Origin of the sequence: Stenotrophomonas sp. PI_27 (assembly GCF_027854495.1) — a bacterium.
GTDB classification, from domain to species: Bacteria; Pseudomonadota; Gammaproteobacteria; order Xanthomonadales; family Xanthomonadaceae; genus Stenotrophomonas; species Stenotrophomonas pavanii.
Genome location: NZ_JAJNOF010000006.1, coordinates 165,424 through 259,592, shown reverse-complemented (window position 1 = coordinate 259,592; position 94,169 = coordinate 165,424). Strand labels below are relative to the sequence as shown.

The following is a 94,169-nucleotide window of genomic DNA, read 5'->3' as shown; positions in this document are numbered from 1 at the left end:
GGTGCCCAACGGCGCCGGGGAATCACCCCTCTGCCGCACTCACCCGTATCGCCAGCAACTCGCCCCCGCCCTGCAACGCGTGCCGCTGCCGTTCACCCGCTGACAACCACGCGGTATCGCCGGCCTGCAGCGGCGGCAGGCCGCTGTCGGCACCGAACTCGGCCTGGCCAGCCAGCAGGTGCAGCGCCCAGGCTACGCCCGGTTCGCAGAAGAAGAACATCGACCCAACCAGCGGCCGGTGCAGCAGTTCGGCCTGCAGCAGCTCGCGCTTCCACATCAGGTTGAAGTCGTGGGTGGTGCCATCGACCAGCTCGCCATGCAGCGCCTCTTCACCGGCAAACCGTATCCGTCCATGCGGCGGCAGCACTTCGGCCACGCGGCCGTCTTCGAAACGCAGGCGCACGCCGTTGCCCTGCAGCAGCACCAGTTCGCGCTCCACGCCGGGGAAAGCGGAAAACGCGGCATCCTGCTCGATCTCGGCCACCGACAGGCGCAGCGCCCAGTCGTCGCCCTGTGCGGGCAGGCGCAGGATCTCGCGGGTCCAGCCCAGGCCGTTGCGCCAGCGTTCGCGGCGGTAGTCCAGGCTGGAGATGACCTGGTTCGGTGTGTGCAGCAGGGAGTCGATGTTCATCGGCGCATTGCATCATGCCGCGCGCCGCGGTGCATCACCGTGTGGCGAGCGTCCCCTGGCCACCACACTCGCCGCCCAGCAGCTGCGAGTGCTTCAGCCAGTCCTGGTCGGGGTAATAGGCGAACACCATGGTGCCGCCGCGCAACGCATCGATCAGTGGCTTGGCCACCGACAGGCGCACCGCCGGGCAACCCAGGCTGCGGCCCAGCCGCCCCTGCAGCTGCGCGGTGGCCGGGTTCACGTAGGGCGCGCCATGGATGACGATCGCGCGTTCGCGCGCGCGGTCGTTGAAGCCCGGCTCCAGCCCGGCCAGTCGCAGCGAATACCCGTTGCCGCCCATGTAGGTCTCCTGCGCGGTGAACGCGCCGAGACTGGACATGAAACTGCCGTCGCGGTTGGAGAAGTGTTCGGTGCGGTTCTCGCCACTGTTGCGGCCGTGCGCCACCCATTCCTCGAACAGCAGGCGCTGGTGCGCCAGGTCGAACACCCACAGGCGCGGCTCGGTGGACGGCCGCGAATAGTCGATCACGCTGAGGCGATCACCGTTGATGCCCAGCTCCGGCCGCTGCAGCGCGCAGCGCATGGCGTGCGCCGCCAGCTGCAGCACGTGGCGGTCGGCCCTGGGCGCGCTGCGCGACAACAGCGCAGCCAGGTCATCGGCAGAGGTGGCGAGGGCGGGCGTCTGTGCCAGCGCCGGGGCGCTGGCCGAGGTCGCCAGCAGGCCGAACGCGGCCAGCCGGCACAGGCGGGATGCAGTCATGGGCGCAACGAGGGGACTCAGTTGCCCTTGAGGGTGGACCCTGGCGGCTCGGATTCCAAGACCGGCTGCATTCCGGATTCAGCCGGGCTTGGGCGGACCGCCGGCAGCGAGGTCACCAGCAGGGTCGTGCCCGGCACCAGTACCTGGTACAGCTGGCGGGCGAAATCGGCCGGCAGCGCCATCGGCAGCGAGGGCGTGGCCAGCAGGTCCGGCGTGGCCTGGGCACGGTCCTGGCCCAGCAGCGGGTAGGCCGTCCACTGGTGCAGGCGCTGGTTCACGTCCAGCGGGCTGGGCGTGTCACTGTAGCCCTGCCCCATCACGAACAGCGTCGTGCCCTGGAACGCCGGCAGGGCGTCGGCCTTCAGCGGCGACTCGCCGATCATCACGCCATCGCGCAGCACGTACAGGCGCTGGTCATGCAGGCTGACCAGGATGCCGACCTGACCGGCCGGCGCGGCGCTGTCGTTCCACCACGCCTGCGCCGGCGCCCCGCCCTCTGCCTCCGGCAGGGCGTGCCCGCGTGCATTGACCGGCGCCAGGACCGACGGATAGGCCAGGGTCATCGGCGAGCTCTTGGCGTCGGCCACGACCACGGTATCGCCGCGCTGGGTTTCGCTGAACAGCTTCTGCGCGAAGGCCTGCGGCAGGCGCACGCAGCCATGCGAGGCCGGATGCCCGGGCAGGCTGCCGCCGTGCAGGGCGATGCCGTCCCAGGTCAGCCGCTGCATGTAGGGCATCGGCGCGCTGTTGTAGAGGTTGGACTTGTGGTCCTTGTCCTTCTGCAGGATGGTGAACACCCCGGTCGGTGTTTCGTGCCCGGCCTTGCCCGAGCTGATCGTGGTCAGGCCGATGGCGATGCCGTTGCGGTAGACGTACGCCCGCTGCTCATCGAGGCTGACCACCAGCACGATCGGGCCGGTCGGCGAGATTTCCGGATGCCACAGGTATTCGCCCGGTTTCAGGTCGGTCGGCCCGCGCACGTCGGCGGCGCTGGCGGCAGCTGCCGGCTTGGCAGCCGTCGTCGGCGCAGCGGCGTGGGCCAGCAGCGGCAGGGTCAGTGCCAGGGCGAGCATCAGGGGTGTAAGGCGGTGCGCAGGCATCCAGCGGGGTCCTTTCCATGCGGAGCGGCCACCGTACACCATCGGCCCGTGGTGGCCGCGGCAAATCCAGGCGCCGGAAATGAAACTGCCCGGCGACACAGCCATGTGTCGTACCGGGCAATCGTTACGTCCCTGTCGGCCTGCTGCCGCCCCCTCGCATCCTGCGCTGTGGGGGTAGCGTTGCGTCCTGCACGCGGCCGCGTCTGTCCTGTTTGTATCTCAGCCCCTTCCACAGGTCTGTGATGCCACCATCCTGGTGATTGGTGCCGCGTCCTGCGGCGGTCGGTGGTCACGGCCTTCCTGTCCGCGACCGGTGAACCAGCCTCCTGCCGGTTCCGACGATTCCTGCTGTCAGCGCCTGGGTACGGTTCGCACCGGTACCGATCCGGGTACCGGATCCGCCGGCAACACTCTGTTGCCTACGGTGATCCGCTGTCGATTCCGTTCGACGATCGTTTTCCCTATCCCCTTCACCTGCGTCAGGTCCTCGACGCGATGAAACGGGCCGTGTCTGCGCCGGTGCTCGACGATCGCCTCGGCCTTGGCGGCTCCGACCATCGTCAGTCCCTGCTGCAGCGCCTGCGCATCGGCGCGGTTGATGTCGATCGGTTCGGCGGCATGCGCCCCAGCGATCCCCACTACCAGCACCAGTGCCCTCAACACGACACTCCAAGGCACGACGTGTATCTCCCTGTGATTCTGGCCGCCCCGACCGGCAATCCCGTCGGCAGGAACAGTGTCCGTCACCACATGTGCACAGCCTATCGGTTTCCCGGATTTCCGTAAGCCAGCCAAATACCCGACGTGATGTAGGAAAAACCCTACCCGCGGCACAGGCGTAGAATGGCGCGATCACAGCCCATGCAACCGGAGTATCAGATGGACAGCGCCAAGCTCGGCCAATTCGTCAATGACAAGTGGGACAGCGAAATCGTCCCGCAGTTGGTCGACTACATCCGCATTCCCAACAAGTCGCCGATGTTCGACGCCAATTGGGTGCAGAACGGCTACATGGAACAGGCGGTCACCCTGATGGAGAACTGGGCCAAGGCCCAGCAGCTGCCCGGCCTGACGGTTGAAGTCGTGCGCCTGGAAGGCCGTACCCCGCTGATCTTCCTGGAAATTCCGGCCACCGGCGCCGAGACCGGTGACGACACCATCCTGCTCTACGGCCACCTGGACAAGCAGCCGGAAATGACCGGCTGGGACGACGATCTCGGCCCGTGGACCCCGGTCCTGCGTGGCGACAAGCTGTATGGCCGCGGCGGTGCGGACGACGGCTACGCCATCTTCGGCTCGCTGGCCGCGGTGCTGGCGCTGCAGGCCCAGGGCCTGCCGCACGCACGCTGCGTGGTGCTGATCGAAGCCTGTGAAGAGTCCGGCAGCTACGACCTGCCGGCCTATGTCGACCACCTGGCCGACCGCATCGGCAAGCCGTCGCTGGTGGTCTGCCTGGATTCGGGCTGCGCCAACTACGACCAGCTGTGGTGCACCACCTCGCTGCGCGGCCTGACCGGCGGCAATTTCACCGTGAAGGTGCTCAACGAAGGCGTGCACTCCGGCGATGCCTCCGGCGTGGTGCCGTCCAGCTTCCGCCTGCTGCGCCAGCTGCTGTCGCGCATCGAGGACCAGGACACCGGCCGCATCCTGATCGACGGCATGAACGTGGAGATTCCGGCCGAACGCCTGGAACAGGCCAAGCGCGCCGCCGAAGTGGTCGATACCGAGATCTTCGAGAAGTTCCCGATGGTCGACGGCCTGCGTCCGATGAACGAGGACCTGACCGAGCTGGTGCTCAACCGCACCTGGCGACCGGCCCTGTCGGTCACCGGCGTCGGCGGCATGCCGCCGCTGGAATCGGCCGGCAACGTGCTGCGCCCGCAGACCTCGGTGAAGCTGTCGCTGCGCCTGCCGCCGACCGCCGATGGCAAGACCTGCGGCGAACTGTTGAAGGAAGCGCTGCTGCGCGATCCGCCGAACGGCGCGCAGGTCACCCTGGACCTGGAAAAGGCCTCTACCGGCTGGAACGCCCCGGCGATGGCGCCGTGGCTGACCCAGGCCATCGAGGACGCCAGCCAGGCCTTCTTCGGCAAGCCGGCGATGTACATGGGCGAAGGCGGCTCGATCCCGTTCATGGGCATGCTGGGCGAGAAGTTCCCGGGTGCGCAGTTCATGATCACCGGCGTGCTCGGCCCGCACTCCAATGCGCATGGCCCGAACGAGTTCCTGCACATCCCGATGGGCAAGAAGGTGACCGCCTGCGTGTCCAAGGTGATCAGCGAGCACTACGCCGCCAGCCTGCGCGGCGAGACCAGCGGTTCGCCGGTAGCGGCCGACAGCGGTACCCGCCACGGCGACCACGGCTGCTGCTGACCCGGCACCGGTGACGGACGCAGCCTGGCCTTGCTAGGCTGCGTCCACACTCAAGCGGAATCCGCGCGCATGAATGGTCTGTTCGGCAGCAGCAGCTGGTTGTACATCCTGCTGGTCGGCTTCTTCGTCGGCCTGCTCGGGCGTTTCTTCATGCCCGGCAACAACCGCATGGGCTGCCTGCTGACCATCGTGCTGGGCATCCTCGGTGCCCTGCTGGCCGGCTGGTTCGGCCAGTACATGGGCTGGTACGCCCCCGGCGAACCGGCCGGTTTCCTCGGTGCGGTGGTGGGCGCGGTAGCCGTGCTGGCCGTCCTGCGCCTGTTCAGCGGTCGCCGCTGACGCCGTTCCCCCTTTCCTTCCTGTTGCCGACGTTGGCGCGCCCGGCGCGCCCGGATATGCCCGCATGACCGAACCCGCCTCCGATCCCCAGCGCAGCGCGCAGCGCCTGCAGTGGGCCCGTACCCAGCTCGAGGATGCCAACGCCGTGGTCGAGCGCGCCTCGGTCGACGCCGGCATGCGCAGCTACTGGCGCACCACCAGCACGCGCGGCAGCCACATCGTGATGGACGCGCCGCCCGGGCTGGAAGATCCGCGACCCTGGCTGCGCATGCGCGGCCTGCTGCATGACAACGGCCTGCGCGTACCCGCACTGCTGGCGCAGGACCTGCAGGCCGGCTTCCTGCTGCTGGAAGATCTCGGCGGCCCGACCCTGGCCAGGATCCTCGACGAGCGCAACGCCGATGAATGGTTCGGCCGCGCGATCGAACAGCTGCTGCGCCTGCAGGCGATTCCGGTGCCGGCCGACTTCGGCCAGTTCGGCGAAGCGCTGCTGCAGCGCGATGCCGGCCTGTTCGACGAATGGTTCCTGCAGCGCCACCTGAACCTGCAGCTGGACTGCGGCGAGATCGAAGGCCTGCAACTGGTGCACCGCCGGCTGATGGACAACGCGCTGGGCCAGGCCCAGCTGATGACCCATCGCGACTACATGCCGCGCAACCTGATGCCGGTCGACGATGGCCCTGCGGTGCTGGATTTCCAGGACCTGGTGCGTGGCCCGATCGCCTACGACGCGGTGAGCCTGTTCAAGGACGCCTTCCTGAGCTGGCCGCTGCAACGCGTGGACGCGTGGCTGGCGCAGTACCACGCGCGCGCGCGCGATGCCGGCCTGCCGGTGCCCGACCGCGCCACGTTCCTGCGCGATGCCGACTGGATGGGCATCCAGCGCCACGTCAAGATCCTCGGCCTGTTCTGCCGCCTGCGCTACCGCGACAACAAGGGCCACTACCTGGACGACGCGCCGCGCTTCATCGGCTACCTGGATGAAGTGCTGCCGCGCTATCCCGAACTGGCACCGCTGCAGCGGCTGCTGGAGGACCGCATCAAGCCGGCGTTGGCTGAGCTGGGTGCGCCGCTGCGCGTGGCCCGATGAAGGCGCTGATCTTTGCCGCAGGACTGGGCGAGCGCATGCGCCCGCTGACCCTGCACACGCCCAAGCCGTTGCTGGAAGTGGCCGGCAAGCCGCTGATCGTCTGGCACCTGGAACGCCTGGCGGCACTCGGCGTGCGCGAGGTGGTGGTCAACACCGCGTGGCTGGCCGAGCAGTTCCCGGCAACGCTGGGCGATGGCCACCAATGGGGCCTGCGCCTGCATTTCCTGTACGAAGGACAGACCCCGCTGGAAACCGGTGGCGGCATCCTCAACGCACTGCCGGTGCTGGGCGACGCCCCGTTCCTGGTGGTGAACGGCGACATCTGGACCGATTTTGATTTCGCTGCACTACCGCGCGAGCCGCAGGGCCAGGCGCACCTGGTGCTGGTCGACAACCCGGCGCAACACCCGGAGGGCGACTACCGCCTCGATGCGCAGGGGCTGCTGCACCACGACCGCGCAGGGCCGTGCCTGACCTATGCCGGCATCGGCGTGTACCGTCCGTCGATCGTGGCCGACTGGCGCGCGGTGATCGGCGATGCGCCGGGCAGCGAGCGGCTGCCGCCGAAGTTCTCGGTGGTGCCGCTGCAGAAGCATTTCATGGCGCAGGGGTTGATGACCGGGCAGCACCATCGCGGGCGCTGGACCGACGTCGGGACGGTTGATCGTCTGCGCGCGCTCGATGCGGAGTTGGCGGCGAACGGCTGAGCCCCTCGTGGCTGGTCGCGTAGAGCGGATCGCGTGCTTGGCCGGGCGGGTGGGCCATGCAGGGGACGCTGCAAGTACGTCCCTGTAAGCTCGATGGCGCCATCCATGGCGCCAACGCCCCTGCATGGCCCACCCGCCCGGCCTCTGACAGTTTCCGTGCGCCTCCAGCCACGGAAGAATGAAAGAAAAGCAAAAGCGGGTCGCTTCGCTGCGCTTGCTCGGATGTCGACCAAGGTCGACACCCACCAACAGCAGTGCAGTACGCAGTCCCGGCAGATCGCGGGAACCTGTCGAAGGCGGGGTGGCTCAGGTTGCGGGGGCGTGAGCGCCATGGATGGCGCGACCGAGGCTACAGGGACGTACTTGCGCCGTCCCCCGCAACCTGAGCCACCCCGCCTCCCCTCAGGAAGCCAGCTTTTGACGTTGACGTTGACGTTTCCGGCCAGCGGTTGGCACTACCGCGGGTGCAGGGCGCAGCCCGGCAAACAAACCCCACCTCAGTAGCGGGGCCGGCCTTCTTCCAGCACCTGGCGCAGGAACGGCACGGTGATCCGCCGCTTCGCCGCCAGCGACTCACGGTCCAGCCAGTCCAGCAGCGTGATCAATCCGCCCAGCTCGCGACCGGTGTGCGACAGCAGCCACTCGATGGCCGCCTCATCGATCGCCAGGCCACGGCGCAGCGCGCGCTCGCGCAGCACCGCGGCACGGCCTTCCTCATCCAGCGGCTGCAGCAGCACGCGCACGCACTGGCCCAGCCGCGAGCGCAGGTCGGGCAGCAGCAGGCCCAGCTCGCCCGGCGACTTCTGCGCCGTGTACAACACAGTCACTCCAGCCGCACGTGCACGGTTGTGGAAGTCGAACAGCGCGACCTCGTCCTCGCGATTGCCGGCCACTTCGTCCAGGCCGTCCAACGCCACCAGTTCGCGCGCATCCAGCCCGTCCAGCGCCGCACGGACACGGCCGGCGGCGCTGGCCAGCGGCACGTAGGTCGGCAGGCGCCCGGCCTGCTCGGCGCTGGAGCACATCGCCAGTGCCTGGTGGGTCTTGCCGGTGCCCGCCGCGCCTTCCAGGTAGACCCAGTCGTGGCTGGCGCCGACCGCGATCGCGCGCAGCTGCGCCAGCGCGCCATCCGGCGCGCCGATGAAGGTCTCCAGGCGCTGGTCCCGCGGGTAATGCAGGGCCAGCGGCAGTTGCGGCACACCCATCACTTCAGGTCGGGGCCCTTGTCGTTCGGATCGAGCAGGATATGGGGCTGGTCGACCACCCCGTCAAGCACGATCGCCGGCTTCTCGCCCACATACAGCTCGCTCTGGCGATAACGCTGGTGGGCGTAGCGCAGCAGCACGTTGGTCACTGCCGCCACCGGCAGCGCCAGCAGCATGCCGAGGAAGCCGAACAGCTGGCCACCGGCCATCACCGCGAAGATCACCGCCACCGGGTGCAGGCCGATCTTGTCGCCGACGATGCGCGGGGTCAGCACGTAGCTTTCCAGCAGCTGGCCCACGGTGAACACCACGCCGACCAGGATCAGCAGCTTCAGGTCGAAGCCCTGCGCCTGCACCAGCGCGGCGATCACCGCCATCAGCACGCCGGTGGTCGCGCCCAGGTACGGGATGAAGCTGATCAGGCCGGCAATCAGGCCGATCAGCAGGCCCAGCTTGAGGCCGACCAGCGACAGGCCACCGGCATAGATCACGCCCAATGCCAGCATCACCAGGAACTGGCCGCGGATGAACGCCCCCAGCACTTCGTTGGACTCACGCGCCAGCGCGCTGATGGTACCGATGTGGTTGCGCGGGATCACCGAGGCCACCCGCTCCACCAGCTTGTCCCAGTCGCGCAGGAAGTAGAACGCCAGGATCGGCAGCAGCAGGATGTTGACCACCCAGGTCACCATCGCAAAGCCCGAACGCGACACGTAGCCCATGAACGTGGTGGCGAAACCGCCGGCCTGCTGCCAGTGGCTGCGCACCCACTCGATCAGGCGGTCCGGGTCCAGCCACTGCATCACTTCCAGGCCGGTCTTCTGCTCGAACCAGGGAATCCCCTTTTCCATCAGCCACGCCTGTGCCTGCGGCGCGACCGCGATCAGGGTGGTGATCTGGCGCTCGATCATCGGCACCAGCACCAGCAGCAGCGCCACGATCACCAGCACCATCGCCGCGAACACCAGCACCACGCCGGTCATGCGCGAGCGGCCGGTGGCCTCGATGCGGTCCACCAGCGGGTCGCCCAGCCACGCCAGCGCCAGCGCCATCACGAACGGGGTCAGGATCGGCGCCAGCAGCCACACCACCCAGCCGATCAGGCCGGCGAACAGGATGTACTTCAGCCGGCGCAGGAACTGCGCGATTTCAGCTTCCGGGGTCAGGGTCATCGCAGGCGGTACTCGTTGCTGACCGGCGCGGCCACCGGGGCACCGGTGGTGTCATCGATCGGGGTCGGCAGCGCCGGCAGCGGCGCACTGGGTACCAGCACGCCGTTGTCGCCGAGCATGCGGTTGAAGCCGGCCAGGCCGGTGGTCATCTCCACGCTCAGCTCCAGCTGGCCGGCCGAAGCGTGCAGCGGGGTGACAGTGCGCACCACCGGCACTTCGCGCAGGCCCGCGGCCAGGCGCAGGTAGTCATCGGCGCTGTTGATGCCGGTCACCACCACGCGGTAGGTGCCGGCCTGGCCGGTGGCCGCCCCCGCCTTGGCGTAGCGCTTGACCAGCGCGTCGGCGGCGCCATCGGCGCCGGCCGCCATCGCGCGCATGGCGTTGGCGTCCTTGCTGGTCCACTTGTTCAGTTCACGGCCGTTGTCGACGAACACCCAGTCCGCCTGCCAGCCGCCATTGGCGCGGTACAGCTTGCCGATCAGCTGCATCGGTGGCGAGTAGCGCGAGGAGGCGCGGGCCACGGCGGCACTGTCCTGGCGCCAGATGGCCCCGGCCAGGGCCTGTTCGGCAGCGCCGCCGCTGGGCAGGCCCAGCTTGTAGCCCCGCTCGATGGCACGGTTCAGCAACGGGCGGGCGGCGTTGGCCTGCTGCACGCTGACCAGGCGCGGGCCGCTGCCGTCATCGACCGCCAGCCACAGCACCGGCTTCGGCCGCGGCTGCGGCCACAGCGGCAGGCCGAGCGCCGAGACCAGCGCATCGACGTCGTCCTCGCGGAAGCGGGCCACCAGCAGGGTCCGGAAGCTCGGCGCGCCGCTCGCGCCCACGCTCTGGTCCTGCTTGTAGTCGTAGCTGGCCACGTAGTCCTTGGCATTGCGCAGCGCCTGCACCACGCCGGGGCGTGACATCACGTTGCGATCGCCGGACAGCTTGCCCAGCACCACGCTCAGGGCACGGGCCAGGGCACCGTTGCGATCGGCCTCGGCCTGGCTGTTGACGGGCACTTCGGCCTCGTAGGCCCCCGAAGCGGTGGCGACATCTCCCTCCGTGCGCAGGCCGCTCTGGGCCATCGTGGCCACCGGCAGGCTCAGTGCAAGGAGCAGGGTCAGAATCAGGCTGCGGCGCATCAGGACATCCATTGGCTCGACGAATCCGGGGGAATTGTTGCCCGAATACGGCCTTTGCGCCAATGCGGCCTGTTAAAATCGCCCGTTCAACCCCTGCCAGCGCCGACGCCCGTGACCAACACCCCGTCTTCCGCCCCCTCCCCCCTCACCTACCGTGACGCGGGGGTCGACATCGACGCCGGCAACGCGCTGGTCGAGCGGATCAAGCCCCTGGTCAAGCGCAGCTTCCGCCCGGAAGTGATGGGTGGCCTGGGCGGCTTCGGGGCCCTGTTCGACCTGTCCAACAAGTACCGCGAGCCGGTGCTGGTGTCGGGCACCGACGGCGTGGGTACCAAGCTGAAGCTGGCCCACCAGCTGAACCGCCACGATACGATCGGCATCGACCTGGTCGCCATGTGCGTGAACGACGTGCTGGTGCAGGGTGCCGAGCCCCTGTTCTTCCTGGACTACTTCGCCACCGGCAAGCTGGACATCGACACCGCCGCAGCGGTCGTGGGCGGCATCGCCAACGGCTGCACCGAGGCCGGCTGCGCGCTGATCGGCGGTGAAACCGCTGAAATGCCCGACATGTATGCCCCGGGCGAGTACGACCTGGCCGGCTTCACCGTCGCCGCAGTCGAGAAGAGCGAGCTGAAGGACGGCGCCAGCGTGGCCGCAGGCGACGTGCTGATCGGCATCGCCTCGTCCGGCCCGCACTCCAACGGCTACTCGCTGGTACGCCGCATCTACGACCGCGCCGGCCGCCCGGCCGACCTGGAGCTGGAAGGCGGGGTGAAGCTGGTCGACGCGCTGATGGCACCGACCCGCCTCTATGTGAAGCCGATCCTGGCGCTGCTGAAGTCGCACGGTGCCGCCATCCACGGCATGGCCCACATCACCGGTGGCGGCCTGACCGAGAACATCATCCGCGTGGTGCCCGATGGCCTCGGCCTGGACATCCAGGCCTCGTCCTGGACCCTGCCGCCGGTGTTCCAGTGGCTGCAGAAGGAAGGCGCGGTGGCCGACAGCGAGATGTGGCGCACCTTCAACTGCGGCATCGGCTTCGTGCTGATCGTGGCCGCCGACCAGGTCGCTGCGGTGTCCGAGGCGGTCAAGGCCCAGGGCCTGGACCACTGGACCATCGGCCAGGTGGTGACCGCTGAAGGCGCCGAGCGCGTCCGCATCGGCTGAACCCGACGCCGAGGAGCCCGCATGGACGCAACGCCCCCACTGCCCCCCGCCCCCGTGCCGCCGGCGACGACGGTACCGGCGTTCGGCCCCCAGGACGCCGACCACCTGCGCATGCTGTCAATCGCGCACTACGTGGTCGGCGGCCTGATCGCGCTGTTCTCGCTGATCTTCATCGTCCACATCGTGCTCGGCGTCACCGCGCTCACCGGCAACCTGCCGATGAACTCCGGCGGCCAGCCCTCGTCGCCGGCCGAACAGCGCGTGTTCGGTTGGATGTTCGTCCTGATCGGCTGTGTCATCGTGTTCGGTGGCGTCACCCTGGGCGCGTTCGTGGCCTACGCCGGCCGTTGCCTGGCCCGCCGCCGCCGCTACCTGCTGTGCCTGATCGTGGCCGGGCTGGCCTGCCTGTTCACGCCGATCGGTACCGTGCTGGGAGTACTCAGCCTGATCACGCTGCTGCGCCCGCAGGTCAAGGCTGCGTTCGATGCAGCTGGCACGGCGGCATGACGATTCCGGGCACGCCACCGCCGCTGCCGCATCAGACCCTGGCGCACCTGCAGCTGGGCAGCCACCTGCAGACGCTGAAGGTACTGTTCTACGCGCTGGCGGTTTTCCACTGGGTGGCCGCGCTGACCTTCCTCAGTTTCATCGGCCTGGTCGCCAGCGCGCGCGGGCTGGACGATGGCGCGGTACTGGCCACTGTGTACGGCGTCGTTTCAGTGCTGGCTGCCGCGCTTGGCTTCGTGCAGCTGCACACCGCGCGCCTGCTGTCGCGCCGCACCGGGCTGGCCTGGTGCCAGCGCGCGGCCTGGCTGGCGGTACTGGCCGGCCCGCTGGGCATGGCCCTGACCGCCTATGCCTGGGTGTTCCTGTCCAGGCCGGACATGGCCGCCCTGTTCGACCGCGGCGACCATCTCCGCGTCTGAGCTTGCCGGCAGACGCTCCGCCCTCCCCTGATCGACTCCCCATGTCCGCGCCCGCGCTACCGACGACCGCCCCGCCCACCGCCTCCCGTTTCCCGGGCCCCAAGCGGCTGGCCTTTGCCGCCGTACTGGCAGTGTTCGCAATCAGCTGGATCCATCCGCTCTGGCCCACCGAGCAGGCCCTGCACAGCACGCTGACCGTGGTCGGGCTGGCCGCCCTGCTGTGGGTCGACCGCCGTGGTGGCTGGCTGGGCAACGGCGCATTCATCGCGATCTGCGGCTTCATCGCGCTGCATTGCGTGGCGGCGCGCTGGCTGTACTCGAACGTGCCCTACGACGCGTGGGCGCAGGCGCTGACCGGCTGGTCGCCCAACGCGGCGTTCGGCTGGCAGCGCAATCATTTCGACCGCCTCATCCACTTCCTGTTCGGCGTCTGCTTCACGCCGGCGCTGCTGCAGCTGGCACGCCACGCGTGGCCGGCCCTGCGTCGGGGCCAGGCCTTCATCCTGGCGGTGATGACGGTGATGTGCGCCAGCCTGGTCTACGAGTGGTTCGAGTGGGCCATCGCGCTGGCCCTGTCGCCGGATGCCGCCGAGGCCTACAACGGGCAGCAGGGTGACATGTGGGACGCGCACGCCGACATGCTGTTGGCCACCGTGGGCAGCCTGCTGACCTGGCCGCTGATCCGACGGAGCGCCCGGCCATGACCACGCCCACCCGCATTGCGGTGCTTGCCTCCGGCCGTGGCAGCAACCTGCAGGCCATCCTCGATGCGATTGCCGGCGGCCAACTGCCCGCCGAGGTCGTCGGCGTGTTCTCCGACCGCCCCGCTGCCGCCGCGCTGCAGCGGGTCGACGCTGCCCTGCGCTGGGCGCATGCGCCGAAGGAATTCCAGGACCGCGCGGCCTACGAGCAGGCGTTGGGCGATGCACTGGCCGCCGTCGCGCCGGACTGGATCGTCTGCGCCGGCTACATGCGCATTCTCGGCGCCGCCTTCGTGCAGCGCTTCAATGGCCGCCTGGTCAACATCCACCCCTCCCTGCTGCCGCTGCACAAGGGGCTGGACACGCATGCGCGGGCACTGGACGCCGGCGACGCCGAGCACGGTGCCAGCGTGCACCTGGTCGTACCCGAGCTGGACGCCGGCGCCGTGCTGGCCCAGGTGCGGGTACCGGTGCTGCCCGGCGATGACGCCGACACCCTGGCCACACGCGTGCTGGCGGTGGAGCATCCCCTGCTGATCGCCACGCTGCAGCTGCTGTGCGCCGGCCGCCTGACTGAACGGGAGGGCCAGCCGCAACTGGACGGTCACCCCCTGTTTAGCCCGCTGGCCCTAGATTCCGCCGGGAACCTGAACCGGTAACGCCCACGCACACGCCCCGCTGACTGCGGGGCTGGCATCCTGCCCACCTCCTGCGGCTCCTCTCTTCCATGAAGACCACGACCCTGCTGTCCACTTCACTGCTGCTGTCGCTTGTCGTGCTTCCCGGCGTGGGTTGGGGCCAGGCCCAGGCGCCTGCCGCCTCGCCCGCTCCGGCGCCGGTGCCAGCGGTGCAGCCGCCGGCCGAAGCGGCGGCCCCGGCCCTGCCGGCGTTGGCGTGGGAACCGCCGCCGCTGCAGCCGTTCAGCGCCACCTACCAGGCCTTCTACAAGGGCAAGGAGGCCGGCGATGCCAGCATGCAGGTCACCCATACCGGCGGCAACCAGTGGCGGGTCGACATGCAGGTGGTCGGCCGCCGTGGGTTCGCCAGCGTGCTGGGCCTGAACATCGAGCAGAGCACGGTCTTCGAGGAGCGCGCCGGCGCCTATGCACCGCTGAGCCAGAGCACGGTGCGCAAGGGCCTGTTCCTCGGCAAGAAGGCGGTCGGCACGTACAACTGGCAGGCCGGTACCGCGCAGTGGAGCGGCGACGTCGAGAAGAAGCGTGCGCAGCCGATTCCGCTGCAGCCGGGCGACCAGAGTGCCCTGCTGATCAATCTGGCGATCATGCGCGACGCCCGTCCGGGTGCCACCATGCACTACCGCTACGTGGACATGGGCAAGGTCCGCCAGCATGACTACCAGGCCGCGCCGCAGACCGAGAACGTCGAAGTCGGCGACCTGTCCTACAACGCGCTGCGGGTCTACCGGACCAACGGCGGCAACAATGAAACCATCCTCTGGATCGCCAACGGAGTTCCCACCCCGGTGCGCATCCTGCAACGCGAAGACGGCGAAGACCGCGTCGATCTGCGCCTGATCGAATACCAAGGAGTCTGAGCATGAGCACCCTGACCCGCCCCCTCGCCTGGATCGCTGCAGCCGCCCTGTCGGTGGCCAGCCTGCCGGCCATGGCCCTGCAGCCGTTCAAGGCCGACTATCTCGCCAGCTACATGGGCATGCAGGCCAATGGCAGCATGACCCTGAGCAGCGAGGGCGCCAACAAGTGGCGCTACACGCTGCAGGTGAAGAACCAGCTGGCGGACCTGAGCCAGAGCACCGTGTTCGAGGAAGTACGCGGCCAGCTGCGCCCGCTCAGCAGCCAGGACCGTTCGGCGCTGCTGGTCAAGAAGCGCAACGTGCAGGCCACCTACAACTGGACCAGCAACCAGGCCACCTGGACCGGCGACATCAAGCCGGACCGGGCCGGACCGATCGCGCTGAAGGCCGGTGACATGGATGCCCTGCTGATCAACCTGGCGATCGCCCGCGACCTGGCGGCCGGCAAGCCGTTGACCTATCGCATGGTCGACGAAGGCCGCATCAAGAACATGACCTATCGCGTGGTCGGCAAGGAGTCGATCACCGTGGGCGGCAAGAGCTACGAAGCCACCAAGGTCTCGCGTGCCGACGGCAACAAGGAGCTGATCGCCTGGATCGTGCCGGAATTCCCGGTGCCGGCGCGCATGCTGCAGCGTGAGAGTGGCCGTGACGCGCTGGACCTGACCATCAAGGCGATGAACTGAGCGCCGGGGTCGGAGCCCTTTCCGATGGAAAGGGATCCGGCCCCAGGCACCGCGCAAAGAAAACGCCCGCTTTCGCGGGCGTTTTTCTTACTTCTTTTCCTCGGCCGCGGCCGGCTTGAACTCGGTGCGGCAGTCCACGCGGATCTGCTCGCCGGTGCTGCGCCAGACGAAGGTGCGGCAATGGCGGTTGCCCTCCTGGCTGTCGTTCACTGCAACGGCATAGAACGACTCGATGATCTCGTCGCGCGAGACCGTGCCATCGCCATTCCAGTCCATGTCCTTCTGCTCGATGCCCTGGGTGATCGCGATGTTGGCGTACCAGGCGTAGCCCAGCCACGCCAGCACGATCAGGACCAGGGCCAGCAGCGCCTTGCGGCGCGGGCTGAACTTGCCACGCAGGATCATGGCACGCGCCGGATGGTGGCGCCGAGCGAAGACAGCTTCTCTTCGATGTTCTCGTAGCCACGGTCAAGGTGGTAGATGCGGTCGATGGTGGTCTCGCCGCGGGCCATCAGCCCGGCCAGGATCAGCGACGCCGAGGCACGCAGGTCGGTGGCCATCACCGGCGCACCGCTGAGGTGATCGCTGCCGCGCACGATGGCGGTATGGCCTTCGACCTGGATGTCCGCGCCCAGGCGCAGCAGTTCGTTGACGTGCATGAAACGGTTCTCGAAGATCGTTTCATTGATCACGCCAACGCCGTCGGCCACGCAGTTGAGCGCCATGAACTGCGCCTGCATGTCGGTCGGGAAGGCTGGGTACGGCGCGGTGGTCAGGTTGACCGCCTTCGGCCGCTTGCCCTGCATGTCCAGGGTGATGGTGTCGTCGGTGGTCTCGATCTTCGCACCGGCCTCGACCAGCTTGGACAGCACCGCGTCCATGGTGTTCGGGCGCGCACGGTTGACCGTGACCTTGCCACCGGTCATCGCTGCGGCCACCAGGAAGGTGCCGGTCTCGATGCGATCGGGCAGCACTTCGTGGCGGCCACCGGACAGGCGCTCGACGCCTTCGATGACCAGGCGCGCGGTGCCCAGGCCTTCGATCTTTGCACCCAGCGCGATCAGGCAATGCGCCAGATCGGTCACTTCCGGTTCCATCGCGCAGTTGTCGAGGATGGTGGTGCCTTCGGCCAGCACCGCGCCCATCAGCACGTTCTCGGTGCCGGTCACGCTGACCATGTCGAAGGTGAAATGGCCCCCCTTCAGGCGCTTGGCCGTGGCCTTGATGAAGCCGTTCTCGACCACGATCTCGGCGCCCAGCGCCTGCAGGCCCTTGATGTGCTGGTCGACCGGGCGCGAACCGATCGCGCAGCCGCCGGGCAGCGACACTTCGGCCGCGCCGAAGCGGGCCAGCAGCGGGCCCAGCACCAGGATCGAGGCGCGCATGGTCTTGACCAGTTCGTACGGCGCGACGTGCTGGTTGACCGGGCGCGGATCGACCACGATCGCGCTGCCGCGCGACAGCGTGCCCTGGTCGATGGTGACCTTGGCGCCCAGTTCGCCCAGCAGCTTCACCGTGGTGACCACGTCGTGCAGGTGCGGCACGTTGGTGATCTCCACCGGCTCATCGGCCAGCAGGGTCGCGCAGAGAATGGGGAGGACGGCGTTCTTGGCGCCGGAGATGCTCACTTCACCGTGCAGCGCAGCGCCGCCGGTCACAACGATCTTGGCCATGTATTGGGGATCTTCTGCGGTTCAGCCGGCTTCGGCCGGGGTCACGGTTTTCAGCGCCAGCGCGTGGATCGCGCCGCCCATCAGGTCGCCGAGGGTGGCATAGACCATCCGGTGGCGGGCCAGCGGCATCTTGCCGGCAAAGGCCTCGCAGACCACGGTCGCTTCGAAATGCACGCCATCGTCGCCACGCACGTCGGCGCGGGCGCCGGGCAGGCCGGTTTCGATCAGGTTGCGGATGGTGTCGGCGTCCAACGGGCTTTCCTAATAAAATGAGCGCTCATTCTACTTCCGCTGCGTGGCGTCCGCATGGCCGAGTCCCTCCTGCCCCCCCGTTCCGTCGATCCGGCCAGCCTGGTCGCCAGTGGCCGCCGCGTCTTCGAGATCGAACAGCAGGCCCTCGACGCGGTCGCCACCCGCCTCGGCGAGGCCTTCCAGCAGGCCTGCCAGGCGATCCTGGCCAGTCGCGGCCGGGTGGTTGCCACCGGCATGGGCAAGTCCGGGCACATCGCCCGCAAGATCGCCGCCACCCTGGCCTCCACCGGCACGCCGGCGTTCTACGTGCACCCCGGTGAAGCCGGCCACGGCGACCTGGGCATGATCACCGAGGACGACGTGGTGCTGGCACTGTCCTACTCGGGTGAGTCGGACGAGCTGCTGATGCTGCTGCCGGTGCTCAAGCGCCAGGGCAACCTGCTGATTTCCATGACCGGCCGCCCGCAGTCCAGCTTGGCCACCGCCGCCGACATCCACCTGGACGTGAGCGTGCCGGCCGAGGCCTGCCCGCTGGCACTGGCGCCGACCTCCAGCACCACCGCTTCGCTGGCGATGGGCGATGCGCTGGCCGTGGCCCTGCTCGATGCACGCGGCTTCACCGCCGACGACTTCGCCCGCTCGCACCCGGCCGGCAGCCTCGGCCGCCGCCTGCTGCTGCACATCACCGACGTCATGCACACCGGTGAGGACCTGCCCAGCGTGGGTGCCGACGCCAGCCTCAGCGAGGCGCTGGTCGAAATGAGCCGCAAACGGCTGGGCATGACCGCCGTGGTCGATGCCGACGGTGTGCTGATCGGCCTGTTCACCGACGGTGACCTGCGCCGGGCGCTGGACAGCGCGCTGGACGTGCGGACCGCGAAGATCGCCGATGTGATGACCCGCAACCCCCGCACCATCGGCGCCGACCAGCTGGCCGTGGAGGCCGCCCGGCAGATGGAAACCCAGAAAATCAATGGCCTGATCGTGGTCGATGGCCAGGGCCGCGCGGTCGGCGCCCTGAACATTCATGACCTGTTGCGGGCCCGGGTGGTTTAACCGACAGTCCGTAGACCCCATTCAGTCTGTAACGCCCCACCCGAATCCACCGAGCCCGCCCCCCTGATGCCCTGGTCCCCCCTGCCCGCCTTCCCCGCCCACCTGCATGCCGCCGCGGCCCGCATCCGCCTGGCCTGCTTCGACGTGGACGGTACCCTCACCGACGGTCGGCTGTACTACGACAAGGACGGCAACGAGAGCAAGGCATACTTCGTGCAGGATGGCCTGGGCCTGAAACTGCTGCAGCAGCACGGTATCCACCCCGTGCTGATCACCGCGCGCAACAGCCAGTCCGCGCTCAAGCGCGGCGCCGACCTCGGCATCGACACCCAGATCGCCGTGGGCGACAAGCTGGCCAGCGTGCAGGCGCTGTGCGCGCAGCATGGCATCGGCCTGGAGCAGGTGGCCTTCATGGGCGACGACCTGCCGGACCTGGCGCCGCTGGGCGCGGTCGGCCTGGCAGTGGCCCCGGCCAATGCCCACCCGTGGATCGCCGAGCGCGTCCATTGGCAGACGCGCGCCGATGGCGGCCGTGGCGCGGCACGTGAGCTGTGCGACATCCTGCTGGCTGCCCAGGGCCATGTGGACGCGGTGCTGGCGAGGTTCGGCGCATGAACCTGCCGACCCTGAACTGGCGCACCGTGCTTGGCATCGGCCTGCTGCTGGCCGCGCTGCTCAGCAGCTGGGCGGCCCTGCGCAACCGCGACAAGGGCGCGGCCGCGGCCGGCCAGGACGTCGGCGTGGACTACATCCTGCACGACTTCCAGATCGTCGCGCTGGATGAGCAGGGCAAGGAATCGACCACCCTGCGCGCGCCGTTGCTGGAACGCCAGCGTGGCGACCAGACCATCAACATCGCCACGCCGCTGTTCGAGATGCCGGACAAGGATGGCAAGCACTGGACCCTGCGCGCCGAGACCGGCTGGCTCAGCGCCAAGGGCGACCAGATGAAGCTGCGCGGCAATGTCGCCGGCGACAGCCCGGCCGGTCCGGGCGTGGTGCCGACCACCTTCCGCACCGACCACCTGGATGTCTTCCCGAAGGAGAACCGTGCCCGCACCGACGCGCGGGTGGTCATGACCCGCCCCGGCATGGAACAGTCCGGCGTCGGCTTCGAGGTGGATTCGAAGAACAACACGTATCATTTCCTCAGCCAGTCCAAGGGCCGTTACACGCCCCGACGCTGATTCCGCCGCCCTCCTGCGACGTCCCCGGACCGGCGCAAGGAAGGCAGCTCCCCCACCCGCCCCCGGGTTTCCGGGCGGCCCCACCGGTAGAACGGACCCCGATGAAGATTCCCTTTGCAGCCGTACTCGCGCTCGGCCTCCTTGTTCCCAGCGCAGCCTTTGCCAAGTCGACCGACCGCAACGAGAACATGAACATCGAGGCCGGCGCCCAGTCGGGCGTGCTGACCGGCGACGGCAAGACCGTGCTGTCGCAGGGGGTGACCGTCACCCAGGGCACGCTGGACCTCCGCTCGTCCGAAGCCGAGATCTACCTGAAGGATGGCGAAGCCGTGCGTGCGGTGTTCACCGGCAAGCAGGCCACGATGAAGCAGCAGCTCGACGATGGCACCTGGATGGACGCGGTGGCCGATCGCATCGACTACGACATCAAGACCGAGATCATCACCCTGACCGGCAACTACAAGGTCACCAGCGCGCGCGGCACCAATGCCGGCCAGCGCATGGTCTACAACACCCGCAGCGGCGAGATGAACTCCGGTGGCGATGGCAGCCGCGTGCGCACGGTCATTCCGCCGAAGAACAAGAACGCGGCTGCACAGCCGGCCGCTGCGCCCAAGGCGGCGGCTCCGGCCAGCACGCCGGCCAAGCCGACCGGGAGCAAGAAGTAATGCTCGTCGCCAAGGGCCTGCGCAAGCGCTACAAGCAGCGCGAAGTCGTCAAGGACTTCGGGCTGACCCTCGACGCCGGCGAAGTGGTCGGCCTGCTCGGCCCCAACGGCGCCGGCAAGACCACCTGCTTCTACATGATCGTCGGCCTGGTCGCCGCCGATGCAGGCAGCATCGTGCTCGACGGCAAGGACATCACCGGCGACCCGATGTATACCCGTGCCAAGCAGGGCGTGGGCTACCTGCCGCAGGAACCCTCGGTGTTCCGCAAGCTGACCGTGGCCGACAACCTGCGGCTGGTGCTGGAGCTGCGCGAAGACCTGGATTCGGCCGGCCGCGAACGCGAATTGAACAGCCTGCTCGACGAACTGCAGCTGGGCCATGTGGCCGACCAGCTCGGTGCAAGCCTGTCCGGTGGCGAACGCCGCCGCTGCGAGATCGCCCGCGCCCTGGCCGCGCAGCCGCGCCTGATCCTGCTCGACGAACCGTTCGCCGGTGTCGACCCGATCTCGGTGGGCGAAATCCAGCGCATCGTCACCCATCTGAAGCAGCGCGGCATCGGCGTGTTGATCACCGACCACAATGTGCGCGAGACCTTGGGAATCTGCGACCGCGCGTATATCCTCGCCGAGGGCACCGTGCTGGCCCAGGGCTCGCCGGAGGCGATCCTGGACAACGCCGACGTACGTCGCGTCTACCTTGGGGATTCCTTCAAGTTGTGACCGCAGGCGCCGGGGCCCTTACCTTCCGTTCGGCACAGGCATGAAGACTCGGCTGCAGACATCGTTGGGACAGCAGCTGGTGCTCACGCCCCAGCTGCAGCAGGCCATCAAGCTGCTGCAGATGTCCACGACCGAACTGGAGCTTGAGATCGCCCAGGCGGTGGAGAGCAATCCGCTGCTGGACTGGGCCGACAGCAACGACAGCAGCACCGCCGATGACGGCGGCGGCAGCACCGGGGCCGACGCACCCGCCGAACGCACCGACACCGGCGACGACTGGGCGCCGGCCGAGCTCGACTGGAGCGCCGCCGGCAGTGGCGGCAGCTTCGACGATGACGATGACACCGGCAGCGCGGCCGAGCGCGTGGCCGAAACCGAGACGCTGGCCGACCACCTGCTGTGGCAGCTGCACCTGTCGCATCTGTCCGCCCGCGACCGCAGTATCGGTGCGGCCTTGATCGATGCACTGGACGACGATGGTTACCTGCGCGAACCGTTGGCCACGATCGCGGAAACGCTGTTGCCAACGATCCATGCCGACGAGGACGAGATCCTGGCGGTGCTGCACCGCATCCAGCGCTTCGACCCGGTCGGTGTTGCCGCGCGCACGCTCGGCGAGTGCCTGCAGCTGCAGCTGGACGTGATGCCTGGCGACACGCCGGGGCTGGCCCTGGCGCGACAGATTGCCGCAGGCCCGCTGGAACGGCTGCCACGCAGTGGCGTCGCCGGGCTGGCCCATGAACTGAAACAGCCGCTGGACGAGGTCGAGACCGCAGTGACCCTGCTGCGCTCGCTGGACCCGCGCCCGGGCACGCAGGTTGCGCCGCTTTCGCAGGATACCTACGTGGTACCCGACGTGGTGGTGTGGCGGCAGAACGGCATCTGGCGCGCGGCGCTGGCCGGCCATGCCGGACCGAGGGTAGTGATCCATCGTGGCTACGAACAGCTGATCCGACGTTGTGGCGAGGCCGACGCCGGTTACCTGCGCGCCCAGCTGCAGGAAGCGCGCTGGCTGCTGAAGGGACTGCAGCAGCGCGGCGAAACCCTGCTGCGCGTCGTGCGCAGCCTGATCCTGCAACAGGCCGGGTTCCTCGAATTCGGCGAGCAGGCACTGCGTCCGCTGACCCTGCGCGAGATCGCCGCCGAACTGGGCCTGCACGAATCCACCGTGTCGCGTGCGATCGCCCGCAAGTACGTGCGCACCCCGCGCGGCACCCTGCCACTGCGCGCCTTCTTCGCCTCCGGCATCGATACCGAAGGCGGCGGCGAGGCGTCCAGTACCGCCATCCAGGCGATGATCCGGCGCCTGATCGACGATGAGAACCCGCGCAAGCCGCTTTCTGACGCCAAGCTGGCTGAGCTGCTCAAATCGTCGGGAATTCCAGTAGCGCGGCGCACCGTGGCGAAGTATCGTGAAGCCATGAACATCTCCGCCTCGCACGAAAGGGTCAGAATCGCTTGACGCGCCGCCGCGCCCGGCGGAGAGGTTCATTGGCACATCCGAACACAGGAGAAACCCGATGCGCATCGAAACGTTTGGCAAAGACGTCGAAGTCACCCCGGCCCTGCAGTCCTATGTAGAGGAGAAGCTGGCCCGGATCGGAAAGCACTTCGACCAGCACTGCGAAGCGCGGGTGACCCTCAAGCTGCAGAAGACCGAACACCACGTCGACGCCAGCCTCAACATCCCCGGGCAGACCCTGCACGCCGAGGCCGGTGGCCAGACCATGTATGCCGCGATCGACCTGCTTGCGGACAAGCTTGACCGCCTGGTCATCAAGCACAAGGAGAAAAAACAGCAGCACGCACCGCTGCCGGTGGGCGACAATGGTGGCTGATCGCCACCGTTCCCCGCAGACATGCCCCTGACTGACCTCCTGGCGGCCGTGCAGACCCAGCTCTGCACGGCCTCCGACCGTGACAGCGTCCTGCAGGCCGCCGCCGGGTTGCTGGCCTGCCGCCAGGCCAATGCCGAACAGATCTATCTGAACCTGTGCCAGCGCGAAGCCCTGGGCAGCACCGCGATCGGCCACGGCATCGCCATCCCCCATGGCCGCGCGCCGGCCCTGGACCGCCCCCGTGGCGCCCTGCTGCGCCTGGCGGCCCCGGTCGACTTCGGCGGCGACGAGCCGGTGGACCTGGTGTTTGCGATGGCCGTCCCGGCCCACTACACCCACCAGCACCTGATGCTGCTGTCCGAGCTGGCCGAGCTGTTCTCCGTGCCCGACATCCGCCAGGCCCTGCGTGAAGCGGGCGATGCCCGCGCGCTGCGCGAGGCGCTGGACATGACCCCTCCTGCGAGTGCCGCATGAATACCAGCATCACCGCCCGTGAACTGTTCGAACAGCAGCGCGAGCGGCTGGGACTGCGCTGGGCCGCCGGCAAATCCGGTGAGAAGCGCGAGCTGGAGGCCGGCAACACGGTCTCGCGGCGCCCTTCGCTGGCCGGCTACCTCAACGCCATCTATCCCAACAAGGTGCAGATCCTGGGCACCGAGGAACTGTCCTGGCTGGACGCGCTGGAACCGCGGCAGCGGTGGGAGACCATCGAGAAGATCATGCAGTCGCATCCGCTGGCGCTGGTGCTGACCCGCAACCAGGCGTGCCCGGAAGACCTGCGTGCCGCCGCCGATGAATCCGGCACGCCGCTGTGGCTGTCGCCCAAGCGCGGCCACGAACTGCTCAACCACCTGTCCTACCACCTGGCGCGCACGCTGGCACCCCGCGTGATCCTGCATGGCGTGTTCATGGAGATCTACTCGATCGGCGTGCTGATCACCGGCGAGGCCGGGTCGGGCAAGAGCGAGCTGGCGCTGGAACTGCTCAGCCGCGGGCACCGCCTGGTCGCCGACGATGCCCCCGAGTTCACCCAGATCGCCCCGGACGTGCTCGACGGCACCTGCCCCGAGCTGCTGCAGGACCTGCTGGAAGTGCGCGGCCTGGGCGTGCTGAACGTGCGCGAGATGTTCGGCGACACGGCTGTAAAGAAGAACAAGTACCTTCGGCTGATCGTCCACCTGACCAAGCCGATGACCGAACCCACCCCGCATGGCTACGAGCGCCTGACCGGCGACTCGGGTACCCGCCATGTGCTGGACCTGGATGTCCCGCTGATCACCCTGCCGGTGATGCCCGGCCGTAACCTGGCCGTGCTGACCGAGGCCGCGACCCGCCTGCATATCCTGCGCACCAAGGGCATTGATCCGGCGGCGATGTTCATCGCCCGCCACAGCAACCTGCTGGAACGGCGCACCCCCTGATTCCCCTGCCCCGCGAAGAGCCTGTCCATGAGCACCGCAACCCCTACCGCCCCGACCCTGATCATCGTCAGTGGCCTGTCCGGCTCGGGTAAATCCGTCGCCCTGAAGACCTTCGAAGACCAGGACTACTACTGCTCGGACAACCTGCCCATCCAACTGCTGCCGGACTTCGTGCGCAGCCTGCTGGCCAACCATGACGGCAGCGCGCCGCGCCGGCTGGCGGTAGGCATCGACGTCCGCGGCCAGGCCGACCTGAGCCAACTGGGCAACTGGCGGCAGCTGGCCACCGATGCCGGCGTGGAAGTGAAGGTGCTGTTCTTCGAAGCCAGTGACGAGGCGGTGCTCAAGCGCTACGCCGACACCCGTCGCCGCCATCCACTGAGCCAGCTGCGGCTGTCATTGCCCGAGGCCATCGCCCGCGAACGCGAACTGACCGCGCCGCTGCGCCGTGAGGCCGATGCGGTGATCGATACCAGCCACCTCAACGTGCACCAGCTGCGGCGGCGGATCATCACCGAGTTCGCGATGGGCCATGCCACCGGCCTGTCGCTGCTGTTCGAATCGTTCGCCTACAAGCGCGGCGTACCGGCCGAGGCGGACTTCGTGTTCGACGCGCGTGTGCTGCCCAATCCGCACTGGGACCCGGACCTGCGCGCGCTCAGCGGCCGTGAGCCCGGCGTGCGCGACTACCTGGAGGCACAGCCGGACGTGCAGCGCTACCTGGCCCAGCTGATGGATTTCCTGGATACCTGGCTGCCGAAACTGGGCGATGGCACGCGCAGCTACGTGACCGTGGCGTTCGGCTGCACCGGCGGCAAGCATCGCTCGGTGTACCTGGCCGAGCGCATGGCCCGGCATGCGCGCGAGAAGGGCTGGGAAGACGTGGCCACCTACCACCGCGAACAGGATTGAGGGGGTCGGCCGGGCTGCGCCCGGCACCCGCCGGTAGTGCCGGCCGCTGGCCGGCAACAGCAACAGCAAAAGCGGCAGTCCGTGGGATGGCGGGACGGTGTGGGCAGGCAGGACACGCCGTGAACCCCTCCCTGGGGGCTCGATGGCGCCATCCATGGCGCCAACGGTCCTGCCTGCCCACACCGCCCCGCCTCTGACAGATTCCGTGTGCTGTTGGTGGGTGTCGACCTTGGTCGACACGGTAGATCCACGCCATGCGTGGATGAATCGCTTTCAGGCATCGAAAAACGGGTGGCGTCGGATCTCTTTTTCAGCGAAAAAGGGCTCGCCAGCGAGCAACACTGAATACGGGACACAGTACCCCTCGCCTGCTGCTATCGCCAATTCACCTTGACCTGTTAACGTGCGGTAATGACCTGTGGCATTCTCCTCGTAACACATCCCGGGGTCGGGACCGCCCTGCTAGACGTGGCGACCCGGCTGCTGCGGCAATTGCCGCTGAAAACCGAAGCTTTCGAAGTACCGTTCGACGCAGACCTGGACGCCCTGCTGCCACTTGCCTCGGCCGCCCTGCGGCGGGTCGACGGCGGTGAAGGCGTGCTGATCCTGACCGACCTGTACGGCGCCAGCCCCGCCAACCTTGCCGGGCAGCTGGCCCGGCTGGGGACCCCGGTTCGCCGGGTGTCGGCGCTGAGCCTGCCGATGTTGCTGCGGGTGATGAATTATCCGGAACAGGGACTGGATCAACTGCCCGCCACAGCCGCGGCGGGTACCCGTAATGGAGCGATAGTCGACGATGCTTGAACGAGAACTCACCGTCAGCAACCGCCTGGGCCTGCATGCCCGGGCCACCGCCAAGCTGGTGCAGACCCTGGCACCGTTCCGCTGCAACGTGACCATGGCCGCCAAGGGCCGTGAGATCAACGCCAAGAGCATCATGGGCGTGATGCTGCTGGCCGCGGGCCAGGGCACTCCGGTCACCGTGCGCATCAACGGCGAGGACGAAGCCGCCGCGATGGAGGCGGTGGTCGGCCTGTTCGAACGCCGCTTCGACGAGGACAGCTGAGCGTGCCACGCGCACGCGCCGGCCAGCTTCCCCCGGGCCAGCGGCCGGTACAACGGCTGGCCGGGCACGGCGCCGCCCGTGGTACGGCGATGGGCCGGGCCCGGGTGCGCCTGCCGCATGCGCTGGAAGTGGCCGAACAACGTGTCGCCCCCCACCAGGTCGAGGCCGAGCTGGCGCGCCTGCACCATGCCGTGGATGCCGCGCGTATGGAAATGCACGAGCTGCGGCAGCGCCTGCATGGCGCACTGAACCAGGAAGTGGGCGAGTTCCTGGACCTGCACGCGCTGCTGCTGGACGACCCGGAGCTGCTGTATGGCCTGGACGAACTGATCCGCAGCGGCCCGTACAGTGCCGGTTACGCCCTGCGCCTGCAGCGCGACCGCCTGGCCAAGGTCTTCGATGGCATGGACGATGCCTACCTGAAGAGCCGCATGGACGACCTGGACCATGTGATCGGCCGTATCCATGCCTTCCTGCAACCCGAACGCGCGCCGGCAATGAAGGGCCTGGCCGGTGAGATCCTGGTCTGCGACAACATCGCTCCGTCCGAGCTGGCGCAGCTGCAGGCGCAGGGCGTGGTCGGCATCGTCACCGCCGCCGGCAGCGCGCTGTCGCACAGCGCGATCCTGGCACGCAGCCTGCACCTGCCGCTGATCGTCAACGTGCCGCAGCTGCTGAGCCGCATCGCCGACGGCGACGTGCTGATCATCGACGGCGCCGACGGCAGCATCACCGCCAACCCGTTGGCGGACAACCTGCGTGACTACCGCACGCGCCTGAAGGAGCACGCACGCGAGCAGCGCGAGCTTGGCCGCCTGCGCAGCAAGCCCAGCCGCACCCGCGACCAGGTCGACATCGCCCTGCTGGCCAATGCCGAGTCGCTGGAAGACGTCACCCAGGCGCATGCGCTGGGTGCGCAGGGGCTGGGCCTGTACCGCACCGAATTCCTGTTCCTGCAGCGCAACGAGCTGCCGGACGAAGAAGAACAGTTCCAGACCTACCGGGATGCCGCGCTGGGCATGAGCGGCCGGCCGGTCACCATCCGCACGCTCGACCTGGGTGCGGACAAGGCCGATCGCACCGGCCTGACCCTGAGCAACGAAGAGAATCCGGCGCTGGGCCTGCGCGGCGTGCGCCTGTCGCTGGCCCGACCCAAAGTGGCCGACACCCAGCTGCGCGCGATCCTGCGCGCCTCCGCCTACGGCAAGCTGCGCGTGCTGGTGCCGATGATCAGCACCCGCGAGGAACTGCTGGCGGTGCGCCGGCGCATGCTCAAGCTGAGCGAACAGCTGCGCGCCGAAGGCCACATGGTGGCCGAACACGTGCCGCTGGGCGCGATGATCGAAGTGCCGGCGGCTGCACTGGCGCTGGAGAGCTTCATCGATCTGGTCGACTTCCTGTCGATCGGCACCAACGACCTGGTGCAGTACCTGCTGGCCGCCGACCGCAACAACGAGGCGCTGGGCGAGTTGTACTCACCGCTGCATCCCGCTGTGCTGCGGCTGCTGCAGATGGTGATCGAGACCGGCGCACGCCACCGTATTCCGGTCGCGGTCTGCGGCGAAATGGCCGGTGATGCGCGGATGACGCCGCTGCTGCTGGCACTGGGCCTGAGCGAGTTCAGCCTGCACCCCGGCACCCTGCTGGAAGTGCGCCGCGCGATCCGCGACGCTGACCTGGGCGCACTGCGCGCCCGCGCACCGAAACTGCTGGCCGCGCGTGACCGCCGTGCCATCGAACGCTGGCTGGCGCTGGTGGCCGATACGCCCTGATACCACCCGCTCGCCGGGCATGCATGCCTGGGGTCAGATCCCTTTTCCGCGGGAAAAGGATCTGGTCCCGTCCCGTTGAACGCCAGGAGGTTGCCGGCCAGCGGCCGGCACTACCGCCACCCGGCGGCTATGCGCTGAAACATCCCCTTGCGATAATGACGCGCTGAACACCCCTGTTGCCGCATCCTTGCCGGGATCGCGGCTTTTCTTATCCCGCGGGAGCTGCGATGGCTGAAGCCGTACGCCACGACAAGACTGCGCGCCAACTGCGGATGTTGTCCGATGCACTGGACAGCGGCCGGCTGGGCCCGGTGCGTCGGCTGGTCAATACCCTGGCCCCGGCCGAGATCGGCAACCTGCTTGAATCGCTGCCGCCGGGCAAGCGCGAAGTGGTGTGGGGCCTGGTGGATCCGGACGATGACGGCGAGGTGCTGGTCCACGTCGGCGACGACGTGCGCGAAAGCCTGCTCGCGGACATGGACCCGGACGAAATCATCGCCGCGGTCGAAGACCTGGACATCGACGATCTGGCCGACCTGGTCGAAGACCTGCCGGATACGGTCATCGACGAAGTCCTCAAGTCGATGGACCGCGAGAACCGCGAGCGCCTGGAACAGGTGCTGTCCTATCCCGAGGACAGCGCCGGCCGCCTGATGAACCCGGACGTGGTGACCGTGCGCGCCGACGTCAACGTCGACGTGGTGCTGCGCTACCTGCGCCTGCGCGGCGAACTGCCCGACCACACCGACCACCTGTTCGTGGTCAGCCGGCGCCATCAATACCTCGGCCGGGTGTCGCTGGCGGCCCTGGTGACCCACGAGGACACCACCCCGATCAACCGCCTGATCGATGACGAGCAGCCGGCCATCGACGTCGGCGAGAGCGACCAGGAGGTCGCCCGCCAGTTTTCCGACCACGACTGGATTTCCGCCCCGGTGGTGGATGAGAACAACATCCTGGTCGGTCGCATCACCATCGATGACGTGGTCGACATCATCCGTGGCCAGGCCGAGCATCAGGCGCTGGGCGCCGCCGGCCTGGACGAGGACGAGGACCTGTTCAGTCCGGTCTGGCGCGCGATGCGCCGCCGCCTGATGTGGCTGTCGGTGAACCTGTGCACGGCCTTCCTGGCCTCCAGCGTGGTCGGCCACTTCGAAGGCACGATCGACAAGCTGGTGGCGCTGGCCGTGCTGATGCCGATCGTGGCGGGCCTGGGTGGCAATGCCGGCACCCAGGTGCTGGCGCTGATGGTGCGCGGCCTGGCGCTGGGCCAGGTGGGCGCCTCCAACGCGCGCACGCTGCTGTGGAAGGAAGTGCGGGTGGCCGCGCTCAATGGCCTGCTGCTGGGCTCGATCCTGGGCATGATCGTGCTGGTCTGGTTCCACTCGCCCGGGCTGTCGGCGGTGATCGCCATCGCGCTGACCTGCAACCTGCTGTTCGCCGCACTGGCCGGCGTGCTGGTGCCGCTGACCCTGAAACGCCTTGGCTTCGACCCGGCACTGGCCAGTGGCATCTTCCTGACCGCCGTGACCGACTCGATGGGCTTCTTCACCTTCCTCGGCCTGGCCACGCTGGTGCTGCTGCACTGATCCCTGCCGGGCCGGATCCCCGCAACGCGGAGCGCCGACCCACGCCAAAACCCAGGGTCGGATCTCCGCTGCGCGGGGCTCTGACCCGATTCCAACTGGACCCCCATGGCCACCACGATCGAAAACTATTTCCAGCCCGGCTGGCGCGACCAGCAGCACACCTGCCCGGCCTGCGAATGGAAGGGCAGTTCGCGCGCCATGGAGATGGAACTGGACGAGGACGCGACCGAGTACGCCTGCCCGGTCTGCGAAAACCCGTTGCTGGTGGTGCTGCACCCGGACCTGGCGCAGGTGCAGGCCGCCGCCGCCGAGGGCAACGCCGAGGCACAGGAGCAGCTGGCCATCATCGCCAGCGTGCCGCGGCCGCAGTGACGCAGCGCACGATGCCACGTTGACCTGCGCGGACTACGATGCGGCTGAACCCACCGCTTCTGGAACGCCGATGGTCCGTAGGATGATGCGCTGGCTGCCGATGCTGGCGGTCCTGATGATGGCCGGCTGCGCCTCGCAGCCGGAGAGCGCGCGCGGCCGCTTCGAATCGCGTGCAGTGAAAGTGGATGGGCGTACCGCCTATTACCAGGTGTTCATTCCGGCAACCGCGGCGCGCACGCCTGGCGCACTGCCGGTGGTGCTGTTCCTGCATGGATCCGGCGAGCGTGGCGGCGACGGTGTCAAGCAGACCCATGCGGGGCTCGGGCCGCACCTGCGCAGGCACGCGGCCGACTTCCCCGCATTGGCCGTATTCCCTCAGGTGCCGGGCCACGAGGAATGGAGCGGGCGCAACAACCGCGTCGCGCTGGCCGCCCTGGACGCCACCATCGCCGAGTTCGGTGCCGACCCCTCACGGCAGTACCTGACCGGAATGTCGATGGGCGGCTATGGCAGCTGGAACATCGCGCTGGATGACCCCGGGCGCTTCGCCGCGATCGTGCCCGTGTGCGGCGCGGTGCTGGCGCCGCGCGCGGTGCGCCCGACCCTGTTCGTCGAACGGGTGGCCCATGAAGCCGATCCGTATGCGGCCATCGCCCAGCGCCTGAGAGGCACGCCGATCTGGATCTTCCACGGTGCGCTGGATGATGTGGTGCCGCCGGATGACGACCGCCGGCTGCACGCCGCATTCCAGAGCGCCAACGCACGCGACGTGCGCTACACCGAATACCCGGACGGCAACCACAACGCCTGGGATGCCACCTACGCCGACCCGGCGATGTGGGACTGGCTGTTCGCGCAGAAGCGCTGAACCACGACGTCCGGTGGTTGCCCACCAAGGTTGGAACCTGCTTTCGGTGGGTGCCAACCTTGGTTGGCACTATCTGTCCGCCCTGATCGGATTCGCCATCACATGCATTGCGTGCCGGAACAGCGATTCATGGGTCAGACCTTCCAGATCCAGACGCTGGTCCTGCATGGCGGTAACCGCAACGGCGTCATTGGCAAACAGAGCCGCCCGGCCATGCACGTTCGTGGTGAGGATGTAGCTCTGGCCGATACTGGAATGACGCCCTGGCGGGAGACGGGTGCTGCTCATGCAGAAGAGCATGGGCGGGCGCATGTTCCCTGAACATCGGGAAATCACCTTCGCCCGGGTAGGCCAGTGCCAACCAAGGTTGGCACCCACCCCACCGCCAGTGCCAACCAAGATTGACACCTGCCAAGGCGGGTCAGCCCAGCAGGGTTTCCAGCACGGCCATGCGCACGGCGACGCCGTTGGCGACCTGGCGCAGCACCCACGACTGCGGGCCGTCGGCCACGTCGTCGGTGACTTCCACGCCGCGGTTGATCGGGCCCGGGTGCAGCACTGCAGCGTCCTTGCCGGCGCGGGCCAGGCGCTCGCGGGTCAGGCCGTACTGGGCGTGGTACTGCTCCAGCGACGGCACCAGGCCTTCCTCCATGCGCTCGCGCTGCAGGCGCAGCATCATCAGCGCGTCGACGCCTTCGAGCATCGCGTCGAAGTCATCGCCGACCACGCAGCCCTTCAGGGTCTCGTCATCCGGCAGCAGCGACTGCGGGCCGCAGACGCGGATCTCGCCCACGCCCAGCGTACGCAGCGCATGCAGGTCGGTGCGGGCCACGCGCGAGTGCTTCACGTCGCCGACGATCACGACCTTCAACTTCGAGAAATCCGCGCCCTTGGCCTGGCGCAGGGTCAGCATGTCCAGCAGGCCCTGGGTCGGATGCGAACTGCGGCCGTCACCGGCGTTGATCAGTGCAGTGCCCTCGCCCGCCGCCTCGGCCAGTGCGGCCACGGCGCCATCATCGGGATGGCGTACCACGAAGCCGCGTACGCCCATTGCTTCCAGGTTGCGCAGCGTGTCGCAGGCGGTTTCGCCCTTGCGGGTGGACGACGTCGACGCATCGAAGTTCAGCACGTCGGCGCCCAGGCGCTGCGCGGCCAGCTGGAACGAGCTGCGGGTGCGCGTGGACGGCTCGAAGAACAGCGTGCACACCGCCGAGCCGGCCAGCACGTGGCGCTTGTTGCCAACGCGGCCGACCGCGGCATCGCGGATCTGTCCGGCCCGATCAAGCAGTTGCAGCAGGGTTTCGCGCGGCAGGCCCTCCAGGGTCAGCAGGTGGCGCAGGCGTCCGGAGGCATCGATTTGCTGGGCGGTCATGGCGGGAGTCGTGCAGTCAGGGAATGGGGGTGGCGTCGTCCGGCGACGACAGCCAGCGGTCGATGATCACCGCCGCGGCCACGGCATCGAGGGCGGCCGCATCGCGGCGGCGCTTGCGCCCTTCAGCGCGCTCGACGGCGAAGCGGCGCGCGGCCTCGACCGAGCTGGAACGCTCGTCGATCATCACCACCGGCAGCTTGAAGCGTTCCCGCAGCTGGCGGGCAAAGCCCTGCGCGCGCTTGCGGTTGGGCTGGTCCTGGCCATCCAGCGTCAGCGGATCGCCGACCACCAGGCCGTCGGGCTTCCATTCCTTCAGCAGGCGCTCGATCGCGGTCCAGTCCGGGCCGTTGCCGTGCACATCGACCACGGCCACTGCGCGCGCATGCGCGGCGAAGGCACTGCCGATGGCCACGCCGATCCGGCGCGAGCCGACATCAAATCCCAGGACCGTGCCGTCGCGGCGGATGGCCGGAGCCGGAGGCGCCGCCGCGGGCGTGGTCGGCTCAGACATGGCCGCTGTAGTCGGTCAGCCGGAACAGGTCGACGCCGATGCGCGAGGCCGCTCCCTGCCAACGCTGTTCCAGCGGCAGCTGGAACACCAGCTCGGCATCGGCGGGTACGGTCAGCCAGCTGTTCTCGGCCAGCTCGGTTTCCAGCTGGCCTGCGCCCCAACCGGCACAGCCGAGGGTAACCACGGCGTTGGCCGGGCCTTCGCCGCGCGCCATCGCTTCGAGGATGTCGCGCGAGGTGGTCAGGTACAGCCCTTCGCCGACGATCAGGCTGGAGTCCCACGCCCTTGCATCGTCATGGATGACGAAGCCACGTTCGGGATGCACCGGGCCGCCGTTGAGCACCATGCGCGCCTGCAGCTCACCATCGCCGGTGGCGATGTCCATCTGCGCGAGCACTTCGCCCAGCGTGTACTCGGACGGCTGGTTGACCAGCACGCCCATCGCCCCGTTCTCGTCGTGCTGGCAGATCAGCGCGACACTGCGGGCAAAGGTCGCGTCGAGCAGCGACGGCAGCGCGACGAGCAGGTGATCGGCAAGGGAGGTCGGCGTTACAGGCATGGCTGACATTCTAGCGGCTGGGCGCGCCGGGCGCCTCCACCCGGCGGTCACGGCGCGCATAATGACCTCCCCCCGCGCAGGAGTTCGACGTGTCCGGTTACTGCCTCATCGCCCCGGGCCATCCGGTGCACGACGACTACCACGCCAACGAATACGGCTTTCCGCAGCGCGACGAGCGCGAGCTGTTCGAGCGGCTGGTGCTGGAAATCAACCAGGCCGGGCTCAGCTGGGAAACGATCCTGAAGAAGCGCGAGGGCTTCCGCGCGGCCTACGACGGCTTCGCGGTGGACCGCGTGGCGGCGTATGCCGAGCAGGACATCGAACGCCTGCTGTCGGACCCGGGCATCATCCGCAACCGCCTGAAGGTGCTGGCGGCGATCCACAACGCGCAGGTGATCCAGCAGCTGCGGGCCAGCCATGGCAGCTTCGCGGGGTGGCTGGACGCACATCATCCGCGCAGCAAGGCCGACTGGGTGAAGCTGTTCAAGAAGACATTCCGCTTCACCGGCGGCGAGATCACCGGCGAATTCCTGATGAGCCTGGGCTACCTGCCCGGCGCGCACGCCGCAGACTGCCCGGTGCATGCGCGGCTGCTGACACTGTCACCGCCCTGGTTGCAGGCCACCGCGCGCTGATGGATATCCGCCGGGCATGGCCCGGGGTCATCACCCGCGGCGTTCCGGGGTTGCCGGCCAGTGGCCGGCACTACCGTCGGATCGTCACACGCCCATGTAGCGGCCGGGGCGATGGTTGAACATCAGCACCAGGCTGAGCACCACCGCGCCGATGGCCGAGTACAGCACCTTCGACGGCGACAGCACGAAGAACGCGGCCACCATCAGGCAGGCGTCGTAGGACATCTGCACCTTGCCCGCGCTCCAGCCACGGGTGCGCTGCAGGTACACCGCCAGGATGCCGATGCCGCCGAGGCTGGCACGATGGCGGATGAAGAACAGGATGCCCAGGCCCGACAACGCGCCACCGACGATCGCCGAGTACAGCGGGTTGATGTGCGAGAAGTCGATCCAGCGCGGCAACAGGTCGGTCAGCACGCCACAGGCGGTGACCGCAGCGAAGGTCTTCAGGGTGAATTCCCAGCCCATGCGCCGCAGCGCCACCCAGTAGAACGGCAGGTTGACCAGCACGAACACCAGGCCGAAGTTCCAGCCCATCGCGTAGTGCAGCAGGAACGCCAGGCCGGCCATGCCGCCGATCATCAGCCCCCCCTTGGCGAAGATGGCCAGGCCCAGCGAGGCCACCATCGTGGCCAGCACCATGCCCTGCACGTCCTCGGCGATCGAGTGACGCAGCGCTTTCTCATCGGCGGTGGTGCCGGCACTGTCGGGCGGAGGGGTCAGCGGACCAGCGGTGACCAGGTGGCCGTCAGCGTCGTCGCACGGCGCGGGGCCATGGGAAGGAAGGGACATGCGGGTGGGGGAACAGCAGGTGGGGAGCGGTATTAGACACGATCTGCATGACAGTTGCAGATGAAATCGTTCAGCTGAATGCGCCCTACTGTGCCCGCTCCGGCGCGGCTCAGCCCCTGCCGGCCAGATGGTGCGCCACCAGCGCGTTGGCATGGCCATGGCCCAGCCCATGCTCACTTTTCAGGAAGCTGACCAGTTCCATGTGTTTCAGGCCCTTCTGTCCCGCCAGCAGCCCCAGCCAGTGCGCCACCGGCTGCCCGTAGGTCCTCTCGATGGAGGGGAAGTAGGAGGCCGGGCCTTTGGGCCTGGTGTCAGTGCTCATGCGGAAGCTCCTTGCGTTGGATGTACCGTTACGACGAGCCGGGGATCCGGAAATCGACAGATCCGTTCAATCCGGGAGCCGTATCATCCCTGCATGCCCCGTGAAAACCTCAACGACCTGCAGGCCTTCGTCCACGTCGCCCGCGAGGGCAGCTTCACCAAGGCCGCCGCCCAGCTGGGCGTATCCCAGTCCGCGCTCAGCCATGCCATGCGCGGCTTGGAACAGCGCCTTGGCGTGCGCCTGCTGACCCGCACCACCCGCAGCGTATCGACCACCGAAGCCGGCGCGCGTCTGCTCGACACCCTCGGCCCACGCCTGGCCGAGATCGAGGATGGCCTGGCCGCGCTGGCCGAGTACCGCGAGCGCCCGGCCGGCACCATCCGCATCAATGCCACCGGCCATGCGGCCGAGTACATTGCCTGGCCGCGGCTCGCGCCCCTGCTGCAGCAGTATCCGGAGCTGAAGGTGGAACTGGCCGCCGATTACGGGCTGGCCGATATCGTGGCCGAACGTTATGACATCGGCATCCGCCTCGGCGAGCGGCTGGCGCGCGACATGATCGCGGTGCCGATCAGCCCGCCGCTGCGCATGCGCGTGGTCGGTGCGCCCCGCTACTTCCGCCAGCACGTGGCGCCACGGCATCCGCACGAGCTGGCCGACCACAACTGCGTGACCCTGCGCCTGCCCACGCATGGCGGGCTGATGCCGTGGGATTTCGGCCAGGACGGCAACGAACTGAGCGTGCGCGTGAGCGGCCAGTGGACCTTCAACACCATGGGCATGACCCGCGCCGCAGCGCTGGCCGGCAGTGGGCTGGCGTGGTTGCCGGAGGACCAGGTGCAGCCGATGCTGGACGATGGGCGACTGCAGTCGGTGCTGGATGACTGGTGCCCGCACTTCGATGGCTACTACGCCTACTACCCGTCGCGCCGCCACGTGACCGTGGCGATGCGCACGGTGCTGGATGCGCTGCGCGGGCCTATGCAGGGGTGAGGGTCAGGGAGTGCGGACCGACGGTCCGCACCCACCTGGTGATCAACCCTTGGCCTGCGCCGCACGCTGCGCGTTGTAGCGCTCGCCAACGATCGACACCTCGTCCAGCGCCTGCGCGATGCGTTGCAGTTCTTCCGGCGCCAGCTGCAGGTCGACCGCGCCCAGGTTTTCTTCCAGGCGATGAACCTTGGTGGTGCCCGGGATCGGCACGATCCACGGCGCCTGTGCCAGCAGCCAGGCCAGCGCCACCTGCGCCGGCGTCGCGCCCCGTGCTGCCGCGATCGTACTGATGCGATCCACCAGCGCTTGGTTGGCGCGGCGCGCCTCCACTTCGAAACGCGGCACGCTGTTGCGGAAATCGTTGGCGTCGAAGGTGGTGTCGGCGTTGATCGTGCCGGTGAGGAAGCCGCGGCCAAGCGGGCTGAATGGCACGAAGCCGATGCCCAGCTCCTGCAGCGTCGGCAGCAGTTCACGCTCCGGCTCGCGCCACCACAGCGAATACTCACTCTGCACGGCGGCGACCGGCTGCACCGCATGCGCGCGACGCACGGTGGCAGCGCTCGCCTCGGACAGCCCGAAGTGGCCAACCTTGCCTTCGGCGATCAGGTCGCGCACGGTGCCAGCCACATCCTCGATCGGCACGTTCGGGTCGACGCGGTGCTGGTAGAACAGGTCGATATGGTCGGTGCGCAGGCGCTTGAGGCTGGCTTCGGCGACGGCGCGGATGTTCTCGGGGCGGCTGTCCAGGCCGTCATCGGTGCGCGCGCCCTTGAATCCGAACTTGGTGGCAATCACCAGCCTGTCGCGGTGGGGCGCCAGCGCCCGGCCGAGCAGATCTTCGTTGGTGTACGGGCCGTACACCTCGGCGGTATCGAAGAAGGTCACGCCGCGCTCGACGGCGGCCTCCAGCAGGGCCACACCCTGGCTCTGCTCGACCGGCTGGCCGTAGGCATGGGTCAGGCCCATGCAGCCCAGGCCGAGGGCGGAAACCTTCAGGCCGCTGCGGCCCAGTTCGCGTGTCTGCATCGTCGTGCTCCAGAGGGGGAGTGCTGACGATACGCCTGTCGTGGCGCTGGATTGAGCCAGCCCGGCCGCAGTCGGTCATGACCGGAATTCATCAATCGCCTGTGGTGCCCGTCACTCCATGCCCTGCAGGGTGTCAGTGCAACCCGCCAGTTCCACCATCATCCTGCCGGTGTTGCGGAACGCCGGATCCCGCGGCACCCATCGTGCGAACCAACGCTGCTCGCCGTCCACCACGGACTCGAACATCCACGATGAGCCGTCAAGCCCAGCGCTCGAATCTTCGCCCTGCAACAGCGCAAACGCGGCGGCGATGGCGTTCCATTCCTGCGCACTCAGCGCGCGCGGTGGAGCGCACGTGCCACCCTTGATGACGGTGGCTGGGCTTCCGGGCAACGATCCAGGAATCTCGAAATCGCGCGCACTGCGCCCGACGATCCACGCGTGGCCCGCTGCATTGCGCTGCGCGCGAATGAGCACGCCCGGGAAGAATGCAGGATCCCAGACGAAGCGACATGCCTGTGCCGGTACGCTGCCACAGCGGAACGACGGCTCCGGCAAGCCATCGAGATCCCGCAACCGGGCATCATAGATCGTCCTCGCTGACCCGGTGAAATCGATGAACGGTGGCAGGTCGCCGCCGTGCTTCGTCGCAGGCGGTGGCAGCAGATACCAGGCATGCGCCTGCGGATCGTCGCAGCCCTCGGCCGCGGCTGCCGGTTCGGGGGTACGGGCACAACCGGCCTGCAGCAGCACGGCGATGGCCAGTATCACGCTCGTAGTCACACGCATGCAGGCCTCCCTGGCAGGTTCACGCGGGCGTGCATCCGGCGCCGCGGTCATCCCGGAGCAGCGGGCGCCCGCAGGCGCCCTTCCGGTCAACGGATCTCCGAGATCTCCACGCCATCCAGTCCCTGCGACAGGGTGCGCGCGTCGCCGCCCTGGCTGAGCTTGATGCGCAGGCGCACCTCGTTCTGCGAGTCGGCGTAGCGCAGCGCGTCCTCGTAGCTGATCTCGCCGGCCTGGTACAGCTCGAACAGGCTCTGGTCGAAGGTCTTCATGCCCAGCTGGACCGAGTCCTTCATCACTTCCTTCAGCTTGTGGATCTCGCCGTCGCGGATATAGTCCTGCACCAGCGGCGTGCCCAGCAGGATCTCCATCGCCACCTTGCGCGAGCGACCATCGGGGGACGGCACCAGCTGCTGCGCGACCACGCCCTTGAGGTTCAGCGACAGGTCCATCAGCAGCTGGTTGCGGCGGTCTTCCGGGAAGAAGTTGACGATGCGGTCCATCGCCTGGTTGGCGTTGTTGGCATGCAGGGTGCACAGCACCAGGTGGCCGGTTTCAGCGAACGCGATGGCGTGGTCCATGCCTTCGCGGGTACGCACCTCGCCGATCATGATCACGTCCGGCGCCTGGCGGAGGGTGTTCTTCAGCGCGGCTTCCCAGCTGTCGGTATCGATGCCGACCTCGCGCTGGGTGATGATGCAGCCCTCGTGCTTGTGCACGAATTCGATCGGGTCCTCGATGGTGATGATGTGGCCGGTCGAGTTCTGGTTGCGGTAGCCGATCATCGCCGCCAGCGAGGTCGATTTACCGGTACCGGTGGCGCCGACGAACAGGATGATGCCGCGCTTGGTCATCGCCAGCGTCTTGATGATCGGCGGCAGGCTCAGCTCTTCCACGGTCGGAATGCGCGTCTCGATGCGACGCAGCACCATGCCGACCTGGTTGCGCTGGTAGAAGCAGCTGACACGGAAGCGGCCGACACCGGACAGGCCGATGGCGAAGTTGCATTCGTGGGTCTTCTCGAATTCCTCGCGCTGCGCCGGGGTCATCACGTTGAGGACCAGGTCGCGGCTCTGCTGCGGCGTCAGTGGGGTCTGGGTGATCGGCGAGATCTTGCCGTTGACCTTCATCGCCGGCGGCATGCCGGCCGTGATGAACAGGTCCGAGGCGCGCTGGTGCGCCATCAGCTTGAGGAACGAAGTGAAATCGATGGTGGTCGCGGTGCTGTTCACGGCGGGCTCCCAAGAGGGCATGTACCAGGAAACGGTCGGTGGAGGAAACGGCACGGGGACGGCGCCGCACTGGTGCACGCCGCCCGTGGTTGTCCCGCCTTACTCGAACAGGCGCTTGTCCTTGGCGTACTCGCGGGCCTGGTTGCGGGTGATCAGGCTGCGCTTGACCAGGTCCTGCAGATGCTGGTCCAGGGTCATCATGCCGTACTGCTGGCCGGTCTGGATGGCCGAGTACATCTGCGCCACCTTGTCCTCGCGGATCAGGTTGCGGATGGCCGGGGTGCCGACCATGATTTCCCACGCTGCGGTACGACCGCCGCCAACCTTCTTCAGCAGCGCCTGCGAGATCACCGCACGCAGCGACTCGGACAGCATCGAGCGCACCATCGGCTTTTCGCCGGCCGGGAACACGTCGATGATGCGGTCGATGGTCTTGGCCGCCGAGCTGGTGTGCAGGGTGCCGAACACCAGGTGGCCGGTTTCCGCGGCGGTCAGCGCCAGGCGGATGGTTTCCAGGTCACGAAGTTCGCCGACCAGGATGATGTCCGGGTCCTCGCGCAGTGCCGAGCGCAGCGCTTCGTTGAAGCCATGCGTATCGCGGTGCACTTCGCGCTGGTTGATCAGGCACTTCTGCGAGGTGTGCACGAATTCGATCGGATCCTCGACGGTGAGGATGTGGCCGTATTCGTTCTTGTTGATGTAGTCGATCATCGCCGCCAGCGTGGTCGACTTGCCCGAGCCGGTCGGGCCGGTCACCAGGATCAGGCCCTGCGGCTGCTGGATCACCTCGCGGAACAGCGGCGGGCAGGCCAGGTCCTCGAGGGTGAGCACCTCGGACGGAATGGTACGGAACACCGCACCGGCGCCACGGTTCTGGTTGAACGCGTTCACACGGAAGCGCGCCAGCGACGGGATCTCGAAGGAGAAGTCCACTTCGAGGAATTCCTCGTAATCGCGGCGCTGCTTGTCGGACATGATGTCGTACACCAGCGCATGGACCTGCTTGTGGTCCAGGGCCGGGATGTTGATCCGGCGAACGTCGCCGTCCACGCGGATCATCGGCGGCAGGCCTGCGGACAGGTGCAGGTCGGACGCTTTGTTCTTTACGGAAAACGCCAGCAGTTCGGCGATATCCATGAGCGGCTACTCCCCAATAACGGCTTCGACTGGAAGGATCTTTCCCCGGGCGGCAGTATAGCCTCCTGATTCAACGGAACGCGTTACGTGGCCACTCCCCTGCCCCAGATCCTGAGCAACCTGCATGCCGCCGCCGAGGCGGCCGGCCGGCCTGATCCGCGCCTGCTGGTGGTTTCCAAGACCCAACCGGCCGAGGCCGTGGCCGCGCTGGCCGCGCAGGGCCAGCAGGCCTTCGGCGAGAACTATGTGCAGGAAGCGCTGGCGAAGATGCAGGCGCTGCAGCACCTGGCGCTGGAGTGGCACCTGATCGGGCACCTGCAGTCGAACAAGGCCGAGGCCGTGGCCACCCATTTCGACTGGGTGCAGAGCGTGGACCGGCCCAAGCTGGTGGCTGCGCTGGCGCGCCATCGCCCGGCCGCACGCGGCCCGCTGAACGTGCTGATCCAGGTCAACATCGACGACGAATCCAGCAAGCACGGCTGTGCGCCGGAGGACGTCGAGGCATTGGCCGCCGCGATTGCCGCTGAGCCCCGCCTGCGCCTGCGTGGCCTGATGGCGATTCCCGCGCCATGGCCCGAGGCCGAGCGTCGCCGCGATGCATTCGTGCGCATGCGCACACTTTTCCACTCACTGGCCGCCCAGCACGCGCAGGTCGACACGCTGTCGATGGGCATGAGCAGCGACTACGCCGACGCCATCGCCGAGGGCGCCACCCTGGTGCGCATCGGCACCGCCCTGTTCGGCGCGCGCCCGCGCCCGGCCTGATCTTGCAAGGAGAGTTCCATGGCAGCTGATTCCATCACCTTCATCGGCGGCGGCAACATGGCGCGCAGCCTGATCGCCGGCCTGATCCGCCAGGGCGTGCCGGCCGCGCATATCCATGTGGCCGAACCGGTGGCCGCCCTGCGCGAGTCGCTGGCTGCCGACTTCGGCGTGCAGGTGCACGACAACGCAATCGATGCGGCCGCGCAGGGCGGCACCTGGCTGCTGGCAGTGAAGCCGCAGGTACTGCGCGAGGTCTGCCAGTCGCTGCAGGCGCTGGCCCAGGCGAACCGGCCGCTGGTGGTGTCGATCGCCGCCGGCATCACCAGTGCGCAGCTGGAGCGGTGGCTGGGTGGCAACCTGCCGGTGGTGCGGGCAATGCCCAATACGCCGGCCCTGCTCGGCGCCGGTGTGACCGGCCTGTACGCCACGCCGTCGGTGGACGCGCAGCAGCACGCGCAGGCCGAACAGGTGCTGGCCAGTGCCGGCCGCACGGTGTGGATCGATCGTGAGGCGCTGATGGATTCGGTGACCGCCGTGTCCGGCAGCGGACCGGCCTATGTGTTCCTGCTGGCCGAAGCGATGGAAGCGGCGGGTATCGCCCAGGGCTTGCCCGCCGACGCCGCACGCACGCTGGTGGTGCAGACCCTGTTGGGCGCCTCGCGGATGCTGGCTGAAGCCGGCGAAAGCCCGGCCGAGCTTCGTCGCCGCGTGACCTCGCCGAACGGCACCACCCAGGCCGCGATCGAGCGCTTCCAGGCGGGGGGGTTCGAAGCGCTGGTGGACAAGGCACTGCGCGCCGCGCAGGTACGCGGGCAGGAATTGTCTGCAGCGAATGATTGATTGCCCTGGGGCCAGATCCCTTTGCCGAGGGAAAGGGATCTGACTCCAGCTGCCACCCCACCTGCCCCGATGATCACGGCCCCAACGTGGCCATGACGAAATCGACGAAGCACTGCAGACGCGGGCGCGGGCGTCGATCAGGCAGGTAGATCAGGTGCATCGGCCGCGGTTCGGGCAAGTAATCACGCAGCAGCGGCTTCAGTCGCCCCGCTGCGATCTCGCCAGCCAGCAACGCCGTCGGTTGCAGCACCAGACCCGCCCCGGCCACCGCGGCTTCGCGCAGCGCGAAGCCGTCATTGCAGGTCAGCCGCGCCTCCCAATCCACCTGTTCGCCATTGGCCAGCTGCCAGCCATGGCCGCCGCGCCAGGCCAGGTGGCTCAGGCAGTCATGCCCGGCCAGGTCCGCCGGCGTGCGCGGTGTACCACGCCTGCGCAGATAGGACGGCGCGGCGCACAGGCTCATCGCATACGGCGGCAGTGGACGCGCCACCACCTCCTGCGACGGCAGCGGCCCGACCCGGATCGCAACGTCGAAGCCGTCCTCGATCAGGTCCACGCGGCGGTTGCTCAGGTCCAGCTCGACGTTCAGCAACGGCTGCGCACGCAGCAGTCCGGACAGTACCGGCGCCAGCACGCAGCTGCCCCACGTGGTCGGCGCGCTGACCCGCAGCAGGCCGCGCGGCTGCACCTGCAGCCCGGCCACGTCCGCCTCGGCCTGCTGCACCTGCTCCAGCACCTGCCGGCATCCGGCCAGGTAAGCGCTGCCGGCTTCGGTCAGGCGCTGGCGCCGGGTGTTCCGTTGCAGCAAGGCGGTGCCCAGGTGCGCCTCCAGCTGCTGGATGTACTTGCCGACCATCACCGCCGACACCTGCAGCTGTTCGGCGGCAGCGGCAAAGCTGCCGCGCTCGGCAACCGCCACGAAGGCCTGCATGCAGCGAAAGGTATCCATTGCTAATCCAGGATTAGGAATCTGCAAAGCATACGCCGCTTACCTAACCCCCTTGTGACGGCGCAGACTGCGCTCACTCCCTCACGCAAGGAACGACCATGAAGATCCTCCTCGTCGGTGCCAGCGGCACCCTCGGCCAGGCGGTCGCCCGCCAGCTCGGCCAGCAACACCAGATCCTCGCTGCCGGCCGCCACAGTGGTGAGCTGCGCGTGGACCTGACCGATGATGCGAGCGTCGCCGAACTGTTCGCGCGTACCGGCGCGGTCGATGCGGTGATCTCGACCGCAGGCACGCTGCATTTCGGGCCGCTGCAGGAAATGACCCCGGCCCAGTTCAACGTCGGCCTGCAGGACAAGCTGCTGGGCCAGGTGCGGCTGGCACTGGCCGCCCAGCATCACCTCAACGCCGGCGGCTCGATCACGCTGACCAGCGGCATCGTCAGCGCCCAGCCCATCCGCGATGGCGTCAACGCCACGTCGGTCAATGCCGCGCTGGAGGGCTTCGTGCGCGCCGCCGCTTTGGAACTGCTGCCGCGCGGCCTGCGCATCAACGTGGTCAGCCCGAACGTGCTGATCGAATCGATGGCGGCCTACGGTCCCTACTTCCCCGGTTTCGAAGCGGTCAGCGCGCAGCGCGCGGCGCTGGCCTTCCAGCGCGCGGTGGAAGGCATCCAGAGCGGAGAGACCCTCACGGTCTGGTAAGAAAAAAGGGGACGGAGGGGATTAAGTCGTTTGTGCACTTGCGACTTAATCCCCTCCGTCCCCTTTTTTCATTCCCAGCGCATCGGGCCGTCGCCGCGTTCGCCGAGGACATCGCCGGGGTTGGCCAGACGGCAGCGCTGCAGCGACAGGCAGCCACAGCCGATGCAGCCGGTCAGTTCATCGCGCAGCCGCTGCAGCATGTGGATGCGCTCCTCCAGCTCGGTGCGCCAGCGCGCGGACAGCCTGGCCCAGTCGGCCTTGGTCGGCGCGCGCCCTTCGGGCAGGCTCTCGAAGGCCCGCCCGACCGCTTCCAGTGGCATGCCGACACGCTGCGCCACGCGGATCACCGCCAGGCGCCGCAGCACATCGCGGCTGTAACGGCGCTGGTTGCCCGAGGTACGCAGGCTGCTGATCAGCCCCTTGCGCTCGTAGAAATGCAGCGCGGACACGGCCACGCCACTGCGCTGGGAGACTTCGCCTACGCTGAGCTCCGGGAATGCCATTGCTTGACCTCAACTATGGTTGAGATGTCATGCTGCTGTCTTCGCCGCCCGTTGACAAGCGCGGCCCGCATCTACCCCCTATGACGCCAACGCTTTCACCCGCCAATACCGGCCTGCCGCCGGATACTTCGATCCTGTCCGCGCGCTACCGCGCCACCACCCTCGGCATGGTCGCGCTGGTCGCGCTGCATGCCTTCGAGGCATTGGCCGTCGCAGCCGCGATGCCGACCGTAGCCGAGGCACTCGACGGCCTGCGCCTGTATGCGCTCGCTTTCGGCGGCACCCTGGCCACCAGCGTGATCGGCATGACCCTGGCCGGTCGCTGGGCCGATCGCCACGGCCCGGCCCGGCCACTCTGGTACGGGCTGGCCTGCTTTGTGGCCGGCCTGCTGCTGGCCGGCCTGGCCACGCGCATGGGCCTGCTGGTGGCCGGGCGCCTGATGCAGGGCCTGGGCGCGGGCGCGATCTCGGTCTCGCTGTACGTGATGGTCGGCCGCAGCTACCCGGAGCACCTGCAACCGAAGGTGTTCGCGGCATTCTCAGCAGGCTGGGTGCTGCCGTCGCTGGTCGGCCCGGCGCTGAGCGGGCTGATCGTGCAGCATCTGGGCTGGCGCTGGGTCTTCCTGGCGGTACCGCTGCTGGCGATTCCCGCGGCGCTGCTGCTGCGCCCGGCACTGGCCCGCATCCAGGCCACCGGTGGCGCGGGCAACGACGCCGGGCGCGGCAACGTGGTGCGCTGGGCCAGTGGCGCGTCGCTGGCGGCGTTGCTGCTCTACGTCGGAGGACAGCAGCAGGGCCTGGCCGCCCTGCTCTGCATCGGCGCGGCGATGCTGGCGCTGCTGTTCTGCGTGCATCGGTTGCTGCCAGCCGGAACGTTGATCCTGCGCCGCGGGCTGCCCAGCGTGATCGCGCTGCGTGGCATTGCGGCAGCGGCGTTCTTCGCCTGCGAGGCCTATCTGCCCCTGCTGCTGCAGCGCGAGCGCGGGCTCTCTCCGACTTGGGCCGGTGCGGTGCTCAGCCTGGGCGCCCTGGGCTGGTTCGCTGGCTCATGGCTGCAGGGTCACCAGCAGCGCGGCTGGTCACGCCAACAGCTGCTGCGCGCTGGCACGGCGATGATGACCCTGGGCGTTGCCGCAACACTGGCGGTACTGTTCAGCGCGGTGCCGCTGCCGGTGTCGCTGGTCGGCTGGGCGATGACGGGCTTCGGCATGGGCATGATCTACGCCAGCCTGTCAGTGCTGACCCTGTCGCTGTCGGCGCCGCATGAGCAGGGCGCCAACACCTCTGCGCTGCAGCTGAGCGAGGCCCTGTCGGTGGCCACCGCGCTGGCGGCCTCCGGTGCACTGTTCGCCCTGTTCGTGGACAGTGCGCCGCACACCGGTTACCTGCTGTGCCTGGCCATCACCTTCGGCCTGGCGGTGATGGCCGCAGTGATCGCGCGGCGGGTGTAGGCACCCGCTTTACGGCAGTGCCGGCCGCTGGCCGGCAACCTCCATGTGCAGAGGAGTTCCCCGGGATTGACGGCCAACGGCCGCCATTACCGGGTGCCGCTCCCCACGTCATCGATGTCCCGGTGCAGGATGCGGCGCACTTCCAGCACGGCCTGCGGGGTCTCCTGCACGCTGTGGCCGGAAATGATCACCTTCTCCGACAGCGCGCCCGGCAGGTGCGCGCTCCAGTACGGCACCAGCCCGTCATCGGACTTCTCCACCGGCAGCTCCGGCTTGCGCTGGGCGATGATCGAGTGGTACTTCAGGCCCGTTTCGATCGGCAGCTGTGCGGCGGCCTTCACGAACGGATCGCTGGCCTTGAGGTTGTCGATGCTGTTGGGAATCTTCGGCTTGGCGGTGCCGTCCTCCTGTTGCTCGGCCTGCGCCAATGCCAGGAACACATCTTCGAATTTGCCAAGGATGGTCAGCGGCAGGCGCACCAGCCGGCCCAGCAGGCGCCCGACCTTGTTGCCGGCGATGTCCGTACCCTGGTGCGGGGCGGCGATGAAGATCGCACGCTCCACGTTCGGCTGCGCCTTGAAGTGCAGCAGCGGCCCCAGCTTGTTCTGGACGCGCTTGAGGCGCTCGCCCTTCAGGTCATAGTTGGCCAGCAGGTCGTTCCACAGCACGTCGCCCGAATCGCTGACCAGCAGGCGCGCCAGCACGCCACCCATGCTGTGGCCGATGTAGACCATGTCCTTCGATGCACGCGTGCTGCCGTTGGGGTCAAAGTGCTTGAGGGTATCGTTGAACGCGTTGGCGATCTCGTAGCGGTTCAGGGCAATCGGCGCGTTGGTCGGGTAATAGACCTGCCACACCTGGAACTGCTGGCGCAGCTCGGGGTCACCCATGATCTCGTTGGCCAGGTTCACCCAGGCTTCCGGGCTGCTGGCCAGGCCGTGCAGCATGAAGATGATGCGACGGTTCGGATCCCACGGCTGCATCAGGTAGATGTGCGGCTCGCCGATGCCTTCACTCATGCCGAACAGGGTGCGCAGCGACTGCCGGGCGAAGCCGCTCTGTGCCAGCCACAGGCCGTAGGCGGCGGTGAAGTTGCCCGCCAGCGGCACCTGTTCGCCATGCAGGCTGATGCGCTCGGTGGCTTCCGGCGAATACGCATCCAGCTCGACCCGGCGCGTGCGCATCACGTCGTCCAGGCTGCTGCCCTCGAAACGCAGCAGCGCGGTGACGTTGATCGAGGACATCTCGCTGAATTCCGGCACCGAATCGTCATGGCGATGGCGGCGCCCGCGACGCTCGTTGTCGTCAGCATCCGCCACCGTTTCCGCCTTCGGCCCATCGCCCGCGATCACCGGCGCGACCAGCTTGGGCGGGTCCATCACCATCACCAGCTCGGCACCGAAGCCATCGCGGCGATAGGTGCTGCGCAGGCCGACAAAACTGACCGTACCGGCCGGCACCAGCTGCGCGGGAATGCTCTTCAGGTTCAACTGCTGGTAGTTGGAGGCCAGCGACCAGCTGCCGACCGAGATCGGCTTCGTGTAGTCCTCGCCCGCCAGTGCCGCTGCACGCGCGCGCACGAACAGCACCACCGCCGCCTTCTCGGCCGCGTAGTTGTAGTAGTCGCGCACCTGCGTCTGCCGGTCCTCGAAGGCGCGGTCGGACGGCGAGCGGCCGCTGTAGAACAGGTACGCATACGCGTAGCGCGCGGCCTCCAGCCAAGCGTCCAGCGCCTCGTCGCTCATCGGTGGATCACCGGCGGCAGTCTTCTTCGGCGTCAGCGCCAGTGCGGCCTTCACCCACAGTTCGGACAGCGCCGACAGCCGCTGCTCGACGTTGAGGTCATCGGTCATCAGCAGCGTACTGCGGCAGACCAGGAAGTCCTTCTCGCATTGCGATTCGTCCAGGCCCGCCGCGCTGAGGGTCTCGCGGGCGGCCGGGCTGAGCTTGCCGGTATTGAGCACGTCGGCACGCTTGTTGACCAGCGAATCGCTGGACTTGACCTGCTTGACGGTGACCATCGCGCAGCCACTGCTGCCCAGCAGCAGGAAGGCGGCGAACAACACCGGCAGCGCACGCTGCCAGCGGATCAGGGGGAGTCGGGTCATTACTGCGGGTCCTGCTCGGTGCCGGGCACGCCCTGGCGGATCACGGTGGAGAAGTGGTCGCCGCTGCCCAGGTCCAGCGCACGCTGGGTGATGCGGCCCTTGTCATGCAGTTCGGCATAAGGCACGCCCGGCGTGAGCGCGCCGACCTCCTGTGCGTACTCGGCCAGGTAGCCGGACAGCAGCAGACGGTAGTCCAGCGGCAGGCGCGGCGCGATGTGGCGGGCCAGGTCGAAGACGATAGTGGTGCAGTTGCTGGTGAGCGTGTTGTAGAAGCCCGGCTTCGCGTCCAGTTCGCGCGCCTGCGCGATGTACGCGGCGAACAGTTGCTTCAGCTGCGCCTGGTCCATGCCGTGCAGGCGGTACAGATAGACATCCTCGCCACGCGCGTTGGTGCGGGTGCGGATGATATCGGTCTCCTCCGAGGCCACCAGGGTCATCTCGAACTTGCGGAAGAAGCCGCCCAGCGCAGAGAAGGATTCGCCGCGTTCCTTGCGGATCTCCAGCGAGAACACCACGTGGCGCCCGTCCTCGAAACCGAACGAGATCAGGGTGTGGGCGATCGCCGGGCCCATCCAGTACGACAGCACCAGGTCGGCCGAGCGCAGCTGGTCAAGATCGTACGCGCGGCGCACCCAGTGCGCGTCGTAGTCGGTTTCGCTGCGCCAGGTGAAATCCCGCACGTTGTCGAGCACCACGTGGCGCCCGTCGAAGGACACCACATGCAGGCGCTGGGCCACGTCATCGGCCCAGACCCGGTCCTGGCGCGGGGTGAGCAACAGCCACCACAGGCCGGCCAATGCCAGCGATGCCGCGAACGCCAGGCCGAGCCGACGGCTGCTGCGGCCACGCGCGACCTGCCACGAGGCCCACAGTGCCAGCAGCAGCCACAGCAGGGCCACGGTGGTCGCCAGCCAGCCCGGCCCCGGCACCTGATAGGCCAGCAGCCCGGTCACCCACAACGCTGCCAGCGCCATGGCACTTCCTGTCATCCAACGTCCTGCGGCTCTCACTGGCATCCTGTCGCGGTCCCGAAGCCGCATAGTTAGCCACAAGCGGGTTCACCGTCGCATCTACGGCCCGTTCAGGGACCGCGGCGCACCGTCTGCGGCGACCTCTGCAGCCCGATGGATCACACAGGAGCAACGATGGGCATCACTTCCGTGGCCGGCGTTCCGGTCCAACCCCAGCACCGCGCCACCTGCCACTGCGGCACGGTCGAGCTGCTGCTCGACCTGCCGGACGGCATCGTCGATCCGCGCCGCTGCGACTGCTCGATGTGCCGGCGCCGGGGTGCCATCGCCGCCAGCGTCCCCCGCCAGGGCCTGCAGGTGGTACGCGGGCAGCATCACCTGCAGAAGTACCAGTTCAACACCCATGTGGCCGAGCACTACTTCTGCGGCGTGTGCGGCATCTACACCCATCACCGGCGCCGCTCCAACCCCGACCAGTACGGCTACAACGTGGCCTGCCTGGAGGGCATCGACCCGTTCGCGCTGGGGGTGATCCCGGTCAGCGATGGGGTCAACCACCCATCAGACCGCACCGGCTAGTGGCGCGTGCGCCGCGGCGGCGTGGCCACCTTCTGCCAGGGCGCCATGCCGCTGCGCCCCGCCCGCGCCGGGCGTTTCAGCCAGGGCCGGCGTGACGGTGCCTGTGGCGCGTCCTCGACCGGGGGAGGAAGGGGTCGACGGCCGGGCCAGAGATGGTCGAGCAGCCACATGGCGGGTCTCCGTGGGGGGACGGGGACGATCAACACTAGGCCCGGGTGGGCATAGGCGGCGTGAGCGGGACACGACAACGGGATGACGGCGAGGCGGCGATGAGCCTGCTACACCCTGTTCCCGACGAAGGCGCCTGTGCGTTTCCGCAGCAACAGGTGCAACACGGCGGCACAGGCAGCGGTCAGCAGCGCCAGTACACGCAGCAGTGTCGCCAGCGCCTCGCCACTGACCTGCCGCAAGTGCTCGTCCCCCATCGCAGGCAGCAGCGCCGCCGCCTGCGCCCGGGACCCGCTCGCCAGGTAAGCACCGGCACGCGCCAACGACGCCGGCGAAGCCCCTTGCAGCTGTTGATCGATCAGCAGCGCCAGCAACGCCGTCACCGCGGCCAACGCGATGCCTTCGCCGGCCACCCGAACGGTTCCGAAAATGCCGGCGGCCATGCCGGCACGTTGCACCGGTACCACACTCACCGACAGCCCATCCATGAGGCCCCACGGCAACGCCGTCCCTGCGCCGACCAGCATCAGCAGCGGCACCCATTGCGAGGGCGACGGGTTCGATGCCTGCCGCGACAACAGGTACAGGCCGGTGGCACACACCAACAGACCCAGCGTGCAAAGCCGCGCACTTCCCACGCGCTCCGCCCAACGCGCAGCCAGCATCGGCAGGATCAGCATCGGCGCGGACAGCGCCAGCATCTGCAGTCCCACCAGCGTCGCGCTCTGGCCATGCACGCCCAGCAATTGCAGAGGTAACACGACCAGCAGCACCACGTAGCCGAAGCAGGTCGCCACCGGCAGCAGCTGGACACCGAGGAACGCCGGTTGCGAGAACAGTGAGAGGTCCAGCAATGGTGATGGGTGCCGTCGTTCGATAGTGACGAACACCCCGCCCAACAACAGCGTCGCCAGCAGTGCCAGTTGCACACGCACGGCGTGCAGGCCGAACTCGCCCAGCCACAGCAGGGCCAGGGTCAACGCCGCCAGCGTCAGGCTGAAACTCAGCATGCCGCCGATATCCAGTGGTCGGCGCTCGCCATGGCTTTCAGGCACCGCGCGTGCCCCCAGGCCGAAGGCCACCAACGTGAGCACACCGCCCGCGGCGAACACGCTGCGCCATCCCAATGCCTGCAGCAGCAGGCCCGCGAGCAGGGGCCCCAACGCCAGCCCCATGCCGAACGTGGTGCCCAGCAGGGCGAAGACACGGGCACGCGCCGGCCCCTGCCAGGCCTGTGCCAGCAGCGCCGTGCCAGATGCCAACGCCGCTGCAGCCGCCACGCCCTGCAATCCGCGCGCCAGATCCAACCACAGCAGCGCGGGAGCAACGCAGACCACGGCCGTGGCGAGGGTGAAGCCCACCGTGCCCAGCAGGAACAGCCGCCGCCGGCCATAACGATCGGCCAATCCGCCTGCCGCGAGCAGCAGGCTGCCGAAGGTGAGCATGAAGGCGTTGGTCACCCAGGCCAGCGCGGTGGGCGATGCTGCCGCGGAACGCGCCAGCGCCGGCACCGCAACTGCACCGGCAGAGAAGGACAACGGCAACGCCAGCGCGGCCAGGCAGACCGCAAGCAGCGTCCAACGCTGCTGCGCGCGGGCAGGTACAGGGAACATCGAAACCGGGGCCATGCGGGCCTCCATCCATCAGGGGCATTGATGATGGACAGGCCGTTATTCCAGAAAAACGGGCTCGATGGACGTTGATTGCGGCCAGATGTTCCGCAATCATGCCCCTTATGGACTCCATCTCCGCCCTGCTCGCCTTTGTCCGCACCGCCGAGGCCGGCAGCATCGTCGGCGCTGCCCGCGTACTCGGCCTGTCCGCCTCGGCGGTCGGCAAGCGCATTGCCCGCCTCGAACTCGATCTGGGCACGCGTCTTTTCCAGCGCACTACCCGCCGCGTGCACCTCACCGACGAAGGCGAACTGCTGCTGCAGCGCTGCCGGCGTGCACTGGACGAGCTTTCCGAAGCGCAGGCTGACCTGGCGCAGCGACAGCACGCCCCCAGCGGGCTGCTGCGCATCGGCCTGCCCACCATCGGCTACCGCTTCCTGCTGCCGGTGCTGCCCGGCTTCCAGCAACGCTACCCGCAAGTGCAGCTGGAACTGGACTTCAACGACCGCATCGTCGACGTGGTCAGCGAGGGCCTTGACGCGGTGATACGCAGCGGCGAACTGGCCGATTCCAGCCTGACCGCACGCCGGCTGGGGGGCTTTCGCTTCATCCTCTGTGCGGCGCCGGGCTACCTGCAGGCGCACGGCACTCCCGGCGATGTGGGCGACCTTGGCAGGCATGCCGCACTGCGCTTCCGTTACCCCACCACCGGAAAGCTGCATCCGTGGCAGCTGCCGGGCATCGAAGGCGATGCCGGGGCGCGCCTTCCCACGGCGATGACCTGCAACAACATGGAAGCCGTGCTGGCCGCTGCGATCGGCTGCATGGGCCTGGCCTGGATGCCCGACTTCCTCGCCGCTGACGCGCTGGCCGATGGCCGCCTGCAACGGGTACTGCCCGCGCTGCCGACGCACCAGGGGCACTTCTCGCTGCTATGGCCCGGTGGGCGCCATCCCAGCGCACGCCTGCGTGTGTTCATCGACTATGCCGTTGCGCATCTTTTCCGCGGCTCCCCCGGAAAAGGGGACGGAGGGGATTAAGTCGTAATCGGTCCTGCTGTGCCTGAAACGACTTAATCCCCTCCGTCCCCTTTTTCCTAGCGGCTGAAGCGGCGCGCGCCTGCCACGCAGATCACGGCGACTACGGTCACCAGTACCATGCTGAGGCTGACCGACTCGTGCAGCAGCAGCGCGGCCAGCGCCAGGCCGAAGAACGGCTGCAGCAGCTGCAGTTGGCCGACGGCGGCGATGCCGCCCTGTGCGAGCCCGCGGTACCAGAACAGGAAGCCGATCAGCATGCTGAACACCGCCACGTAGCCCAGCGCCCACCATGCCGAGGCAGCCACCGCGGTGAACGAGGCCGGGCGCATCAGCACCGCCAACGGCAGCATCACCGGCAATGCCAGCAGCAGGGCCCAGCTGATCACCTGCCAGCCGCCCAGATGGCGGGCCAGCCGACCGCCTTCGGCGTAGCCCAGCCCGCACACCACGATGGCCGCCAGCATCAGCAGGTCGGCCTGCAAGGACGCCTCGATGCCGTTACGCACCGCATAGCCGACCACGCAGGCGCTGCCCAGCAGCGAGAACAACCAGAACGCCGGGCGCGGCCGCTCGCCACCACGCAGCACGCCGAACACCGCAGTGCTCAACGGCAGCAGGCCGAGGAACACGATGGTGTGCGCCGATGACGCATGGCGCAGCGCGAGCGCGGTCAGCAGCGGAAAGCCGACCACCACCCCGAGGCTGACCACCATCAGTCCCGGCAGGTCGCCGCGACGGGGCCACGGCTGGCGCAGCATCAGCAGCAGGCCAAGGCCGAGCATGGCGGCGATGGTGGCGCGCGCAGCCGTGACGAATCCGGCATCCAGCTGCAGCACCGCTACGCGCGTGGCCGGCAGGGAGCCGGCGAAGATCACCACACCGATGAAGCCATTGATCCAGCCACTCGCCGACCGTTCCACGCCTGTGATCCTGAAGTGCCGGGCGACGCCTGGCGGAGTTTGTATGGAAGCATCCGGCGCGGAACGCGCCCAGCTACAATCCAGTACAGTCGCAAGTAACTGTACTGCCCACACTTCCACTACAGTCCGCCATGCCGCCTCCGCTCACCCGCATCGAATCGGTCATCCAGGCCGTCCGCACCCGCATCAACGCGCGGGCCGATGGCCCCGGCACGCGCCTGCCTTCGGTACGTGCACAGGCGGCCGCGATGGGGGTGTCGGTCTCCACCGTGGTCGAAGCCTACGAGCGATTGGCTGCCGAAGGCCTGATCAGTGCGCGCGCAGGATCCGGCTTCTACGTCAGTGGGCCGGCCGCACCGCTTGCACTGGCCGAGATGGAACCCCGCCTGGAGCGCGCGGTGGACCCGTTGTGGGTGTCGCGGCAGTCGCTGGAAACCCCGCCGGGTCACCTCAAGCCAGGATGCGGCTGGATGCCCAGCGACTGGCTATATCACGACGGCGTGCGCCGCGGCCTGCGTCGGCTGGCGCGTACCGATGCCATGCATCTGGTCGACTACGCCGGCCCGCTCGGGCTGCCCGCGCTGCGCCAGCTGCTGCAGAGGCGCAGCGCCACGCTCGGCATCGATGTACCCATGGAGCAGATCCTGCTGACCGAATCCGGTACGCACGCGGTCGATCTGCTCTGCCGTTTCCTGCTCAAGCCCGGCGACTGCGTGCTGGTCGATGACCCGAGCTACTTCAATTACCACGCGCTGCTCAAAGCGCACCAGGTGCAGGCCATCGGCGTGCCGTACACGCACAGCGGCCCGGACCTGCAGGCGTTCGCGCAAGCCCTGCAGGCGCATTCGCCGCGGCTGTACATCACCAATTCCGGCCTGCACAACCCGACCGGCGCGGTGCTTTCGGCCAACACCGCGCACCGCTTGCTGGGCCTGGCCGAACGCAGCGAACTGATCATCGTCGAGGACGACATCTTCGCCGACTTCGAACTGCAGCCGGCACCGCGGCTGGCCGCGCTCGATGGGCTGTCGCGGGTGATCCACGTCGGCAGCTTCTCCAAGACACTGTCGGCGGCTTCGCGCTGTGGCTACATCGCCGCGCGCCACGACTGGATCGAAGCGGTGACCGACCTGAAGCTGGCGACTAGCTTCGGCGGTGGCCATCTGGCCTCGCAGCTGATGCACATCGCGCTGACCGACAGCGGCTACCGGCGCCACATGCAGTCGATACGTTCGCGTCTGGCTGACGCGCGCCGGCACACGTTGCGGAAGCTGCATGCGCTGGGCATCACTCCCTGGCTGCAGCCGGAAGCCGGCCTGTTCCTGTGGTGCCAGCTGCCCGATGGCCGCGACGCCGCGACGCTGGCGCGACGGTGCCTGCGCGAGGGCGTGGTGCTGGCACCAGGCAACGCCTTCAGCCAGTCGCAGCGCGCGGCCGACTATCTGCGCTTCAATGTCTCGCAGTGCCAGGACCCGCGGATCTGGCAGGTGCTGGCGCGGGCGTTGCGTTGAGCTGGTAATGCGCGACCAGCGCATCCACCACCACGCGTACGCCCGGCAGCTGGCCGCGACGATGCGGCAGCAGCACGCTGGTGGTGACTTCGCCGGCATGCCACGCCGGCAGAACCTGCCGCAGGCGTCCGGTCGCAATCGCCGCAGCGCACAGGCTGTGCGGCAACACGGTGATGCCAAGGCCCGCTTCTGCCGCCGCGATCAGCAGCTGCGACTCATTGCCGACCAGCGCCACCTGCGGCTCCACCTGCACGGTACGGGCGTCGGCACTGTGCAGTGTCCAGCGCGTTGCGTGGCGCGCGGTCAGCAGGCCGGCATGCGCGCGTAGCTGCTCGGGCGTCTCCACTGCCGGCGCGGCTGCCAGGTAGCCCGGGGACGCCACCAGCACGATACGCTCGCTCCCCAGCGAACGTTGCACCAACCCGGAATCGGGCAGTGGACCGAAATGGCTGCGCAAGGCGATGTCGATGCCTTCCTGTGCCAGGTCGATGAAACGATCACTCACTTCAACTTCGATGCGCAGCCGCGGATAGCGTCGAGCCAACGCGGGCAGGCATGCGGCGAGTTCGCCCTGCACCACCGGAATCGAAGCACTGATGCGCACGGTGCCGCTGGGTTCGGCCTGGCGGTCACGGACGATGGCCTCGGCAGCCTCAACCTCAGACAACGCCGCGCGTGCGCGTTCGAAGAACGCCTGACCGACCTCGGTCAGCGCGAAGCGACGCGAACTGCGCTGCAGCAGCCGCACCTCGAGCTGTTCTTCCAGCAGCGCCACGCGCTTGCTCAGGGTCGAGCGCGGCAGGCCCAGATGGCGCCCGCCTGCAGCGAAGCTGCCCTGCTCCACTGCGGTCACGAACAGGGCCAGATCGTTGAGGTTGAGCATGCGCAACGTCCACAGATGTGGACTTCAGGATGCCATTCGTACGGCTTCCGGGGCAATGTCCACGCAGGCACGCTTTCCTCACCCGCCGCATCGCGGCTTGAACCGGAAACCTGCCATGACCCCGATCCTCTTCTACGGCGTGCCCTCGGGCTGCTCGTTCGGCTCCATCGTCGCCCTGGAATGGCTACGCCAGCCGTATCACCTGTGCCGCATCGACATGCCCGGCCAGGTGCAGAGCGAAGACTACCGTCGCCTCAATCCACTGGGTGAAACCCCGACCCTGCGCACCGCGCAGGGCGAACTGCTCAGCGAGAGCCTGGCCATCCTCAACCACCTGGCCGCGAAGGGCATCGCGCAGGGCCTGGGCTTCGCACAGGGCACGCCCGGCTTTGATCGCCTCAACCACCGGCTGGCCTATCTCAACACCAGCTTCTTCGGTGCCTACGCCCCGCTCTGGCATGCGCTGGAACACGACGAGGGCGATGACGGCGAGGCGCTGCGTGCCTATGGCACCACCAAGGTGCGCCACGCCCATCAGGCGCTGGAGCAGATGATCGGCACAGGCCCGTGGCTGCTGGGCGAGCAGCGCAGCTTCGCCGACGCCTACTTCGCCGGCATCGCGCGCTGGAACGATTACCACCAGGTGGTCGACCGTCGCGAGTTCCCCAGGGTGCAGCAGCTGTTCGAGCGCCTGCAGGACGACGCTGGCGTGCAGTTCGCCCACGCCATCGAAGCACAGCGGCCGGCTACCAGCAGCGGTGGCTTCCTCGGCGAGGTGCGGCTGGAAGACGTGCTTGAGGCCGCGGCGGCCTGAGTCCTGCCCTGCTTGTGCGGCGGCGGCGCGCAATGCCCCTTGCGCACCGCGCTACAGTGGTATGTCCTCCGCCGCAGGAATCCGCGCATGTCCACGTTCTCCGACCCGCAGGCGGCAGCCCGCTATGCCGAAGCGCCGCTGCGCCAGGTGCCCGGATTCCTCGCGTTGCAGCAGATGAGCCGCCTGTTGCTGGCCGAACACGTTCCCGCACAGGGCCGCGTGCTGGTACTCGGTGCCGGGGGCGGGCTGGAGCTGAAGGCTTTTGCCGAGGCGCAGCCGGGCTGGCAGCTGCTGGGCGTGGACCCGGCTGCACCGATGCTGGCCCTGGCCAAGCAGACACTGGGCCCGTTGAACGCACGCGTCGAATTGCTGGAAGGCTACATCGACGATGCCCCGGACCTGCGCTTCGATGGGGCCAGCTGCCTGCTGACCCTGCACTTCCTCGACGCCGCGCAGCGCCTGCACACGCTGCGCGAGCTGCACCGGCGCCTGCAGCCCGGCGCGCCGCTGGTGGTGGCCCACCACAGCGTGCCGCAGGATCCGGCCGGCAAGCTGCGCTGGTTGCAGCGCTACGCAGCGTTCGCCGAAGCCTCTGGCGTTGCCCACGCCGATGCACAGCGCGCGATCGAGGCCATTGCCGAGCGGCTGCCGCTGCTGGCCCCGGAACAGGAAGTGGCGCTGCTGCAGGAGGCCGGCTTCGACGGCGTGGAGCTGTTCTATGCAGGCTTCAGCTTCAAGGGCTGGGTGGCGTACGCCGGGTGATGCCTACGGCACCACGGTGATGCCGATGCGCTGCATCAACAGCGCCACCTGCTGCACGTCCAGCGTGGCACCGCGCAGGTTGGTGCTGCGCAGGTCCAGCTCGCCCAGCTCGGAGTTGGTCAGGTCGCAGTCGGTGAAGTTGGCACTGTTCCAGTCAATGCCCTCGAACTGGCCGCCGGACAGGTCCGAGCCGGCGAAGCTGGCGCCGCTGACGTTCGCACCGTCCCAGCGGTTCTCCCACAGTTCGCATTTCTCCAGCGTGACCCGCGAGAAATTGGCATAGCGCAGGTTCGACTTCTTGATGAACGCGCTGCAGAACCAGCTGCGCGTGGTGATCTGGTTCATGAAGCTGGCGTTGCTGAAATCCGCGCCCTGCGCACGGCACTCGCTGATCTCCAGGCCCAGTGCCTTGATGAAATTGAAATGGCACATGCTGATGTCGCAGCTGCGGAAGCTGGCTTCCTTCAACGTAGCGCCGTTGAAACGGCAGCCGCTGCGACTGTCGGCGTCGTAGAAGCTGCAGTTGATGAACTCGGTGGCGGTCAGGTCCACGCCTGAAAAATCGCACTCGTGGAACTGCTGGTCGACCACTTTCTGGCCGGTGTACTGGTCCGCGCCGATGCGCAGCTTGCGGTGAACGGTGGGGGACATCGTGGATTCCTTGCCAAACGCCACGCCATGATGCCGGGCCGCGGGGGCAATCCACAGACACGGCCGCGGCCAGATTCACCGGCAGTCCAGTTGACCTGTGCCCACACGGGTCAAATGCACGTTGTTGCACGTTGATGCACGAACGTGCAGACTTGCAGCATGAACTCCGATCCCAGCCCCCTCCCCGCCCAGCGCACCCGGCAGATCCTGGAGGAACTGCGCCAGCAGGGCCGCGTGGTCGCCGCCGAGCTGGCGCGCCGCTATGCCGTCTCCGAAGATTCGATCCGCCGCGACCTGCGCGAACTGGCCGCACAGGGCCTATGCCAGCGTGTCTACGGCGGCGCCGTGCTGCCACCACCCAAGGAACGCCCGCTGCGCGAACGCCTGACCCGCGACCGCGGCGACAAGGCCGAGCTGGCCGCCCGCGTCTGCGCATTGCTGCAACCCGGCCAGGTCGTACTGCTCGATGCCGGTTCAACCAATCTGGTGATCGCCCAGCAGTTGCCGGCCGCCCTCGGCCTGACGGTGATCACCAATGCGCCACAGATCGCCACCGCCGCCAGCCTGCTTGATGGCACCTCGGTGCAGTTGATCGGCGGCCGCCTGGCCAGCGGTGGCGGCGCGGTCGGTGCCGAAGCACTGGCCCAGGTGCAGCGCCTGCGCGCCGATGTGTACCTGCCCGGCCCCTGCGCGGTGGACGGCGACACCGGCGTGTGGGCAATGGATGCGGAAGAAGCCACGCTGAAGCGCGCGATGGTCGCGTGCAGCAGCCGCGTCATCGTTGCCGCCACCACTGAAAAGCTCGGTGCCCGCGGCCACTGGCAGATCGCCAGCCTGGACGAGATCGACGACCTGGTGCTGACCACCACCGCGCCGCCCGCATTGGCGGCACGCTTCCGCGCCGCCGGCATCGCGGTGCACCCCACTCCCCCCTGACCGTACCGCTCATGTCCCTTGCCAACCGCGCGCGTGCCGAACAGCACGCGACCCGCGCTGCGTTCTTCATTCCCGGCTTCGCCACCGCGCTGTGGGCCACGCTGGTGCCGTTCGCCAAGGCACGCACCGGGATCAACGACGCCACGCTGGGGCTGGTGCTGCTCTGCCTCGGTGCCGGCTCGCTGCTGGCGATGCCCTTGTCCGGCGTGCTGGCCGCACGCCTCGGTTGCCGCCGGGTGATGGTGGCCAGCAGCCTGCTGATCTGCCTGACCGTGCCCGGCCTGGCCCTGGCGGGTTCGGCCTGGACGCTGGGCCTGGTGCTGTTCGTGTTCGGTGCGGCCGTGGGTGCGATGGACTGCACGATGAACGTGCAGGCCGTCATCGTCGAGCGCGAAGCACGGCGAGTGATGATGTCTGGCTTCCATGCTTTCTTCAGCATCGGCGGCTTCCTCGGCGCGGCCACCATGACCGTGCTGCTGTCCGCACAGTTGCCGCCCTTGGCATCGGTGCTGATCGGTGTCGGCACCATGCTGCTGGTGACGCTGTTGTCGGCGACGTACTGGCACAGCGAACGCATGCCACACGACACACCGATGCTGGCCCTACCGCATGGCATCGTGCTGTTCATCGGCGTGCTGGCGTTCGTCGCCTTCCTCGGCGAAGGTGCGATGCTCGACTGGAGCGCGGTGTTCCTCAGCGATATACGTCGCGTCGATGCCAGCCTGGCAGGCATCGGCTATGTGACCTTCACCCTGACCATGACGGTCGCGCGCCTGTTCGGCGATGCACTGGTGGCACGCGTGGGCCGCCAGCGCGCGATCGTGTTCGGCGCGCTGCTCGCCGCTGCCGGCGTGCTGGTGCTGACCCTGGTCACGCCGTGGCAGATGTCGTTGGCCGGATACGTGCTGGTCGGCCTCGGCTGCGCCAACATCGCGCCGGCGCTGTTTTCGCTGGCCGGCCATCAGAACCGCATGCCCGGTGCACTGGCGATCACGGCCGTCTCTACGCTGGGCTTTGCCGGCATCCTTGCCGGACCGGCGTTGATCGGCTTTGCCGCCAATCATTTCGGTCTGATTGCTGCGTTCATCGGCGTGGCCACGGCCTTGTTGCTGGTGGCCGTGTCCACACGTTGGCTGCGGGTTTAGTCCAAGGCATCAGCTCCGCCTGCGCCGCAGCTTCATCCGCAATCGTCGATAGCCGATCACTGTCGCCGTGGCACACAACGCGGTGCCGACAGCGCTCAGCAGCAGCAACACCGCCAAACGGGCACCTTCCTGGCGCAGCATCGCCGGCAGGTCCCAGCTGTGCAGGAAGTAGAACAGCCAGCGCCCGAGCCGCTCACGATGCCCCATCGTCAGCAACAGATCGCCGGTCGCCAGGTCGAGATAGACGCGTGTCGCCTCGGCATCACCGAAATCCACCACTGCCACTGGGAAGCGACGTACCGCTGCACCATTCATGGCCTCGGGCGCACGCGGGTAGAAGTACGCATCCGCTGCATGCTGCACCACGAAACCCTGCATGGGTGCAGCGGACAGCGCACGTGCCCTCTGCTGCAACCACGCGGTCGGCAGCCACCGTGCGACATGCAGGTGCCCATTGCCGCCGGACACGATGCGCGTATCACCCCGCCCGTCCAGCAACACCGCGAACAGCTCACCACCGATCCGTCGCCACTGGATCTCCACCGGCTGGAAGCGGGCAGCTTCGGCCACCGCCAGAAGCTTCGCAGGATCACCCAGCGCACCATCGACCGCCACCGCGCCGCCACGGTAGTGCTCAACATCGATCGCTTCACCCGTACTGCTGAATACACCCAATGGGTTCATCGACATCAGCCCGCTGAAAATCCAGGTGAACACGAACGCTGCAACACACAATCCAATCAGATGGTGCCAGCGCATCCACGGCTCGACGTACGGCGTCTTCGCACCGGAACGATAGTGCCCACGGAAACGCCAGCGCCATACGCCCACCACGATGCCGCTGATCGCCACCAGCGTGCACAGCGCGGACAGCGCGATCACCACCCACGTCCACACCGGATCCACCGACTGCATGCGCAGGAAGTACAACCAGTGCAGCCAGGCGCCCACATAGTTCCAGCGCTGCTGCACATGCGGGGCGTCCAGCACGACTTCACCGGTACGCGAGGACACATACAGGTCGCCCGGCTGCGCGCCACCCACCTCGACGCGATACAGCGGTCGATGCACATCCAGTGCGCGCGAATGCGTCCAGCGGTCCTCCTCCACGCGCGTCGCACCCACGAAGGCCTGGCCACCCGCGAACTGTGCGGCGGATGCTTCAGCGCGCTGTGCCGAGACCGGCAGCAGGGCCTGGCCGGTATATGCCGACCAGGCCCCCACGCGGTTGCCACTGCGCACCACATAGGCGGGCTCGCCACGCAGCGTGGTCACCGCCACGCTCTCCGGTTCGGCCTGCACGGCGGCAGGCAGTATCGGCAGCCCCTGCCAACCGCGGGCACCACCCAGCGCCGGCAACGCCGCCAACCGCTCACCGGGTGTCAGCTTTGGGTAACCGATGAACAGCATCACCATGCCGCTGACGAACCACAGCAGCATCAGCAGGCATCCGCCGATGCCCAGCCAACGATGCACCAGGTACGTCCAGCGCTTGGCGGTGGATCGCAATGTCATCGCCAGCGTCCTCAGAAGCGATGGTCGACGGTGAACTCGACGCGCCGGTCCGCACCCAGCAGCCACTGCGTGCTGGTGTAATACGCGGTGGCGTAGTACGCCTTGTCGAACACGTTGAACAGCCGCGCGGACAGCTGCGTGCGCGGTGCCGCCTGCCAGGTCAGTGCCAGGTCGGTGGTGCTGTAGCCGGGCAGTTCCAGCGTATTGGCGTTGTCGGCGTAGCGCTTGCCGACGTAACGCACGCCCCCCGCCGCACTCCAATCCGGTGCGAACTGCCAGCTCAGCCACATACTGGCCAGGCGCTCGGCTACGTTCGGCGGCACGTTGCCGTCGCGCGACACCAGCACCGCCGGCGAACCCGTGGATTCCAGGAAGTCCTCGAACTCGGCCTTCAGCACCGTCGCATTGGCATCGAGCGACCAGTGCGGCGCGACGTTCCAGTTCAACGACGCTTCAACACCGCGCGAGGTCTGCGCGCCCACCTGCACCCGACGATCCGGCACCAGCGGATCACGGCTGAGCAGCCCGGTCTTGCGGATGCGGTACGCCGCCAGCGTCCACTCGCCGCCGTCGAAGGCCTGCTTCAGGCCAACTTCGATCTGCCGACCCTTGGCCAGGTCAAAGGCCGCGTTGGCCGGGCTGATCATCAGCAGGCCACTGACCGGGTCCGCCGCTTGCGAGTACTGCGCATACAGGCTCAGCGTCGGCTGCAGCGCGAATACCGTGCCTGCACGCCAGCCGGTGCTGCTGTAGGTCTTCGAGAACGCGTTCTGCCCGCTGATCAAATCGGTGCGATCAATGCGCGCGCGGTCGTGGCGCAGGCCACCCAGCACCGACCAGCGCTCGCTCAGCGCCAGCCGGTCCTCCACGAACAGCGCGTACTGCTCGGCACGGTTACGGTAGCGCGGCAGGTTCGGCGCGTCGCTGGCGAACTGGCCCGGCACCGGATCGAACGGATCGACCGGGCCCGAGCTGCCGGCATAGGTGTTGTTGGTGTGCTTGAAGTGCGCGCGGTTGGCATCCATGCCCACCGCGAAGTTGTTCGCCCAACCGCCCACATGGCCCTGCACACGCAGCGTCGAGGTCAGTCCGGTCTGGTCCTGGTTGTGGGTGATCTCGGTATTGCCCGAGCGATCAATCAGGCCGGTAGCGCGGTTGTAGACATAGGCCTCGGCATTGCGCCAATCGCGCTGGCTGTCGATCTGATAAACCCGCGTGCGCCATTCAACGTTCGCGTTCGGCGTCCACAGCGCATCGAGCTGGGCCCAGCGGTCGCGGAAGCGGATCTCGCTGTCGTCCACGTTGTAGTTGCGGCGGCGTAGCGCCTCCAGCTGGCGGCCGTCGACCAGCGGCGTGCCGAAGTAGCGCATCGGTTGCTGGTAGCCCTGCGCATGGGTGAGCGTCAGCTGCAGGTCCGCACGCGGCTGCCACAGCAACGCACCGGAGAACGTCGCATCGTTGTTGCGGCCACGGTCGACCCAGCCACCGCTGTAGTTGCCACTCAGATCCAGCCGGTAGGCCAGCTCGGGGGTCAGCGCGCCACCACTGCCGAAACCCAGGCGCGCGGTGTCCTCGCTGCCCACGGTCACGCTGATCTCGTTCTCGATGGCCCCGCGCGAGGGCTTCTTCGGCACGATGTTGATCACGCCGCCGATTGCACCGTCGCCATGGATGACCGACGCCGGGCCGCGCAGCACTTCGATGCGCTCGATCGACCAGGTATCGAACGGGAACGTGATTCCCACGCCGCCGTACTGGCGCAGCCCATCGTACAGCCGCATCACCGAGGCACCGTCGGTGAAGCCGCGGCTGGACAGCGCACTCAGGCCATTGCCCGGATGCGGCATGGCACTGATCGCACCCGCCCGGCTGATCGCATCGTTGAGGTTACTGTCGCCGCGCTGCTCCAGCTGCTCGCGCGAAATGACCGTCAGGCTGGCCGGTGTCTGCAGCACGCTCAGGCCCAATGCAGAGCCTGCGCTGGCAGTGGAGGACAGCTCGCCGCTGCGGGTGTCGACCACCCGCACGGTCTCCAGCGTGGTCGGGGGTGCCGCGTCGGCGGCAAGCAGGGGCGCAGCATGCAGGAGCAGCGCGCACAGGACAGGCAGCGTCGCCCGGCGCAGGCACGCGGGGTTGGGGTTCGTTTTCATTTTTTCACGGCATGCAAGGCCACCCCGCAATGGCAGGGCAGCAATCAGAAAGGGACAGACACGCGCGTGCGGGCACCGGCCGTAGCCGGCAACCTCATGGAAGAACGTTCAATGCAGCGCGCGTGCGGCTCAGGCAGCCATCAGTGCCGGCGGTCCACGCGCGCCCAATGTGCCGCTGATCCGTTGCGGCAACGCCCGCACCGCGCCGCGCAGTGCGCGGCACACCGGTGCCATCGGCGCCAACAGCAGCACGGCCGCCACCAGCAGGGTGATCAGCCGTGCAGCGATCAGGCAGTAATCGCAGTCCACGCCCATCTCATGATCGGCGTGTGGGTCGGCGGGCGGCTTCTTCGTGGCCCCGCCGTGCGGCATCGCCATCGCGTGATGGTCGTGGTGCCCTTCCATCGCGTGCTGTGCATGCTCTGCGTGCATCGCATGGTCCATGGCCGCCACCGGCGCAGCGGCAGCCACGTGACCGTGCGCCAGCCAGCGGCTCACCAGCGGGGCGAGCAGCACCAGCAGCATGGCAAGCCATGCCAGGGCCTGGAACCGGCGGTGGAGGACAGAACGGCGCACGCCACCATTCTACGGGGCCACGGCCAACCTTGGACCGCGTTCAGGGTAGGCCCAGCGATGGTGCGACGTTATGACGCAGCCTCGGACTCACGCGCGCTTCGTCGCCTGCAGGGGACGGAAGGCAACCGCTCCGGCCCTTCCGTCCCCCTCGAGGGTCTAGAAGCGCGCAGGCTGCCGCACCGCCCTCTCCAGGAACATGACGCCGGCCTGCAGGCTGTTGCGGGCGTTCTCCAACCAGCGCTCCGGATCGGCCACCGCAAACCGTTCCTGTGCATCCACATCACCCGACTCGGTCAGGTCGGCCAGTTGCAGATGGATGTGGTTCTCCACCAGGCTCACCAGCACGGCGAGTTCGGCCGACAATCCGGCGATGCGTTCGGTGAAGCCAGCGTCGTTGCTGTTCAGAGACATGTCCCCTGTTCCTATGCGTTGCGGTGTTGATGGATGGCTTCAAAACGCTCGGCACAGGCTGGCCCGCAGAACAACCTGGCCGGATCGTTATCGAAGTCTTCGCTGCAGTCCGGGTTGTGGCATTCCCCAATGGGTGTGAGAGGAGCAACGTTGCTGGCCCGCATTGCGTGCCGGGCCAATGCGCGTTGCAGATGGCGCGCTTCCAGATCCTGCGCTTCGTCGATGGTGTCCGTCATGCCAGCCGTATTTTATCGGGGGGTGGTCGCACCGATTGAGAACGCCGCAGCGGGCGTGGACGACACCGGCTCGGCATCGGATCGGCGTTCGCGCTCGCAATGGATTTCAAGCATGCAGGCTCCTTGTGCGTGGGTGCCCCATGGGGCGATGGAGTGAAACGAAGGACCGTCTCGGACGGCGACCGCATCATCGGGAAAACGGTTCTCGCCAACTGCGACGCAACGTCGCGCAAACGCCGATCTGCGGACGTCATCGCATATCCATTGCAGATGGATCGCCCCCTTCGCGAAGGAAAGGGGATCAAAGGTGATGCAAGGTGTTGCGGAAAAGAAACATTTCCGACACCATGATGGCGCAATCACCATCCATCTCATCCTGAACACATCGCCGCGGTCTGCCACGCGTGGCGCGCATACGGCGGCCATGGCGCAGCGCATTGGCCACCATCGGCTGCGGTGGACCGATCCACGTTCCAAGGAGCTCCGCCGAATGCACACACCGCATCCAGCGCAGGACATTGTTCCGGCGTTCCTACAGGCCATGCACGCGCACGGCATCGTGCCCGATGCGCGCGGGCGAGACGCGCTCAATGCCGACGGCGCGCTGGTGCGCTTCCATGTCGAGGGTGACCGCCGTGGTACGCGCAACGGCTGGGCCGTCCTGTTCGGAGATCACGTGCCCGCCGGTGAGTTCGGCAGCTGGCGCACCGGTGCCCGCCACGCCTGGTGCGCGAAGGCCGCCAGCGCATTGACGGTGGCCGAGCAGCGCAGCATCCGCCAGCGCCAGGATGCGGCACGCATCGAACGGGAGCAGCAGCAACGCGGACGTGAGGAGGACGCCGCGAAAGCGGCGAACGTGTTGTGGAATCGCGCCCTGCCTGCAGAAGCCAACCACCCTTATCTCGTGCGGAAGGGTATCCAGGCGCATGGCCTGCGCGTGTCGGCCTGGCCGATACGCAACAGCCAGGGACTGGTGTTCCGTCATATCGCGAACGCGCTGCTGGTGCCGGTAATGAACGCCACCGGCCGGATCGTATCGTTGCAGGCCATCTTTCCTCGCCCGGACCCGGTACTCGGACGGGACAAGGACTTCCTTTACGGGGGCCGCAAGCTGGGCTGCTTCCATGTCATCGGCACACCGCTGCCCGGTCAGCCGATCGGCATCGTCGAAGGCTACGCCACCGCAGCATCCATCCATCAAGCCACAGGCTGGTGCGTGGTGGTCGCTTGGGACGCCGGCAACCTGGCGGCAGTCGCCCGTGCCTGGCGCGACGAAATGCCTGATGCCTCGTTCGTCCTGTGTGCGGACAATGACCAATGGACCCGGCAGCCGCTGGACAATCCTGGTGTCACGCTGGCCACCCGCGCCGCCGCTGACATCGGCGCGCGCGTGGTATGGCCCGAATTCTCCGCGTTGCAGGGCGAGGATGATCGCCCGACCGACTTCAATGACCTGCACCTGCGCGAGGGGCTGGACGCACTGCGCGCCCAGCTGCAACCCGCGCCCGTCGCCGCAATGGGCCTCGACAGCACGGGCGATGGCCCGCAGCCATCGACCAACGCCCGCTACCAGGTGCCGGGCAACCTGTCCGCATTCGATGCCTTCACTCCATTTCCAGACACCAGTGCACGCGGCCGGCCGCTGCCTACTGCACGCAACCTGGCCGAACTGTGCCGGCGCACCGGCGTGACCGTGCGCTACAACGTCATCCGCAAGGACCTGGAAATCCTGGTGCCGGGACTGCAGAGCACGGTGGACAATGCCAAGGAAGTGGCCGCCGGCGAAGTGATGGACTGCATGCATCGCGCTGGCATGGCCGTTGCCAGCTTTGAAACCAACCTGTGCCAAGTGGCCGAGGCCAACCCCTACAATCCCGTCGCAAGCTGGATTGCATCACGGCCCTGGGACGGCCAGTCCCGCCTGCAGGCGTTCTTCGACACCGTGCAGGAGGCCCAGCCTACGCGCATGGCCGACGGCCGCGTCCTGAAGGAGGTGCTGATGCGGCGCTGGCTGATCTCCGGCGTGGCGGCGGCGTTTGAACCGGATGGCGTGGTGGCGCGCGGTGTACTGACCTTCGTCTCGAAGCAGAACCTGGGCAAGACGCGCTGGGCCCGGCAGCTGGCACCAGCGGAGCTGCAGCTGATTGCCGACGGCGTGGTGCTCGATCCAGCCAACAAGGACAGCGTCAAGCAGGTCATTTCCAAGTGGATCGTGGAGCTGGGCGAAGTGGATGCCACCTTCCGCCGCACTGATATCGCTGCGCTGAAATCGTTCATCTCACGTAGCCACGATGAGATCCGTCGCCCCTACGCGCGCACCGAATCGCGTTATGCACGCCGAACGATCCTGTTTGCCAGTGTCAACGACGAGCGCTTCCTGCGCGATGCCACCGGCAACACCCGGTGGTGGACCGTGCACGCGGTGGCGTTGGGCGAACCGGCCCAGATCGACATGCAGCAGGTGTGGGCCGAGGCCCACGCGTTGTACGGCGATGGCGAAACCTGGCATCTGTCGGCTGAAGAGCTGGACGCGTTGAATGCAACCAACAGCGAGCACGAGCCGATCTCGCCGATTGCCGAGCTGATCGACCGCCACTTCGACTGGTCCGTCCCCGCCTCGCACTGGAGTGCGCAGTACCGTGCCACCGAGATCGTGATCGCAGTAGGCATCGATAAGCCGAATCGCCGCGAGGTGAACGAGGCCGCCGCATATGTGGTCAAGCGCCATGATGTGCGGACGAAAGTGGTTGGCAAGGAGCGGGCCAAGGTGTGGTTGATGCCACCGCGCAAGCTCAGCTTCGCCGGACACGAAGCGGGTCCCTTCTGATACCCCCTGCCCGCGATGGCCTTCATCAGCCGCGACAACTCCGGCTGACGCTTCATCGATCAGGATGAATGTAGATGAAAGGTGTTGACTAAGGAGCCAGGCGATGGCAAGATGCCCGAATCGGCCTTGCCGCCTCCCAGGAGCGCTTCCGCCATGCCCGAGCCCCGACTGCATGCCTTTGAAGGTGAGCAGCTGACCGTCCAGCAGATCCACCAGCGGGTGCCGGTGCTTTCGCAACGCACCATCCGCGACCACCTCGCCGCGGGGCGCCGCACGCGTACCGCCATGCTGAGCTTTGACCCAGCCGCAGCGGCGGCCCGCGGTGGCCGTATGACCCAGCGCCTCCTCCGCGCTCGCGACACGACCCGTCGCGATCCCTGACCTGCCGGCACCTGTCCCCCCCTCCAGGAGTAGATTCCGCGTGATCCCCGCCTCCCTCGACAATGGTCATCGCATCATCGCCAACACGCTGGCCGCGTTCCGTGCCGGCTCCGCGCTGGGCAGCGTTGCGCTGCGCCCCTGCCCCGAGGCGCCACTGCCGCTCTACATCGGCATCGCAGGCAGCAATCGCGCAGGCAAGGACACGCTCGCCAATGGACTTGCGTCGGCGCTGGGGCTGCCCTGTGACAGTTTTGCCGCCCCCTTGCGCCAGTTCGTAGCCGCCATCCTCGGGCTGACCGTGCGCGAACTGGACAGCCACAAGGAAGTCGCCATCGATTGGCTGGCCGAACTCACCCCACGCCACCTGATGCAGACTGCCGGTACCGAATGGGGGCGTGACCGCGTCCATCCCGAGCTGTGGGTGCGCTCGCTGTTCGCACGTCTGCCCGAGGGCGGGCTGGTAACCGACGTCCGCTTCGCCAATGAGGCCCGCGCGATCCGGCGTCGTGGTGGTGTCGTGATCCACGTCAACCGCCCGGGCCATGGCAGCAGCGACCCTCATGCCAGCGAGCAGCCGCTGCCGCGTGAGCTGGTCGACATCGAAGTCGACAACGATGGCACCCCGGCCGATCTGGTCCGCAGATCGCTGGAACAGTTGCTTTCACGCGGTGTGATCTGATGCGGAAGACGGGCCTGCCATCCGGTCCATCCCCTGAACCCATTGCAGGCTCCGACCCATCAACGGCGAAAATGATGTAAGGTCATCCCCCATCACCGACGACACCTGTCGTCACCCTGCATCCCCAACCCATTTCGCAAAGAGGAAACGCCATGGAGGTCGAACAGTTCACGTCGACGCGCCTGAAGGCCATCGAGTTGTTCAAGTCCCAACCCAAGGGAGGCAAGGACATCGTGAGCCTGGATGCGATCTTCATCTCGCTGTGCTCGCTGGCCAGGATCCCGACCGACACCGGCAACGCAGCACGGACCGTGGCCCGCCCCGGCAGCCAGCAGCCTCCAGCCCCCTGGTTCATCGAAACCCTCGCCGCCCTGAAGGGCAAGGGTGAGTCGGTCACCGTGGCACGCTTTCTGATGTTCGCCAACCGCTTCCCGGTCAAGCGCATGGACCAGGTCAACGCGGCGCGCTGGTTGCGGGACGCAGGCTACATTCCGCGCAAAACCGGTGGCAACCTGGTGTTCGACCTTTGATCCACGCCCTGCTGCAGTCCTGAAGCCCCGGCATTGTCCGGGGCTTTTTCGTTTCAGGGCCTGTCACGCGCGCGGGCGTGTCCCAGATCGTCCTCGCCTTGTACTCGCCCGCCCACCTGCACTGCCGCTGCTTCCGCCCGATGAGGACAGTGAGTACAGGAATACGGGAAACATCGGCGTGCTCTGTAAGCAGCGACAGGATGTCGCGCCGGCAGATCATCGTCCTCACCCGTCCTCGGCACGCTGATGAACGCCTTCAGCACGCCAATTCGAAAGTGGATGAAAGGTGTTGACCAATCCAGCGGGATGGCAACAGTGGAGATCAATGCCACTGACCACATCCTGCATGAACGCCCTGCCCGACAGCATCCAGACTCTGGCCGAGGTCATCGGCGAATCCGCGGCCCTCACGCTGGTGCGTGCGTGGCCGCCGACTACCTCCGCTGCCACCGGTCGCCACCGCGTCATCCTCTACGTCCCTTCGACATTGCCGGACCGGCATCGGCTGATCGACATCCTCGGCCGTGACGTCGCGCAACGCCTGGTCGCGCACTTCGGTGGGGAACTGCTGTTCCTGGCCTCCTGCTTCGCCGCCGGCGCGCACGAACGTCGCGAGCGGATCGCACGTGCCGTCGCCAGCGGCATGCCGCGTGACCATGTTGCGCGTGAGTTCGGCGTCTCGCAGACCACCATCAAGCGCGCTCTGCGCGATGCCCGCTCGGCGCCCGCGACTGCGGTCCATCCGGCCGTACTCAAGGGATACGCGCGCGCATGAACGAGAGCGACCTGTTGGCCGGCGTGCCGGATTGGGCCAAATACCTGGGAGGAACCTCGGGCGTGCTGATCGCGGTGTCGCTGTGGCTGCGCCAATGGCTGTCGTCGGCCAAGGTCGACCGTACCGCCGATGAGGCTACCAGCAATACCCTGCGTACCCTGCAGGAGCAGCTCGCCGCCGAGCGGATCCGCGCCGATGGACTGATGCACGAACGCGAGGCCATGGCCCAGGAGATCGGGCAGCTACGCGGTGAAGTCAGCGCCCTGCGTGCCCAGATCGCCCAGCAGAGCGTACAGATAGACGCCCTGCTGGCCCTGGTGCGCAAGCAGCCGGGAGCCGTGGCATGACCGCCGTCGCAGCCAGCGCCCTCGGTGGCGCCAACGTCGCCGCGTTCCTGGACATGCTGGCCGTGTCCGAGGGCACCGACACTCCCGGCCAGCGTTCGCGTGATCGCGGCTACGACGTCATCGTCGGCGGCCAGCTGTTCACCGACTACCGCGACCATCCCCGCGAGCTGGTGTCGCTGCCACGCTATGGCATCAAATCCAGCGCCGCCGGCCGCTACCAGTTCCTGCGCAGCACCTGGGATGATCTGCGCACGCGACTGGGCTTGCCCGACTTCGGTCCCGTTTCGCAGGACCGCGCGGCTGTCGCGCTGCTCAAGCAATGCGGTGCCTACGAGTTGATACGGCTCGGTCGCTTCGACGCCGCCGTCACCGCGGCACGGCGCATCTGGGCGTCGCTGCCCGGCGCCGGCTACGGGCAGAAGGAGCACGCACTGGAAACACTGCGCGCAGCGTACCGTGCCGCCGGCGGAGCCCTGCAGTGACTCCCGGGGCACTGAAGCTGGGCATCGGGCTGCTGGTTCTTGCCGGCAGCCACGCGAGCTGCGCCTGGCTCGGATGGACCTTGCGCGACCGCAGCGCGGACCTTGCCGCTGCCACTACCCGGGCAGCGCAGCAGGAGGCCCGCACCGATGCAGTCCAGCGCGCGCACCAGCATGCCCTCGCCAACAGCGCTGCAGGCGCGCAGGCCGAATCACAGCGCCTGGCCCATTACGCCCGGCACACCGAACAGTTCAACACCCTGCAACGGGACATCGAGACCCATGCCAAGACTCCTGGTCGTGATCGCGGCGACGCTGACGCTGAGTTCGTGCGCATCTGGCGCGAGGCCAACGCCGGCCACGCCCTGCCGCGCTGAGCTCAGCATCGCGCCTGCCCAACTGCTTCCCCCGCCCCGCCTGCCGGACCTGCACGCAGCCAGCGATGACGCGCTGCTGCGCAATCACGTTGCGGTCGCACGCCAGTACCACGCACTTGCCGACCAGCTGAGTGCGCTGCTGTGCAGCCTCGGCAGCCAACGCGGCATCACCATCAATGGCGCCGCGCCGGCAGCACCCGCCGACTGCGGCAGCGGCGCCACTCCCACGCACTGAGCCTGCCGGATACGGCCACGCCTGCAATGCCACCCCACCACGGTGATGGCAACACTGGCAGCAGACCGCGCGCGCCACACAGGCCACACCCTTCTTCCCTTCCCTGCATGAGCTGACATGGCGAACGATCCCTTCCCTCCCACGCTCGATCCGCTGATTGCCGCGATCGAAGCCGCAATCCGCGCACGCTTTCCGGGGTTTGCAAGCGTCGAGTTCCATCGCGATGCCAACGCTGAGGGCATGCCACTGCCGGCCTGCCTGCTGGCGATGACCCGCTGTGACCGCAGCAGGGACAACAATGACGGCAGTGGCCTTCTGCAGGCCACCCTGCGCTTCGAAGCACGCATTGCGCTGCCGGCGACCGAAGCAGACACGGCCATTCAGCTGCGCAACGCGGCCCTCGCCCTGGCCACCTGGCTGCACCAGCTCGGCCGCTTTCCCGGCGTGGCCAGTGGTGCGATCGATGTGATCGCAGCCTTGCCAGAAGACCCCGCGGCGGCACAGCCGGGCCTGCGCACCTGGATCGTTGAGTGGTCACTGCCGGTCGCGCTGGGCGACAACCGCTGGGACGACACTGGCGGCGTAGTGCCGCAGGCGTCCTACAGCTTCGCGCCGGAGATCGGCCGCATCCATGAGTCCCGCTACCAGCCGTTGCCGGAGCGCACACCATGAGCGCCGAACATGCGCGGTTGATCGGCAACCTGCTGATGATCGGTGTGGTACGCGAACTGGACGGGGCAAACGGACGCGTTCGCGTCGATGCCGACGGCATGCTGACCGACTGGATTCCGTGGCTGGAACGCCGTGCGGGACCGGGCGTACGCACCTGGTGCGCACCCGAACCCGGCGAGCAGGTCGTACTGGCGTGCCCCTATGGCGACCCGGGCCAGGCGCTGGTACTCGGCAGCCTGTACCAGGACCGTTTTCCGCCGCCGGCCGACTCGCGCCTGCGGCAGTGCACCGAGTTCGCCGACGGCAGCATCGTCGAGTACGACCAGGAAACCACCACGCTCAACGTCCATGTCGGCAGCGGCAAGGTCATTGTCACCTGCGCGAATGCACAGGTGATCGCCAGCGAATCGATCGTGCTCGATACACCCTCGATCAAGGCGACCGGCGATCTGGATGTCAGCGGCGCGATCAGCGCCGGCAAGGACATCAGCACACCAAGCGAGATCAAGGCCGGTGCCATCGGGCTGAAGGCACACACGCACACCGCGCAGGGCCCAACCGCCCCGACCACGCCGGCGCAGGCCTGAGCGGCCACGCCTGCAATGCCCTGAAAACCCGCACTCCACGACGATAGAGGCCATGCGAGGAATCGACGCCAACACCGGCAAATCACTGGATGGGCTCGCCCATCTGCAACAGTCCGTGCGTGACATTCTCACCACGCCCCTTGGCTCCCGCGTGCTGCGTCGCGAATACGGTTCACGCGTGTTTGAACTGATCGATGCGCCGACCAACCGCTCGCTGCGCATGGACCTGATTGCGGCCACCGTCGACGCGCTCGCGCGATGGGAACCGCGTCTCCACGTCGAGAACGTCGACGTCTCCCTCCCCGCCCCCGGCGTGATGATCCTGGCAGTGACCGGGATCCACCTGCCGGACGGCGAGGCCATCACCATCGAAGGAATCGAGGTTCGCTAACCGTGGCATCCGGCTCGTTCACCAGTGTCAATCTATCCCAGCTGCCTGCCCCGGCGGTCATCGAAGTGCTCGATTTCGAAGCCATGTTCGATGAATCGCTGACCGCGCTGCAGGCCCTGGATCCCACCTTCGACGCGCTGCTGCCGTCGGACCCGGCCTTCAAGATCCTCGAGGTCTGCACCTACCTGCGCCTGCTCGATCGCCAGCGTGTCAACGACGCAGCGCGCGGCGTGATGCTGGCTTATGCCGGTGGCAGCGACCTGGACCACCTCGCCGCGATCTTCGGCGTCGTCCGCCAGGTGCTCGACCCGGGCAAACCGCAGGAAGGCATTCCACCGCGATATGAAAGCGATGAGGACTTCCGCCGCCGCATCCAGCTGGGCCCGGAAGGGTTCAGCGTGGCAGGACCGGAAGGTGCCTATGTATTCCATGCCCTGAGCGCGGACCCGCGGGCGCTCGACGCCAGTGCGACCAGTCCAGCTCCTGGCGAAGTGGTGGTCTCGGTGCTGTCGCGCGAAGCGGATGGAACCGCCAGCCAGGGCCTGCTCGACATCGTCGAGGCGAAGCTGAGCGCGGACGACGTGCGACCGCTGACCGACCATGTGTCGGTAAAGTCGGCCACGATCATCAACTACACCGTTGACGCTACGCTCTTTACCTTCGCCGGTCCCGACTCCCAAGTGGTGCTGGCTGAAGCACGCACCCGCCTGGACCGCTACATCAGCGAATCGCACCGGCTCGGCCGCGACGTCACCCGTTCGGGTCTGTTCGCCGCCCTTCACGCCGAGGGCGTGCAGCGTGTGGAGATCAGCAGCCCTGCGACGGACATCGTCGTCGATCGTACGCAGGCCACGTACTGCACCCGCATCACACTGATGCATGGCGGCAACGATGAGTGACGCCACCACCCGCGTGATCAGCGCGCGCCTGCGCGGCGCCATCGATGGGCGGAACCGTACCTTCCGTCATCCCGGGGGTGCACTGGCGACCTTGCAGGCGGTGTACCGCATCGATGAGCAAGGGCGGCAGCGCTTGCCTGATGCTGTGATCAGCGGCGCCACGGCCACTCTGTCGGCCGCACCAGCACCCGGCATGCTGATCGAGGGTGACGCACGGATCGTGGTTCGAGCCGACCACGCTGTGCTGCCCCCAAATGCCACCCACGCCGAACGTGGTTTGGCTCGCGCCATCGTCGCTCGCCCGCTGCCGGTGGACATCACCGCACTGTGGGACGCCGACCGCTGTCCAGCCGCCCTGCTGCCTTGGCTTGCCTGGGCCTTGTCCGTAGATGAATGGAAGGCCTACTGGCCGGAGACAGTGAAGCGAGCGCGCGTACGCACCGCGATCGCCATCCAGCGCCGCAAGGGAACCTGGGGCAGCGTGCGCGATGTCGTCGCCGCTTTTGGTGGTTCGATCCTGATCCGTGAATGGTGGGAAACGCAGCCGCAGGGCGCGCCACACACATTCGAAGCGGTGATGACGATCGCCAATCAGGGCGGCGAAACCGCCACCGCCAAGTTCGTCGACGATGTGATCGGAGAGATCACCCGGACCAAGCCGGTGCGCTCGCATTTCACCTTCACCCAGGGCATGCAGTCCGACGCCACTGTCGGTGCGCTCGCGAGTTCCCATGTCACGGCATTCCGCCGCATCCAACTGATCGGAGAGTAATTCCCGCATGCGCTTGAAAATCACCGACGCTGGCTTCGCCAAGCTGGTCAACACGTCGAACACCGGTACCAACGCCGTCCTGGTCACGCAAGTCGGCCTGACGTCCACCGCCTTCACACCTTTGCCAGAGCTAACGACGCTTCCTGGTGAAATCAAGCGCCTGGCGACGTTCGGTGGCCAAGCAGTAGGCGACGACACCGTACACGTCACCATCCGCGATGACACTGTTTCCGCATACAGCCTACGCGGCTTCGGCCTTTACCTGGCTGACGGCACGCTGTTCGCCACTTATGGCCAAGCCGATCCGATCATGGAGAAGACGTCCGAATCGATGTTGCTGCTGGCAACCGATACCCGCTTCAGCGAGATCGACGCCACGCAGATCCAATTCGGAAACGCGGAATTCATCTACCCCCCTGCAACCACTGAGGTACGGGGCGTGGTCGAGCTGGCCACCAGCAGCGAAGCTGAAGAAGGTGCGGAGAGCGAGCGCGCCATCACGCCGCGCGGCCTGCGCGCCTTCATCGACAAGCGTTTCGGTGCATCTGCGCCGAGCACGTTCGTGCGCACCCTGTTGTCGATCGCCACCGATGCTGCATTCCGATCGGCGCTAGGCCTGAAGTCCGCGGCACTGAAAGACGAGGGCGCCGACAAGGGTCTCGATGCCGATCTGCTCGATGGCCGCCATGGCACTCATTACCTGGACTGGCGAAACATGACCGGCGTTCCGTCCAGTGTGCACGTGCCCGGCCAGGTGATCATGTTCGCGGGCTCCGCCGCCCCCAACGGGATGCTGCTGTGCAATGGCGCTGCTGTGCCACGTGCCACGTATCCTGCGTTGTTCGCCGCCATCGGTACACGATATGGATCCGGCGATGGCACGACGAGCTTCAATCTCCCGCTGATCCGCGAAGGTACGGTCGTTGTGCAAACGACTGAACCACAATCGGTTGGTACATTCACAACGGGCGCTGTCATCGCCCACGCGCATACGGGCTCGACCGAGAATGCTGGGCTGCACGGTCACGCCCTGACCATCGGGAATGCAGGTGGTCACGCCCATGGCGCCAGTGCCAGCGCTGTCGGCGACCATGCTCATGGAGCGTGGACCGACGCGCAGGGAAGCCACAACCACGGCGTGAACGACCCTGGGCATTCCCACACCTGGAATGGTCCGGCGTCCGGCGGCAGCGGTGGATGGGCCGCAGCCACGGGTGCACGCCCCAACCCTACCGGCACCAGCCACAACGGTACAGGCATCTGGCTCAACGATGCGGGCGGTCATGGGCACAACATCGGTATGAACGGCGCCGGAGCACACACCCACTCGATCTCGGTCGCCGCAGTTGGTGACCACAGCCACCCTGCTTCCGTCTCGAACGGCGGCGAACACAGCCACGCCGTGAATGTCAGGCCCACCGGCGGCGACACAAACCTGCCCGCCGGTCTTCGAATGATCTATTGCATTGCTTACTGAGGACACACGATTGTTTACCGAATCGCGCTTTGCACACGCCTATGATCCGCTGACACGCGCGTATATGGGTGCAGTGAAACTACAGCCCTCGCCGGACGGCCGCTGGCATCTTCCGGAGTACACCGTGGAAGCGGCGCCACAACTTCCCGCTGGCGAGTATCGGTCGTTCCGCCTGAGTGACGATGGCAGCCACTGGGAGCAGGTCCCTGATTTCCGCAACCGGATGCTCTGGAACACGGTCACATCTGCAGTAGTGCCCAATCGCCTGGCGCTGGGTGACAGCCTGCCCCCGGAAGTGACGCTGTCCGCTCCCCATCCGCTGATGAGCGGGGATACCCACTTCAATGCCTGGAACGCAGAAGCCCGGCGCTGGGAGCTGAAACCCGACTACAGCAACCGTCCGCTGTGGAACCGGATCGACGGCAGCCTCGCCGCGCCACTCGCTCGTGGCGAAACCCTTCCTCCCAGTGTCATTGACCGGGCACCGCCCGCTGATCGCACCGGCCCAATCACTTACGACGAAGCTACCGCAACCTGGGTAAGCGTCACTGCATCCGACTCCACACTCACAGTACCGGCGCAAACGTGATCCCGGACCACGGCTGCAATTATCCCAGCCGCGCCCAGGTACGAACATGTCCCCATGCGGCACAGGTCGTGACCGCAGCACCCACTCAACCAAGGAAAAAACAACGCATGGCCGAATTTCTGCATGGCGTGCAGGTCGTCAACATTGATGGTGGCTCCCGCTCGATCGCCGTTGCCTCGAGCAGCGTCATCGGCATCGTGGGTACCGCGCCCCGCGCCGACAAGATCGCCTTCCCGTACAACACTCCCGTCCTGGTAACCTCGCGTTCGCAGGCAGCCAAGCTGCTCACCGACGCCGCCACCGAAGTGGATGACGGCACCCTACCGGGCCAACTCGACGCCATCTTCGACCAGTCCAACGCCGTCGTCGTCGTCGTCCGTATCGAGAAGGGCGCCACCGAGAACGACACTCTGGCCAATGTGCTGGGCGGCGTAGACCCGCAAACCGGTGCCTACACCGGCGTACATGCCCTGCTGGCGGCCAAGTCGGTGGTGGGCATCAAGCCACGCATCCTGGCGGTGCCGGGCTTCACCCACACCCACGAAAAGCGTGACACCGAGCTGCTCGCCAACCCGGTTGTATCCGAACTGCTCGGCATCGCCGACAAGCTGCGCGCTGTGATCATCAAGGACGGCCCGAACAGCAACGACGACGCTGCCAAGTCCACCGCCGCCCTGACCGGCTCCAAGCGTGTCTATGTGGTCGACCCGGCGCTGCTGGTGCAGTCCGGTGATGCCATCGTCACCCGCTACGCCTCCGGTGCCGTGGCCGGTGCCATCGCCCGCAGCGACAACGAGCGCGGCTGGTGGGTTTCGCCGTCGAACCTGGAACTCAACGGCGTGGTCGGTACCGCGCGTGCGATCGACTTCGGCCTGTCTGACGCGACCAGCCGCGCCAACCTGCTGAACCAGGCCAACGTGGCGACCGTCATCCGCGAAGGGGGCTTCCGCCTCTGGGGCAACCGCACCACCAGCGCCGATCCGAAGTGGCAGTTCCTGTGCGTGGTGCGCACCGCCGACATCATTGCCGACAGCCTCGAGGCTGCGCATCTGTGGGCTGTCGACCGCGGCATCAGCAAGACCTACGTCGATGACGTGCGCGAGGGCGTCAATGCCTTCCTGCGCGGCCTGAAGACCCAGGGCGCGATTCTCGGCGGCAATTGCTGGATCGACCCCGAACTGAACGCAGCGGACAGCGTGGCCCAGGGCCGCTTCTACTGGGACTTCGACTTCACGCCGACCTACCCGGGCGAGCAGCTGACCTTCCGCATGCACATGAATAACAACTACGTCTCGGAGATCTTCTAAGCATGGCACGCAAGATCCGTAAGAACTTCAACTTCTACGTCGACGGCAAGGGTTATGCCGGCAGCGTGATGTCCTTCACCGCTCCCAAGCTGTCGCTGAAGACCGAGGACTTCCAGGCCGGCGGCATGCTGGCCCCGACCGAGATCGTGCTCGGCCATGAAAAGCTGACGGCCGATGTCGAGTTCGCCTCGGACGACGCGGAGATCATGAGCAAGTTCCACGTCATCGAAAGCAAGGAATACGGCTTCACCGCCCGCGAAGCACTGGAAGGCGATGACGGCGAAGTGACCCAGGTCGTGCACAACATGCGCGGCAAGGTGAAGCTGCTGGACCGCGGCGAAACCAAGGTCGGCGAGAAGGGCACGATCAAGGTCAGCCTGGCGCTGAGCTACTACAAGCTGACCCATGGCGCTCAGGTCGTGCAGGAGATCGACGTGGTCAACATGATCGCACGCCAGGGCGGCGTGGACGAGCTGGCCGGCATCCGCGGCGCGCTGGGTATCTGAGCCCTCGCCGCACCGAACAACCCGGGGGTGCCACGCGCCCCCGGATCCATCGCACTACATCGAACCCGAGAAACGCATCCATGTCCAGCAAGACCAAGACCCCCACCGACGCCGTCGTCGAGCGCGATGGCTTCGCCGAGATCACCCTTACCCGACCGCGCGAGGTCAACGGCATGGAGACCGCCGTGCTGCGCATGCGCGAGCCGACCGTGGAAGACATGGAGCGCTACCAGGATGACAAGGGTAGCGACGCACAACGCGAGGTGCGCATGATCGCCAACCTGTGCGAGATCTCGCCGGACGACGTGCGCAAGATGCCGCTGCGCGACTATGCCCGACTGCAGGCCGGCGTGGCGCTTTTTACCACCTGACCCTGCCGCAGATCAGGCAGGGAGCGCTCGCCTTGGCCGGGCATACCGGCTGGGGCCTGCGCGAGATCATGACGCTGCGGGTGTCGAAGTTCATCTGGTGGATTCAGGGGTTGCCGGTACATGGCCAATAACGTTCAAACGACAACGATCACGATCGGCGGCTCGGTGTCCAAATCGCTGCAGGACGCATTGTCCTTCGCCAATGATGGCATCAAGCGTATCGGCACCGAGATGACACTGCTGGACCGCAGGCTTGCCCGTCTGAGCACGACGAGCAAGGAGTACGCCCGCATGCGTACCCAGGTCGACGCGTTGCGTGCCTCGCAGGAGGCACTGGAGCGGATCGAGGCAAAGCGCACCGCCAATCTGGAGAAGCGCGAGAAGCTCGGCTCGGCATTCGGCGAGGCACGCGGTGCGCTTGGCACAGCGGTTACCGCGCTGGCCAAGCCGGTGGAGAACGCCTCCGGCTTCGCCCGCCAGAACCAGCAGATTGGCGTGGCAGCCAACCTCAGCCGGGCCCAGGTGAGCGCGCTGGGCCAAGCCATCCTGGAACAGTCGCGTACGACCAACCAGGGTGCCGATGCTTTGCAGCGCTCGATCAAGTTGATGATCGATGCCGGCATGGATGCACAGTCGGCGCAGGCCAGCCTGGGCGCGGTCGGGCGGACCACCACCGTCACGGGCGCCAGCATCGATGATGTGGCCCAGGCCGCGGCCGCCTTGCAGCAGTCGTTCGATATCGATCCCTCGCGCATGCAGAACGCGCTGGACGTGCTGGTCGTCAACAGCCGGCAGGGCGGTCTGGGCCTGAAAGACATGGCCGAGGTGCTGCCTGCCCTGGGTTCGTCGTTCGAAGCGATGAAGCTGCAGGGCACGTCGGCTGCCGCCACCCTCGGTGCCGCCCTTCAGGCCACGCTGGATTCGGCCGGCGGCGCCGACAAGGCCGCCAGCAACATGAAGAGCTTCATGTCGTCCGTCCTGTCGCCGGAACTGCAGAACAAGGCAAAGAAGAGCCTCAATCTGGATCTGCGCAAGATCATTGGTGACGCACAGACCGACGGCGGCAATCCCTTCGATGCTGCGATGCAGGGAATCATCCAGGCCACCGCGGGCGACCAGAAGAAGATCGGCGCCCTGTTCGGCGATGCCCAGGCGAAGAACTTCGTCCAGCCGATGATCGAGAACTGGGACAGCTACATCCGGATCCGCGACACGGCCCTGAACGGATCATCGGGCACCACCGATGCCGCCTACGTGGATGCTATGCAGACCGATCCGCAGAAGATCGAAGGCGCGAAGATCGCCGTGGACAATCTGTCCAAGGCCTTCGGCGCCGCCCTGCTGCCTGCGGTGGGCGAAGCGGCGGTCAAGCTGACCGAACTGCTGAACGGGGTCACCTCGTTCGTGCAGGAAAACCCGAAGCTGATCGCCAACACCACGCAGATCGTGGTCGGCATGCTGGGCATGCGCACGGCGGTGCTCGGCGCACGCTACGCCTGGACGTTCCTGCAGGGCCCGGTCTTGGCTGTGCAGAAGGCGTTCGAGCTGTTCCGGGGCGGCGGCCTGCTGGCCCAGATGGGACGCTTCGGGCCAATGGCCATGCGCCTGGCATCAGGCTTCCGCATCGTCGCTACCGCCGTCGGTGCCATCGGTGGTGGACCCATCGCTCTTGCGGTCGCCGCCATCACCGCCGGCGCCCTGCTGGTGCGCAAGTACTGGGAGCCGATCAAGGCGTTCCTGGGCGGCGTATGGGAAGGCCTGAGCGGTGCAGGCACTGCGGCGATGGGGGAACTGATGCGCGCGGTCGAACCGCTGCGCCCCGCTTGGGAGGTCATGAGTGGCCTGATCGGACAGGCCTGGGATTGGCTGTCAAGGATGCTCGCACCAGCGCAGTACACCGGCAACGAGCTGTCACGGGTTGCCCAGATCGGCAGCTTCCTCGGTACCGTTCTGATGGAAGGCCTGCGAATGAACATCCAGCTCATCAGCGGCCTCGTGCAGTACGTCGTCTGGATGGGCAACGTGTACACGACCGTCGCCAGCGGGATCGGTAGCGTAATGAGCATGATGTGGACCACGATCAAGTCCGGTGCCGAATCCCTGTTCAACTGGCTCGTCCAGAAGCTGGATTTCCTCATGCCCTACGTCGTGAAGCTGATGGGGTTCGTCGAAGGGGGAATTGGCAAGGTCAGTGCGCTGGTCGGCAAGGGCCTGGATTTCGGGAAGGAGGTACTCACAGGCAGTGCTGAAGCAATCGGCAACGGCATGATCGGGTACACCAACATGCGGGCCGGCGGTCGAGGTGGCCTGGATGATGCCGCGGGCCTGGTCGGGGACGTCGCCACGCTGGACGGCCCGGGTGCTGGAAAGCGATGGGCAGGCATCAGGGAGGCCACTCGCGGCCGCACCGCGCCCGAGATGCCCTCGCCCTCTCCGCGCGGCGTCACCACCGTGCAACAACAGCAGACCAACAACATCACCATCCACCAGCAGCCGGGTGAATCCAGCGAATCCGTAGCACGTCGCACCGCCGACGAACTGCAGCGTCGCAACGCGGTTGCCGCCCGTGGTGGCCTTGCAGACAGGAATTGAGCATGAAGCGCGAGTTCGTAACCGGCACAGTGGACAAGCTGCTGTCGCAGTTCAAAGCCAACGATTCCGGCAACGCGCCAGTGCTGCTGATGCTGGGGGGCTTCAAGTTCAGCCTCAACACCGCCGTGTTCCAGGATATCCAGCAGAGCAACGAGTATGGCTGGGCAGCGCAGGAACGCATCGGCCAGATGGCTGCGCTGCAGTACACTGGGCCAGGCAAGGCCAGCATGACGCTGCCTGGCGTCATCCACTACGGGTTCCGCGGTGCCGGCAATGAGCTCTCGCAGCTGCGCAGGCTGGCCGCGCAGGGCAAGCCACAGCGGTTGCTGACCGGCAAGGGCGGGAACCTTGGGCTGTGGGTCATCGACAAGATCGACGCCACTGCCTCCGGTTTCACTGCCGATGCTGGAATCCAACGGCACGAATTCACCCTCTCACTGCGGAAGCACAGCGATGGCACGAACGTATAACACCCGCGACGGCGACGTTGTCGACCGCATCGCGTACACGCATTATGGCGAACAATCACCGGCCATCCTGCGTGCGGTATTCGACGCCAACCCGGGGCTTGCTGCACGCGGCGCCGTACTGCCTGCGGGCATGGCGATCACCCTGCCTGATGTGCAGCGCCCAGCAAACGAACGCAAGGGAGTGGCCCTGTGGGACTGAACATCGCACCTGCCTTCCGCGTGGTCGCCAACAGCCAGGACATCACCGACAAGATCATGTCGCGCTTCAAGTCTCTGCGCATCACCGACGAAACCGACAACAACTCGGACATGCTGGAACTACAGCTGGCCGATCATGATCCTTCCGATCCGATCCAGCTGCCACCGGTGGGCGCGGAGCTGGAAGCCTTCATTGGCTACGACGGTGACGTGCGGCGCATGGGCCTGTATATCTGCGACGAGGTGGAGATTTCCGGCTACCCGGGCAGCATGACCCTGCGCGCACGCGCCGCGCCGTTCGAAGCCAGCAAAGGCGGCAAGAACGATCTGCAAACACAGAAGACGCGCACCTGGAAGAAGGGCACGACCATCGGCGGCATGGTGCAGCGCATGGCCGGCGAGCACGGAATGGCCGCAGCCGTGAGCGGATCGCTGGCGTCGATCACGCTGCCGCTGACAGTGCAATCGCAGGAATCGGACATGAACCTACTGCTGCGCTTGGCGAAGCAGCATGACGCCATCGCCAAGCCGGGCGGCGGTCGCCTGATGTTCATCAAGCGCGGCGAGTCCACGAGTGCCAGCGGCGAGCGGATTCCCGACACCACCCTGACCCCTGCCGATGGCAGTGCTTACAAGGTGAACATCGTCTCGCGCGAGAAGACCGGCACCACCATCGCGTATTACCGTGATGTACGTGGTGCCAAGCGCCGGGAGATAAAGGTGGGCAGCGGCGAACCGATCGTACGCTTGCGCATGGCCTACGCTGACCGCGAAACCGCCGAAGCCGCAGCGCGCGCCAAGCATCAGGAACAAGCCCGGCAGACGCGTACGCTCAGCTACACCCTACCCGGCCGCGAGACGCTGATCGCCGAGGCCACGGTGGTGATGCAAGGCTTCCGCGACGGCGTAGATGGGCAGTGGCTGGTCAAGCGTGCAGAGCACAGCATCAGCCACGACGGCTACGTGACCAGCATTGAGTGCGAACAACCCAACAGCGCCGACGCAGTGAAGGCGGCCAGGAGTGCGGCAGCTACCGAAGGCGAGCAGGTCGGCAGCGAAGTGTAGATCCACGCCATGCGTGGATGCTTTTCCCGCATCAACTCACGTACTGTGCCTGTCCATTACCAAACGACCAGTTCTCCTTCTTCACCTCCACCAGGTTGATGAACACATCCTCGCGGCGGATGCCCACCGCCGCATGCAGTCCATCGGCGATGCCCAGGTACAACGCCTTTTTCTGCTCCAGCGTGCGTCCTTCGTTCCAGGTGATCTGGATGCAGATGAAATCGTCGGTGCGGTCCACGCCCAGGTAACCGGGGTCGTAGATCAGCGTGCCGGGCGCGTGTTCCTGGAAGATCTGGAAGCGATCGTTTTCCGGCACGCCCACCGCGCGCATGGCCTGGTAGATGGTTTCGCCGACGCGTTGCAGGTAGTCGGCGGATTTACCTTTGCGAAGATCGATGCGGGCGAGCGGCATGGTGGCACTCCAGAGTGGATGGGCACGGCAACGGGCTGAGACTACGCCTGCCCGGGGCGGCGGGACAGCGCAGGGATGGAACCCTCTGGCTCCATGCGTGGCATGGTCCCGCCTCAGCCGCGCGGGGTGACGCAATTGCCGTGGCGGCGTCGCTCTGGAGTCATCTCGTGCACGGTTGGCAGGGGCGGCGATGTGCGCCATCAGTGATGGGCCGCACTACTCGCAGGTGTCGGACGGCACACAACGGGAAATGTCTGGCCTGCCTAGGGACGGTTGAGAACTTTCCTTACAGACCGATGTGATTGCCCGGCCAGATGATCGCCGCGCCGAGGCAAGACGCCTTGGCCGGGATTGGCGTCTCGAATAAACGAATGAACACCCATCGCTGCGGTTTGCGCCGCAGCAGAGAGAATGTATCGATTGCCTCCATGGCGGCCGGTGCGTGGGGATCGACAGATCCGCCAGGCCTTCTTCTCGATGGGAGTTCGTTTGCCTTGGCACGCCAACCCGCACCGTCCGCCACCTTCACTCCGGAAGGTGGCCCTACGCCAGTGAGGGTTTCGCCATGACCAACCGCACCGCCGTCCATCCCCGCCTGCACACCCTGATCGGCGACGTCGCGGCCGATGTGCCGGAAGACCTCGCACGCGAGATCGAGTGCGCCCTGAACGAACAGAACCTTCCGGCGCAGTCGGCCACGTTCTTCGCCCGTCTCAATGCGATCAACCATGCCGACGGTGATGACGGACAGCCGTGCATCAGCCTCACCCTCGGCGCCAGCAATCACGCTTCGTTGCGCCGCTCGCTGTCTGGGCTCGGCGCGTTGCTCGATCTGCTGCAGGCCGCCGACCATGCGCGCAACGAAGGCGGCCCGGACGAACAGTTGGGCGCCTTCCATATCGACGGACTGATCGTGGCCGCACGACAACTGGTGCGCGAGGCACATCATTGCCTCTCCAGCGGCGACGCCTGACCGGCCCGGATACGCTCCCGCTACAATCGCGCAGGGAGCGCAGGAGACCGCAATGGACGCCGAACACCTGGAGTACTTCAAGGCCGCACTGGAAGGCCGCGCAAGCGTGGGCTGGAACGTCTGGTTCGCCGCCAACCAGCAGGCGCTGGCACAACAACTGAGCCGCCCTGCACTGCTGCGCTTGAAGTTCAGCAAACTGGATGAAGCCGAACGCCTGCTGGCAGAGGTCGGCATCGCGCCCAGCAGCACGGCGGGCAAGCGCTACGAAATGTACTGCGCGCAGTTCTCGGCGGACGTGGTGGACGCGAACGGTCGCCCGCTGCCGGCCATCTGGCGTGCGGCGCACGGCGGTGCCATCGGCCTGCTGGCCGATGGTGAGCAGGAAGCCGGTCAGGCGAAGCTGCTCGCGGAGTTCCGCCGCGTCCGCAAGCGAGGCTTGCAACAGGCCCACGAATGGTTGGCCGATCTGTGCTTTGAAGGCGAGATGGAGCTGACCAGCGGCAATGCCGAGGTGGGCCGTAGTCTGTTGGCGGTTGTGGCACAGGCCGGCAGCGGCCACGACCTGTTGGATGCCACGGCGATGATGGCGCGCGAGCTGCTGGAGCGGCCCGATTGAAAGGGTGTGCGCTTCCGGCTGATCCTGCTGGATCGCAGGCAACAAAAAAGCCCCCATTGCTGGAGGCTTCTTTCGTTCTGCAACATGGTGGGCGGTACAGGGATCGAACCTGTGACCCTTGCCGTGTGAAGGCAATGCTCTACCGCTGAGCTAACCGCCCGGTGTGTTGCTGAGCCGCTCATTATAGGGGCTTTTCAGAGGCCGTCAACAGTTTTTCACAGTCGTGTTCACGGCGTTTCGGGGCACGCAGCTGGCATGGCCCGGCGCTACCGGAATCACATCGTATGGGTCGGCTTGTCCGAGCCGGTCAGGCCGGCCAGCAGGGTCTCGATCTTGTGGCGTACGCCCTCGCCTTCAGCACCGTCGGCCAGCTGCACGCCGATGCCGGCGGTACGGTTGCCCTGCGCGCCGGCCGGGGTCACCCAGATCACCTTGCCGGCCACCGGCAGGCGCTCGCTGGAATCGGGCAGGGTCAGCAGCAGGAACACCTCGTCGCCCAGGAAATAGCGCTTGGGTGTGGGCACGAAGATGCCGCCATTCTTCACGAACGGCATGTACGCGCTGTACAGCGCGGCTTTGTCCTTCACAGCCAGGGACAGGATGCCCTGGCGGGCGTTGCTGGCACTCATCGATTTCCCCTTGCGGCAGGCCGCTCGTTCACCTTGTTCCAGGCCAGCAGCAACTCGACCACCGCAAGGTCTGCACGCACCGTGGTGCGCAGCAGGTCGCGGGTGCGGTTGGCCGCATCGAACCAGGCTGCAAGCTTGTGCAATCGCTCCGGCGTGGTCAAGGCATCGGTGCTGGCCTGGGCCAGCGCCAGATCGGCAGCGAAGCGCAGGCGCAGCGCCGCGTTGTCATCACCACACCACTTCTGCGCCAGCTCCACCGCGCCGGTCTTGCCGGCGGCCAGCTGTTCCAGATCTCGACCGACTTCGCGGCGCAGGCTCAGGCCGTCTTCGCGCAGCCAGTTGTCGGCCTGGCCGGGATGGCCGCGGGCGGCCTCCAGCGCTTCGCGCGCCGATGCTTCGCTGTGGCCCTGCTGCTGCAGCCAGGCCAGTGCTTCGTGCTGCGGCGGCAGCTTGAATTCCAGGCGCTGGCAACGGCTGCGGATGGTCTGCGGCAGGCGTGCCGGGTCGCTGCTGATCAGCCACAGGTAGCGGCCGGGCTGCGGCTCTTCCAGGGTTTTCAGCAGCGCATTGGCGGCCGAACGGTTGATCGCATCGGCCGGATCGACGATCACCACCTGTGCCACGCCGTACTGCGGGGTCAGCGCCAATTTGTCGGTGATCTCGCGCACCTGCTCGATGACGATCTCGGTACGCAGCTTGTCGCCGCTCTTGTTCGGAATGAAGCTGACCAGCTGCAGGTCCGGATGGGTGCCGGCGGCGATCAGCTGGCGCGTACGCGTGGCGTGCGTTGCATCACCCTGCGCCAGCACGTGGTCGGCCAGCGCCAGCGCCACCTCGCGCTTGCCCAGCCCGGCCGGGCCGCAGATCAGCAGGCCATGACCGAGGCGACCCGCATCGAGCGCGGCCACGGTCTGGTCGAACGCGCGCTGCTGCCACGGCGAAAACGTGCTCATGCGCCCTCCCCGTCCTGCAGCCAACGCTCGATACGTGCAACCACATCGGCGGCCACGCGTTCCTGCACCTGGCCGGCGTCGATCAGCGCGAAGCGCTGCGGGTCCTGCTGTGCGCGGCTGCGGAACACTTCGCGCACGCGCTGGAAGAAATCGTCCTGCTCGCTCTCGATGCGGTCCGGCCACAGGTCACGACCGTTGGCGCGCGCGCGGCCGACGGCCACGTCCACGTCCAGCAGCAGGGTCAGCCCCGGCAGCAGGCCGACCGCGCGGCGCTCCAGGTCGGCAATCCACTGCGGGTCGAGCCTGCGGCCACCACCCTGGTAGGCATAGCTGGAATCGGTGAAGCGATCGCTCAGCACATAGGCACCGCGCTGCAGCGCCGGCCGGATCACCTGGCGCACATGCTGGGCGCGTGCGGCGAACACCAGCAGCAGCTCGGCTTCGGCGCTGAGCGGCTCGGCGGCGATTTCGGCATCGGGCTTCAGCACCAGGCCGCGGATGCGCTCGGCCAGCGGCGTGCCACCCGGCTCGCGGGTCAGCACCACCTCGTGGCCGTGGCTGCGCAGGCAGTCACGGATGGCATTGATGGCGGTGGTCTTGCCTGCGCCCTCGCCGCCTTCCAGGCTGACGAAACGCGGGTGGCGAAGCAGCGCGGGACTCATTGCGCCGGGGTCTCCTGGGTACGTTGCTGGCGCAGCTGCTGCAGGTAGCGGGCTACGGCGGCGTTGTGCTGGTCCAGGCTGGGCGAGAACACGTGCGCGCCGCTGCCGTCGCCCACGGCGACGAAGTACAGCGCATCACCGGCGGCCGGCTGCGCGGCGGCCATCAGCGCGTCGCGGCTGGGCATGGCGATCGGGGTCGGGGTCAGGCCGGCACGGGTATAGGTGTTGTACGGCGTATCGGTAGTCAGGTCGCGACGGCGGATGTTGCCGTCATATGCAGCACCGAGGCCGTAGATCACGGTCGGGTCGGTCTGCAGGCGCATGCCGATCTTCAGGCGGCGCATGAACACGCCGGCGATCTGCGGTCGTTCGCTGGCCAGCGCGGTTTCCTTCTCGATGATCGAGGCCAGCGTCAGCAGTTCGTAGGGCGTGTTGATCGGCAGGTCCGGCGCGCGGCTTTCCCAGGCTTCGTCCAGCGCCTTTTCCATCGCGGCGTGGGCGCGCTTGAGCACGTCCAGATCACTGTCGCCGCGCTGGTAAACGTAGGTCTCCGGCAGGAAGCGGCCTTCCGGATGCTGGCCACCGAAGCCGAGGCGCTGCATCAACGCGGCGTCATCCAGGGTATCGGTGGTGTGCAGCAGCGGCTCGGCGCGCTTGAGTGCGGCACGCAGCTGGCGGATGTTCCAGCCCTCGACAATCGTGACCCGGTGCTGCAGCACCTTGCCGGCGCGCATGCGCAGCAGCAGCTCGCGCGGGGTCAGATCGCCACTGAGCGCATACTCGCCCACCTTCAGTTTGCCGGCCGCATCGAGCTGGCGCGCCAGCAACTGCCACTGGGTATCCTGGCCCTCGTCCACGCCGGCCTCGCGCAGCTTGCGCAGCACGCTGTTCATGCCATCGCCGCTGGCGATGACCACGCTCTCGGCGGTCGGGGTGATCGGGGCATCGGCGAACCGGGTCTGCTGGTAGAAGAACCACGCGCCCGCGCCGGCCACGACGGCGCCCAGCACCACCACCAGCGTTACCACGAACAGACACCCGCGCTTGGCTCCCGCCATGGACTACCTCTGAACTCGATTCCGTCGTGCAGGATACCGTGCCGGTGGATTGGGGTCATGACCGGGGCCACACACCCGTGCCGACCAACGGCCGGCACCCACCACAACACTGGCACCCACCGGTACGGTAGTGCCGGCCGCTGGCCGGCAAGCGCGCGGATCATGGGTGCATGAGGTTGCCGGCCAGCGGCCGGCACTACCGGAACACGCCTACCCTTGCTGGCCCAGCGCGCGCAGCAGGCCGCGGGCCTTGGCGCGGGTCTCGTCCAGTTCCTTGTCCGGGTCCGAATCGACCACGATGCCGGCGCCGGTGCGGAAGCTGACCTGGTGGCCATCCACTTCGGCGGTGCGGATCAGGATGTTCAGGTCCAGGTCGCCATCGCGGTTCAGCCAGCCGAACGCGCCGGTGTAGGCACCGCGCGGCACCTGCTCCAGCTCGCTGATGATCTGCATGCAGCGCACCTTGGGGCAGCCGGTGATGGTGCCACCGGGGAACGTGGCGGCGATCACCTCGCCGGGGGTGACCTCCGGGCGCAGGTGGCCGCTGACGTTGCTGACGATGTGGTGCACGTGCGCGTAGCTCTCCACGGTCATCAGCTCGTCGACCACCACGGTACCGGGCAGGCAGATGCGGCCCAGGTCGTTGCGCTCCAGGTCGATCAGCATCACATGCTCGGCGCGCTCCTTGGGGTGGCCGACCAGCTCCTGGATGCGCGCGGCATCATCGTCCCCCTCGAAGCGCGGACGCGTGCCGGCAATCGGACGGGTCTGCGCGTGGCCGGCATGCACCGACACCAGCCGCTCCGGCGAGGAACTGACCACATGGCGGCCGTGCGCGCTGAACAGACCGGCGAACGGTGCCGGGTTGGCGCGGCGCAGCTGCGCGTACAGCGCCTGCGGGCTGACTGGCGCGGCAAACTGCGCGCTCCAGCGCCGCGACAGGTTCACCTGGAACACATCGCCGGCACGCAGGTACTCGATCACCCGGCGCACACCGTCGGTGAAACGTTGCGGCGCATCCTCGCCTACCGCCTGCGGCGGCTGCCAGCCCTGCCCGGCTTCGGGCAGCGCGGCCGTGGCCAGTGCCACCAGCGCATCCAGCAACGCCTGCTCGCCGCCTTCTGCGATGACGAAGCTGGCGTCGTTGTGGTGGTCGTGCAGCACCGCGGCCGGGCAGCGCAGCGCCAGCGCGGTCGGGCGGCCATCCTCGCGTGCGCGCGCCGGCAGCACCGGTTCGATCTGGCTGGCCACTTCGTAATCGAGCATCAACGCCCAGCCGCCGCGGAACGGCAGGCTGTGGCTGCCGTCATGCGGCAGGCGTTCGCGCTGCCAGGCACGGTCCAGCACCTGCAGGAAGCTGCCGGCGTGCACCGCGTCGTGCTGGTCGCGCACCTGGCCATCCGCATCCAGTCGCAGGCCATCGCCCTGCGCGGCCAGCAGCAGGCTCCAGCGGCCCTGCGCGGTGCCCGAGGCAGTGGATTCCATCAGCAGCGGAAAGCGCGCCGGGTCATGCTGCTGCAGGGCCAGCAGATCGATCGGGTGCGGCAGCGGGTGGATCAGCGGTGCGTGGGTCATGGCAGCCAGTTCTGGGGTTCAGATGCACGGAAGCCGCCTTGCGGCGGCTCCGTAGAACGCGGCGTCGAGCACGGCCCGACGCTACAACTCGGTCAGACGCGCTTGAAGACCAGCGTGCCGTTGGTGCCGCCGAAGCCGAAACCATTGGACATCACCACGTCGACCTTGGCCTGGCGTGCTTCGTTGGGCACGTAGTCCAGGTCGCAGCCTTCGCCCGGCTGCTGCAGGTTGATGGTCGGCGGGATGACGTTGTCCTGCAGCGCCATCACCGAGAAGATCGCTTCCACGCCGCCGGCAGCACCCAGCAGGTGGCCGGTCATCGACTTGGTGGAGCTGACCATCATCTTGTAGGCGTGGTCGCCGAAGGCGGTCTTCATCGCCATCGTCTCGCCCAGGTCGCCCAGTGGCGTGGAGGTGCCGTGCGCGTTGAGGTAGCCCACCTGTTCCGGGGTCACGCCCGCGTCCTTCATGGCCATGGCCATGCAGCGCGCGGCGCCTTCGCCGTTCTCGCTCGGTGCGGTCATGTGGTACGCGTCGGAGCTGGCGCCGAAGCCGGCCAGTTCGCAGTAGATCTTCGCGCCACGTGCCTTGGCGTGCTCGTACTCTTCCAGGATCAGGATGCCGGCGCCGTCGCCCAGCACGAAGCCGTCACGGTCCTTGTCCCACGGGCGCGAGGCCTGTTCCGGGGCGTCATTGCGGGTACTCATGGCCTTCATCGCGCAGAAGCCGCCCACGGCGGTCGGCGACGAGCCACGTTCGGCACCGCCAACCACCATCACGTCGGCGTCGCCGTACTGGATCATGCGCATCGCGGTGCCGATCGAGTGGTTCGAGGTCGCGCACGCCGACACCGCCGAGAACGACGGGCCCTTCAGGCCGGTGATGATGCTCAGCTGGCCCGGCAGCATGTTGATGATGGTCTTGGGCACGTAGAAGGGCGAGATCTTCTTGCCCTCATGGAACTCGATGGTCTGCTCTTCGATGCCGAGCAGGCCGCCGATGCCGGCACCGACGATGGCGCCGATGCGCTCGGCATTGGCGTCGGTGATCTCAAGGCCCGAGTCGTGCAGGGCCATGAACGAGGCACCGAGGCCGTAATGGATGAACGGGTCCATCTTCTTGGCATCCTTGCCGCTGACCCGGAACTTGCCGAACAGTTCATTGTCGGCGGTGATGTCGAATCCCTTGACCTCACCGGCAATCTTGGTGGTGAACCGATCCAGATAGGCATCAGAAACGTTGGTCAGCGGACCGATGCCCGAACGACCGTGGGTGATGCCTTCCCAGCTGCTGGCCAGATCATTGCCCAACGGCGAGACGATACCCAGGCCGGTTACGACGACGCGACGCTTCATTGCTGATTCTCCTGGCCCGGCTGATTTCAACGGGCAACGCGGTTTGCTTCGGTGTGATGCCCAAACACACGGGGCCGCAACAGCGGCCCCATGGGGTGCGGTGCGCGGCGAGCGTGGCCCGCGCGCGCACTGCCGTCTGACATCAGGCCTTGACGTGGGCCTTGATGTAGTCGATGGCGGCCTGCACGGTGCTGATCTTCTCGGCTTCTTCGTCCGGGATCTCGCACTCGAATTCTTCTTCCAGGGCCATCACCAGCTCGACGGTGTCCAGCGAGTCAGCGCCCAGGTCATCGACGAACGATGCGCTGTTGGTGACTTCTTCTTCCTTGACGCCAAGCTGTTCGACGACGATTTTCTTGACGCGTTCTTCGATGGTGCTCATGGGATCTCGCTCCAGATGGAGTTGTGGTTCAAAAGTGGTCGCCATCAAGGGCGATGGCCGTGGGATAGTGTAGTGGAAACCGGCGCGGCCTTGCATTGCAGCAAAAACCTCCGCAGATCAACCACTTGCGGCGCAATCCCTGCGCCCCTTGCTTACGGCATGTACATGCCGCCGTTCACATGGAGGGTTTCGCCGGTGATGTAACCGGCAGCCGGGCTGGCCAGGAAGGCCACCGCATGGGCGATGTCTTCCGGCGATCCCAGGCGTTCGAGGGCGATGTCGTTGATCAGCGCGGTGCGCGCTTCTTCCGGCAACGCCTTGGTCATGTCGGTGTCGATGAAGCCAGGTGCGACAACATTGACGGTGACACCGCGCGAACCGATTTCCTTGGCCAGCGACTTGCTGAAGCCGATGATGCCGGCCTTGGCCGCGGCGTAGTTGGCCTGGCCGGCATTGCCGGTCACGCCCACCACCGATGCGATGTTGATGATGCGGCCCTTGCGCGCCTTCATCATGCCGCGCATCACCGCCTTGCTGGTGCGGAACACGCTGGTCAGGTTGGTGTCGATGATCGACGCCCAGTCCTCGTCCTTCATGCGCATCAGCAGGTTGTCGCGGGTGATGCCGGCATTGTTGACCAGGATCGAGATCGGGCCGAATTCCTTGGCGATGCCATCGAGCACGCTGTCCAGCGCGGCGGCATCGGTGACGTTCAGCGCGCGGCCGTGACCACCGTGGGCGGCCAGGCGTTCGCCGATCGCGGCAGCGCCGGATTCGGTGGTGGCGGTACCGATGACGGTGGCGCCCTGGGCGGCCAGCAGATCGGCGATGGCGGCACCGATGCCACGGCTGGCGCCGGTGACCAGTGCGATTTCACCCTGCAGGGGCTTGCTCATGATGTTTTCCTCAGGCTGGGGCGACCGCCGCACCCGTGCCGCTTGCAGCGGCGACCGGCACGGTCGGCAGGAACAGGGGAATCAGGCCGACCACGCCTCGCGGGCGGCTGCGAAGTCGCCCGGAGTGGCCAGCGAACGGCCGTCGATGGCCTTGTCGATGCGCTTGACCAGGCCGGTCAGCACCTTGCCCGGGCCGCACTCGGCGATCCGGGTGACGCCACGGGCAGCCAGCGCCTGCACGCACCCGGTCCACTGTACCGGCTGGTACAGCTGCTGGACCAGCGCGGTGCGGAGGGCGTCCACGCCGTCGTGCACCTGGGCATCGACGTTCTGGATCACCGGCAGCTGCGGCGCCTGCCAGGACAGGCCGGCCATCACCTCGGCCAGGCGGTTGGCGGCTTCGCGCATCAGCGGGGTGTGCGAGGGCACGCTGACGGCCAGCTTGACCGCCTTGCGCACGCCCTTCTCGGCCAGCAGCGCCAGCGCACGGTCGACGGCGTCGGCGTCGCCACCGATCACGATCTGGCCCGGCGAATTGAAGTTGGCCGGCACCACCACCTGGCTGCCTGCCGCTTCGGCGCAGACGTCCAGCACCAGCTGGTCTTCGGCGCCGAGCACGGCGGCCATGGCGCCGACACCGGCCGGTGCGGCTTCCTGCATCAGCTGGCCGCGCAGGCGCACCAGGTGCGCACCGTCATGCAGGCTCAGCGCGCCTGCGGCAACCAGGGCGGTGTACTCGCCCAGGCTGTGGCCGGCCAGCACCGACGGGCGCGGACCGCCCACGGCGTTCCAGGCGCGCCACACGCCGATGCTTGCCGCCAGCAGGGCCGGCTGGGTGTATTCGGTACGGTTGAGCATTTCCTCCGGGCCACCCTGGGACAACGCCCACAGGTCGACGCCGGCACCATCGGATGCCTCGGTGAAGGCTTCACGCACCTGCGGGTGCAGTTCGGCCAGCTCGGCCACCATGCCCACAGACTGCGAGCCCTGGCCGGGGAAGACAAAAGCGAGGGTGGATACGGTCACGCGGTCATCCGCTTGTTGCAATCGAAGCGGGCCATGATAAGGGCGAATCCGCTGTGTCGTCTGTACGTGCGCGTATGCAGGCGTATGGAGCGCGGCCGGGCAAGCGCAACGGGTCAGATCCCTTTTCCGCAGGAAAAGGGATCTGACCCCCGTCAGCCATCAGCAGAACAGCTGCAGCACGTCCAGATCGCCGTCGGCGAGGAAATCCACGCACAGCCCCACCAGCATCAGCACCCCGGCCGTACTGGCGCCATGGGTGATGAAGATCGAATGGGCCAGCGCGCGCGCTGAACGCCCCAGCTTCATGCAGACCCGGGCCAGGCTGCGCAGGCGGCCACTGACCGCATGCACGTGCTCGCGCACCGGCGCCTGAACGTCGCCCATCGCTTCGGCCATCATCGCCTGCAGGTGCTCGGGGCGGTCGGCGTAGTACTTGGCCACGCCATAGCCGAACATCAGCCAGTCACGGGCCTGCGCTTCGGACAGGTCCATCACTTCCAGCGGATCTTCCTCGAAGTCGATGAAGCCGACCTTCTCGCCATCCCAGGTGAGGTTGCGCGGCAAGGGCTGGCCGAAATAGGCCCCGCGCGCATGCGCCTGGGCGATGGACT

107 protein-coding genes, 1 tRNA gene and 1 pseudogene (1 of these 109 running past the window's edge) are annotated in these 94,169 nt (G+C 67.4%); 64 read left to right on the top strand and 45 right to left on the bottom strand.

Features of this window, described 5'->3' with window-relative positions:
- Window positions 1-22: 22 nt before the first annotated feature.
- The 4 genes from LRM18_RS10740 to LRM18_RS10725 form a co-directional block, all read right to left on the bottom strand.
- Window positions 23-631, bottom strand: coding sequence for a HutD family protein (locus LRM18_RS10740; RefSeq protein WP_270954329.1), 609 nt, complete (start codon window positions 629-631; stop codon window positions 23-25).
- A gap of 34 nt (window positions 632-665) precedes the next feature.
- Complete coding sequence (locus LRM18_RS10735; protein ID WP_053506913.1) at window positions 666-1,391, bottom strand: murein L,D-transpeptidase catalytic domain family protein; 726 nt, start codon at window positions 1,389-1,391, stop codon at window positions 666-668.
- Window positions 1,392-1,408: 17 nt separating this feature from the next.
- Window positions 1,409-2,491, bottom strand: a complete 1,083-nt coding sequence (locus LRM18_RS10730; protein WP_270954326.1) for a L,D-transpeptidase — start codon at window positions 2,489-2,491, stop codon at window positions 1,409-1,411.
- A gap of 351 nt (window positions 2,492-2,842) precedes the next feature.
- Window positions 2,843-3,169: a helix-hairpin-helix domain-containing protein gene (locus LRM18_RS10725; RefSeq protein ID WP_308304597.1), complete on the bottom strand. Its 327-nt coding sequence runs from the start codon at window positions 3,167-3,169 to the stop codon at window positions 2,843-2,845.
- 201 nt (window positions 3,170-3,370) lie between these two features.
- Here LRM18_RS10725 and LRM18_RS10720 point away from each other — a divergent pair, with 201 nt between their 5' ends.
- From LRM18_RS10720 to murU, 4 genes are all read left to right on the top strand, one after another.
- Complete coding sequence (locus LRM18_RS10720) at window positions 3,371-4,864, top strand: M20 family metallopeptidase (RefSeq protein WP_049467454.1); 1,494 nt, start codon at window positions 3,371-3,373, stop codon at window positions 4,862-4,864.
- A gap of 69 nt (window positions 4,865-4,933) precedes the next feature.
- The gene (locus tag LRM18_RS10715) at window positions 4,934-5,203 is read left to right on the top strand and encodes a GlsB/YeaQ/YmgE family stress response membrane protein (protein ID WP_005415577.1); all 270 of its coding nucleotides are present in this window, start codon (window positions 4,934-4,936) and stop codon (window positions 5,201-5,203) included.
- Between the two features lie 64 nt (window positions 5,204-5,267).
- Complete coding sequence (locus tag LRM18_RS10710) at window positions 5,268-6,293, top strand: phosphotransferase (RefSeq protein ID WP_270954319.1); 1,026 nt, start codon at window positions 5,268-5,270, stop codon at window positions 6,291-6,293.
- On the top strand, window positions 6,290-7,000 hold the full coding sequence (gene murU, locus LRM18_RS10705; RefSeq protein WP_053462365.1) for an N-acetylmuramate alpha-1-phosphate uridylyltransferase MurU: 711 nt from the start codon (window positions 6,290-6,292) through the stop codon (window positions 6,998-7,000). The genes LRM18_RS10710 and murU overlap by 4 nt, the downstream gene beginning before the upstream one ends.
- 497 nt (window positions 7,001-7,497) lie before the next feature.
- On the opposite strand, the gene hda is transcribed toward murU, so the two are convergent.
- Genes hda through LRM18_RS10690 form a run of 3 tightly spaced genes read right to left on the bottom strand, consistent with a single transcriptional unit; the run spans window position 7,498 to window position 10,513 of the window.
- Window positions 7,498-8,205 carry a DnaA regulatory inactivator Hda gene (hda, locus tag LRM18_RS10700; RefSeq protein ID WP_049466118.1) on the bottom strand — a complete coding sequence of 236 codons (708 nt, stop codon included), beginning with the start codon at window positions 8,203-8,205 and terminating at the stop codon, window positions 7,498-7,500.
- A complete protein-coding gene (locus tag LRM18_RS10695) occupies window positions 8,205-9,377 on the bottom strand; it encodes an AI-2E family transporter (protein ID WP_049466117.1) in 1,173 nt (390 codons plus the stop codon). The genes hda and LRM18_RS10695 overlap by 1 nt, the downstream gene beginning before the upstream one ends.
- Window positions 9,374-10,513, bottom strand: a complete 1,140-nt coding sequence (locus LRM18_RS10690) for a DUF2066 domain-containing protein (RefSeq protein WP_064237791.1) — start codon at window positions 10,511-10,513, stop codon at window positions 9,374-9,376. Before LRM18_RS10690 ends, LRM18_RS10695 begins: the two co-directional genes overlap by 4 nt.
- Before the next feature lie 99 nt (window positions 10,514-10,612).
- On the opposite strand from LRM18_RS10690, the gene purM reads away from it, so the two are divergent.
- The 7 genes from purM (at window position 10,613) to LRM18_RS10655 (ending at window position 15,539) form a co-directional block, all read left to right on the top strand.
- Window positions 10,613-11,671 carry a phosphoribosylformylglycinamidine cyclo-ligase gene (gene purM / locus LRM18_RS10685; RefSeq protein ID WP_049466113.1) on the top strand — a complete coding sequence of 353 codons (1,059 nt, stop codon included), beginning with the start codon at window positions 10,613-10,615 and terminating at the stop codon, window positions 11,669-11,671.
- A gap of 21 nt (window positions 11,672-11,692) precedes the next feature.
- Window positions 11,693-12,178 (top strand): hypothetical protein, encoded by a 486-nt coding sequence (locus LRM18_RS10680; RefSeq protein ID WP_064237790.1) that lies wholly within the window; start codon window positions 11,693-11,695, stop codon window positions 12,176-12,178.
- A complete protein-coding gene (locus LRM18_RS10675) occupies window positions 12,175-12,597 on the top strand; it encodes a hypothetical protein (RefSeq protein WP_270954312.1) in 423 nt (140 codons plus the stop codon). Before LRM18_RS10680 ends, LRM18_RS10675 begins: the two co-directional genes overlap by 4 nt.
- 41 nt (window positions 12,598-12,638) lie before the next feature.
- Window positions 12,639-13,301, top strand: a complete 663-nt coding sequence (locus LRM18_RS10670; protein ID WP_064237788.1) for a DUF2238 domain-containing protein — start codon at window positions 12,639-12,641, stop codon at window positions 13,299-13,301.
- Window positions 13,298-13,957 (top strand): phosphoribosylglycinamide formyltransferase, encoded by a 660-nt coding sequence (gene purN, locus LRM18_RS10665; RefSeq protein WP_064237787.1) that lies wholly within the window; start codon window positions 13,298-13,300, stop codon window positions 13,955-13,957. The genes LRM18_RS10670 and purN overlap by 4 nt, the downstream gene beginning before the upstream one ends.
- Window positions 13,958-14,025: 68 nt before the next feature.
- Entirely contained in the window at window positions 14,026-14,853 is an 828-nt protein-coding gene (locus LRM18_RS10660) for a DUF3108 domain-containing protein (protein WP_049466104.1), read from the top strand.
- Window positions 14,854-14,855: 2 nt separating this feature from the next.
- Window positions 14,856-15,539, top strand: coding sequence for a DUF3108 domain-containing protein (locus LRM18_RS10655; RefSeq protein ID WP_049466102.1), 684 nt, complete (start codon window positions 14,856-14,858; stop codon window positions 15,537-15,539).
- 87 nt (window positions 15,540-15,626) lie between these two features.
- Here the strand turns inward: LRM18_RS10655 and LRM18_RS10650 are convergent, their stop codons facing one another.
- From LRM18_RS10650 to LRM18_RS10640, 3 genes are read right to left on the bottom strand one after another with little or no spacing between them, the layout of a single operon-like run.
- Window positions 15,627-15,944, bottom strand: coding sequence for a hypothetical protein (locus LRM18_RS10650; protein WP_049466099.1), 318 nt, complete (start codon window positions 15,942-15,944; stop codon window positions 15,627-15,629).
- On the bottom strand, window positions 15,941-17,212 hold the full coding sequence (gene murA, locus LRM18_RS10645; RefSeq protein WP_049466097.1) for a UDP-N-acetylglucosamine 1-carboxyvinyltransferase: 1,272 nt from the start codon (window positions 17,210-17,212) through the stop codon (window positions 15,941-15,943). Before murA ends, LRM18_RS10650 begins: the two co-directional genes overlap by 4 nt.
- 21 nt (window positions 17,213-17,233) lie before the next feature.
- Window positions 17,234-17,464 (bottom strand): BolA family protein, encoded by a 231-nt coding sequence (locus tag LRM18_RS10640; RefSeq protein WP_021202589.1) that lies wholly within the window; start codon window positions 17,462-17,464, stop codon window positions 17,234-17,236.
- A 54-nt stretch (window positions 17,465-17,518) separates the two neighbouring features.
- On the opposite strand from LRM18_RS10640, the gene LRM18_RS10635 reads away from it, so the two are divergent.
- The 16 genes from LRM18_RS10635 (at window position 17,519) to LRM18_RS10560 (ending at window position 30,932) form a co-directional block, all read left to right on the top strand.
- Window positions 17,519-18,520 carry a KpsF/GutQ family sugar-phosphate isomerase gene (locus LRM18_RS10635; protein ID WP_049466095.1) on the top strand — a complete coding sequence of 334 codons (1,002 nt, stop codon included), beginning with the start codon at window positions 17,519-17,521 and terminating at the stop codon, window positions 18,518-18,520.
- 66 nt (window positions 18,521-18,586) lie between these two features.
- Window positions 18,587-19,135, top strand: a complete 549-nt coding sequence (locus tag LRM18_RS10630; RefSeq protein WP_049398160.1) for an HAD hydrolase family protein — start codon at window positions 18,587-18,589, stop codon at window positions 19,133-19,135.
- A complete protein-coding gene (lptC, locus tag LRM18_RS10625; protein ID WP_049466093.1) occupies window positions 19,132-19,707 on the top strand; it encodes an LPS export ABC transporter periplasmic protein LptC in 576 nt (191 codons plus the stop codon). The genes LRM18_RS10630 and lptC overlap by 4 nt, the downstream gene beginning before the upstream one ends.
- A gap of 101 nt (window positions 19,708-19,808) precedes the next feature.
- Entirely contained in the window at window positions 19,809-20,375 is a 567-nt protein-coding gene (gene lptA / locus LRM18_RS10620) for a lipopolysaccharide transport periplasmic protein LptA (RefSeq protein ID WP_182067546.1), read from the top strand.
- Window positions 20,375-21,094, top strand: coding sequence for an LPS export ABC transporter ATP-binding protein (gene lptB / locus LRM18_RS10615; protein ID WP_049466089.1), 720 nt, complete (start codon window positions 20,375-20,377; stop codon window positions 21,092-21,094). Before lptA ends, lptB begins: the two co-directional genes overlap by 1 nt.
- 40 nt (window positions 21,095-21,134) lie before the next feature.
- The gene (locus tag LRM18_RS10610) at window positions 21,135-22,556 is read left to right on the top strand and encodes an RNA polymerase factor sigma-54 (RefSeq protein ID WP_270954298.1); all 1,422 of its coding nucleotides are present in this window, start codon (window positions 21,135-21,137) and stop codon (window positions 22,554-22,556) included.
- Window positions 22,557-22,614: 58 nt separating this feature from the next.
- Window positions 22,615-22,932, top strand: coding sequence for a ribosome-associated translation inhibitor RaiA (gene raiA, locus LRM18_RS10605; RefSeq protein WP_005415556.1), 318 nt, complete (start codon window positions 22,615-22,617; stop codon window positions 22,930-22,932).
- A 21-nt stretch (window positions 22,933-22,953) separates the two neighbouring features.
- Window positions 22,954-23,406 carry a PTS sugar transporter subunit IIA gene (locus tag LRM18_RS10600; protein WP_053462355.1) on the top strand — a complete coding sequence of 151 codons (453 nt, stop codon included), beginning with the start codon at window positions 22,954-22,956 and terminating at the stop codon, window positions 23,404-23,406.
- Entirely contained in the window at window positions 23,403-24,353 is a 951-nt protein-coding gene (hprK, locus tag LRM18_RS10595) for an HPr(Ser) kinase/phosphatase (RefSeq protein WP_005408388.1), read from the top strand. The genes LRM18_RS10600 and hprK overlap by 4 nt, the downstream gene beginning before the upstream one ends.
- Before the next feature lie 27 nt (window positions 24,354-24,380).
- The gene (gene rapZ, locus LRM18_RS10590) at window positions 24,381-25,265 is read left to right on the top strand and encodes an RNase adapter RapZ (RefSeq protein ID WP_206631841.1); all 885 of its coding nucleotides are present in this window, start codon (window positions 24,381-24,383) and stop codon (window positions 25,263-25,265) included.
- Between the two features lie 411 nt (window positions 25,266-25,676).
- A complete protein-coding gene (locus LRM18_RS10585; RefSeq protein ID WP_010483657.1) occupies window positions 25,677-26,069 on the top strand; it encodes a PTS fructose subfamily transporter subunit IIA in 393 nt (130 codons plus the stop codon).
- Window positions 26,062-26,331, top strand: a complete 270-nt coding sequence (locus LRM18_RS10580; RefSeq protein WP_005408385.1) for an HPr family phosphocarrier protein — start codon at window positions 26,062-26,064, stop codon at window positions 26,329-26,331. The genes LRM18_RS10585 and LRM18_RS10580 overlap by 8 nt, the downstream gene beginning before the upstream one ends.
- A gap of 2 nt (window positions 26,332-26,333) precedes the next feature.
- Window positions 26,334-28,103, top strand: coding sequence for a phosphoenolpyruvate--protein phosphotransferase (gene ptsP, locus LRM18_RS10575; RefSeq protein ID WP_049469655.1), 1,770 nt, complete (start codon window positions 26,334-26,336; stop codon window positions 28,101-28,103).
- Window positions 28,104-28,330: 227 nt separating this feature from the next.
- On the top strand, window positions 28,331-29,692 hold the full coding sequence (gene mgtE / locus LRM18_RS10570; RefSeq protein ID WP_270954274.1) for a magnesium transporter: 1,362 nt from the start codon (window positions 28,331-28,333) through the stop codon (window positions 29,690-29,692).
- 105 nt (window positions 29,693-29,797) lie between these two features.
- The gene (locus tag LRM18_RS10565) at window positions 29,798-30,064 is read left to right on the top strand and encodes a hypothetical protein (RefSeq protein WP_049469661.1); all 267 of its coding nucleotides are present in this window, start codon (window positions 29,798-29,800) and stop codon (window positions 30,062-30,064) included.
- A 70-nt stretch (window positions 30,065-30,134) separates the two neighbouring features.
- Complete coding sequence (locus LRM18_RS10560) at window positions 30,135-30,932, top strand: prolyl oligopeptidase family serine peptidase (protein WP_270954272.1); 798 nt, start codon at window positions 30,135-30,137, stop codon at window positions 30,930-30,932.
- A gap of 69 nt (window positions 30,933-31,001) precedes the next feature.
- Here the strand turns inward: LRM18_RS10560 and LRM18_RS10555 are convergent, their stop codons facing one another.
- The 4 genes from LRM18_RS10555 to LRM18_RS10540 form a co-directional block, all read right to left on the bottom strand.
- A complete protein-coding gene (locus LRM18_RS10555) occupies window positions 31,002-31,220 on the bottom strand; it encodes a hypothetical protein (protein ID WP_270954270.1) in 219 nt (72 codons plus the stop codon).
- A 133-nt stretch (window positions 31,221-31,353) separates the two neighbouring features.
- On the bottom strand, window positions 31,354-32,304 hold the full coding sequence (locus LRM18_RS10550; RefSeq protein ID WP_049469670.1) for an aspartate carbamoyltransferase catalytic subunit: 951 nt from the start codon (window positions 32,302-32,304) through the stop codon (window positions 31,354-31,356).
- A gap of 16 nt (window positions 32,305-32,320) precedes the next feature.
- A complete protein-coding gene (ruvX, locus tag LRM18_RS10545; RefSeq protein ID WP_049469673.1) occupies window positions 32,321-32,815 on the bottom strand; it encodes a Holliday junction resolvase RuvX in 495 nt (164 codons plus the stop codon).
- Entirely contained in the window at window positions 32,808-33,374 is a 567-nt protein-coding gene (locus LRM18_RS10540; RefSeq protein WP_049469678.1) for a YqgE/AlgH family protein, read from the bottom strand. The genes ruvX and LRM18_RS10540 overlap by 8 nt, the downstream gene beginning before the upstream one ends.
- 89 nt (window positions 33,375-33,463) lie before the next feature.
- Between LRM18_RS10540 and LRM18_RS10535 the strand changes: the two genes are divergently transcribed.
- Complete coding sequence (locus tag LRM18_RS10535; protein ID WP_164688130.1) at window positions 33,464-34,009, top strand: DNA-3-methyladenine glycosylase I; 546 nt, start codon at window positions 33,464-33,466, stop codon at window positions 34,007-34,009.
- Window positions 34,010-34,093: 84 nt separating this feature from the next.
- Here the strand turns inward: LRM18_RS10535 and LRM18_RS10530 are convergent, their stop codons facing one another.
- The gene (locus tag LRM18_RS10530; protein WP_049469684.1) at window positions 34,094-34,801 is read right to left on the bottom strand and encodes a YitT family protein; all 708 of its coding nucleotides are present in this window, start codon (window positions 34,799-34,801) and stop codon (window positions 34,094-34,096) included.
- A gap of 109 nt (window positions 34,802-34,910) precedes the next feature.
- A complete protein-coding gene (locus LRM18_RS10525; RefSeq protein WP_270954263.1) occupies window positions 34,911-35,123 on the bottom strand; it encodes a DUF4287 domain-containing protein in 213 nt (70 codons plus the stop codon).
- Between the two features lie 93 nt (window positions 35,124-35,216).
- Here LRM18_RS10525 and LRM18_RS10520 point away from each other — a divergent pair, with 93 nt between their 5' ends.
- On the top strand, window positions 35,217-36,116 hold the full coding sequence (locus tag LRM18_RS10520) for a LysR family transcriptional regulator (protein ID WP_053504882.1): 900 nt from the start codon (window positions 35,217-35,219) through the stop codon (window positions 36,114-36,116).
- A gap of 42 nt (window positions 36,117-36,158) precedes the next feature.
- Here the strand turns inward: LRM18_RS10520 and LRM18_RS10515 are convergent, their stop codons facing one another.
- The 4 genes from LRM18_RS10515 to LRM18_RS10500 form a co-directional block, all read right to left on the bottom strand.
- Window positions 36,159-37,142 (bottom strand): aldo/keto reductase, encoded by a 984-nt coding sequence (locus LRM18_RS10515; RefSeq protein ID WP_049469693.1) that lies wholly within the window; start codon window positions 37,140-37,142, stop codon window positions 36,159-36,161.
- Between the two features lie 111 nt (window positions 37,143-37,253).
- Window positions 37,254-37,982 carry a hypothetical protein gene (locus LRM18_RS10510; protein WP_270954260.1) on the bottom strand — a complete coding sequence of 243 codons (729 nt, stop codon included), beginning with the start codon at window positions 37,980-37,982 and terminating at the stop codon, window positions 37,254-37,256.
- Between the two features lie 35 nt (window positions 37,983-38,017).
- Window positions 38,018-39,181: a PilT/PilU family type 4a pilus ATPase gene (locus LRM18_RS10505; protein WP_042358565.1), complete on the bottom strand. Its 1,164-nt coding sequence runs from the start codon at window positions 39,179-39,181 to the stop codon at window positions 38,018-38,020.
- A 78-nt stretch (window positions 39,182-39,259) separates the two neighbouring features.
- Complete coding sequence (locus LRM18_RS10500; protein ID WP_004147099.1) at window positions 39,260-40,297, bottom strand: type IV pilus twitching motility protein PilT; 1,038 nt, start codon at window positions 40,295-40,297, stop codon at window positions 39,260-39,262.
- A gap of 87 nt (window positions 40,298-40,384) precedes the next feature.
- On the opposite strand from LRM18_RS10500, the gene LRM18_RS10495 reads away from it, so the two are divergent.
- Both LRM18_RS10495 and proC read left to right on the top strand, forming a co-directional pair.
- On the top strand, window positions 40,385-41,062 hold the full coding sequence (locus LRM18_RS10495) for a YggS family pyridoxal phosphate-dependent enzyme (protein ID WP_270954235.1): 678 nt from the start codon (window positions 40,385-40,387) through the stop codon (window positions 41,060-41,062).
- Window positions 41,063-41,080: 18 nt separating this feature from the next.
- Entirely contained in the window at window positions 41,081-41,902 is an 822-nt protein-coding gene (gene proC, locus LRM18_RS10490) for a pyrroline-5-carboxylate reductase (RefSeq protein WP_064237776.1), read from the top strand.
- 73 nt (window positions 41,903-41,975) lie between these two features.
- Here the strand turns inward: proC and LRM18_RS10485 are convergent, their stop codons facing one another.
- Window positions 41,976-42,851: a LysR family transcriptional regulator gene (locus tag LRM18_RS10485; protein ID WP_064237775.1), complete on the bottom strand. Its 876-nt coding sequence runs from the start codon at window positions 42,849-42,851 to the stop codon at window positions 41,976-41,978.
- A gap of 98 nt (window positions 42,852-42,949) precedes the next feature.
- Here LRM18_RS10485 and LRM18_RS10480 point away from each other — a divergent pair, with 98 nt between their 5' ends.
- Window positions 42,950-43,552 carry a short chain dehydrogenase gene (locus LRM18_RS10480; RefSeq protein ID WP_053462343.1) on the top strand — a complete coding sequence of 201 codons (603 nt, stop codon included), beginning with the start codon at window positions 42,950-42,952 and terminating at the stop codon, window positions 43,550-43,552.
- 68 nt (window positions 43,553-43,620) lie between these two features.
- Here LRM18_RS10480 and soxR read toward each other — a convergent pair whose 3' ends face one another.
- Window positions 43,621-44,055: a redox-sensitive transcriptional activator SoxR gene (gene soxR / locus LRM18_RS10475; protein WP_053462342.1), complete on the bottom strand. Its 435-nt coding sequence runs from the start codon at window positions 44,053-44,055 to the stop codon at window positions 43,621-43,623.
- Between the two features lie 29 nt (window positions 44,056-44,084).
- Here soxR and LRM18_RS10470 point away from each other — a divergent pair, with 29 nt between their 5' ends.
- Complete coding sequence (locus tag LRM18_RS10470; protein WP_270954231.1) at window positions 44,085-45,506, top strand: MFS transporter; 1,422 nt, start codon at window positions 44,085-44,087, stop codon at window positions 45,504-45,506.
- Window positions 45,507-45,592: 86 nt separating this feature from the next.
- On the opposite strand, the gene LRM18_RS10465 is transcribed toward LRM18_RS10470, so the two are convergent.
- On the bottom strand, window positions 45,593-47,614 hold the full coding sequence (locus LRM18_RS10465; protein ID WP_064237773.1) for an alpha/beta hydrolase: 2,022 nt from the start codon (window positions 47,612-47,614) through the stop codon (window positions 45,593-45,595).
- Window positions 47,614-48,588, bottom strand: coding sequence for a DUF4105 domain-containing protein (locus tag LRM18_RS10460; RefSeq protein ID WP_049469258.1), 975 nt, complete (start codon window positions 48,586-48,588; stop codon window positions 47,614-47,616). The genes LRM18_RS10465 and LRM18_RS10460 overlap by 1 nt, the downstream gene beginning before the upstream one ends.
- Window positions 48,589-48,759: 171 nt before the next feature.
- On the opposite strand from LRM18_RS10460, the gene LRM18_RS10455 reads away from it, so the two are divergent.
- Entirely contained in the window at window positions 48,760-49,164 is a 405-nt protein-coding gene (locus tag LRM18_RS10455; RefSeq protein ID WP_014646209.1) for a GFA family protein, read from the top strand.
- A 278-nt stretch (window positions 49,165-49,442) separates the two neighbouring features.
- Here the strand turns inward: LRM18_RS10455 and LRM18_RS10450 are convergent, their stop codons facing one another.
- Window positions 49,443-50,960 (bottom strand): MFS transporter, encoded by a 1,518-nt coding sequence (locus tag LRM18_RS10450; protein ID WP_154330139.1) that lies wholly within the window; start codon window positions 50,958-50,960, stop codon window positions 49,443-49,445.
- Window positions 50,961-51,067: 107 nt separating this feature from the next.
- Here LRM18_RS10450 and LRM18_RS10445 point away from each other — a divergent pair.
- A pseudogene (locus LRM18_RS10445) lies at window positions 51,068-51,992 on the top strand (LysR substrate-binding domain-containing protein).
- Window positions 51,993-52,041: 49 nt separating this feature from the next.
- On the opposite strand, the gene LRM18_RS10440 reads toward LRM18_RS10445, so the two are convergent.
- Window positions 52,042-52,905 carry a DMT family transporter gene (locus tag LRM18_RS10440; RefSeq protein WP_057495169.1) on the bottom strand — a complete coding sequence of 288 codons (864 nt, stop codon included), beginning with the start codon at window positions 52,903-52,905 and terminating at the stop codon, window positions 52,042-52,044.
- A 131-nt stretch (window positions 52,906-53,036) separates the two neighbouring features.
- Between LRM18_RS10440 and LRM18_RS10435 the strand changes: the two genes are divergently transcribed.
- Window positions 53,037-54,416 carry a PLP-dependent aminotransferase family protein gene (locus LRM18_RS10435; RefSeq protein ID WP_270954225.1) on the top strand — a complete coding sequence of 460 codons (1,380 nt, stop codon included), beginning with the start codon at window positions 53,037-53,039 and terminating at the stop codon, window positions 54,414-54,416.
- On the opposite strand, the gene LRM18_RS10430 is transcribed toward LRM18_RS10435, so the two are convergent.
- The gene (locus LRM18_RS10430; RefSeq protein ID WP_270954223.1) at window positions 54,355-55,299 is read right to left on the bottom strand and encodes a LysR substrate-binding domain-containing protein; all 945 of its coding nucleotides are present in this window, start codon (window positions 55,297-55,299) and stop codon (window positions 54,355-54,357) included. The two genes, LRM18_RS10435 and LRM18_RS10430, sit on opposite strands and share 62 nt — an antisense overlap.
- A gap of 115 nt (window positions 55,300-55,414) precedes the next feature.
- On the opposite strand from LRM18_RS10430, the gene LRM18_RS10425 reads away from it, so the two are divergent.
- The gene (locus LRM18_RS10425) at window positions 55,415-56,113 is read left to right on the top strand and encodes a glutathione S-transferase family protein (protein WP_057495166.1); all 699 of its coding nucleotides are present in this window, start codon (window positions 55,415-55,417) and stop codon (window positions 56,111-56,113) included.
- A gap of 87 nt (window positions 56,114-56,200) precedes the next feature.
- A complete protein-coding gene (locus LRM18_RS10420; protein ID WP_270954220.1) occupies window positions 56,201-56,875 on the top strand; it encodes a methyltransferase domain-containing protein in 675 nt (224 codons plus the stop codon).
- A gap of 3 nt (window positions 56,876-56,878) precedes the next feature.
- Here LRM18_RS10420 and smqnr read toward each other — a convergent pair whose 3' ends face one another.
- Window positions 56,879-57,526: a SmQnr family pentapeptide repeat protein gene (gene smqnr, locus LRM18_RS10415; protein WP_150827627.1), complete on the bottom strand. Its 648-nt coding sequence runs from the start codon at window positions 57,524-57,526 to the stop codon at window positions 56,879-56,881.
- A 159-nt stretch (window positions 57,527-57,685) separates the two neighbouring features.
- On the opposite strand from smqnr, the gene LRM18_RS10410 reads away from it, so the two are divergent.
- A complete protein-coding gene (locus LRM18_RS10410; protein WP_064237768.1) occupies window positions 57,686-58,462 on the top strand; it encodes a DeoR/GlpR family DNA-binding transcription regulator in 777 nt (258 codons plus the stop codon).
- An 11-nt stretch (window positions 58,463-58,473) separates the two neighbouring features.
- The gene (locus LRM18_RS10405) at window positions 58,474-59,607 is read left to right on the top strand and encodes an MFS transporter (RefSeq protein WP_270954215.1); all 1,134 of its coding nucleotides are present in this window, start codon (window positions 58,474-58,476) and stop codon (window positions 59,605-59,607) included.
- A gap of 9 nt (window positions 59,608-59,616) precedes the next feature.
- Here LRM18_RS10405 and LRM18_RS10400 read toward each other — a convergent pair whose 3' ends face one another.
- The 5 genes from LRM18_RS10400 to LRM18_RS10380 form a co-directional block, all read right to left on the bottom strand.
- Complete coding sequence (locus LRM18_RS10400) at window positions 59,617-61,122, bottom strand: PepSY domain-containing protein (RefSeq protein ID WP_270954214.1); 1,506 nt, start codon at window positions 61,120-61,122, stop codon at window positions 59,617-59,619.
- Between the two features lie 11 nt (window positions 61,123-61,133).
- Window positions 61,134-63,272, bottom strand: a complete 2,139-nt coding sequence (locus tag LRM18_RS10395; RefSeq protein WP_270954212.1) for a TonB-dependent receptor — start codon at window positions 63,270-63,272, stop codon at window positions 61,134-61,136.
- A gap of 129 nt (window positions 63,273-63,401) precedes the next feature.
- A complete protein-coding gene (locus LRM18_RS10390) occupies window positions 63,402-63,797 on the bottom strand; it encodes a DUF2946 family protein (RefSeq protein ID WP_057495159.1) in 396 nt (131 codons plus the stop codon).
- A 207-nt stretch (window positions 63,798-64,004) separates the two neighbouring features.
- A complete protein-coding gene (locus tag LRM18_RS10385; RefSeq protein WP_049469226.1) occupies window positions 64,005-64,259 on the bottom strand; it encodes a hypothetical protein in 255 nt (84 codons plus the stop codon).
- 11 nt (window positions 64,260-64,270) lie between these two features.
- Window positions 64,271-64,495, bottom strand: coding sequence for a hypothetical protein (locus LRM18_RS10380; RefSeq protein WP_080355579.1), 225 nt, complete (start codon window positions 64,493-64,495; stop codon window positions 64,271-64,273).
- Window positions 64,496-64,985: 490 nt separating this feature from the next.
- On the opposite strand from LRM18_RS10380, the gene LRM18_RS10375 reads away from it, so the two are divergent.
- The 22 genes from LRM18_RS10375 (at window position 64,986) to LRM18_RS10270 (ending at window position 83,021) form a co-directional block, all read left to right on the top strand.
- A complete protein-coding gene (locus LRM18_RS10375; RefSeq protein WP_154330132.1) occupies window positions 64,986-67,322 on the top strand; it encodes a VapE domain-containing protein in 2,337 nt (778 codons plus the stop codon).
- Window positions 67,323-67,475: 153 nt separating this feature from the next.
- Window positions 67,476-67,703 (top strand): hypothetical protein, encoded by a 228-nt coding sequence (locus tag LRM18_RS10370; RefSeq protein WP_049469221.1) that lies wholly within the window; start codon window positions 67,476-67,478, stop codon window positions 67,701-67,703.
- A 40-nt stretch (window positions 67,704-67,743) separates the two neighbouring features.
- A complete protein-coding gene (locus LRM18_RS10365; RefSeq protein WP_270954208.1) occupies window positions 67,744-68,382 on the top strand; it encodes a hypothetical protein in 639 nt (212 codons plus the stop codon).
- Window positions 68,383-68,534: 152 nt separating this feature from the next.
- The gene (locus LRM18_RS10360; RefSeq protein ID WP_049469215.1) at window positions 68,535-68,912 is read left to right on the top strand and encodes a hypothetical protein; all 378 of its coding nucleotides are present in this window, start codon (window positions 68,535-68,537) and stop codon (window positions 68,910-68,912) included.
- A gap of 346 nt (window positions 68,913-69,258) precedes the next feature.
- Window positions 69,259-69,687: a Mor transcription activator family protein gene (locus tag LRM18_RS10355; RefSeq protein WP_229301963.1), complete on the top strand. Its 429-nt coding sequence runs from the start codon at window positions 69,259-69,261 to the stop codon at window positions 69,685-69,687.
- Window positions 69,684-70,034, top strand: a complete 351-nt coding sequence (locus LRM18_RS10350; protein WP_049469210.1) for a hypothetical protein — start codon at window positions 69,684-69,686, stop codon at window positions 70,032-70,034. Before LRM18_RS10355 ends, LRM18_RS10350 begins: the two co-directional genes overlap by 4 nt.
- Window positions 70,031-70,516, top strand: coding sequence for a glycoside hydrolase family 104 protein (locus LRM18_RS10345; protein WP_088476250.1), 486 nt, complete (start codon window positions 70,031-70,033; stop codon window positions 70,514-70,516). The genes LRM18_RS10350 and LRM18_RS10345 overlap by 4 nt, the downstream gene beginning before the upstream one ends.
- Window positions 70,513-70,890 carry a hypothetical protein gene (locus LRM18_RS10340; protein WP_270954204.1) on the top strand — a complete coding sequence of 126 codons (378 nt, stop codon included), beginning with the start codon at window positions 70,513-70,515 and terminating at the stop codon, window positions 70,888-70,890. The genes LRM18_RS10345 and LRM18_RS10340 overlap by 4 nt, the downstream gene beginning before the upstream one ends.
- 352 nt (window positions 70,891-71,242) lie before the next feature.
- Window positions 71,243-71,797: a hypothetical protein gene (locus LRM18_RS10335; protein WP_103283114.1), complete on the top strand. Its 555-nt coding sequence runs from the start codon at window positions 71,243-71,245 to the stop codon at window positions 71,795-71,797.
- Complete coding sequence (locus LRM18_RS10330) at window positions 71,794-72,384, top strand: phage baseplate assembly protein V (protein WP_049469199.1); 591 nt, start codon at window positions 71,794-71,796, stop codon at window positions 72,382-72,384. The genes LRM18_RS10335 and LRM18_RS10330 overlap by 4 nt, the downstream gene beginning before the upstream one ends.
- A 52-nt stretch (window positions 72,385-72,436) precedes the next feature.
- On the top strand, window positions 72,437-72,775 hold the full coding sequence (locus LRM18_RS10325) for a GPW/gp25 family protein (protein ID WP_049469197.1): 339 nt from the start codon (window positions 72,437-72,439) through the stop codon (window positions 72,773-72,775).
- A 2-nt stretch (window positions 72,776-72,777) separates the two neighbouring features.
- Entirely contained in the window at window positions 72,778-73,674 is an 897-nt protein-coding gene (locus LRM18_RS10320; RefSeq protein ID WP_154330129.1) for a baseplate J/gp47 family protein, read from the top strand.
- Window positions 73,667-74,446 carry a phage tail protein I gene (locus LRM18_RS10315; protein ID WP_049469190.1) on the top strand — a complete coding sequence of 260 codons (780 nt, stop codon included), beginning with the start codon at window positions 73,667-73,669 and terminating at the stop codon, window positions 74,444-74,446. Before LRM18_RS10320 ends, LRM18_RS10315 begins: the two co-directional genes overlap by 8 nt.
- Before the next feature lie 7 nt (window positions 74,447-74,453).
- The gene (locus tag LRM18_RS10310) at window positions 74,454-75,923 is read left to right on the top strand and encodes a phage tail protein (protein ID WP_270954201.1); all 1,470 of its coding nucleotides are present in this window, start codon (window positions 74,454-74,456) and stop codon (window positions 75,921-75,923) included.
- A gap of 10 nt (window positions 75,924-75,933) precedes the next feature.
- Window positions 75,934-76,512, top strand: coding sequence for a hypothetical protein (locus tag LRM18_RS10305; protein ID WP_229301962.1), 579 nt, complete (start codon window positions 75,934-75,936; stop codon window positions 76,510-76,512).
- A 107-nt stretch (window positions 76,513-76,619) separates the two neighbouring features.
- Window positions 76,620-77,819 carry a phage tail sheath C-terminal domain-containing protein gene (locus LRM18_RS10300; protein WP_154330128.1) on the top strand — a complete coding sequence of 400 codons (1,200 nt, stop codon included), beginning with the start codon at window positions 76,620-76,622 and terminating at the stop codon, window positions 77,817-77,819.
- Between the two features lie 2 nt (window positions 77,820-77,821).
- On the top strand, window positions 77,822-78,325 hold the full coding sequence (locus tag LRM18_RS10295) for a phage major tail tube protein (RefSeq protein WP_270954197.1): 504 nt from the start codon (window positions 77,822-77,824) through the stop codon (window positions 78,323-78,325).
- A gap of 80 nt (window positions 78,326-78,405) precedes the next feature.
- The gene (locus LRM18_RS10290; RefSeq protein ID WP_049469182.1) at window positions 78,406-78,696 is read left to right on the top strand and encodes a phage tail assembly protein; all 291 of its coding nucleotides are present in this window, start codon (window positions 78,406-78,408) and stop codon (window positions 78,694-78,696) included.
- Between the two features lie 165 nt (window positions 78,697-78,861).
- Window positions 78,862-81,288, top strand: a complete 2,427-nt coding sequence (locus LRM18_RS10285; RefSeq protein WP_270954195.1) for a phage tail tape measure protein — start codon at window positions 78,862-78,864, stop codon at window positions 81,286-81,288.
- A 2-nt stretch (window positions 81,289-81,290) separates the two neighbouring features.
- Window positions 81,291-81,758 carry a phage tail protein gene (locus tag LRM18_RS10280; RefSeq protein WP_049469176.1) on the top strand — a complete coding sequence of 156 codons (468 nt, stop codon included), beginning with the start codon at window positions 81,291-81,293 and terminating at the stop codon, window positions 81,756-81,758.
- A complete protein-coding gene (locus tag LRM18_RS10275) occupies window positions 81,742-81,957 on the top strand; it encodes a tail protein X (RefSeq protein ID WP_049430174.1) in 216 nt (71 codons plus the stop codon). Before LRM18_RS10280 ends, LRM18_RS10275 begins: the two co-directional genes overlap by 17 nt.
- Entirely contained in the window at window positions 81,948-83,021 is a 1,074-nt protein-coding gene (locus LRM18_RS10270; protein WP_154330126.1) for a contractile injection system protein, VgrG/Pvc8 family, read from the top strand. Before LRM18_RS10275 ends, LRM18_RS10270 begins: the two co-directional genes overlap by 10 nt.
- A 31-nt stretch (window positions 83,022-83,052) precedes the next feature.
- On the opposite strand, the gene LRM18_RS10265 is transcribed toward LRM18_RS10270, so the two are convergent.
- Window positions 83,053-83,433 carry a tautomerase family protein gene (locus LRM18_RS10265; protein WP_074726395.1) on the bottom strand — a complete coding sequence of 127 codons (381 nt, stop codon included), beginning with the start codon at window positions 83,431-83,433 and terminating at the stop codon, window positions 83,053-83,055.
- A gap of 565 nt (window positions 83,434-83,998) precedes the next feature.
- On the opposite strand from LRM18_RS10265, the gene LRM18_RS10260 reads away from it, so the two are divergent.
- The gene (locus LRM18_RS10260; RefSeq protein WP_074726394.1) at window positions 83,999-84,406 is read left to right on the top strand and encodes a hypothetical protein; all 408 of its coding nucleotides are present in this window, start codon (window positions 83,999-84,001) and stop codon (window positions 84,404-84,406) included.
- A 52-nt stretch (window positions 84,407-84,458) separates the two neighbouring features.
- Window positions 84,459-85,022, top strand: coding sequence for a hypothetical protein (locus LRM18_RS10255; protein ID WP_270954187.1), 564 nt, complete (start codon window positions 84,459-84,461; stop codon window positions 85,020-85,022).
- An 85-nt stretch (window positions 85,023-85,107) separates the two neighbouring features.
- Here LRM18_RS10255 and LRM18_RS10250 read toward each other — a convergent pair.
- From LRM18_RS10250 to LRM18_RS10200, 11 genes are all read right to left on the bottom strand, one after another.
- Window positions 85,108-85,182 (bottom strand) — tRNA-Val (locus LRM18_RS10250).
- Window positions 85,183-85,297: 115 nt separating this feature from the next.
- A complete protein-coding gene (locus tag LRM18_RS10245; RefSeq protein ID WP_005412452.1) occupies window positions 85,298-85,651 on the bottom strand; it encodes a PilZ domain-containing protein in 354 nt (117 codons plus the stop codon).
- Entirely contained in the window at window positions 85,648-86,604 is a 957-nt protein-coding gene (locus tag LRM18_RS10240) for a DNA polymerase III subunit delta' (protein ID WP_049469129.1), read from the bottom strand. Before LRM18_RS10240 ends, LRM18_RS10245 begins: the two co-directional genes overlap by 4 nt.
- Window positions 86,601-87,266: a dTMP kinase gene (gene tmk / locus LRM18_RS10235; protein WP_270954178.1), complete on the bottom strand. Its 666-nt coding sequence runs from the start codon at window positions 87,264-87,266 to the stop codon at window positions 86,601-86,603. The genes LRM18_RS10240 and tmk overlap by 4 nt, the downstream gene beginning before the upstream one ends.
- Complete coding sequence (gene mltG, locus LRM18_RS10230; protein WP_270954176.1) at window positions 87,263-88,324, bottom strand: endolytic transglycosylase MltG; 1,062 nt, start codon at window positions 88,322-88,324, stop codon at window positions 87,263-87,265. The genes tmk and mltG overlap by 4 nt, the downstream gene beginning before the upstream one ends.
- A gap of 210 nt (window positions 88,325-88,534) precedes the next feature.
- A complete protein-coding gene (locus tag LRM18_RS10225; protein ID WP_270954174.1) occupies window positions 88,535-89,899 on the bottom strand; it encodes an aminodeoxychorismate synthase component I in 1,365 nt (454 codons plus the stop codon).
- A gap of 92 nt (window positions 89,900-89,991) precedes the next feature.
- A complete protein-coding gene (gene fabF, locus LRM18_RS10220; protein ID WP_049471064.1) occupies window positions 89,992-91,254 on the bottom strand; it encodes a beta-ketoacyl-ACP synthase II in 1,263 nt (420 codons plus the stop codon).
- 142 nt (window positions 91,255-91,396) lie between these two features.
- Entirely contained in the window at window positions 91,397-91,636 is a 240-nt protein-coding gene (acpP, locus tag LRM18_RS10215; protein ID WP_005415509.1) for an acyl carrier protein, read from the bottom strand.
- 152 nt (window positions 91,637-91,788) lie between these two features.
- On the bottom strand, window positions 91,789-92,532 hold the full coding sequence (gene fabG / locus LRM18_RS10210; protein WP_005408312.1) for a 3-oxoacyl-ACP reductase FabG: 744 nt from the start codon (window positions 92,530-92,532) through the stop codon (window positions 91,789-91,791).
- 81 nt (window positions 92,533-92,613) lie between these two features.
- Window positions 92,614-93,558 (bottom strand): ACP S-malonyltransferase, encoded by a 945-nt coding sequence (fabD, locus tag LRM18_RS10205; protein ID WP_270954162.1) that lies wholly within the window; start codon window positions 93,556-93,558, stop codon window positions 92,614-92,616.
- A gap of 159 nt (window positions 93,559-93,717) precedes the next feature.
- Window positions 93,718-94,169: the 3' portion of a serine/threonine protein phosphatase gene (locus tag LRM18_RS10200; RefSeq protein ID WP_049471060.1), read on the bottom strand. It continues 331 nt past the right edge of the window; 452 of the gene's 783 nt are visible here — the last part of the coding sequence; the start codon falls outside the window, past its right edge; it ends in the stop codon at window positions 93,718-93,720.

Excerpts from the sequence above, each read along its gene's own strand:
- LRM18_RS10295 (WP_270954197.1), top strand. The coding sequence starts at position 77,822 with ATGGCACGCAAGATCCGTAAGAACTTCAACTTCTACGTCGACGGCAAG.
- tmk (WP_270954178.1), bottom strand. The coding sequence starts at position 87,266 with ATGAGTCCCGCGCTGCTTCGCCACCCGCGTTTCGTCAGCCTGGAAGGC.
- LRM18_RS10500 (WP_004147099.1), bottom strand. The coding sequence starts at position 40,297 with ATGGATATCGCCGAACTGCTGGCGTTTTCCGTAAAGAACAAAGCGTCC.
- LRM18_RS10405 (WP_270954215.1), top strand. The coding sequence starts at position 58,474 with ATGTCCCTTGCCAACCGCGCGCGTGCCGAACAGCACGCGACCCGCGCT.
- LRM18_RS10310 (WP_270954201.1), top strand. The coding sequence starts at position 74,454 with ATGCGCTTGAAAATCACCGACGCTGGCTTCGCCAAGCTGGTCAACACG.
- LRM18_RS10585 (WP_010483657.1), top strand. The coding sequence starts at position 25,677 with ATGACCTGTGGCATTCTCCTCGTAACACATCCCGGGGTCGGGACCGCC.
- LRM18_RS10600 (WP_053462355.1), top strand. The coding sequence starts at position 22,954 with ATGCCCCTGACTGACCTCCTGGCGGCCGTGCAGACCCAGCTCTGCACG.
- LRM18_RS10455 (WP_014646209.1), top strand. The coding sequence starts at position 48,760 with ATGGGCATCACTTCCGTGGCCGGCGTTCCGGTCCAACCCCAGCACCGC.
- LRM18_RS10635 (WP_049466095.1), top strand. The coding sequence starts at position 17,519 with ATGGCCGAGTCCCTCCTGCCCCCCCGTTCCGTCGATCCGGCCAGCCTG.
- LRM18_RS10655 (WP_049466102.1), top strand. The coding sequence starts at position 14,856 with ATGAGCACCCTGACCCGCCCCCTCGCCTGGATCGCTGCAGCCGCCCTG.
- LRM18_RS10315 (WP_049469190.1), top strand. The coding sequence starts at position 73,667 with ATGAGTGACGCCACCACCCGCGTGATCAGCGCGCGCCTGCGCGGCGCC.
- LRM18_RS10630 (WP_049398160.1), top strand. The coding sequence starts at position 18,587 with ATGCCCTGGTCCCCCCTGCCCGCCTTCCCCGCCCACCTGCATGCCGCC.
- ruvX (WP_049469673.1), bottom strand. The coding sequence starts at position 32,815 with ATGTCTGAGCCGACCACGCCCGCGGCGGCGCCTCCGGCTCCGGCCATC.
- LRM18_RS10690 (WP_064237791.1), bottom strand. The coding sequence starts at position 10,513 with ATGGATGTCCTGATGCGCCGCAGCCTGATTCTGACCCTGCTCCTTGCA.
- LRM18_RS10275 (WP_049430174.1), top strand. The coding sequence starts at position 81,742 with ATGGCACGAACGTATAACACCCGCGACGGCGACGTTGTCGACCGCATC.
- LRM18_RS10245 (WP_005412452.1), bottom strand. The coding sequence starts at position 85,651 with ATGAGTGCCAGCAACGCCCGCCAGGGCATCCTGTCCCTGGCTGTGAAG.
- LRM18_RS10740 (WP_270954329.1), bottom strand. The coding sequence starts at position 631 with ATGAACATCGACTCCCTGCTGCACACACCGAACCAGGTCATCTCCAGC.
- LRM18_RS10410 (WP_064237768.1), top strand. The coding sequence starts at position 57,686 with ATGAACTCCGATCCCAGCCCCCTCCCCGCCCAGCGCACCCGGCAGATC.
- LRM18_RS10680 (WP_064237790.1), top strand. The coding sequence starts at position 11,693 with ATGGACGCAACGCCCCCACTGCCCCCCGCCCCCGTGCCGCCGGCGACG.
- LRM18_RS10565 (WP_049469661.1), top strand. The coding sequence starts at position 29,798 with ATGGCCACCACGATCGAAAACTATTTCCAGCCCGGCTGGCGCGACCAG.
- hda (WP_049466118.1), bottom strand. The coding sequence starts at position 8,205 with ATGGGTGTGCCGCAACTGCCGCTGGCCCTGCATTACCCGCGGGACCAG.
- LRM18_RS10660 (WP_049466104.1), top strand. The coding sequence starts at position 14,026 with ATGAAGACCACGACCCTGCTGTCCACTTCACTGCTGCTGTCGCTTGTC.
- LRM18_RS10720 (WP_049467454.1), top strand. The coding sequence starts at position 3,371 with ATGGACAGCGCCAAGCTCGGCCAATTCGTCAATGACAAGTGGGACAGC.
- LRM18_RS10345 (WP_088476250.1), top strand. The coding sequence starts at position 70,031 with ATGACCGCCGTCGCAGCCAGCGCCCTCGGTGGCGCCAACGTCGCCGCG.
- LRM18_RS10260 (WP_074726394.1), top strand. The coding sequence starts at position 83,999 with ATGACCAACCGCACCGCCGTCCATCCCCGCCTGCACACCCTGATCGGC.
- LRM18_RS10430 (WP_270954223.1), bottom strand. The coding sequence starts at position 55,299 with ATGCTCAACCTCAACGATCTGGCCCTGTTCGTGACCGCAGTGGAGCAG.
- LRM18_RS10395 (WP_270954212.1), bottom strand. The coding sequence starts at position 63,272 with ATGAAAACGAACCCCAACCCCGCGTGCCTGCGCCGGGCGACGCTGCCT.
- LRM18_RS10715 (WP_005415577.1), top strand. The coding sequence starts at position 4,934 with ATGAATGGTCTGTTCGGCAGCAGCAGCTGGTTGTACATCCTGCTGGTC.
- LRM18_RS10280 (WP_049469176.1), top strand. The coding sequence starts at position 81,291 with ATGAAGCGCGAGTTCGTAACCGGCACAGTGGACAAGCTGCTGTCGCAG.
- LRM18_RS10380 (WP_080355579.1), bottom strand. The coding sequence starts at position 64,495 with ATGACGGACACCATCGACGAAGCGCAGGATCTGGAAGCGCGCCATCTG.
- LRM18_RS10350 (WP_049469210.1), top strand. The coding sequence starts at position 69,684 with ATGAACGAGAGCGACCTGTTGGCCGGCGTGCCGGATTGGGCCAAATAC.
- LRM18_RS10300 (WP_154330128.1), top strand. The coding sequence starts at position 76,620 with ATGGCCGAATTTCTGCATGGCGTGCAGGTCGTCAACATTGATGGTGGC.
- LRM18_RS10390 (WP_057495159.1), bottom strand. The coding sequence starts at position 63,797 with ATGCTGCTGGTGCTGCTCGCCCCGCTGGTGAGCCGCTGGCTGGCGCAC.
- purN (WP_064237787.1), top strand. The coding sequence starts at position 13,298 with ATGACCACGCCCACCCGCATTGCGGTGCTTGCCTCCGGCCGTGGCAGC.
- LRM18_RS10580 (WP_005408385.1), top strand. The coding sequence starts at position 26,062 with ATGCTTGAACGAGAACTCACCGTCAGCAACCGCCTGGGCCTGCATGCC.
- LRM18_RS10335 (WP_103283114.1), top strand. The coding sequence starts at position 71,243 with ATGGCGAACGATCCCTTCCCTCCCACGCTCGATCCGCTGATTGCCGCG.
- rapZ (WP_206631841.1), top strand. The coding sequence starts at position 24,381 with ATGAGCACCGCAACCCCTACCGCCCCGACCCTGATCATCGTCAGTGGC.
- LRM18_RS10670 (WP_064237788.1), top strand. The coding sequence starts at position 12,639 with ATGTCCGCGCCCGCGCTACCGACGACCGCCCCGCCCACCGCCTCCCGT.
- LRM18_RS10460 (WP_049469258.1), bottom strand. The coding sequence starts at position 48,588 with ATGGCGCTGGCAGCGTTGTGGGTGACCGGGCTGCTGGCCTATCAGGTG.
- LRM18_RS10470 (WP_270954231.1), top strand. The coding sequence starts at position 44,085 with ATGCTGCTGTCTTCGCCGCCCGTTGACAAGCGCGGCCCGCATCTACCC.
- LRM18_RS10360 (WP_049469215.1), top strand. The coding sequence starts at position 68,535 with ATGGAGGTCGAACAGTTCACGTCGACGCGCCTGAAGGCCATCGAGTTG.
- LRM18_RS10225 (WP_270954174.1), bottom strand. The coding sequence starts at position 89,899 with ATGACCCACGCACCGCTGATCCACCCGCTGCCGCACCCGATCGATCTG.
- LRM18_RS10450 (WP_154330139.1), bottom strand. The coding sequence starts at position 50,960 with ATGGCCCCGGTTTCGATGTTCCCTGTACCTGCCCGCGCGCAGCAGCGT.
- LRM18_RS10650 (WP_049466099.1), bottom strand. The coding sequence starts at position 15,944 with ATGATCCTGCGTGGCAAGTTCAGCCCGCGCCGCAAGGCGCTGCTGGCC.
- LRM18_RS10290 (WP_049469182.1), top strand. The coding sequence starts at position 78,406 with ATGTCCAGCAAGACCAAGACCCCCACCGACGCCGTCGTCGAGCGCGAT.
- soxR (WP_053462342.1), bottom strand. The coding sequence starts at position 44,055 with ATGGCATTCCCGGAGCTCAGCGTAGGCGAAGTCTCCCAGCGCAGTGGC.
- LRM18_RS10330 (WP_049469199.1), top strand. The coding sequence starts at position 71,794 with ATGAGCGCCGAACATGCGCGGTTGATCGGCAACCTGCTGATGATCGGT.
- murA (WP_049466097.1), bottom strand. The coding sequence starts at position 17,212 with ATGGCCAAGATCGTTGTGACCGGCGGCGCTGCGCTGCACGGTGAAGTG.
- LRM18_RS10385 (WP_049469226.1), bottom strand. The coding sequence starts at position 64,259 with ATGTCTCTGAACAGCAACGACGCTGGCTTCACCGAACGCATCGCCGGA.
- LRM18_RS10465 (WP_064237773.1), bottom strand. The coding sequence starts at position 47,614 with ATGACCCGACTCCCCCTGATCCGCTGGCAGCGTGCGCTGCCGGTGTTG.
- LRM18_RS10370 (WP_049469221.1), top strand. The coding sequence starts at position 67,476 with ATGCCCGAGCCCCGACTGCATGCCTTTGAAGGTGAGCAGCTGACCGTC.
- LRM18_RS10735 (WP_053506913.1), bottom strand. The coding sequence starts at position 1,391 with ATGACTGCATCCCGCCTGTGCCGGCTGGCCGCGTTCGGCCTGCTGGCG.
- LRM18_RS10675 (WP_270954312.1), top strand. The coding sequence starts at position 12,175 with ATGACGATTCCGGGCACGCCACCGCCGCTGCCGCATCAGACCCTGGCG.
- LRM18_RS10710 (WP_270954319.1), top strand. The coding sequence starts at position 5,268 with ATGACCGAACCCGCCTCCGATCCCCAGCGCAGCGCGCAGCGCCTGCAG.
- murU (WP_053462365.1), top strand. The coding sequence starts at position 6,290 with ATGAAGGCGCTGATCTTTGCCGCAGGACTGGGCGAGCGCATGCGCCCG.
- LRM18_RS10515 (WP_049469693.1), bottom strand. The coding sequence starts at position 37,142 with ATGCAGACACGCGAACTGGGCCGCAGCGGCCTGAAGGTTTCCGCCCTC.
- LRM18_RS10420 (WP_270954220.1), top strand. The coding sequence starts at position 56,201 with ATGTCCACGTTCTCCGACCCGCAGGCGGCAGCCCGCTATGCCGAAGCG.
- smqnr (WP_150827627.1), bottom strand. The coding sequence starts at position 57,526 with ATGTCCCCCACCGTTCACCGCAAGCTGCGCATCGGCGCGGACCAGTAC.
- LRM18_RS10265 (WP_074726395.1), bottom strand. The coding sequence starts at position 83,433 with ATGCCGCTCGCCCGCATCGATCTTCGCAAAGGTAAATCCGCCGACTAC.
- LRM18_RS10240 (WP_049469129.1), bottom strand. The coding sequence starts at position 86,604 with ATGAGCACGTTTTCGCCGTGGCAGCAGCGCGCGTTCGACCAGACCGTG.
- LRM18_RS10480 (WP_053462343.1), top strand. The coding sequence starts at position 42,950 with ATGAAGATCCTCCTCGTCGGTGCCAGCGGCACCCTCGGCCAGGCGGTC.
- LRM18_RS10355 (WP_229301963.1), top strand. The coding sequence starts at position 69,259 with ATGAACGCCCTGCCCGACAGCATCCAGACTCTGGCCGAGGTCATCGGC.
- LRM18_RS10525 (WP_270954263.1), bottom strand. The coding sequence starts at position 35,123 with ATGAGCACTGACACCAGGCCCAAAGGCCCGGCCTCCTACTTCCCCTCC.
- LRM18_RS10540 (WP_049469678.1), bottom strand. The coding sequence starts at position 33,374 with ATGCCTGTAACGCCGACCTCCCTTGCCGATCACCTGCTCGTCGCGCTG.
- LRM18_RS10730 (WP_270954326.1), bottom strand. The coding sequence starts at position 2,491 with ATGCCTGCGCACCGCCTTACACCCCTGATGCTCGCCCTGGCACTGACC.
- lptA (WP_182067546.1), top strand. The coding sequence starts at position 19,809 with ATGAAGATTCCCTTTGCAGCCGTACTCGCGCTCGGCCTCCTTGTTCCC.
- mltG (WP_270954176.1), bottom strand. The coding sequence starts at position 88,324 with ATGGCGGGAGCCAAGCGCGGGTGTCTGTTCGTGGTAACGCTGGTGGTG.
- LRM18_RS10510 (WP_270954260.1), bottom strand. The coding sequence starts at position 37,982 with ATGACCGCGGCGCCGGATGCACGCCCGCGTGAACCTGCCAGGGAGGCC.
- LRM18_RS10425 (WP_057495166.1), top strand. The coding sequence starts at position 55,415 with ATGACCCCGATCCTCTTCTACGGCGTGCCCTCGGGCTGCTCGTTCGGC.
- acpP (WP_005415509.1), bottom strand. The coding sequence starts at position 91,636 with ATGAGCACCATCGAAGAACGCGTCAAGAAAATCGTCGTCGAACAGCTT.
- lptB (WP_049466089.1), top strand. The coding sequence starts at position 20,375 with ATGCTCGTCGCCAAGGGCCTGCGCAAGCGCTACAAGCAGCGCGAAGTC.
- LRM18_RS10555 (WP_270954270.1), bottom strand. The coding sequence starts at position 31,220 with ATGAGCAGCACCCGTCTCCCGCCAGGGCGTCATTCCAGTATCGGCCAG.
- LRM18_RS10520 (WP_053504882.1), top strand. The coding sequence starts at position 35,217 with ATGCCCCGTGAAAACCTCAACGACCTGCAGGCCTTCGTCCACGTCGCC.
- LRM18_RS10485 (WP_064237775.1), bottom strand. The coding sequence starts at position 42,851 with ATGGATACCTTTCGCTGCATGCAGGCCTTCGTGGCGGTTGCCGAGCGC.
- lptC (WP_049466093.1), top strand. The coding sequence starts at position 19,132 with ATGAACCTGCCGACCCTGAACTGGCGCACCGTGCTTGGCATCGGCCTG.
- LRM18_RS10400 (WP_270954214.1), bottom strand. The coding sequence starts at position 61,122 with ATGACATTGCGATCCACCGCCAAGCGCTGGACGTACCTGGTGCATCGT.
- LRM18_RS10435 (WP_270954225.1), top strand. The coding sequence starts at position 53,037 with ATGCCGCCTCCGCTCACCCGCATCGAATCGGTCATCCAGGCCGTCCGC.
- LRM18_RS10325 (WP_049469197.1), top strand. The coding sequence starts at position 72,437 with ATGCGAGGAATCGACGCCAACACCGGCAAATCACTGGATGGGCTCGCC.
- LRM18_RS10255 (WP_270954187.1), top strand. The coding sequence starts at position 84,459 with ATGGACGCCGAACACCTGGAGTACTTCAAGGCCGCACTGGAAGGCCGC.
- fabG (WP_005408312.1), bottom strand. The coding sequence starts at position 92,532 with ATGAGCAAGCCCCTGCAGGGTGAAATCGCACTGGTCACCGGCGCCAGC.
- LRM18_RS10695 (WP_049466117.1), bottom strand. The coding sequence starts at position 9,377 with ATGACCCTGACCCCGGAAGCTGAAATCGCGCAGTTCCTGCGCCGGCTG.
- LRM18_RS10375 (WP_154330132.1), top strand. The coding sequence starts at position 64,986 with ATGCACACACCGCATCCAGCGCAGGACATTGTTCCGGCGTTCCTACAG.
- raiA (WP_005415556.1), top strand. The coding sequence starts at position 22,615 with ATGCGCATCGAAACGTTTGGCAAAGACGTCGAAGTCACCCCGGCCCTG.
- fabF (WP_049471064.1), bottom strand. The coding sequence starts at position 91,254 with ATGAAGCGTCGCGTCGTCGTAACCGGCCTGGGTATCGTCTCGCCGTTG.
- LRM18_RS10550 (WP_049469670.1), bottom strand. The coding sequence starts at position 32,304 with ATGACCGCCCAGCAAATCGATGCCTCCGGACGCCTGCGCCACCTGCTG.
- LRM18_RS10610 (WP_270954298.1), top strand. The coding sequence starts at position 21,135 with ATGAAGACTCGGCTGCAGACATCGTTGGGACAGCAGCTGGTGCTCACG.
- hprK (WP_005408388.1), top strand. The coding sequence starts at position 23,403 with ATGAATACCAGCATCACCGCCCGTGAACTGTTCGAACAGCAGCGCGAG.
- proC (WP_064237776.1), top strand. The coding sequence starts at position 41,081 with ATGGCAGCTGATTCCATCACCTTCATCGGCGGCGGCAACATGGCGCGC.
- LRM18_RS10530 (WP_049469684.1), bottom strand. The coding sequence starts at position 34,801 with ATGTCCCTTCCTTCCCATGGCCCCGCGCCGTGCGACGACGCTGACGGC.
- LRM18_RS10505 (WP_042358565.1), bottom strand. The coding sequence starts at position 39,181 with ATGCCCTCTTGGGAGCCCGCCGTGAACAGCACCGCGACCACCATCGAT.
- mgtE (WP_270954274.1), top strand. The coding sequence starts at position 28,331 with ATGGCTGAAGCCGTACGCCACGACAAGACTGCGCGCCAACTGCGGATG.
- LRM18_RS10560 (WP_270954272.1), top strand. The coding sequence starts at position 30,135 with ATGGTCCGTAGGATGATGCGCTGGCTGCCGATGCTGGCGGTCCTGATG.